The sequence below is a fragment of the Curtobacterium sp. ODYSSEY 48 V2 genome, assembly GCF_023712625.1.
In the GTDB taxonomy this organism is placed as follows: Bacteria; Actinomycetota; Actinomycetes; order Actinomycetales; family Microbacteriaceae; genus Curtobacterium.
This window is the reverse complement of the sequence record NZ_JAMAXX010000001.1, coordinates 170808-282400: the sequence shown is the minus strand read 5'-3', so window position 1 is coordinate 282400 and position 111593 is coordinate 170808. Positions and strand designations below refer to the sequence as shown.

General features: G+C 72.5%; 112 protein-coding genes and 1 pseudogene (1 of these 113 only partly in view). 65 read left to right on the top strand and 48 right to left on the bottom strand.

What is annotated here, in order from left to right:
- Positions 1 to 40 precede the first annotated feature (40 nt).
- Positions 41 to 772, top strand: a complete 732-nt coding sequence (locus M3666_RS01350; protein ID WP_251154252.1) for a trypsin-like serine protease — start codon at positions 41 to 43, stop codon at positions 770 to 772.
- A 98-nt stretch (positions 773 to 870) separates the two neighbouring features.
- On the opposite strand, the gene M3666_RS01345 is transcribed toward M3666_RS01350, so the two are convergent.
- On the bottom strand, positions 871 to 1689 hold the full coding sequence (locus M3666_RS01345) for an SDR family oxidoreductase (protein WP_251154251.1): 819 nt from the start codon (positions 1687 to 1689) through the stop codon (positions 871 to 873).
- A gap of 129 nt (positions 1690 to 1818) precedes the next feature.
- Here M3666_RS01345 and M3666_RS01340 point away from each other — a divergent pair, with 129 nt between their 5' ends.
- Positions 1819 to 2706, top strand: a complete 888-nt coding sequence (locus tag M3666_RS01340; RefSeq protein WP_251154250.1) for an SDR family oxidoreductase — start codon at positions 1819 to 1821, stop codon at positions 2704 to 2706.
- Positions 2707 to 2775: 69 nt separating this feature from the next.
- Here the strand turns inward: M3666_RS01340 and M3666_RS01335 are convergent, their stop codons facing one another.
- Positions 2776 to 3132, bottom strand: a complete 357-nt coding sequence (locus tag M3666_RS01335; protein WP_251154249.1) for a VOC family protein — start codon at positions 3130 to 3132, stop codon at positions 2776 to 2778.
- A gap of 126 nt (positions 3133 to 3258) precedes the next feature.
- Between M3666_RS01335 and M3666_RS01330 the strand changes: the two genes are divergently transcribed.
- Positions 3259 to 3567: a Dabb family protein gene (locus M3666_RS01330; protein WP_251154248.1), complete on the top strand. Its 309-nt coding sequence runs from the start codon at positions 3259 to 3261 to the stop codon at positions 3565 to 3567.
- A 106-nt stretch (positions 3568 to 3673) separates the two neighbouring features.
- Complete coding sequence (locus tag M3666_RS01325; protein WP_251154247.1) at positions 3674 to 4399, top strand: phosphatase PAP2 family protein; 726 nt, start codon at positions 3674 to 3676, stop codon at positions 4397 to 4399.
- A 52-nt stretch (positions 4400 to 4451) separates the two neighbouring features.
- On the opposite strand, the gene M3666_RS01320 is transcribed toward M3666_RS01325, so the two are convergent.
- Complete coding sequence (locus M3666_RS01320) at positions 4452 to 5687, bottom strand: multidrug effflux MFS transporter (protein ID WP_066651569.1); 1236 nt, start codon at positions 5685 to 5687, stop codon at positions 4452 to 4454.
- A 46-nt stretch (positions 5688 to 5733) separates the two neighbouring features.
- On the opposite strand from M3666_RS01320, the pseudogene M3666_RS16585 reads away from it, so the two are divergent.
- Positions 5734 to 6024 (top strand): annotated as a pseudogene (locus tag M3666_RS16585) (MarR family winged helix-turn-helix transcriptional regulator); the annotation flags it as partial.
- 319 nt (positions 6025 to 6343) lie between these two features.
- Positions 6344 to 7582 (top strand): MFS transporter, encoded by a 1239-nt coding sequence (locus M3666_RS01310; RefSeq protein ID WP_251154246.1) that lies wholly within the window; start codon positions 6344 to 6346, stop codon positions 7580 to 7582.
- A 7-nt stretch (positions 7583 to 7589) separates the two neighbouring features.
- Here M3666_RS01310 and M3666_RS01305 read toward each other — a convergent pair whose 3' ends face one another.
- Positions 7590 to 8813: an ATP-binding protein gene (locus M3666_RS01305; RefSeq protein ID WP_209684383.1), complete on the bottom strand. Its 1224-nt coding sequence runs from the start codon at positions 8811 to 8813 to the stop codon at positions 7590 to 7592.
- Positions 8814 to 8917: 104 nt separating this feature from the next.
- Here M3666_RS01305 and M3666_RS01300 point away from each other — a divergent pair, with 104 nt between their 5' ends.
- On the top strand, positions 8918 to 9889 hold the full coding sequence (locus M3666_RS01300) for an NAD-dependent epimerase/dehydratase family protein (RefSeq protein WP_251154245.1): 972 nt from the start codon (positions 8918 to 8920) through the stop codon (positions 9887 to 9889).
- A 1-nt stretch (position 9890) separates the two neighbouring features.
- On the opposite strand, the gene M3666_RS01295 is transcribed toward M3666_RS01300, so the two are convergent.
- The 7 genes from M3666_RS01295 to M3666_RS01265 form a co-directional block, all read right to left on the bottom strand.
- Positions 9891 to 10247 (bottom strand): monovalent cation/H(+) antiporter subunit G, encoded by a 357-nt coding sequence (locus tag M3666_RS01295; protein ID WP_251154244.1) that lies wholly within the window; start codon positions 10245 to 10247, stop codon positions 9891 to 9893.
- Positions 10244 to 10585 (bottom strand): hypothetical protein, encoded by a 342-nt coding sequence (locus M3666_RS01290; RefSeq protein WP_066651577.1) that lies wholly within the window; start codon positions 10583 to 10585, stop codon positions 10244 to 10246. Before M3666_RS01290 ends, M3666_RS01295 begins: the two co-directional genes overlap by 4 nt.
- The gene (locus M3666_RS01285; RefSeq protein WP_066651579.1) at positions 10582 to 11163 is read right to left on the bottom strand and encodes a Na+/H+ antiporter subunit E; all 582 of its coding nucleotides are present in this window, start codon (positions 11161 to 11163) and stop codon (positions 10582 to 10584) included. The genes M3666_RS01290 and M3666_RS01285 overlap by 4 nt, the downstream gene beginning before the upstream one ends.
- Positions 11156 to 12859 carry a Na+/H+ antiporter subunit D gene (locus M3666_RS01280; protein ID WP_066651581.1) on the bottom strand — a complete coding sequence of 568 codons (1704 nt, stop codon included), beginning with the start codon at positions 12857 to 12859 and terminating at the stop codon, positions 11156 to 11158. Before M3666_RS01280 ends, M3666_RS01285 begins: the two co-directional genes overlap by 8 nt.
- Complete coding sequence (locus M3666_RS01275) at positions 12856 to 13296, bottom strand: Na(+)/H(+) antiporter subunit C (RefSeq protein WP_066651583.1); 441 nt, start codon at positions 13294 to 13296, stop codon at positions 12856 to 12858. Before M3666_RS01275 ends, M3666_RS01280 begins: the two co-directional genes overlap by 4 nt.
- Positions 13293 to 16220, bottom strand: coding sequence for a Na+/H+ antiporter subunit A (locus M3666_RS01270; RefSeq protein WP_066651585.1), 2928 nt, complete (start codon positions 16218 to 16220; stop codon positions 13293 to 13295). Before M3666_RS01270 ends, M3666_RS01275 begins: the two co-directional genes overlap by 4 nt.
- A 133-nt stretch (positions 16221 to 16353) precedes the next feature.
- The gene (locus M3666_RS01265) at positions 16354 to 17109 is read right to left on the bottom strand and encodes an SDR family NAD(P)-dependent oxidoreductase (protein WP_066651587.1); all 756 of its coding nucleotides are present in this window, start codon (positions 17107 to 17109) and stop codon (positions 16354 to 16356) included.
- 71 nt (positions 17110 to 17180) lie between these two features.
- On the opposite strand from M3666_RS01265, the gene M3666_RS01260 reads away from it, so the two are divergent.
- The 6 genes from M3666_RS01260 (at position 17181) to M3666_RS16575 (ending at position 22358) form a co-directional block, all read left to right on the top strand.
- Entirely contained in the window at positions 17181 to 17900 is a 720-nt protein-coding gene (locus tag M3666_RS01260; RefSeq protein WP_066651588.1) for an SDR family oxidoreductase, read from the top strand.
- Entirely contained in the window at positions 17897 to 18583 is a 687-nt protein-coding gene (locus M3666_RS01255) for a FadR/GntR family transcriptional regulator (protein ID WP_066651590.1), read from the top strand. Before M3666_RS01260 ends, M3666_RS01255 begins: the two co-directional genes overlap by 4 nt.
- A gap of 37 nt (positions 18584 to 18620) precedes the next feature.
- Positions 18621 to 19241 carry a DedA family protein gene (locus tag M3666_RS01250; protein ID WP_209684368.1) on the top strand — a complete coding sequence of 207 codons (621 nt, stop codon included), beginning with the start codon at positions 18621 to 18623 and terminating at the stop codon, positions 19239 to 19241.
- Between the two features lie 37 nt (positions 19242 to 19278).
- Positions 19279 to 20154, top strand: a complete 876-nt coding sequence (locus M3666_RS01245; RefSeq protein WP_066651595.1) for an SMP-30/gluconolactonase/LRE family protein — start codon at positions 19279 to 19281, stop codon at positions 20152 to 20154.
- Positions 20155 to 20161: 7 nt separating this feature from the next.
- Positions 20162 to 21313 (top strand): 23S rRNA (uracil(747)-C(5))-methyltransferase RlmC, encoded by a 1152-nt coding sequence (gene rlmC, locus M3666_RS01240; RefSeq protein ID WP_066651597.1) that lies wholly within the window; start codon positions 20162 to 20164, stop codon positions 21311 to 21313.
- Positions 21314 to 21674: 361 nt separating this feature from the next.
- Complete coding sequence (locus tag M3666_RS16575; RefSeq protein ID WP_066651599.1) at positions 21675 to 22358, top strand: transglycosylase family protein; 684 nt, start codon at positions 21675 to 21677, stop codon at positions 22356 to 22358.
- A gap of 81 nt (positions 22359 to 22439) precedes the next feature.
- Here M3666_RS16575 and M3666_RS01225 read toward each other — a convergent pair whose 3' ends face one another.
- On the bottom strand, positions 22440 to 23474 hold the full coding sequence (locus M3666_RS01225) for an LCP family protein (RefSeq protein ID WP_251154243.1): 1035 nt from the start codon (positions 23472 to 23474) through the stop codon (positions 22440 to 22442).
- A 67-nt stretch (positions 23475 to 23541) separates the two neighbouring features.
- Positions 23542 to 23940: a MarR family winged helix-turn-helix transcriptional regulator gene (locus M3666_RS01220; RefSeq protein WP_251154242.1), complete on the bottom strand. Its 399-nt coding sequence runs from the start codon at positions 23938 to 23940 to the stop codon at positions 23542 to 23544.
- A gap of 83 nt (positions 23941 to 24023) precedes the next feature.
- Here M3666_RS01220 and M3666_RS01215 point away from each other — a divergent pair, with 83 nt between their 5' ends.
- From M3666_RS01215 to M3666_RS01200, 4 genes are all read left to right on the top strand, one after another.
- Entirely contained in the window at positions 24024 to 26153 is a 2130-nt protein-coding gene (locus M3666_RS01215) for an efflux RND transporter permease subunit (protein ID WP_251154241.1), read from the top strand.
- Between the two features lie 12 nt (positions 26154 to 26165).
- The gene (locus tag M3666_RS01210; RefSeq protein ID WP_209684356.1) at positions 26166 to 26816 is read left to right on the top strand and encodes a GntR family transcriptional regulator; all 651 of its coding nucleotides are present in this window, start codon (positions 26166 to 26168) and stop codon (positions 26814 to 26816) included.
- Positions 26817 to 26898: 82 nt separating this feature from the next.
- Complete coding sequence (locus tag M3666_RS01205; protein ID WP_251154240.1) at positions 26899 to 28392, top strand: LCP family protein; 1494 nt, start codon at positions 26899 to 26901, stop codon at positions 28390 to 28392.
- 55 nt (positions 28393 to 28447) lie between these two features.
- Positions 28448 to 29233: an endonuclease/exonuclease/phosphatase family protein gene (locus M3666_RS01200; RefSeq protein ID WP_251154239.1), complete on the top strand. Its 786-nt coding sequence runs from the start codon at positions 28448 to 28450 to the stop codon at positions 29231 to 29233.
- A 60-nt stretch (positions 29234 to 29293) separates the two neighbouring features.
- Here M3666_RS01200 and M3666_RS01195 read toward each other — a convergent pair whose 3' ends face one another.
- On the bottom strand, positions 29294 to 30106 hold the full coding sequence (locus tag M3666_RS01195) for a hypothetical protein (protein WP_251154238.1): 813 nt from the start codon (positions 30104 to 30106) through the stop codon (positions 29294 to 29296).
- Positions 30107 to 30264: 158 nt separating this feature from the next.
- On the opposite strand from M3666_RS01195, the gene M3666_RS01190 reads away from it, so the two are divergent.
- Positions 30265 to 31191 carry an SDR family oxidoreductase gene (locus tag M3666_RS01190; protein ID WP_066651615.1) on the top strand — a complete coding sequence of 309 codons (927 nt, stop codon included), beginning with the start codon at positions 30265 to 30267 and terminating at the stop codon, positions 31189 to 31191.
- A 175-nt stretch (positions 31192 to 31366) separates the two neighbouring features.
- Here the strand turns inward: M3666_RS01190 and M3666_RS01185 are convergent, their stop codons facing one another.
- Positions 31367 to 31684 (bottom strand): hypothetical protein, encoded by a 318-nt coding sequence (locus M3666_RS01185; protein WP_209684347.1) that lies wholly within the window; start codon positions 31682 to 31684, stop codon positions 31367 to 31369.
- A 152-nt stretch (positions 31685 to 31836) separates the two neighbouring features.
- On the opposite strand from M3666_RS01185, the gene M3666_RS01180 reads away from it, so the two are divergent.
- Both M3666_RS01180 and M3666_RS01175 read left to right on the top strand, forming a co-directional pair.
- The gene (locus M3666_RS01180) at positions 31837 to 32514 is read left to right on the top strand and encodes a TetR/AcrR family transcriptional regulator (RefSeq protein ID WP_066651619.1); all 678 of its coding nucleotides are present in this window, start codon (positions 31837 to 31839) and stop codon (positions 32512 to 32514) included.
- 82 nt (positions 32515 to 32596) lie between these two features.
- Entirely contained in the window at positions 32597 to 32791 is a 195-nt protein-coding gene (locus M3666_RS01175) for a DUF2795 domain-containing protein (protein WP_066651621.1), read from the top strand.
- Positions 32792 to 32889: 98 nt separating this feature from the next.
- On the opposite strand, the gene M3666_RS01170 is transcribed toward M3666_RS01175, so the two are convergent.
- The 3 genes from M3666_RS01170 to M3666_RS01160 all read right to left on the bottom strand — a co-directional run bounded on the left by M3666_RS01170 (position 32890) and on the right by M3666_RS01160 (position 35463).
- Positions 32890 to 34398, bottom strand: a complete 1509-nt coding sequence (locus M3666_RS01170) for a threonine/serine exporter ThrE family protein (RefSeq protein ID WP_209684345.1) — start codon at positions 34396 to 34398, stop codon at positions 32890 to 32892.
- Between the two features lie 64 nt (positions 34399 to 34462).
- A complete protein-coding gene (locus M3666_RS01165; RefSeq protein ID WP_209684343.1) occupies positions 34463 to 34939 on the bottom strand; it encodes a hypothetical protein in 477 nt (158 codons plus the stop codon).
- A gap of 83 nt (positions 34940 to 35022) precedes the next feature.
- Positions 35023 to 35463 carry an OsmC family peroxiredoxin gene (locus M3666_RS01160; RefSeq protein ID WP_209684341.1) on the bottom strand — a complete coding sequence of 147 codons (441 nt, stop codon included), beginning with the start codon at positions 35461 to 35463 and terminating at the stop codon, positions 35023 to 35025.
- 155 nt (positions 35464 to 35618) lie between these two features.
- Between M3666_RS01160 and M3666_RS01155 the strand changes: the two genes are divergently transcribed.
- Positions 35619 to 36662, top strand: a complete 1044-nt coding sequence (locus M3666_RS01155; protein ID WP_251154237.1) for an NAD(P)-dependent alcohol dehydrogenase — start codon at positions 35619 to 35621, stop codon at positions 36660 to 36662.
- Positions 36663 to 36855: 193 nt separating this feature from the next.
- On the opposite strand, the gene M3666_RS01150 is transcribed toward M3666_RS01155, so the two are convergent.
- The 6 genes from M3666_RS01150 to M3666_RS01125 are packed head-to-tail and all read right to left on the bottom strand — an operon-like array spanning position 36856 to position 44617.
- The gene (locus tag M3666_RS01150; protein WP_251154236.1) at positions 36856 to 37557 is read right to left on the bottom strand and encodes a GntR family transcriptional regulator; all 702 of its coding nucleotides are present in this window, start codon (positions 37555 to 37557) and stop codon (positions 36856 to 36858) included.
- Positions 37558 to 37603: 46 nt separating this feature from the next.
- Positions 37604 to 39289, bottom strand: a complete 1686-nt coding sequence (locus M3666_RS01145; RefSeq protein ID WP_251154235.1) for an ABC transporter ATP-binding protein — start codon at positions 39287 to 39289, stop codon at positions 37604 to 37606.
- Positions 39273 to 41168: a gamma-glutamyltransferase family protein gene (locus M3666_RS01140; RefSeq protein WP_251154234.1), complete on the bottom strand. Its 1896-nt coding sequence runs from the start codon at positions 41166 to 41168 to the stop codon at positions 39273 to 39275. The genes M3666_RS01145 and M3666_RS01140 overlap by 17 nt, the downstream gene beginning before the upstream one ends.
- Positions 41169 to 41178: 10 nt before the next feature.
- Positions 41179 to 42054 (bottom strand): ABC transporter permease, encoded by an 876-nt coding sequence (locus tag M3666_RS01135; protein WP_251154233.1) that lies wholly within the window; start codon positions 42052 to 42054, stop codon positions 41179 to 41181.
- Positions 42051 to 43004 carry an ABC transporter permease gene (locus M3666_RS01130; RefSeq protein ID WP_066651635.1) on the bottom strand — a complete coding sequence of 318 codons (954 nt, stop codon included), beginning with the start codon at positions 43002 to 43004 and terminating at the stop codon, positions 42051 to 42053. The genes M3666_RS01135 and M3666_RS01130 overlap by 4 nt, the downstream gene beginning before the upstream one ends.
- The gene (locus M3666_RS01125; RefSeq protein WP_251154232.1) at positions 43001 to 44617 is read right to left on the bottom strand and encodes an ABC transporter substrate-binding protein; all 1617 of its coding nucleotides are present in this window, start codon (positions 44615 to 44617) and stop codon (positions 43001 to 43003) included. Before M3666_RS01125 ends, M3666_RS01130 begins: the two co-directional genes overlap by 4 nt.
- 354 nt (positions 44618 to 44971) lie before the next feature.
- On the opposite strand from M3666_RS01125, the gene M3666_RS01120 reads away from it, so the two are divergent.
- The gene (locus M3666_RS01120) at positions 44972 to 46129 is read left to right on the top strand and encodes a peptidoglycan DD-metalloendopeptidase family protein (RefSeq protein WP_209684333.1); all 1158 of its coding nucleotides are present in this window, start codon (positions 44972 to 44974) and stop codon (positions 46127 to 46129) included.
- Positions 46130 to 46160: 31 nt separating this feature from the next.
- A complete protein-coding gene (locus M3666_RS01115) occupies positions 46161 to 46784 on the top strand; it encodes a DNA alkylation repair protein (RefSeq protein ID WP_066651638.1) in 624 nt (207 codons plus the stop codon).
- Between the two features lie 119 nt (positions 46785 to 46903).
- Here M3666_RS01115 and M3666_RS01110 read toward each other — a convergent pair whose 3' ends face one another.
- Entirely contained in the window at positions 46904 to 47728 is an 825-nt protein-coding gene (locus tag M3666_RS01110) for a polysaccharide deacetylase family protein (RefSeq protein ID WP_251154231.1), read from the bottom strand.
- 222 nt (positions 47729 to 47950) lie between these two features.
- Here M3666_RS01110 and M3666_RS01105 point away from each other — a divergent pair, with 222 nt between their 5' ends.
- The 5 genes from M3666_RS01105 (at position 47951) to M3666_RS01085 (ending at position 51890) form a co-directional block, all read left to right on the top strand.
- On the top strand, positions 47951 to 49141 hold the full coding sequence (locus M3666_RS01105; RefSeq protein WP_251154230.1) for a zinc-dependent alcohol dehydrogenase: 1191 nt from the start codon (positions 47951 to 47953) through the stop codon (positions 49139 to 49141).
- 28 nt (positions 49142 to 49169) lie between these two features.
- Entirely contained in the window at positions 49170 to 50228 is a 1059-nt protein-coding gene (locus tag M3666_RS01100) for an NAD-dependent epimerase/dehydratase family protein (protein ID WP_251154229.1), read from the top strand.
- Between the two features lie 197 nt (positions 50229 to 50425).
- Positions 50426 to 50773, top strand: coding sequence for a hypothetical protein (locus tag M3666_RS01095; protein ID WP_251154228.1), 348 nt, complete (start codon positions 50426 to 50428; stop codon positions 50771 to 50773).
- A gap of 9 nt (positions 50774 to 50782) precedes the next feature.
- Positions 50783 to 51217 (top strand): DUF6314 family protein, encoded by a 435-nt coding sequence (locus M3666_RS01090; RefSeq protein WP_251154227.1) that lies wholly within the window; start codon positions 50783 to 50785, stop codon positions 51215 to 51217.
- 4 nt (positions 51218 to 51221) lie between these two features.
- Positions 51222 to 51890 (top strand): pentapeptide repeat-containing protein, encoded by a 669-nt coding sequence (locus tag M3666_RS01085; protein ID WP_066651649.1) that lies wholly within the window; start codon positions 51222 to 51224, stop codon positions 51888 to 51890.
- Here the strand turns inward: M3666_RS01085 and M3666_RS01080 are convergent.
- Entirely contained in the window at positions 51875 to 52864 is a 990-nt protein-coding gene (locus tag M3666_RS01080) for an NAD(P)/FAD-dependent oxidoreductase (protein WP_251154226.1), read from the bottom strand. The two genes, M3666_RS01085 and M3666_RS01080, sit on opposite strands and share 16 nt — an antisense overlap.
- Before the next feature lie 66 nt (positions 52865 to 52930).
- Here M3666_RS01080 and M3666_RS01075 point away from each other — a divergent pair, with 66 nt between their 5' ends.
- Positions 52931 to 53539 carry a helix-turn-helix domain-containing protein gene (locus M3666_RS01075; protein ID WP_066651653.1) on the top strand — a complete coding sequence of 203 codons (609 nt, stop codon included), beginning with the start codon at positions 52931 to 52933 and terminating at the stop codon, positions 53537 to 53539.
- A gap of 3 nt (positions 53540 to 53542) precedes the next feature.
- Here M3666_RS01075 and M3666_RS01070 read toward each other — a convergent pair whose 3' ends face one another.
- A complete protein-coding gene (locus M3666_RS01070; RefSeq protein WP_251154225.1) occupies positions 53543 to 54226 on the bottom strand; it encodes a hypothetical protein in 684 nt (227 codons plus the stop codon).
- Positions 54227 to 54309: 83 nt separating this feature from the next.
- Positions 54310 to 55074, bottom strand: coding sequence for a glycosyltransferase family 2 protein (locus M3666_RS01065; protein ID WP_251154224.1), 765 nt, complete (start codon positions 55072 to 55074; stop codon positions 54310 to 54312).
- Positions 55075 to 55273: 199 nt separating this feature from the next.
- On the opposite strand from M3666_RS01065, the gene M3666_RS01060 reads away from it, so the two are divergent.
- The 9 genes from M3666_RS01060 to M3666_RS01020 all read left to right on the top strand — a co-directional run bounded on the left by M3666_RS01060 (position 55274) and on the right by M3666_RS01020 (position 61993).
- Positions 55274 to 56161 carry a hypothetical protein gene (locus M3666_RS01060; RefSeq protein WP_251154223.1) on the top strand — a complete coding sequence of 296 codons (888 nt, stop codon included), beginning with the start codon at positions 55274 to 55276 and terminating at the stop codon, positions 56159 to 56161.
- Positions 56158 to 56601, top strand: coding sequence for a phage holin family protein (locus M3666_RS01055; RefSeq protein ID WP_066651661.1), 444 nt, complete (start codon positions 56158 to 56160; stop codon positions 56599 to 56601). Before M3666_RS01060 ends, M3666_RS01055 begins: the two co-directional genes overlap by 4 nt.
- Positions 56598 to 57170, top strand: a complete 573-nt coding sequence (locus tag M3666_RS01050; protein WP_209684318.1) for a DUF3618 domain-containing protein — start codon at positions 56598 to 56600, stop codon at positions 57168 to 57170. Before M3666_RS01055 ends, M3666_RS01050 begins: the two co-directional genes overlap by 4 nt.
- A gap of 79 nt (positions 57171 to 57249) precedes the next feature.
- On the top strand, positions 57250 to 57675 hold the full coding sequence (locus tag M3666_RS01045) for a MarR family winged helix-turn-helix transcriptional regulator (protein WP_209684316.1): 426 nt from the start codon (positions 57250 to 57252) through the stop codon (positions 57673 to 57675).
- 54 nt (positions 57676 to 57729) lie between these two features.
- Positions 57730 to 58371, top strand: coding sequence for an MBL fold metallo-hydrolase (locus tag M3666_RS01040; protein WP_251154222.1), 642 nt, complete (start codon positions 57730 to 57732; stop codon positions 58369 to 58371).
- Positions 58372 to 58419: 48 nt separating this feature from the next.
- Entirely contained in the window at positions 58420 to 59100 is a 681-nt protein-coding gene (locus tag M3666_RS01035; protein ID WP_066651668.1) for an HAD family hydrolase, read from the top strand.
- Between the two features lie 33 nt (positions 59101 to 59133).
- Positions 59134 to 59616, top strand: a complete 483-nt coding sequence (locus M3666_RS01030; protein ID WP_251154221.1) for a GNAT family N-acetyltransferase — start codon at positions 59134 to 59136, stop codon at positions 59614 to 59616.
- Positions 59617 to 59663: 47 nt separating this feature from the next.
- Positions 59664 to 60287 (top strand): TetR/AcrR family transcriptional regulator, encoded by a 624-nt coding sequence (locus M3666_RS01025; protein ID WP_251154220.1) that lies wholly within the window; start codon positions 59664 to 59666, stop codon positions 60285 to 60287.
- A complete protein-coding gene (locus M3666_RS01020) occupies positions 60284 to 61993 on the top strand; it encodes an MDR family MFS transporter (protein WP_251154219.1) in 1710 nt (569 codons plus the stop codon). The genes M3666_RS01025 and M3666_RS01020 overlap by 4 nt, the downstream gene beginning before the upstream one ends.
- A gap of 321 nt (positions 61994 to 62314) precedes the next feature.
- Here M3666_RS01020 and M3666_RS01015 read toward each other — a convergent pair whose 3' ends face one another.
- Positions 62315 to 63322, bottom strand: a complete 1008-nt coding sequence (locus M3666_RS01015; RefSeq protein ID WP_251154218.1) for a LacI family DNA-binding transcriptional regulator — start codon at positions 63320 to 63322, stop codon at positions 62315 to 62317.
- A 232-nt stretch (positions 63323 to 63554) separates the two neighbouring features.
- On the opposite strand from M3666_RS01015, the gene M3666_RS01010 reads away from it, so the two are divergent.
- The 4 genes from M3666_RS01010 to M3666_RS00995 all read left to right on the top strand — a co-directional run bounded on the left by M3666_RS01010 (position 63555) and on the right by M3666_RS00995 (position 67940).
- The gene (locus tag M3666_RS01010) at positions 63555 to 64583 is read left to right on the top strand and encodes a nucleoside hydrolase (RefSeq protein WP_066651673.1); all 1029 of its coding nucleotides are present in this window, start codon (positions 63555 to 63557) and stop codon (positions 64581 to 64583) included.
- Complete coding sequence (locus M3666_RS01005) at positions 64580 to 65998, top strand: MFS transporter (protein ID WP_251154412.1); 1419 nt, start codon at positions 64580 to 64582, stop codon at positions 65996 to 65998. Before M3666_RS01010 ends, M3666_RS01005 begins: the two co-directional genes overlap by 4 nt.
- Positions 65995 to 66852, top strand: coding sequence for a ribokinase (locus M3666_RS01000; protein ID WP_209684310.1), 858 nt, complete (start codon positions 65995 to 65997; stop codon positions 66850 to 66852). The genes M3666_RS01005 and M3666_RS01000 overlap by 4 nt, the downstream gene beginning before the upstream one ends.
- A 152-nt stretch (positions 66853 to 67004) precedes the next feature.
- The gene (locus M3666_RS00995; RefSeq protein WP_251154217.1) at positions 67005 to 67940 is read left to right on the top strand and encodes a Ppx/GppA phosphatase family protein; all 936 of its coding nucleotides are present in this window, start codon (positions 67005 to 67007) and stop codon (positions 67938 to 67940) included.
- A 57-nt stretch (positions 67941 to 67997) separates the two neighbouring features.
- On the opposite strand, the gene M3666_RS00990 is transcribed toward M3666_RS00995, so the two are convergent.
- Positions 67998 to 68612, bottom strand: coding sequence for an antibiotic biosynthesis monooxygenase (locus tag M3666_RS00990; protein ID WP_066651677.1), 615 nt, complete (start codon positions 68610 to 68612; stop codon positions 67998 to 68000).
- A 71-nt stretch (positions 68613 to 68683) separates the two neighbouring features.
- Between M3666_RS00990 and M3666_RS00985 the strand changes: the two genes are divergently transcribed.
- Positions 68684 to 69184 carry a DUF6328 family protein gene (locus M3666_RS00985; protein ID WP_251154216.1) on the top strand — a complete coding sequence of 167 codons (501 nt, stop codon included), beginning with the start codon at positions 68684 to 68686 and terminating at the stop codon, positions 69182 to 69184.
- Here M3666_RS00985 and M3666_RS00980 read toward each other — a convergent pair.
- Positions 69181 to 70296 carry a Ku protein gene (locus M3666_RS00980; protein WP_251154215.1) on the bottom strand — a complete coding sequence of 372 codons (1116 nt, stop codon included), beginning with the start codon at positions 70294 to 70296 and terminating at the stop codon, positions 69181 to 69183. The genes M3666_RS00985 and M3666_RS00980 overlap by 4 nt on opposite strands.
- 93 nt (positions 70297 to 70389) lie before the next feature.
- Between M3666_RS00980 and M3666_RS00975 the strand changes: the two genes are divergently transcribed.
- From M3666_RS00975 to M3666_RS00965, 3 genes are all read left to right on the top strand, one after another.
- Positions 70390 to 70938, top strand: coding sequence for a hypothetical protein (locus M3666_RS00975; RefSeq protein WP_251154214.1), 549 nt, complete (start codon positions 70390 to 70392; stop codon positions 70936 to 70938).
- A gap of 99 nt (positions 70939 to 71037) precedes the next feature.
- Positions 71038 to 71928 carry an SDR family oxidoreductase gene (locus M3666_RS00970; protein WP_209684306.1) on the top strand — a complete coding sequence of 297 codons (891 nt, stop codon included), beginning with the start codon at positions 71038 to 71040 and terminating at the stop codon, positions 71926 to 71928.
- Positions 71925 to 74447 (top strand): ATP-dependent DNA ligase, encoded by a 2523-nt coding sequence (locus M3666_RS00965; RefSeq protein ID WP_251154213.1) that lies wholly within the window; start codon positions 71925 to 71927, stop codon positions 74445 to 74447. Before M3666_RS00970 ends, M3666_RS00965 begins: the two co-directional genes overlap by 4 nt.
- A gap of 305 nt (positions 74448 to 74752) precedes the next feature.
- On the opposite strand, the gene M3666_RS00960 is transcribed toward M3666_RS00965, so the two are convergent.
- The 4 genes from M3666_RS00960 to M3666_RS00945 form a co-directional block, all read right to left on the bottom strand.
- The gene (locus M3666_RS00960) at positions 74753 to 74926 is read right to left on the bottom strand and encodes a hypothetical protein (RefSeq protein ID WP_158407720.1); all 174 of its coding nucleotides are present in this window, start codon (positions 74924 to 74926) and stop codon (positions 74753 to 74755) included.
- Positions 74927 to 74936: 10 nt separating this feature from the next.
- Complete coding sequence (locus M3666_RS00955) at positions 74937 to 75902, bottom strand: sugar phosphate isomerase/epimerase family protein (RefSeq protein ID WP_251154212.1); 966 nt, start codon at positions 75900 to 75902, stop codon at positions 74937 to 74939.
- Positions 75903 to 76080: 178 nt separating this feature from the next.
- Positions 76081 to 76764 carry a fumarylacetoacetate hydrolase family protein gene (locus tag M3666_RS00950; RefSeq protein ID WP_251154211.1) on the bottom strand — a complete coding sequence of 228 codons (684 nt, stop codon included), beginning with the start codon at positions 76762 to 76764 and terminating at the stop codon, positions 76081 to 76083.
- Positions 76765 to 77140: 376 nt separating this feature from the next.
- Positions 77141 to 79612, bottom strand: coding sequence for a phosphoketolase (locus M3666_RS00945; protein WP_251154210.1), 2472 nt, complete (start codon positions 79610 to 79612; stop codon positions 77141 to 77143).
- 206 nt (positions 79613 to 79818) lie between these two features.
- On the opposite strand from M3666_RS00945, the gene M3666_RS00940 reads away from it, so the two are divergent.
- Entirely contained in the window at positions 79819 to 80505 is a 687-nt protein-coding gene (locus M3666_RS00940; RefSeq protein WP_066651700.1) for a hypothetical protein, read from the top strand.
- Between the two features lie 205 nt (positions 80506 to 80710).
- On the opposite strand, the gene M3666_RS00935 is transcribed toward M3666_RS00940, so the two are convergent.
- Complete coding sequence (locus tag M3666_RS00935; RefSeq protein ID WP_251154209.1) at positions 80711 to 81313, bottom strand: DUF1992 domain-containing protein; 603 nt, start codon at positions 81311 to 81313, stop codon at positions 80711 to 80713.
- 127 nt (positions 81314 to 81440) lie between these two features.
- Here M3666_RS00935 and M3666_RS00930 point away from each other — a divergent pair, with 127 nt between their 5' ends.
- A complete protein-coding gene (locus M3666_RS00930) occupies positions 81441 to 82502 on the top strand; it encodes a sodium:calcium antiporter (RefSeq protein WP_209684493.1) in 1062 nt (353 codons plus the stop codon).
- Between the two features lie 64 nt (positions 82503 to 82566).
- Here M3666_RS00930 and M3666_RS00925 read toward each other — a convergent pair whose 3' ends face one another.
- A complete protein-coding gene (locus M3666_RS00925) occupies positions 82567 to 84384 on the bottom strand; it encodes a glycoside hydrolase family 15 protein (RefSeq protein ID WP_251154208.1) in 1818 nt (605 codons plus the stop codon).
- Positions 84385 to 84891: 507 nt separating this feature from the next.
- Here M3666_RS00925 and M3666_RS00920 point away from each other — a divergent pair.
- The 4 genes from M3666_RS00920 (at position 84892) to M3666_RS00905 (ending at position 89244) form a co-directional block, all read left to right on the top strand.
- Positions 84892 to 86058 carry an RtcB family protein gene (locus M3666_RS00920; RefSeq protein WP_251154207.1) on the top strand — a complete coding sequence of 389 codons (1167 nt, stop codon included), beginning with the start codon at positions 84892 to 84894 and terminating at the stop codon, positions 86056 to 86058.
- A gap of 115 nt (positions 86059 to 86173) precedes the next feature.
- Entirely contained in the window at positions 86174 to 87007 is an 834-nt protein-coding gene (locus M3666_RS00915) for a DUF1206 domain-containing protein (RefSeq protein WP_251154206.1), read from the top strand.
- A 222-nt stretch (positions 87008 to 87229) separates the two neighbouring features.
- Positions 87230 to 88105: an SMP-30/gluconolactonase/LRE family protein gene (locus M3666_RS00910; RefSeq protein ID WP_251154205.1), complete on the top strand. Its 876-nt coding sequence runs from the start codon at positions 87230 to 87232 to the stop codon at positions 88103 to 88105.
- 41 nt (positions 88106 to 88146) lie between these two features.
- Entirely contained in the window at positions 88147 to 89244 is a 1098-nt protein-coding gene (locus tag M3666_RS00905) for an alpha/beta fold hydrolase (protein ID WP_251154204.1), read from the top strand.
- Positions 89245 to 89339: 95 nt separating this feature from the next.
- Here M3666_RS00905 and M3666_RS00900 read toward each other — a convergent pair whose 3' ends face one another.
- The 5 genes from M3666_RS00900 to M3666_RS00880 form a co-directional block, all read right to left on the bottom strand.
- Positions 89340 to 90533, bottom strand: coding sequence for an NAD(P)/FAD-dependent oxidoreductase (locus M3666_RS00900; RefSeq protein WP_251154203.1), 1194 nt, complete (start codon positions 90531 to 90533; stop codon positions 89340 to 89342).
- 7 nt (positions 90534 to 90540) lie between these two features.
- The gene (locus tag M3666_RS00895; RefSeq protein WP_251154202.1) at positions 90541 to 91341 is read right to left on the bottom strand and encodes an SDR family oxidoreductase; all 801 of its coding nucleotides are present in this window, start codon (positions 91339 to 91341) and stop codon (positions 90541 to 90543) included.
- A gap of 10 nt (positions 91342 to 91351) precedes the next feature.
- Positions 91352 to 91858, bottom strand: a complete 507-nt coding sequence (locus M3666_RS00890; RefSeq protein ID WP_126891959.1) for a Dps family protein — start codon at positions 91856 to 91858, stop codon at positions 91352 to 91354.
- 121 nt (positions 91859 to 91979) lie between these two features.
- The gene (locus M3666_RS00885; protein ID WP_066651725.1) at positions 91980 to 92492 is read right to left on the bottom strand and encodes a MarR family winged helix-turn-helix transcriptional regulator; all 513 of its coding nucleotides are present in this window, start codon (positions 92490 to 92492) and stop codon (positions 91980 to 91982) included.
- 156 nt (positions 92493 to 92648) lie between these two features.
- Entirely contained in the window at positions 92649 to 93206 is a 558-nt protein-coding gene (locus M3666_RS00880) for an NADPH-dependent FMN reductase (RefSeq protein WP_209684271.1), read from the bottom strand.
- Positions 93207 to 93329: 123 nt separating this feature from the next.
- On the opposite strand from M3666_RS00880, the gene M3666_RS00875 reads away from it, so the two are divergent.
- The 6 genes from M3666_RS00875 (at position 93330) to M3666_RS00850 (ending at position 99533) form a co-directional block, all read left to right on the top strand.
- The gene (locus M3666_RS00875) at positions 93330 to 94973 is read left to right on the top strand and encodes a glycoside hydrolase family 13 protein (protein ID WP_251154201.1); all 1644 of its coding nucleotides are present in this window, start codon (positions 93330 to 93332) and stop codon (positions 94971 to 94973) included.
- A 118-nt stretch (positions 94974 to 95091) separates the two neighbouring features.
- On the top strand, positions 95092 to 97071 hold the full coding sequence (locus tag M3666_RS00870; protein ID WP_251154200.1) for a hypothetical protein: 1980 nt from the start codon (positions 95092 to 95094) through the stop codon (positions 97069 to 97071).
- A gap of 138 nt (positions 97072 to 97209) precedes the next feature.
- Positions 97210 to 97851, top strand: coding sequence for a DUF308 domain-containing protein (locus tag M3666_RS00865; RefSeq protein ID WP_235426437.1), 642 nt, complete (start codon positions 97210 to 97212; stop codon positions 97849 to 97851).
- Complete coding sequence (locus M3666_RS00860; protein ID WP_066651735.1) at positions 97848 to 98114, top strand: hypothetical protein; 267 nt, start codon at positions 97848 to 97850, stop codon at positions 98112 to 98114. Before M3666_RS00865 ends, M3666_RS00860 begins: the two co-directional genes overlap by 4 nt.
- A 110-nt stretch (positions 98115 to 98224) precedes the next feature.
- Positions 98225 to 98764 (top strand): RNA polymerase sigma factor, encoded by a 540-nt coding sequence (locus M3666_RS00855; RefSeq protein ID WP_209684265.1) that lies wholly within the window; start codon positions 98225 to 98227, stop codon positions 98762 to 98764.
- Between the two features lie 7 nt (positions 98765 to 98771).
- Positions 98772 to 99533, top strand: a complete 762-nt coding sequence (locus M3666_RS00850; RefSeq protein ID WP_251154199.1) for a hypothetical protein — start codon at positions 98772 to 98774, stop codon at positions 99531 to 99533.
- Positions 99534 to 99610: 77 nt separating this feature from the next.
- Here M3666_RS00850 and M3666_RS00845 read toward each other — a convergent pair whose 3' ends face one another.
- Positions 99611 to 100489, bottom strand: a complete 879-nt coding sequence (locus tag M3666_RS00845; RefSeq protein WP_251154198.1) for a LysR family transcriptional regulator — start codon at positions 100487 to 100489, stop codon at positions 99611 to 99613.
- Positions 100490 to 100570: 81 nt separating this feature from the next.
- Here M3666_RS00845 and M3666_RS00840 point away from each other — a divergent pair, with 81 nt between their 5' ends.
- Together M3666_RS00840 and M3666_RS00835 are read left to right on the top strand one after the other, a co-directional pair.
- The gene (locus M3666_RS00840; protein WP_251154197.1) at positions 100571 to 101839 is read left to right on the top strand and encodes an MFS transporter; all 1269 of its coding nucleotides are present in this window, start codon (positions 100571 to 100573) and stop codon (positions 101837 to 101839) included.
- 66 nt (positions 101840 to 101905) lie between these two features.
- Positions 101906 to 102517, top strand: a complete 612-nt coding sequence (locus M3666_RS00835; protein ID WP_209684257.1) for a hypothetical protein — start codon at positions 101906 to 101908, stop codon at positions 102515 to 102517.
- A 62-nt stretch (positions 102518 to 102579) separates the two neighbouring features.
- Here the strand turns inward: M3666_RS00835 and M3666_RS00830 are convergent, their stop codons facing one another.
- Positions 102580 to 103494: a cation diffusion facilitator family transporter gene (locus M3666_RS00830; protein WP_251154196.1), complete on the bottom strand. Its 915-nt coding sequence runs from the start codon at positions 103492 to 103494 to the stop codon at positions 102580 to 102582.
- A gap of 47 nt (positions 103495 to 103541) precedes the next feature.
- Here M3666_RS00830 and M3666_RS00825 point away from each other — a divergent pair, with 47 nt between their 5' ends.
- Positions 103542 to 104069 (top strand): DUF4166 domain-containing protein, encoded by a 528-nt coding sequence (locus M3666_RS00825; RefSeq protein ID WP_251154195.1) that lies wholly within the window; start codon positions 103542 to 103544, stop codon positions 104067 to 104069.
- A complete protein-coding gene (locus M3666_RS00820; protein WP_251154194.1) occupies positions 104066 to 105058 on the top strand; it encodes an epimerase in 993 nt (330 codons plus the stop codon). Before M3666_RS00825 ends, M3666_RS00820 begins: the two co-directional genes overlap by 4 nt.
- Here the strand turns inward: M3666_RS00820 and M3666_RS00815 are convergent.
- A complete protein-coding gene (locus M3666_RS00815; protein ID WP_251154193.1) occupies positions 105027 to 105962 on the bottom strand; it encodes an EamA family transporter in 936 nt (311 codons plus the stop codon). The genes M3666_RS00820 and M3666_RS00815 overlap by 32 nt on opposite strands.
- Positions 105963 to 106033: 71 nt before the next feature.
- On the opposite strand from M3666_RS00815, the gene M3666_RS00810 reads away from it, so the two are divergent.
- Positions 106034 to 106945: a LysR family transcriptional regulator gene (locus M3666_RS00810; RefSeq protein WP_251154192.1), complete on the top strand. Its 912-nt coding sequence runs from the start codon at positions 106034 to 106036 to the stop codon at positions 106943 to 106945.
- 146 nt (positions 106946 to 107091) lie between these two features.
- On the opposite strand, the gene purB is transcribed toward M3666_RS00810, so the two are convergent.
- The 3 genes from purB to M3666_RS00795 all read right to left on the bottom strand — a co-directional run bounded on the left by purB (position 107092) and on the right by M3666_RS00795 (position 109501).
- A complete protein-coding gene (gene purB / locus M3666_RS00805) occupies positions 107092 to 108477 on the bottom strand; it encodes an adenylosuccinate lyase (protein WP_251154191.1) in 1386 nt (461 codons plus the stop codon).
- Positions 108474 to 108986, bottom strand: a complete 513-nt coding sequence (locus M3666_RS00800) for a low molecular weight protein-tyrosine-phosphatase (RefSeq protein ID WP_066657642.1) — start codon at positions 108984 to 108986, stop codon at positions 108474 to 108476. The genes purB and M3666_RS00800 overlap by 4 nt, the downstream gene beginning before the upstream one ends.
- Before the next feature lie 116 nt (positions 108987 to 109102).
- Positions 109103 to 109501, bottom strand: a complete 399-nt coding sequence (locus tag M3666_RS00795; protein ID WP_066651768.1) for a phage holin family protein — start codon at positions 109499 to 109501, stop codon at positions 109103 to 109105.
- A gap of 50 nt (positions 109502 to 109551) precedes the next feature.
- On the opposite strand from M3666_RS00795, the gene M3666_RS00790 reads away from it, so the two are divergent.
- On the top strand, positions 109552 to 110631 hold the full coding sequence (locus tag M3666_RS00790; RefSeq protein WP_209684245.1) for a histidinol-phosphate transaminase: 1080 nt from the start codon (positions 109552 to 109554) through the stop codon (positions 110629 to 110631).
- 23 nt (positions 110632 to 110654) lie between these two features.
- On the top strand, positions 110655 to 111593 hold the 5' portion of the coding sequence (locus M3666_RS00785; protein WP_251154190.1) for a thiamine pyrophosphate-dependent enzyme. The gene runs 195 nt beyond the window's last position; only the first 939 of its 1134 coding nucleotides appear in the window; its start codon is at positions 110655 to 110657; the stop codon falls past the right edge of the window.

The following is a 111593-nucleotide window of genomic DNA, read 5'->3' as shown; positions in this document are numbered from 1 at the left end:
ATCCTGCAACGGTGCAGGAGCCAGGAACAGAGGAGTCCCCGTGAAGCACACCCTCGCAGCGGCGTTCGCCGCCGTGGCCGTCGTCGCCGGCGGCGTGTTCGCCGCCACCCCCGCCTCCGCGCTGCCCGCGGGCACCGAGGTCGTCGGCGGCGAGAAGGCACCCACCACCACCTGGGCCGTCCAGCTCGAGGCGTCCGGCGGCACCATCCCGTCCGGGTACGTCAGCAACTGCACCGGCGAGCAGATCAACGCCTCGTGGATCGTCACCGCCCGCCACTGCATCGACGGCATCGGCGCGATGAACGTCTACCACTCGAACTCCACCACGAACCGCGGCACCGCCGTCGCGATCGACCGCGTCAGCGCCGCGCCGGCCGGGGACATCGCGCTCGTGCACCTGCGCAGCACCTACGCGCTGTCGACCTACGCCCCCCTCGACCTGACCGCCGCGGCGAAGTCGAGCGGGACCGGCGTGATCCAGGGCTACGGCCTGCGGGCGAACGCGCAGCAGTCGGACGCGCTGTACCAGGCGACCGTGTCGCTCACGGGTGCGACGCGCGACGCCTACAGCGGCAAGGCGCAGCACGTCACCGGCGTCACCGGCGCATCGAACCACGGCGACTCCGGCGGCCCGCTCCTGGTCAACGGCAAGGTCGTCGCGGTGTGCTCCACCGGCGACAGCGCCGACCCCGGTGCGGACACGACGGCCGGGTCGAACTACGCACTGCTGTCGCAGTCGTCCTCGTGGATCCGGTCGACGGCGGGCGTCTGACCGACGCGACCCACCGACGGACGGGAGGCTCCCCACCAGCTGGTGGGGAGCCTCCCGTCCGACACGTGGTGACGTCGGCGACGTCGGCGACGTGGGCCTCAGGCGCCGTGCGCCTCCTCGGCGACCGGCTGCCACTCGCGCCACGTCGCGAGCCGCGACTCGTAGTCCTGCTCGGCGATGCCGAGCGGCGCCTTGCCGAAGAAGACCCGCAGCGGCGGCTGCTCGGCGTCGACGACCTTGAGGATCGCCGAGCGGGTCGCCTCGGGCTTGCCCGGGTCCGATGCGGACGGACGCTTCGAGGCGGCCTCGCGGACGTCCGCGTAGGCGTCGAGCTCCTCGCTGTGCTTCGAGGACGGACCGGACCAGTCGGTCGAGAAGCCGCCCGGCTCGACGAGGGTGACGGAGATGCCGAACCCCGAGACCTCCTGCGACAGTGACTGGGACAGGCCCTCGAGCGCCCACTTCGACGCGTGGTACGCGCCGACCGTCGGGAACGCGCTGATGCCGCCGATGCTCGAGACCTGCACGATGTGGCCCGAGCCCTGCTCGCGCATGATCGGCAGCGCCGCCTGCGTGACCCAGAGCGCGCCGAAGAAGTTCGTCTCGAGCTGCGCGCGGACCTCGTCCTCGGTGAGCTCCTCGACCATGCCGAAGTGGCCGAAGCCCGCGTTGTTCACGACCACGTCGAGCCGGCCGAAGTGCTCCGCAGCCTGCTGCACCGCAGCGGTGTCGGCGGCCTTGTCGGTGACGTCGAGCCGGATCGCCAGGAAGGTGTCCGGGTACTGCTCGACGAGTGCCTGCACGTCGTCGGTGTTCCGCGCGGTGCCGGCGACGGAGTCCCCGCGCTCCAGTGCGGCTTCCGCCCACTCGCGGCCGAAGCCCTTCGACGCTCCGGTGATGAACCAGGTCTTGGCCATTCGCTGCCTCCAGTTGCTGATCGGGTGACCGCGAGCAGGCAACGCCCGTCGCCCGGGCGCGACCTGTGTGCCCGGGTGACACGTGGCCGACTGGACCGGCACGGAGCAGCTCGCGAGCACCATGGCCCCATGAGCCAGTACGAGAAGCGCGACCCGAACTCCCTCTACCCGAAGCCGCCGTTCCCGAAGCAGGAGCAGTCGCTGCCGGGTGCCGCGTGGAGGATGGACCCGGAGCCCGACCACGGCGAGCAGAGCTACGTCGGCAAGGAACGGCTGACCGGCTTCCGCGGCATCGTGACCGGTGCCGACTCCGGCATCGGCCGCGCCGCCGCCATCGCGATGTCCCGTGAGGGTGCCGACCTCGTCCTCTCCTACCTGCCCGACGAGCAGGAGGACGCCGAGCAGGTCCGCGACCTCCTGGAGTCCGAGGGCCGCAAGGCCGTCCTCGTCCCCGGGGACATCTCCGACGAGCAGTACTGCAAGGACCTCGTGCAGAAGGCGGTCGACGAGCTCGGCGGGCTCGACACCCTCGTCATGGTCGCCGGTCGCATGGACAGCAACGACGACATCCTGTCGCTGACCACCGAGCACTTCGACTCGACGTTCAAGACGAACATCTACTCGCTGTTCTGGCTGACGCAGGCCGCAGTGCCGCACCTCGAGCCCGGCTCGACGATCGTCACGACCGGATCGATCCAGGCAGCGACCCCGTCGCCCGACAAGATCGACTACGCGATCTCGAAGAGCGCGGTCAAGACCTTCACTGAGGCCGTCGCGCAGCAGCTCGCCCCGAAGGGCATCCGTGTCAACTCGGTCGCGCCGGGTCCGGTGTGGACGCCGCTGCAGCCCGGGTCCGACGACGCCGAGACGGTGTCGCACTTCGGCGAGCAGTCGCCGTTCGGCCGCCCCGGCCAGCCGGCCGAGCTCGGAGCCGCGTACGTGCACCTCGTCAGCCCGGAGTCGAGCTACCAGTCCGGCTCGACCATCACGATCGCCGGCGGGACGCCCGCGTTCTAGACGGCGCTGCAGGAGGACGGGAGGCGCGGTGCCAGCTGGCACCGCGCCTCCCGTCTGCGGGTCGTCGCGTCAGCCCTGCGGCGGCGAGTACAGCTGCAGGTCGTTGCCCTCGCTGTCCTTGAAGGGCACGATCTTGCCCCACGGGTGCTCGCTGACGTCACCCGCGAACTCGACACCCTTCGACCGCAGGTCGGCGACCTCGTCCTCGATGCTGCCGTCCGGCTGGAACGACACGACCGCGCCGCCGCCGCTCGACGGGCTCGCCGACTCCCGACCGTTCAGGCCGATGAGCAGGCCGTTCGCGTCGATCTCGCTCCAGTCGTCGTCCTCGCTCGCGACCGTCAGGCCGAGCGCGTCGCGGTAGAACGCGACCGCGCGCTGCATGTCACTGACCGGTACCCAGACCGCTGCCACTCCGCTTGCCATGGTGTTCCTCTCGTCGTGCCGTCTCGTACCCGGCCGACGGTAGGTCGCCTGGTTGCGTGCGGGCACAGGCGGGGTGGTGTCCCAGTGCTCGGGTGGCAATGTGGGCCGGGACGACGGGAGCAGGGCATGGCTGGTGTGACGCACGTGGTGCTGGTGCAGTGGGACGCAGCGCGGGACGGGGTCGGCGAGCACGCCGTGCAGGCGGATGCGCTCTGCCGTGACCACCTGCCCCGCATCGACGGGGTGGAGTCGGTGCACTCCGGACCGAGCATCAGCACCGAGGGCCTCGAGGGCGGGTTCGACTGGATGCTCACCGTGCGCTTCCGTGACCGCGCGGCGCTCGCCGGGTACCTGCCGCACCCGGAGCACCGTCCGGTCGCCGACCACATCGGCGCCGGCAGCAGCCGCGTCGTCGTGTTCGACGTCGAGGACTGAGCCGGCGACGTCCTCCGCCGGGCCACGAGCGTCAGGCTGAGCGGTCTCTGATCTGCGCGTGCCGCGCGTGCCGGGCACGGGCGGCTCTCCCTGGGACGATGGGCGGATGAGCACCGAGCCCGAGCGCCGCCGCAGGAGGGCCGACGTCGTCGGCATCCTCGAGCCGAACCCCCACCCGCTGGCGACCGTCACGATCGGCATCGGGGCCGTGGTCGTGCTGACGGTGATCGGGTTCTTCCTCGATTCGGTGGACGCGGGGCTCGCGAAGGCGTTCAACACGCTGCACACCGGTGCGCTCGGTGCGTTCACGACGGCGGTCTACCACGTCATCAGCCCGGTGCCGGCGATCGCGATCACGTTCGTCGTCGCTGGTGTCATCTGGTGGCGGGCACGGGACCTCCGACCGGCCCTCGGCTTCGGCATGACGATCGCGATCACGTGGCTGCCGTCCGCGGTCGTCAAGGAGATCGTCCACCGCGCCCGGCCCGACGTGGCGCTGCTGCCGCACCCGTTCCCCGTCCAGCCCGACCCCGGGTACCCGAGCGGGCACACGGTCTACATCACGGCGTTCGTGATCGCGCTCGTGTGGGTCGTCCGCGAGACGCGGTGGCACCAGGTCGCCCGGGTCGCCGGTGTCGTGGCGATCGTGGTCGTGTTCCTGTCGGTCTCGATCGACGCCGTGCACTACCCGACGGACGCGGCGGCCTCGATCCTCTGGGCGCTGGCGGTCGCGCCGGCGGCCCGGGTGGTGTGGGTCGACTGGGCGATGCCCCGCATCCCGTTCCTCCGCCCGCGTGAGGGTGCCGCGGTACCGCTCGGGCGCCGCCACTGAGCGGCGCACGGCCCCGCGGCCCCACGCCGCTACGCCCGGCTGCGCTGCGCTGCTACGCCCGGCTGCGCCGCGCCGCGACGAGCGCGACGACGGCGACCACGGCGGCCGCGAGCATGACGACCGCGAGCGGCGCCGCCGTGTCCTCGCCCCCGATGCTCACGAGCGGCGACACGAGCGCCGCGAGCCCGAACTGCAGGGCGCCGAGCACGGCCGAGGCGCTGCCCGCGACCCCGGGGACCGCGCCGAGCGCCAGCGCCGTCGCGTTCCCGAGCACGAGGCCGAGCGACCCGACCGCCGTGAAGAGCGGCACCGCGAGCCAGAGGACGGGCGCCCCGGTCACGACGAGCAGCGCGAACGCCACGGTGGACGCCACCACGAGGGCGATGCCGAGCGTCAGGACGCCCTCGACCGAGCGGGTCGCGGTGAGCTTCGCCGACAGGATGCTCACGCCCATCAGCGCGAGTGCGTTCAGACCGAAGGCGAGCCCGTAGCCGACGGTGTCGAGCCCGAGCATGCCCTGGTACAGGAACGGTGACGCCGAGATGTACGCCATCATCACCGCGAACGCGAAGCCGAAGACCGCCGTGTACCCGACGAAGGTGCGCGATCGCAGCGCTCGCAGCGGGGAGCCGGACGCCACGCGCTCGGCCCGGAGCGCGTCACGCCGCGAGCGCAGGTGCGTCTCCCGAACGACGGCGAGCACGGCGACGAGCATCAGCACCGACAGGCCGAGCACGATCGTCAGCAGTCCGCGCCACCCGATCGGTCCGGTGAGCAGACCGCCGAGGAGCGGTGCCACCACGGGCGCGACCCCGCCGACGATCATCATGAGCGAGAAGGCGCGGGCGGCGGGCTTGCCGGTCGCCAGGTCGGAGATCACGGCGCGGCCGATCACCATGCCGGCCGCCCCGCCGAGGCCCTGCAGCAGCCGGGCGACGACGAGCACCGCCACGTTCGGCGCGAGCACCGCTGCGGCGCTCGCGAGGACGCAGAGCGCGGCGCCGGCGAGGAGCGGGGGCACGCGGCCGAAACGGTCCGACAGCGGCCCGAACACGAGCTGCCCCGCGGTCACACCGACCAGGAACGCCGTCAGGGTGAGCTGCACGGTCGTCGCCGAGGCGGACAGCTCCGTGGTCATCCGCGGGAACGCCGGCAGGTAGAGGTCGGTCGCGAAGGGCGCGACCGCGCTGAGCAGGCCGAGCACGAGCAGCAGGGGAGTCGTGATGCCCGTGGGGCGGGTGGAGGGCGTCGCCGTGGTGGCGCGGATGGATCCGGTGTCCGTCGTCATGGTTATGAAACCATAACTCATCGTCACTGGACGGTACAGTGACGACATGGCACCAGCGGTCTCCGACGACGCCCTCGCCGAGTTCGCCGACGTCGTCCTGCGCATCGGTCGCGAGGTCGACCCGCACGGCCCGCACGCGCTCGACATCGTCCCGCTGACCGGCACCGAGGCGCTCGTGATGCGCTGGGTGCACCGGAACCCGGGTGCGTCCCCGAGTGCCGTGGCCGACGCCACGGCGCTGCAGCGCAGCAACTGCAGCGTCGCGCTCCGCTCGCTCGTCGCGAAGGGCATGGTCGAGCGCCGCACCGACCCGGGCGACGCCCGGACCGTGCAGCTGCACCCCACCGCCCTCGCCCACGACAGCATCGCGCGGTTGCACGCGCACTGGGCGGGCCGGCTCCGCGCCGCCCTCGGTGGCGACGAGAGTGGCCTCGGCGCCGCGGCTGACCTGCTGGCACGCATCGACGACGGCCTGCGACGCGGCCGACCCGTGGCAGGTCCCGACCCCGCGTGCCGTCCGGACGGGCTTGGTACCCTGGAGGGACACAACAGCAAGCAGTGTGTATCTACCGGCCGTCGGCCCCACCGACGGACAGCGGCGGCACCCGATGGGCCCGCCGCCGGATCAGGCCGGGCCCCAGAAGGCACACCCCCTCATGCTCCAACCCCGACGCTCCGACGCGTCCCTCGTCTCCCTCGCCGGTCGGTGGTACTTCCCGATCGCGTTCATCGCCCGTCTGCCCTTCGCGATGATGGTCGTCGGTGTCCTCACCCTCGTCGTCGCGTCCCGTGACTCCGTCGCCCTCGGCGGCATCAACTCCGCCTTCGTCGGCATCGGCTCGGCGATCTTCGGGCCGCTCGTCGGTGCGGCCGCCGACCGCTTCGGCCAGCGGGCCGTCCTCGTCCCCGTCGGACTCGCGAACGCCGTCCTGCTCGGCGTCCTGCCGATCGTGGTCGCGAGCACCGCGCCCGACCTCGCGGTCCTGGCGATGTCGTTCCTGATCGGCGCGACCGCACCGCAGGTCGCCCCGATGTCCCGCACGCGACTCGTGGCGATCATCCGCCAGCGCATGTCCCCGGCACGCCGCGACAAGGTCTTCAGCGGCACGATGGCGTACGAGTCGGCCGCGGACGAGACCGTCTTCATCGTCGGTCCGTTCCTGGTCGGCCTGCTCGCGAGCACGATCGCGCCGTGGGTGGCCGTCGCCGGTGCGTCGGCACTGACCTTCGTCTTCGTCACCGCCTTCGCGCTGCACCCGACCGGCGCCCTCGTCGTCGGTGGGCCGGCACAGGAGACGCGCTCCCCGGCCCGGCAGCTGCTCCGTCCGCGACTCCTCGTGGTCGTCGTCGGGATCCTCGGCATCGGACTCTTCTTCGGGTCGACGCTGACCTCGCTGACGGCCTTCACGGAACAGCAGGGCGAGGCGTCCCAGGCCGGCCTGCTGTACGGCGTGATGGGGATCGGATCCGCAGCACTCGCACTCGGATCGGCGGCGTTCCCACAGCGGTTCGGTGTGACCTGGCGCTGGCTCGTGTTCGGGGTCGTGCTGCTGGGCGGCGCGATCGCCTTCAGCCGAGCGGACTCCGTCGTGGCGGTCGTCCTCGTGCTCGGGATCATGGGCATCGGCATCGGCCCGACGCTCGTCGCGCAGTACAGCCTGGGATCGGACCGGTCGCCCGTCGGCCGTTCGGCGACCACGATGACGATCCTCGGCTCGGCGGTCATCGTCGGACAGTCGGTCGCGTCGGCCGTGGTCGGCGAGGTCGCCGAGCGTGCGGGCACCGGTGCCGCGATGGCGTTCCCCGCGTACGCCGCCGCGCTGGTCGTCGTCGCCGCCGTGGCGGACCTGCTGCTCGCCCGCCGCGAGGACGCTCCGGCGGCCGCGACCGCCTGAGCCGGGATCAGCTCGGCTTCTTCGGCGTCCGGCGTCTGACCTCGGGCACGATCAGCTTCGGTACGGCTCGCAGCATGAACTTGTCGAAGTCCGGCACGGTGAAGGCAGCGTAGCCGTGCTCTGGCGTGTAGAGCAGCCCCATGTCGATGAGTTCTGCTCTGGTCGGTCCGAGTTGCGTGGACTCCCGGTGCAGGACACGGGCGACGTCCGCAGCCTTCTGCGGAAGCGGACCGAGTTCAGCCATTGCTCGGAGGTAGGCCGTCTGGAGGGTCGTGGTGCGATCGAGCCGGACACGGAAGAACGACTGGTCCAGTTTCGCGAGGTATCCCTCTCTCGCCGCGTCGACGTCGTCTGCAACGATCACCGGACCGGGAGCGATCTCCCAGACCTGGTACCCGAGTTCCTGGATGAAGTAGGGGTACCCCTTCGTGATCTCGAGCGCGAGCTCTACGGCATCCTCGCTGAAGGATGCGTCCTCGATCTCTGCCGGTCGGATCAGGGCTTCACGTGCGTCCTCCGGGTCGAGCGACCCGATCTCGGGAAAACGGAACAGGCGTTCGGCGTACGACTTCGCGTCGCCGGCGAGCTCCGCGATCTGCGGAAGGCCCGCGCCGACGAAGGTGATGGGGAGCCGTCGCTGAACGGTCTTGTGGAGTGCTTGGATCAAGGCCTCGAGTTGTGCGGCGCGCAGGAACTGGACCTCGTCGATGAGGATGGCGAGCCCCCTGCCGTGCTCCTGTACGGCCTCCCCGAGCGCAAGGAGGACATCGGTGAGGTCGAGCGTCAGGTCTCCGTGATCAGCGAGGCCCTCCGCGGGTTCAACGTCCCACGTCATCGACCAAGTCCCCTCCGCGCTCATGTTCATGCTGAACGAGGTCAGGACCTCAGCGGCACGCCGAGCCCGGTCGCTCCATCGTTTCCGGGGTGACACCTGCAGCAGTGCTGATCGGAGCAGGGAAGCCATCGTCTGTCGGAACTGGCCGTCGTCGTGCTTGCTGGCCTCGAACTCCACGACTTCCCACCGCGCCTCGCGCGCCAGGTCCGCGAAAGCGTTGAGGAGCACGGTCTTCCCCACCCCGCGCAGACCCGTCATGATCATGGACTGGTCAGTGCGGCCGCGAGCGAGGCGACGGAGGAGTACCTCGAACGAGCGCGTGTGCTCGATGCGTCCTGCGACGATCTCCGGAGTAGCACCGGCGTTGGGCGTGTACGGGTTCCTGACGCTGTCCACGCGCCGACCTTACTGGCCTTACCAGGCTTTATCTCGATTCGCTAAAGCGAAGTAAGAAATCAAAACTCTCGAGAGTGCCTCGAGCTCGGTGCAGGCTGGACTGCATGCGCATCCTCGTCCTCGGCGGTACCGCCTGGCTCGGCCGGACCGTCGTACAGCACGCCCTCGACACCGGCCACGACGTCACGTGCGTCGCACGCGGCTCGGACGTCCCCACCGGCGCCCGGCTCGTCGTGGCCGACCGTGACCACGACGACGCCCTGACCATGGTGACCGGCGAGCACTGGGATGCGGTCGTGGACGTCTCCCGGACGCCCGCGCACGTGCGCCGCGCGGCCCGTGACCTCGAGCCCGTCGCCGATCGGTACGTCTTCGTGTCGACCGTGAGCGTCTACGCGTCCCAGGCCGAGCGCGGTGCCGACGAGCACGCTGCCGTGCTCGAGCCGTCGGACGACCCCGCTGAGTACGGCGCTGCGAAGGTGGCGTGCGAACGTGCGGTCCTCGACGCCTTCGGCCCCGAGCGCGCCTCGATCGCGCGGGCCGGGCTCGTCGGTGGACCAGGTGACCACACCGGACGTTCCGGCTACTGGCCGTGGAGGTTCGCCCGTGCAGCCGAGAGCGGCCGCGCGGTGGTGGTCCCGGCGCGCACGGATCGACCCACCTCGGTGATCGACGTCCGCGACCTGGCGGGATGGCTCGTCGGAGCGGCCGAGGGCCGACGAGCGGGTGTCCACGACGTCCCCGGCGAGGTCGTCACGCTGGGGCAGTACCTCGAGGAAGCACGGGCCGCAGCGGCCGTGGACGTCCCGGTCGTAGCGCTCGCGGACGAGGTGCTCCTCGCGCGCGGGGTGGCGCCCTGGGCGGGGGAGCGGTCCCTGCCGCTGTGGATCCCCGACGACGACCACCAGGGCATGAACGACCGACCGGCAGACCGCGCGCGTGCGGCAGGCCTGACACGGAGGCCACTCGCCGAGACGCTGGCAGACGTGCTCGCATGGGAGCAGCTGCAACCGGTCCACCCGCACGGCGCGGGCCTCTCGGACGACGACGAGGCTGCCGTCCGCGCCGCCGGGTGACTCAGTCCTCGGTGTCGTCGACCAGCAGGTCCTCGTGCCGGTAGTCGTTCGACCGCAGCCCGGCACGCGCGATCATGTGCGTCGACACCGGCACCAGGAAGAGCTGGAACACGAGCACCGGCAGCACGACCCAGAACGCCGTCCAGGTCCACACCGCCACGACGATCGCGGCCAGGGCGAGCGCCAACCCGAGCACCTGCGGCTTCGCCATCGCGTGCAGCCGGACGAGGGGGTCCCGGAACCGGACGATGCCCACGGCCGCGCCGAACGACAGCGCCGCGGCGAGGAGCATCAGCACGAGGGCGATCCACGCGCGGATGCCGGCCCCGTCGACGAAGGACTGCAGGATCTCGATCACTTCGACTCCTCCTCGGCGGCGTGCTCCGGCGTGGTCACGTCGATCCCCTCGTCGGACGGGTCCGACGAGGGCGTGACGATCCGTGCGACGGCGATGGTCGCGAAGACGCTCGTCGCCGCGATGACGACCAGCACCGGGACGGCGGTCAGGTCGCGCCGGACCACCATCGCCGCGGCGATCACCACGAGCGCGGTGGTGAGCACCATGTCGGAGCCGATCATCCGGTCGAGGATCGTCGGTCCGCGGACGATCCGCCCGACGGCCAGCGCGAGCGTGGCGCCGAGCAGGACGAGCACGAGCGCGATCCCGACGGCCATGACGACGACCGCGGCGCTCACCGGGTCACCTCCGGCAGCGGCTCGGCGAGTTCGGAGACGTCCTGCTTCGACCCGATGGCGCGGATGACGAGCTCCTCGATGCGTGCGACGGTCCGCCGCTCCTGGTCGACCTGCTCACGGCGCTCGGTGTCGAGCACGTGGATGAGCAGGCGACGGCGGGGGAGGTCGACGTCGGCGACGTACGACCCGGGCACGAGGGAGATCGCCAGGGTGGCGAGCGTGAAGGTCATCTCCGACGTGGTGTGCAGCTGCACGAGCACGATCGAGCTCTGCCGGACGCCGCGCGGTCGGACGGCCGCCCAGGCCACCCGGAACGAGGCGACGACGACGTGCCCGGCCCACACCACCAGGAACCACAGTGCGCGCGGCAGCGAGAACCGCTTCGACAGGGGGACGGGCGGCAGCGGGAGCAGCTGCGTGACGAGGAGCGCGACGACCACGCCGCACAGCAGCGTCAGGACGCTCCAGGATCCCCACAGCAGCGCCCAGAGCACGGTCAGTCCGGCGACGAGCGGCACGTCGTAGCGCCAGGCGAGGGCGATCCGTCGGGCGTTCGAGATGCGGCGGGTGTCACTCATCAGCGCCTCCGTCCGTGCTGCCCAGGACGGCCTGCACGTAGCGGTCCGGCGACTCGAGTGACTCCGCTGCGCGGGTCGCGTAACCGTAGAGCGGACCGGCGACGACGGTGAGCGCGACCGACCCGAGGACCGCCACCGTCGTGACGGCGACGAGCATCCGGGGCAGCGGCGTGTGCACCGACGGCTCGACCGCGGGGGTCTGGCCGGTGGCCGGACCGGAGGCACTGCTCGCGTGCGCCGCGTCGGTGACGGTGGTCGAGCCTCCCGGGTGGTACGCCTCGCCCGTCTCCTCGGAGACGGTCAGCGGCGCCGGTTCCGGCGACCGCAGGTGCGCGTGCGGCTCGGCCGTGCTGGCGTGCGGTGCCGCCGCCTCGGCGGCCGGCTTGGGCCGCCAGAAGGCGGCGTCCCAGACGCGCATCAGCGCGTACAGGGTGAGGAGGCTCGTCACCACGCCGGCGCCGACCGTCACCCAGGCCATCGGGGAGCCGTCCTCGGCCGCGGCGCGGAAGAGGCCGAGCTTGCCGATGAACCCGGAGAACGGCGGGATGCCTCCGAGGTTGAACGCCGGGACCAGGTAGAGCGCGGCGAGGAGCGGTGCGGCCTTGAGCAGCCCGCCGAGCGACCGGGTCGAGGTCGTGCCGCCCACGCGTTCCATCACCCCCGACACCAGGAACAGCGTGGTCTGCACGACGATGTGGTGCACCGTGTAGAACACGGCCGCGGCGGTGCCGACGACGGAACCGAGCCCGACGCCCATCACCATGAAGCCGATGTGGCTGATGAGCGTGAAGGACAGCAGTCGTTTCACGTCGGTCTGCGACACGGCCCCCAGCACGCCGACGATCATCGTGAGCACCGCGACCACGAGCAGCACCGTGTTGAGCTGTGGTCTCGGGAAGATGATCGTCTCGAGCCGGATGATCGCGTAGATGCCGACCTTCGTGAGGAGTCCGGCGAACACCGCGGTGACCGGGGCCGGTGCGGTCGGGTACGAGTCCGGCAGCCAGAAGGCGAGCGGGAACACCGCGGCCTTGATGCCGAAGGCGATGAGCAGCATCGTGTGGAGCAGGAGCTGCACGTGCTCGGGGAGCCCGGCGACGCGCTCCGAGATCTGCGCGATGTTCACGGTGCCGGTCGCGCCGTAGACCAGGCCGATGGACGCGAGGAACAGCGCCGAGGCGATGAGGCTCGTGATGATGTACGTCGTGCCGGCGCGGACGCGCTGCTCGCTGCCGCCCAGGGTGATGAGCACGTAGCTCGCCACCAGGAGCATCTCGAACGCGACGTAGAGGTTGAACAGGTCGCCCGCCAGGAACGCGTCGAGCACTCCGGCGGCCAGCACCAGGTAGGTCGGGTAGTAGATCGTGACGGGGGCGTCCTCGTCGTCGGCCGCGAGTCCCTGGCCGATCGAGAAGAGCAGCACGAGCAGGAGCACGCTCGCGCTCACGGTGAGGAGCAGGGCGCTCAGCCGGTCGACGACGAGCGAGATGCCGTACGGTGCCTGCCACCCGCCGACCTGCACGACGATGGTGCCGTGCTGGTCGACGAGCACCATGAGCGTGGCGGCAACGACCACGGCCACCGCGAGCACCGCGACCGTGATGGCCCGCTGGAGCTTCTGGTGCCGCAGGAGGCCGAGCGCGATGGCGGCGCCGAGCAGCGGGACGAGGACGAGCAGGGGGACGAGCCAGGTCATCGCGAGGCCTCCTCGTTCTGGACCGCTTCGGGGTCGGTGTCGATCTCGGGGTCGTCGTCCGCGGGGTCGTCGTCCGCGGGATCGTCGTCGCGGTCCTTGCCGATCGCGACGTCGGCCTCGTCGACCTCGACCTCGTCGGCGCGGGACAGCTTCCACGAGCGGTGGATGAGGGCGAGCAGGAACGCGCTCACCGCGAAGGTGATGACGATCGCGGTCAGGGCGAACGCCTGGGGGAGCGGGTCGGTGATGCCCTCGGACGAGCCGCCGATCGGGGGCTTGCCCGCCGCGCCGGACATGATGAGCAACAGCAGGTTCAGGGAGTTGCCGAGCAGCAGGAACCCGAGCAGCATCCGGGTCAGCGACCGCTCCAGCAGCAGGTACACGCCGCACGAGAACAGCACCGCCATCGCGATGACGAGGACCAGGGTGATGGTCATACGGCACTCCCCTCCGGGGTCGCTGCGGCGGCGTTGTCGTCGACGTCGCCCTCCGTGGTGTCGGTGATGCGCGCCCGGGAGTCCTCGAGCCGTTGCCGGTCGACCTCGGCACCGAGGCTCCGGAGCACGTCGAGGACGAGCCCGACGACCACCAGGTAGACCCCGATGTCGAAGAACGTCGCGGTGACGAACTCGACGTGCCCGAGCACGGGGACGGTCGCCTCGAAGAACGCGGAGTACAGGGCCTCCTTCCCGAAGAACAGCGGGACGATCGCGGTCGTGGCCGCGGTGGCGACGCCGAGGCCGAGCAGGCGACCGGCGCGGACGGGCGCGGCGGCGCCGAGCTCCGCGGGACCGCCCGCCAGGTACCGACCGGCCAGCGCGATGCCGGCGACGAGTCCGCCGGCGAAGCCGCCGCCGGCCGTGTTGTGCCCGGCGAAGAGCAGGTAGAGCGAGAGCACGACGAGGCCGTGGAAGAGCAGGCGGACGACCACGTCGAGCAGGGCCGAGCGACCGGTCGGGATCGCCGCGCTCGTCGGCAGCCAGGCGCGGGGCTCGCCGTCCGGGCGGTGCTTGTCGCTCGTCACGGTCGCCGGCAGGTCGCGCAGCCGCGGCAGGGTGTCCTCGCGCGAATCGAGGAAGATCAGGCTCGCGACACCCGTGGCCGCGGCGACGACGACGGTCAGCTCACCGAGCGTGTCCCAGCCGCGCAGGTCGACGAGGGCGACGTTCACGACGTTCAGGCCGTGACCGAAGGACTTCGTGAGCGCCGGGATGTCCGGCCAGATCGGGGTGCTGTTCCGTGCCGAGGCCGCGACGACCACGACGACGGCCAGGGTGGCTCCCGCGAGGCCGGCGAACAGGGCCCGCACGATCCGGAAGCGCGACGGGTTGGCCGTGGCGATCCGCGGGGGGAGCCGGCGGAGCACCAGCACGAACGCGATCAGCGTGACGGTCTCGACCACGAGCTGGGTGAGCGCGAGGTCGACCGCACCGTGCAGGACGAAGAGCACGGACATCCCGTAGCCGGTGACGCCGACGAGCACGGCGGCGGCGAACCGGGTCTTCGCGGTCAGCACCGCGATCGCGGCGACGGCCATCACGGCGACGACCGGCACCTGGCCCCACGAGTCGGCGAAGCGCACGCGGAACGCCCACGGGCCGCCGAGCACCAGGTTCGCCAGGGCGCCGGCGACGAACACCGACAGGATCACGGTCAGGTAGTAGGGGAGCGACCCGCGCTGGACGCCGGCCGTGAGCCCGGTCGCCAGGCGGTCGAGCCCACGCATGGTCTTCCGGTAGGTGTCGGCCGCGCTCGGTGACCCGGAGAGTCGGTGCTGCAGGGCCTCGACCCGGCGTCGTGCCAGGAACAGGAGGACGCCACCGACGAGCGTGATCGCGGAGAGGCCGAGCGCGGGCTCCAGGCCGTGCCAGAGCGCCAGGTGCGGGACCTCGCCCTCGGGCAGCGCCGCGGCGGTGGCAGCGGGTTCGAGGCCGTGCGCGACGACGGGCGTGAGCAGGCCGAACGCGAGTCCGGCGACGGCGAGGACGGACGGCACGACACCGAGTCCGTGCAGGCCGTGCGGCTCGGTGTCGGCCACGCCGGACTTCCGGGCGAACGTGCCCCAGAGGAAGCGGAGCGAGTACGCGACGGTGAGGAGCGAGCCGAGGGTCACCCCGACGAGTGCGATCCACGCCCAGGCCGCCTGCGGTCCGTGGAGCTCCTCGACGAAGCCGGTCAGGACGGCCTCCTTCGCGACGAAGCCGATCGTCGGCGGGATGCCCGCCATCGACGCGAGCGCGAGGACGCTGACCACGACGAGCCACGGCAGCTTCCGCCCGAGACCGCTGAGCTTCCGGAGGTCGCGGGTGCCGGTCGCGTGGTCGACGGCTCCGACGACCAGGAACAGCGTCGACTTGAACGTGGCGTGCGCGACGAGCAGGGCGACCCCGCCCAGGGCGACGGCCGGAGCGCCCCACCCGGCGGCGAGCACGAGGAAGCCGAGCTGCGCGACCGTCCCGTAGGCGAGCAGCAGCTTGACGTCGGTCTGACGCAGCGCGCGGTAGCCGCCGATGAGCATGCCGAGCACACCGAGCACGGTGATCGTCTCGCGCCAGCCGGTCAGCAGCGCGAACGCCGGGGCCAGGCGGGCGACCAGGTAGATGCCGGCCTTCACCATCGCCGCGGCGTGCAGGTACGCGCTGACCGGGGTCGGCGCCGCCATCGCTGCCGGGAGCCAGAAGTGGAAGGGGACGATCGCCGACTTCGTCAGGGCGCCCAGGAGCACGAGGACCACCGCGACCGGCACGAGCGGCCCCGGACGCTCGACGAGCTCCGGTGCCTGCGCGATGATGCCCGACAGGCTCGTGGTCCCCGCGGTCACGGACAGGGCGACGAGTCCGGCGAGCATCGCCAGCCCGCCGGCGGTCGTGACGACGAGGGCCTGCATGGCGGCGGCCCGGCTCGCGCGCTTGTCGGCGTCCTGCCCGATGAGCAGGTACGAGAAGACCGTCGTGGCCTCCCAGAGCACGAAGAGCACGATCACGTCGTCGGCGACGACGAGGCCGTACATCGACCCGGCGAAGGCGGTCAGGACGGACGCGAACCGGCCCAGTCCGGGCTCGTCCCGCTCGAAGTACGACGCGCAGTAGACGAGCACGAGCGCACCGACGACGGAGACCACCAGGGCGAGGACCCACGACAGGGCGTCCATCCGCAACGACAGCGCCAGGTCGAGCTCCGGGATCCACTGCCACCGGCTCGTGACCCCGCCGTGGAGTGCGGCGTCGCTCTGGGCGATCGTCAGCACCGCGGCGGCGGCGGGGGCGAGGGCGGCGACGTAGAACACGCGGCGCCCCATCAGCGGGGTCAGGGCGGGGACGATCAGGGCGACGATCGCGAACGCGACGAGGACGGAGACCATCGGGCACCTCCTCGGGGTCGGGCTGCAGTCCGGCTCACTGGGCCCTCACAGCCTACGGAGAGGCGGATGGCAACTTCCTGAGCGACCGGACAGCCGGAGCGAGCGTTCCCTCCACTCTGCTCCGCGTCCGGCCTCAGCGACCGTGCGCCCGTGCCGGGATCTGCGTCGCGAGCTTGCCGCCGGAGACGTCCAGCAGTGTGCCCGTGACGTAGGCGGACGCGTCGCTCGCCAGGAAGACCAGGAGGTCGGCGACGTCGTCGGGCGTCTCCCACCGCCGGAGCGACAGGGTGTCGAGCAGCCGGTCCTGCTCGGCCTGCGGCATCTCGGCGAACCCGTTCATCGCGGTCGGCACCATGCCGGGCGCGTAGGCGTTCACGGTGATGCCCCACGGGCCGAGCTCCGACGCCAGCACGCGGGTGAACGAGACCACCGCGGCCTTCGACGCCGCGTAGGCCGCGCTGCCGACGCTCGGCACGATCGCCGCGAACGACGCGGCGTTGACGATCCGCCCGCGCCCGGCCGCCTGCATCACCGGCGCGACCGCCTGGCTGACCAGGAAGGTGCCCCCGAGGTTCACGTCCATGCACCGTCGCCACTCGTCCCAGCCGAGCTCGGCGACGGTCCCGGTGACGTTGATGCCCGCGTTGTTGACGAGCACGTCGACGGTGCCGTGCCGGCGGACGACCTCGTCGACGGCCGCACGCACGGAGGCCGGGTCGGCGACGTCGCAGACGACACGGTCGACGCCGTCGTCACCGGCGTCGTCGAAGGCGAGGTCGAACGCGACGACGCGGCACCCCTCGGTGAGGAACCGCGCCGCGAGTGTCCGGCCGATCCCCCGGCCGGCTCCGGTGACGACCACCACGCGGTCGGTCAGGTCGAGGTGCATCGTCGCTCCCGTCGTCGGTCTGTCCCGGCAACGGTGGGCGCCCGTGCCTCGAATCGTCATACTATTCGAGCATGACGGCGAAGGTGCTCTGGATCACGGGTGGCGGCAGCGGGATGGGGGCGGCGAGCGCGGTGGCCGCAGCCCGTGACGGGTGGACGGTGGTGCTCAGTGGGCGTCGCCGGGACCGACTCGAGCAGGTCGCGGACGAGGTCCGCGCGGTCGGCGGGACGGCGGACGTCGTGCCGCTCGACGTGACGGACGGCGACGCGGTGCCCGCAGCACGCGACGCCGTGCTCGGACGGCACGGCCGGATCGACGGCCTGGTGCTGGCAGCCGGGCTGAACTCGCCGGCGCGACGGTGGGACGACCAGTCGCTCGCCGACGTCCGCGCCGTCATCGACACGAACACGACCGCCGTGGTGGCGGTGGTCGACGCTGCACTGCCGGCGCTCCGGGACGCGGGCGGTGTCGTCGTGGTGGTGTCGTCCTACGCGGGCTGGTCCTTCCAACCCGGTGCCGGTGTCGCGTACTCGGCGAGCAAGACCGCCCTCGGCTCGATCGTCCGGACGCTCAACCAGCAGGAGGCCGAGCACGGCGTGCGAGCCACCCACCTGTGCCCGGGCGACGTCGCGACGGACTTCCTGGACCAGCGTCCCGAGGTCCCCGACGCGGCGGCGCGCGCTCGGATGCTGCAGCCCGACGACGTCGGCCGCACGGTGGCCTTCGTGCTCGCGGCGCCGGCCCACGTCCGCATCGACGAGCTCGTCCTGTCACCCGTCGCGCAGCGGTGACGAGCGCCTTCGACCGGGTGCTCGACGGGATCGGGACCGCCGTCGTCACCGGCACCTTCGCGCCGGGGAGCCGCCGGAGCACCGACGACCTGGTGGCCTGGTCGGGCGCGAGCCGCAGCATCGTCCGTGAGGCGGTCCGCGTCCTCGTCGCGCTCGGCATGCTCAGTGCGCGCCCCCGCGTCGGCGTGGTCGTCGCCCACCCCACGGACTGGGACGTCCTCGATCCGCTGGTCGTCCGCTGGCGGCTCCGGGGACCCGACGCGGCGCAGGTCTCGGTCGAGCTCCGCGAGCTGCGGGTCGCCGTGGAACCGGCAGCGGCCGCCGCGGCGGCCCGACGAGCACCGCTCGAGGACTGCGCGGCCGGACGGGAGGCGCTCCTCGCCACCGCGGACGAGCTCGCGTCCGCCGCGGCCGAGGACCGCCGGGTCGACTTCACGATCGCGGACGTCCGGCTGCACTCCCTCGTGCTGGAGCTGTCCGGCAACGCGCTGTACCGACGGCTGCACCGCGTCGTGGGGGAGGCGCTCCGTGAGCGCGGGAGCATCCGGCCGGACCGCCACGACGTCGGCCTGCACGTCGCGCTCGTGCAGGCGGTCGTCGGGGGTCGGTCGGACGAGGCCGCCGACGTGATGCGCGAGATCGTGCGGCGCACCGAGCACCGGCCGGGCCCGGACCTGGGATGATCGTGGTCGGCGCACCCCGCGTCGACGGAGGTGACCGGTGGACGCAGCGCAGGAGATGGTGCTCCAGCTCGTCGGGACGCCCTGGGCCTTCCTCGTGGTCGGGCTCGTGCTGGCCGCCGGCAGCGTTGCGGTGTTCCTGCCGAGCCAGGCGCTCGTCGTCGCGATCGGCACGCTGCTCGTCGGTGGTGACGGTGGGTTCCTGCCCGTGCTCGTCCTGGTGGTCGCGGCGACGATCGGGATGGTGCTCGGCGACGTCGCGCTCTGGCACCTGGCGCGGACGGTCGACCTCGGCTCGCGGTCGTGGTTCAGCCGGCCGAAGGTCAGGAAGGCGCGGGAGTCGATCGACGCCAGGTACCGGAAGGCCCCCGGACGCATCGCCGTCCTCGGCCGCTTCATCCCGATGGGGCGCCTCACGACGAACCTGGTCGGTGCGGACAGCGGGCTCGACCTCCGGCGCTTCCTGGTCAGCTGCCTCGTCGCCGACGTGGTGTGGGCGGCCTACTGCGTGGGGATCGCGGCGGCCACCGGGCACTGGAGCCGGGAGCAGCCGTTCCTCGTGACGACCCTCGCGGTGGTCGCGTCGATCCTGCTCGGCCTCGCGATCTCCGCGGTCGAGAAGGCCGTGCGGCGCCGCGCCGAGGCCGCTGCGACCGCCTGACGCCGTAGCGTGGAGGGCACCGTCCGAAGGAGGACCCGTGTCGAGCCTCACCGAACTCGTCCCCGACCCCGACGCCGTCGAGCGCCTCGCGACCGGCAGCACCTGGGCCGAGGGACCGTGCTGGATCCCGTCCGACCGGACGGTCCGCTGGTCGGACATCCCGGGCGACCGGATCCTCGAGTGGCACCAGGAGACCGGCGGTACGACCGTGTACGCGTCGGACGTCGAGTTCACGAACGGCCGCACGCTGGACCGCGACGGCTCCGTCGTGCAGTGCTCGCACGGGCGGCGACGCGTCGAGCGCGACCGGGGCGGCGTCGTCACCGCGGTCGTCGACGGCTGGGCGGACGGTCGGTTGAACTCGCCGAACGACGTCGTCGTCACGCGGGACGGCACGATCTGGTTCACCGACCCGGCCTACGGCATCACCCAGCCGCGTGAGGGACACCCGGGCGAGCGGGAGTACGGCGACCACTGGGTGTTCCGGTGCGGACCGGACGGCGAGGACCTGCGCCCCGTGGTGCTCGACGTCGACGAACCGAACGGTCTCGCGTTCTCGCCCGACGAGCGCGTGCTCCACGTCGCCAGCTCGTCCGCCCACGAGCCGGTCATCCGCGCCTACGACGTCGACGGCCACCGCGTGAAGAACGGCCGGGTGTTCGCCCGGCTCGGCGAGGGCGAGGGCGTGCCGGACGGCATCCGGGTCGACGTCCACGGCAACGTGTGGTCCTCGACCCACCGGGGCGTGACGGTCTTCGCACCCGACGGCGCCCGCATCGGCGACGTCGCCGTGCCCGAGGTCGTGTCGAACCTGTGCTTCGGCGGCGACGATGGCACGACGCTCTTCGTGACCGCGACGACCTCGCTGTACCGCATCGCGACGACGACGCGGGACGCCGCTGCCGTATCCTGACCCGGCCATGCAGTGCGACTACTTCGACCGGGGGGTGTGCCGCTCGTGCACACTCATGGGACAGCCCTACGGCGACCAGGTGCTCGACAAGGAGATCCGCACGCGGGAACTCCTGCGGGACGCCGTCGAGGCCGCAGGGGGCCCGGGGGCGGTCGAGTGGTTGCCCGCGATCACGAGCCCGGAGTCCGGGTACCGCAACAAGGCGAAGATGGTCGTCGGCGGCACGGTCCAGCGCCCCACGGTGGGGATCCTCGACCACCGGCAGCGCGGCGTGGACCTGCGGCACTGCGGCATCTGCACGCCGGGCATCCGACGGGCGCTCCCGGTCCTGGCGGACTTCGTCGCCGACACGGGGCTGATCCCGTACGACGTGGCCGCACGTCGGGGCGAGCTCAAGTTCGTGCTCGTGACCGAGTCCCCGGACGGCGAGCTCATGGTGCGCTTCGTGCTGCGCTCCGAAGGGCAGCTGCCACGACTGCGTGAGCGCCTCGACGACCTGCGGCGGGTCCTGCCCGAGGCGGTCGTGGTCACCGCGAACCTGCTCCCGGAGCACAAGGCCGTCACCGAGGGGGAACGCGAGGTCGTGCTGACCGAGCAGGAGACGCTGCCGATGCGGTTCGGCTCGATCGCGATGCACCTCCGACCGCAGAGCTTCTTCCAGACGAACACGAGCGTCGCGAGCCAGCTGTACGACCAGGCGTCGGCCTGGATCGACGAGGTCGGGCCGGCCTCGATGTGGGACCTGTACTGCGGTGTCGGCGGGTTCGCCCTGCACGCAGCGCGCGCGGGTCGTGCCGTCACGGGGATCGAGACGAGCCGGGAGGCGATCCGCTCCGCGAAGCAGTCCGCGCGCGAGGCGGGGCTGACCGACGTCCGCTTCGCCGCCGACGACGCGACGGAGCACGCCCTCCGGGCCCGACCGGACGCGCTGCCCGAGCTGGTGGTGGTGAACCCGCCGCGCCGGGGCATCGGCGAGACGCTCGCGACCTGGCTCGAGGAGTCCGAGGTCGAGCACGTCGTCTACTCGAGCTGCAACCCGGTCACCCTCGCGAAGGACCTCGCGCGCATGCCGTCGCTCCGCCTGCGACGGGCGCGCGTGCTCGACATGTTCCCGCAGACCGGCCACCTCGAGGCCGTGACGCTGCTGTCCAGGCGCTGACCAGGACGCGACCAGCCAGCGGTCGGGAGGCTCGCTGCCAGGCCGCCACGGGCCTCCCGTCCGCAGCATTGCCAGGAAACTGCCAAGGTCACGTACCCGGGTACAGACCGATCTGCATGCCCATGGTGATCGGGGCACTCAGGAAGACCGGTGGGGGACATAGCACTCACGGGTAGAACTCATTGTCTCGGTTTGATAACAGTCACGAATTTCCTATGGTTGCCGACCAGCGCCACCGGCACGAGACCACTGCCCCCGGCGGCGCACCCCACGACATGACCGCGATCGGTCGGGACGGGCAGTGGCGACCGGGTCCGCTCAGGCGGGCGCCAGGTCCGTGGTCCCGGTGGAGCGATCAACCATGAAGAAGCTTTCCCGTACCCGCACCATCGTCGGTGGCCTGGCCTTCGCCGGCATCGCCGCGACCGGTGTCGGCCTGGCGGCAGCGCCCGCGAACGCCGCATCCGGTTCGACCTGGGACGCCCTCGCACAGTGCGAGTCCGGTGGCAACTGGGCCATCAACACCGGCAACGGCTACTACGGTGGCCTGCAGTTCAACCTCGGCACCTGGCAGGCGAACGGCGGCGCCGGCAACCCGGCCTCCGCGAGCCGCGAGGCCCAGATCGCCGTCGCCGAGCGCGTCCTCGCGTCCCAGGGCTGGGGTGCATGGCCGGCCTGCTCCGCGAAGCTCGGCCTGAGCGGGACCACGGGTGCCGCTCCGCAGGCCGCCGCTCCGGCCCCCGCCGCGCCGCAGCAGGCTGCACCGCAGCAGGCCGCGCCGCAGCAGGCTGCACCGAAGGCGACCACGCCGGCCGCACCGAAGGCGACCACGCAGGCCGCTCCGAAGGCGGCCGTGTCGAGCAAGCCGGCCGCGGTCGCGACGAGCGGCAAGACGTACACGATCGAGTCGGGCGACACGCTCGACAAGATCGCGACGAAGCTGAACATCGACGGTGGCTACATGAAGCTGTGGGCCGCGAACACGTCGACGATCGACGACGCGAACCTGATCTACGCCGGCCAGGAGCTCCAGCTCCCCGCCTGATCGACCTCCCGATCCGACACGAGACCCCCGTGGCACCTGCCGCGGGGGTCTCGTGCTGTCCGGGATTCGCCGGCGCGACCGTCAGCTCGGGCGATCCTCGAGCCACCGCTGCAGGTCGTCGGACCGCAGGGCGCTCGAGATCGCGGCGCGGTCGTGGTCGTCCAACCGGACGAACGACTGGCCGTCGGGGGTCGTCCCGCTGCCCGCGGTCGGCATCGTGAACGTGACCAGGTCGTCCGGTCGGACCCCGCGCAGGGACCACCCGAGACGGACGATCGTCGCCGCGTCGAGCCCGGGGTCCACCGCCAGGTGCTCGCTCGTCGCGGTGACGAACTCCTGCAGTCGCCCCGGGTGCGTCAGGGTGCCGCGCGACAGGGCCTGGTCGAACACCCCGCGCAGGAACGCCTGCTGGTTCCGGACGCGTGTGTGGTCGGCGTCGGCGAACGCGTACCGCTCCCGCACGAAGGCCAGGGCCTGTTCGCCGTCGAGCCGGTTCGCGCCGCTGACGAAGTGGTGGCCCCGCGCCGTGAAGTCCCGCGGTGACTGCACCGTCACGCCGCCCAGTGCGTCCGTCATGTCGGCGAACCCGGCGAGGTCGACCTCGGCGACGTGGTCGATCCGGACGTCGAGCAGCTGCTCGACCGTCTGCACCGTGAGCGGGATGCCGCCCCAGGAGTACGCGGCGTTGATCTTGGCCCGGCCGTGGCCGGGGACCTCGACCCACGAGTCGCGCATGATCGACATGAGGTACACGTGGCGGCGGTCGGCGGGCACGTGGGCGAGCATCAGCGTGTCCGACCGCCCGCCGGCGGTCTGGTCGCCGTCGGCCAGTCCGGCCCGCGAGTCGGAGCCGATGAGCAGGATGTCCTCGGCGCCGCCGGAAGGTGCGGGCCGGTCGCCGGCGGGGAAGGGGTCCGCGATCGCCTCGGTGTGGTCGTCGAAGCTCCGGGTCAGACTGCCGACGAAGACCGCTGCGACGACCGCGAGCAGGGTGGCGATGCCGACCAGGGTGCCGGTGGTGGCGACCAGCGCGACGAGCGCGGGGTGCCTGCGCCGCCTCCGGGCCGTTCTTGCTGTTGCTGCTGCCGCGGCTCGGGCGGCGCGACGCTCGGACATCGGGACTCCTCGGGTCGGGTCGGCCCTGCGCCGACCCGGAGAGTCTACAGCATGTGGTATTTCAGTGTCACGTGCGGTGCAGCACGCCGGTCAGCCGCCGGCGGAGCTCCGCGTCCTCGGGGAGGACCTCCCGCTCGATGTGCTGTGCGGTCTCCCATGCGCGGCGACCCTCGTCGGTGACGGACACCACGCGACGCCGGCGGTCCTCCGGGTGGGCGGTCCGCTCGACCAGGCCGTCCCGTTCGGCCCGCTCGAGGGTCCGCGACATGGTCTGGGGCTGCACGCGAGCGGTCCTGGCGATGGTGTCCGCGCCCGTCGGGCCGGTCCGCAGCAGGATGTCGATCGCGACGAGGGCGGCGTGGGTCAGCCCGATCGCCCGGAGTCGCTCGTCCCACTCCCGCTCGACGGCACGTGCCGCGGCGGAGAGCAGGCGTCCGAGCGGCCACTGCTCCGCGGGTTCGTGCATGATCGGAGTCTACGGGCGGGTCCTCCCGGCGGCGTCGGCGCGGAGATAGTCAGCATGCTGACGATCGGTGTACGCTCACCGACGTGTCCCGGTTCCTCCGCATCGTCCTGCCCGCGCTCGTCATCCTCGTCTGGCTCGTCGTGGCCGGCGTCGGCGGTCCCGTCTTCGGGAAGATCTCCGAGGTCGCCACGAACGACCAGACGTCGTTCCTGCCGGCCTCGGCCGACGCGACGAAGGTGCAGGAGCGTGCCGCCGACTTCCGACAGGCCTCGGGGGCACCCGCCATCGTCGTCCTCGACCGCGACGGCGGCCTGACGCCCGACGACCTCGCTGCGGCCCGTCGGATCGCCGACACCATCGGCGAGCGCGACGACGTGCAGGGCACGAGCCCCGTGATCACGAGCGAGGACGGCGACGCCGCCGAGATCGTCGCGACACTGACCGAGGACGCGGAGACCGGAGACGCCGTCTCGGCCATCCGGACCACGGTGGACGAGGCGCTGCCCGCCGGCGTCTCCGGGTACGTCACCGGTCCGGCGGGCTTCACGGCCGACCTGACCGAGGCGTTCGCGGGCATCGACGGCCTGCTGCTCGGGGTGGCACTCGCCGCCGTGTTCGTCATCCTGATCGTGGTCTACCGGTCGCCGCTGCTGCCGTTCCTGGTGCTCGGGACGGCGACCTTCGCCCTGTGCGCCTCGATCCTCGTGGTGTACGCCCTGGCGAAGGCGGGGGTCGTGACGGTCAACGGGCAGGTGCAGGGCATCCTGTCGATCCTCGTGATCGGCGCCGCGACGGACTACGCGCTCCTCTACACGGCGCGATACCGCGAGGCACTGCGCGAGCACCGCACCGGCTGGGAGGCGACCCGGGCCGCTCTCCGCGGCGCGTTCGAGCCGATCGTCGCCTCGGGCGGGACCGTCATCGTCGGGGTGCTCTGCCTGCTCCTGTCGGACCTCAACTCGAACAAGGCGCTCGGGCCGGTCGCCGCGATCGGGATCGCCTTCAGCCTGCTCGCCGCCCTCACCCTGCTGCCCGCCCTGCTGCTGGCGTTCCGTCGGGCGGCGTTCTGGCCCCTGCGCCCGGCCTTCGGCTCCGGTGGCCGCCCGACCACCGGTCCGGACGCGACCGGACTGTGGGCGCGGGTGGGGCGCCTCGTCGCGCGTCGGTCCCGCACGGTCTGGATCGTCTGCACCGTGGCGCTCCTGGCGATGGGCAGCGGCCTCGTCGGGCTCCGTGCCGACGGCGTCCCGCAGAGCGACCTGGTGATCGGGTCGTCCCAGGCGCGGGACGGCCAGCGGGTCCTCGCCGACCACTTCCCCGGGGGTTCCGGCAGCCCGGCCCAGGTCATCGGCGCCGAGCGTGACCTGGACGCCCTCGTCGACGCCGTCCGCTCGGTCCGCGGGGTCGACGGGGTGGTGGCCGCCTCCACCGACTCGCCCTCGGGGACCGTCCCCGTGGGGTCGGACGCCGCCGCCCGGACCGCCCCGGGCACGGCGGAGCCGACGGTGTCGCGCGGGGACGTCCTGCTCGAGGCCACGCTCGCCGACCCCGCCGACTCGAGCGCCGCCGAACGGACCGTCCGCGACCTCCGCGTCGCCGTCGAGCGGGTGGACCCCGACGCGGTCGTGGGTGGCGTCACGGCGACCGCCGTCGACACGAACGACACCGGCATCCGCGACCGCACGGTCATCATCCCCGTGGTGCTCGCGGTCATCCTGCTGATCCTCGTGCTGCTGCTCCGCAGCGTGGTCGCCCCGCTGGTCCTCGTCGGCAGTGTCGTGGTGTCCTTCGCGGCCGCACTCGGCGTCGGCGCACTGGTGTTCGACCACGTGTTCCACTTCCCCGGGGCCGACCCGTCCGTCCCGCTGTACGCGTTCGTGTTCCTCGTGGCGCTCGGCGTCGACTACAACATCTTCCTCATGACCCGGGTGCGCGAGGAGTCCCTGCGGCACGGCCCGCGTGAGGGTGTCCTGCGCGGGCTCGCGGCCACCGGGGGAGTGATCACCTCGGCGGGCATCGTGCTGGCCGCGACCTTCGCGGCGCTCGGCGTCATCCCGATCCTGTTCCTGGCGCAGATCGCCTTCGTTGTGGCGTTCGGCGTCCTGCTCGACACCGTCGTGGTCCGGTCGCTGCTCGTCCCCGCGCTCGTGATCGACCTGGGGCGCCGGGCGTGGTGGCCGTCGCGCCTCTCGCGCGCAGCGCGTCACATGTGACACGCTGGTGGCATGCCAGTTCCCTCCACGCAGCCGGCCGCAGAGCGCAAGCTGCTCCGTGACACCGTGCAGGACAAGATCCGCGACGCGATCATGGACGGCACGCTCGAACCGGGCGAACGACTGAACGACGACGACCTCATCGCGTGGCTCGGCGTCTCCAGGACCCCGATCCGTGAAGCACTGGCGGAACTCGCACGGGCCGGACTCATCGAGATGGCGCCGAACCGCTACACCCGCGTCGCCGCACCGACCGAGGCCGAGCTGCTCGACGCCTACCGCACGCTCGGCGTCATCTACGGCGGGGTCGTCCGCCTGGCCGTCCCGCGGTTCTCGGACGCCGAGCGGGAGCGGGTCACCGCCGTGCTCGACGACGTCCTGGCGCGGCTCGACGCCGACCAGCAGGCCGAGGTCGCGCGCGAGGGGGCGGACATCTACTCGATGTGGGCGGAGGCCTGCGGCAACGCCTCGCTCGCGCAGCTGTGCCGCTCGACCACCGACGGTCTGGCCTTCCGGCTCCGCGTGCCCGAGCTCACCGAGCTCGTCCCGACCGACGTCATCCGACCCGAGATCGTGAAGCTCCGCGACGCCGTCGCCGCGGGCGAGCCGATCGACGCGGAACTCGCGATGGAGGCGATCCACCTCCTGCCCACGCGCGACTGACCGAGCGCCGGGCGTACAGCGTCGGGCACGGACCCTCAGGGATCTCCCTGTCCGTTCCACGCTGTGCCGTTATGGTTTCCGGGTGAGCATCGAACCCGAGCAGACGACGCGCCGTGCCCGCCGCGGCCACGTGCCGCCGCGCCACGGGCGCCAGAAGCGTGGGAGCGGCGTGGTCCTCCCCGCGGTCGCCGGCGTCCTGGCGATGGGCCTCGTGCTGACCGGCGGCTACGCCGCGTTCGCCTTCACGAGCCTCAACAGCGGCGTCACGAAGATCGACGCGATCAGTCCGCGGTCGGACGACGACGACGACGTGGACGGTCAGGCGCAGAACATCCTGCTCGTCGGTGACGACCACCGTCCGGACAACGCGACGCCCGAGCAGATGGCCGAGCTGAGCACCGAGGACGACGGCGGTGCGACGAACACCGACACGATGATCGTGCTGCACATCAACGCCGACGGGTCCCAGGCGACGATGATCTCGTTCCCGCGCGACTCGTACGTCCCGATCCCCGGTGTCGGCAAGGGCAAGCTCAACAGCGCGTTCTACTACGGCACGCTCAACGGCGGCGGCGACACCGGTGGTGCGAAGCTGCTCATCCAGACGATCCAGGACCTCAGCGGCCTGACGATCGACCACTACGTCCGGGTGTCGTTGCTCGGCTTCTACCAGGTGGTCAAGGAGCTCGGGCCGGTCGAGGTGTGCCTGAACAACGCGGTGAACGACCCGTACTCGGGTGTCGACCTGCCGGCCGGCACCTCTGAGCTCGACGCCAAGCAGGCGCTGTCGTTCGTCCGCCAGCGGCACGGGCTGCCGAACGGTGACCTCGACCGGAACGTGCGCCAGCAGTACTTCCTGTCGCAGGAGGCCCGCAAGGTGCTCTCCGCGGGCACCCTGCTCAACCCCATCAAGATGAACAACATCCTCAGCGCCGTCGGGAGCTCCATCCAGACGGACACCGACCTGGTGTCGCTGGCGAGCCAGATGCGGAACCTGCGCCCGGGCAACATCCAGTCCGCCACGATCCCGACGCTCGGCACCCCGACCATCACGGTGGGTGGCCGGCCGCTGTCCATCGTCGAGGTCGACACCGTCGGGTTGCCCGCGTTCGTGCAGGGACTCGTCGGCGAGCCGGAGGAGTACACGAAGGCCACGGCCGCCGAGCCCGCCGCGACGACGGTCACCGTGCTGAACGGCAGCGGGACGACCGGCGCCGCCGCGACGGCGACCGCGAACCTGACGGCCCGCGGCTTCCAGGTCGGGACGCCGGGGTCCTCGGACACGACGCAGAAGACCCAGGTGCAGTACCCCGCCGGGCAGGAGGCGCAGGCCAAGGCCGTCGCCGCGGTGGTGCCCGGTGCGGTCGCCGTGCGGTCGACGACGGTGTCGGGCGTCACGCTCGTCCTCGGGTCCGACGGCATCACCGTCGCCGCCCCGGCCGTCCCCGGCGACGCCTCCTCCGCCCCGGCGGACGAGGCGCCCGAGGCCGAGGCGTCGAAGCCGGCGGAGTCCGAGCCGACGCCGAGCTCCACCGACGTGAAGACCTACGGCGAGGAAGGCGTCTGCATCAACTGACGCACCCTTCACCACCCTGGGGTCACCCGTGGGAGCGTGTCGGTAGGGTCGACCGGTGAGCCACGTCGCGCGTCCGATCACCCTGATGACCTACAACGTGAAGAACCCGGATCCGCGGCACGACTGGCCAGCGCGCCTGCCGCTGGTGCTCGAGGTCATCCGACGGCACGATCCCGACGTCCTCTGCGTGCAGGAGGCGTTCGACCACCAGATGGACGCCCTCCGACAGGGGCTGCCCGACCACGACGCCGTCGGGCAGGGCCGCGAGGGGGGCACCGCGGGGGAGCACGCCGCGGTGTTCTTCCGCCGCGACCGCCTGCGCCCCGTCGACGTCGGGACCTTCTGGTTCTCCGACACCCCGGACGAGCCGGTGTCGAACACCTGGGGGAGCCTGTACCCACGGGTCGCCAACCACGCGCGCTTCCTCGACGCCGAGGGGGCCGCCTTCACGCTCCTCACCGCGCACTTCGACCACGAGGAGAACGACCACGGGGACGAGGTCCGTCGGCGCAGCGCCGCCCTCGTCGTCGAGCGGCTCGCCCCGGTCGACGGCCCCGTCGTCTTCGCCGGTGACTGCAACGAACCGTGGGGCGCGGGTCCGGCGTCCCGGGTCTTCACCGATGCCGGGTACCGGGACGCCTGGTCCGACGCCGGTGACCCCGGTGACCGCACCGCGTCCTTCAACGGGTGGCAGGAACCGGTCGACTCCGGCGAGCGGATCGACTGGGTGCTGACCCGCGGCGACGTCACCGCCGAGCGCGTCGTGATGGACCACGACGGCCCGGAGACGTGGGCCGCGAGTGATCACTTCCCGGTGGTGGCGTCCCTGCGCGTGGCCTGAGCCGCGTGGCCTGAGCCGCGCGGGTCGTGACCGTGCGGCCGTCGTGCAGTGCGGGACGCGTCAGCAGGACCGGCGTGCGTGCACCGGCATCGGGGACCCGATGACCGTCACCTCGGTGTCGTTCGTCAGCGCCGAGACGCCGTTCGTGCCCTGCGCGTCCTCGCCCGTGTCGTGGGTCGGACCGTCGGCCGCGTCGTCGTGCTCCGCGCGGGGGTCGTCCCCGGTCGGGTCGTCGCCCGTCGAATGCTCGTCGGGAGCCCAACCGGCCTCGAGCAGCAGCTGCCACGCCCGGGAGTCGCCGGACCCGAACGACACCTTGTCGGAGCGTGGAGCCGTCGCGATCTCGTCCGCGACGTCGTCGCCGACCTGGACCCCGTCAGGACCGGTCAGCTCGACCCGGTCGCCGGTCCGGCCCCGTACCGAGTCCTTGAGGACACGGATCTCGACCGCGTTGCCGACGGCGGACGGTGTGCGCAGCGCCGCGACGCGGACCGCGCCGCCCCAGGTGTAGGTCGTCCCCGCCGGGAAGCACGCGCCGCCGTCGCCGACCGCGGTCTGCGTGCGCGACGGGGTCCCCAGCAGCCGGTTGAGCAGCGAGACGGTCGACCTCGCGTCGCGCATGGGGACGTCCGCGACGGTGTCGTCGGCGTGCCGGAGGACCAGGGACTCGGCGTCGAGCTCGACCGTGTCGACCCGGCGCAGTTCGCGGTCGGTGACCCGGATCAGTGGCTGGACCGGGTCCGCGACGTCGCTGCGGTCCTCCGCTGCCGCGGCCGGTGCCGCGCCCCCCGTCGCGAGAGCATCGGACCCGACCGTGCCGGCCGCGAAGGCGAGCACGGCAGCGCCGAGCGCGAGCAGAGTGCGGGAAGTCACCAGTCGACCGTACGGCCCGGAGCCGGACAGGACGACAGGTGTTACCGAATCGCAGCCCGGTCGTCACGTGTTCGTGATCTTGGGGATGTGTCACGGACGCGTCGCGGGGGACACCCGGCTGGACGGACAGCGGTACCCCGGTGCGTACCGTCCAGGCCATGACGGAGCAGCAGAACGACCAGGCGGGTCTCGACCAGTACGCGATGCAGGACCCCACGAAGATGTACGCCGACAAGAAGCCGGACGAGCAGTACCTGCAGGGTGCCGGTACCGACGAGGAGATGGCGCAGAACGTGCCCGCCGATCACGGTGAGGACACCTACCGCGGCTCGGGCCGCCTGCAGGGCCGCAAGGCGCTCGTCACGGGCGGCGACTCGGGCATCGGCGCCGCCGTCGCCATCGCCTACGCCCGCGAGGGTGCCGACGTCGCCATCGTGTACCTGCCCGAGGAACAGGAGGACGCCGACCGCATCGTCGGCCTCATCGAGGCAGCGGGCCGCAAGGCCGTCGCGATCCCCGGTGACATCAAGGACCTGGCGTTCTGCGAGGAACTCGTCCAGAAGACCGTCGACGGCCTCGGTGGGCTCGACATCCTCGTGAACAACGCCGGCAAGCAGCAGAACGTCGACGACATCACGAAGATCTCGGACGAGGAGTTCGACGAGACCTTCAAGACGAACGCCTACGCGACCTTCCGCATCACGAAGGCGGCCGTGCCGCACATGCAGCCCGGTTCCACGATCATCAACACGACGTCGATCCAGGCGTACGCGCCGTCACCGCATCTCGTGCACTACGCCGCCACGAAGGCGACCGTGAACAACATGGCCAAGGGGCTCGCGGCACAGCTCGCGCCGAAGGGCATCCGCGTCAACGCCGTCGCTCCCGGCCCGATCTGGACCCCGCTGCAGCCGGCCGGTGGCCAGCCGCCGGAGGCGCTCCCGTCCGCCGGTGAGCAGACCTACCTGGGCCGCTGGGGCCAGCCCGCCGAGCTCGCGCCGGCGTTCGTGTTCCTGGCGAGCGGCGAGTCGTCCTACGTGGTCGGCGAGACGCTCCACGTCGACGGCGGCATGCCGACCCCGTGAGACGGGTCGCCTGACGCGCGCACACCGCAGACGGACGGGAGGCGCGGTGCCGGCTGGCACCGCGCCTCCCTCACAGGCTCGGTGCCGACTGGCACCGCGCCTCCCTCACAGGCTCGGTCGGGGCGCCCCGCAACGCTTCGCGTCGCCGTTCAGCGGGGCGCGCCCGTCCGTCGTCTCAGCAGGCGACGGAGCGCGCCATCCGCTCCAGCAGCTCCCGTGCGGACATCGCCGCGGTCAGTTCGACCTCGACCGGGTTGATCCCGATCGCGCGCTCGAACGCGCGGCGGCGGGCCTGGTCGGCGATCGGGACCTCGGGGCGTTGCGGCAGCCGGGCGATCGCGCGTGCTGCGGCGTCGAACGCGCCCTCCGGGGAGCCGAGCTGCTCCCACATGGTCCGCACGTCGTGCGCGACCTGCTCGTCGTCGCCGCCGAACTCGTAGCCTGCGGAGGCCATGATGGCCAGGCCCTGTGCGACGGGGTCTTCGGGGGTCATCCCGGCATGGTCGCACGGCAGCCCGCGTGCGTGCTCCGGGGTCGTCGCCTGTCCCCCGACATGCTGACACCCGTACCGGGGATGCTGTGTCCCCCGCCACTGCGCTTGGATGGAGGTGCGGACAGGACGTCCGCCGCACGACGGAGGGCACGATGCTCGAACACACCAGCGCCGACACGCAGGCGGCAGCCGCCGCGGCCGCCACCCTGCACCTGCGCATCACGATCGTCGGCGCCACGGTCGACGTCCTCCGCGACGTGCCCTTCCACGAGGCCCACGTCGGCATGGTCGCCGAGCGGATGGGCATCACGACGGAGGAGCTCCGCCAGCACTTCCCGTCCTGGGACGGCCTCGTGCTCGCCGCCGTCGACCGCTGGAACGGCGCACGACTGGAGGCGGTGGCGCACGAGGTCGGGGACGGCCCCACGGTCGACCTGCTGCGTGCGATCGTCGCCTCGAACGCCGAGGACCCCGCGCTCATGCGGCTGCTCGTCGCACTGCTCTCCGTCGCCGGCAACCCTGCGCACCCCATGGCCACGTACCTGCGGTCGCGCTACCAGCTCTTCTTCTCGCAGGTCAGGCGCGGACTGGAGCACGACATCGCCGTCGGCCGCGCGCCGCACACGATGGACCCCCGTCGCGGTGCCGAGCAGCTCATCGCGCTGTACGAAGGGCTCCAGCTGCAGGCGATGCTCCGCGCGGAGCTCGACCTGGTGCCGGCGTTCGACCGTGCGGTCGCCCGACTCGAGCGCGGATGGATGGAGCGGTACGAGCCGCAGGCCGCGCAGCGCTTCTCGACGTGGAGCGACAGCGGGAGCTGGGAGATCTGACCCCTGGCCGCGAGGCGCGTCACCCGGGTCGACCCGGAGCCGCACGGGCGTAGTCGTGGAGGCTCCGACGGAAGGAACCGACATGGCAGCACCGAACCCGATCCAGGTCCAGAAGTACCTCAGCGGCATCGACTACCCCGCCTCGAAGGAGGACATCGTCGCGACCGCCGAGAAGGAGGACGCCCCCGGTGACGTCCTGGACGCCCTGAAGGGGATCCCGGACGGCGACTACGACGCCCCCACCGCGGTGACGAAGGCCGTCTCCGACAAGGGCTGAGGCGCTCGCACCACCCGAGACCCGGGCTGGGCGACGTTCCTCGTGCTCCCGGGCACGAGAGCGGTCGCCCAGCCCGGGTCTCGTGTCCGGGTGGTCCCTCAGCGCGGGCGGTGGCCCCGCGGCACGGAGCCGTTGCCCGGGTCGTACCCGGTGTCCCGCAGGACGGGGATCGCCGTCGTGTCGTTGTGGACCGAGTGCACCGTCACCCGACGCGCCCGCCGCAGGGCCCGTCGCGCGCCGGGGGTCGCCACGAGACCGCCGAGCACGAGCCCCGCGCCGATGCCGAGTGCCACCGAGACGGCCGCCACGAAGTCGAGCGCGGCGCCGGACGCCCCCGACATGAAGTGCAGCAGGGCATCGGACACCGCGACACCGGGCAGCAGCGCACCGCAGAACGCCGGCACCGCGATCGCCGCCACGGCCGTGCGCATCCGGGCTGCTGCGATGGTCGACAGCACGCCGAGCAGCACCGACGCGATGAACGTCGCTCCCAGCAGCGGCATGCCGAGGTGCCGGAGCTCCCAGAGGAACGCGCCGGCGGTGACCGAGAACACCACCGCGACGGGGATGACCCGGGCACTGGCCTGCTGCACGAAGCAGTTCGCCGCCGCGGACACGACCGTCAGCGACAACGAGGCCCAGAGCGGCAGCGGTTGCAGCACGATGCCGGACGGGTCGACCTCGATGCTGAGCCACTGCAGGACCGCGATGCCGGCCGGGACCCCCACGACGATCGCGGCGATCACGAGCACGATGTAGAACGCCCGGGCGACGGCCATGGCCCGGAAGCCGGAGATCGCGTCCTGGGCCCAGGTGACGAGCGACACGTGGGGCAGCAGCAGGACGACGAGTGCGGCGACCATCGTGGCCGCACCCGTCGCGGTCAGGACCTCGGCCCAGATCGCCAGGGTGCCGATGGCCGAGGCGACGGCTGCCTGCGCACCGGAGACGAAGAACTGCGGGAAGCCCCGGCCGGTCAGCCAGCGGCCGGACAGGATGATCCCGAACATGAGCACGAACGCGCCGACACCGGCGCGCCAGCCACCACCGGCCTGCATCGCGATCGAGGTGCCGAGCACCGAGAGGCCCACGTCGGCGAGCCAGGTCGGCCACCGGGTGGGCAGCCGCAGGACGGCGACCAGGGCGCTCACCGCGCTCGTCATGTCGCGCTCGCCGTGCACCAGGTCGTCGACGATCTGGTTCGCGCGCGCGAGCCGGTCGAGGTCGGAGCCGTCGGACTGCACCGTGCGGACCTTGACGAGCGGCGGGTGGTCGGCCGGGGCGTACTGGAGCGTGACCGAGCTGCCGGAGAAGTCGAGGTCGAGGGGCGCGAGGTTCCACTTCGTGGACACCGCGACGACGGCGGTCTCGACACTGCGGGTGTCCGCACCGGAGGCGAGCATGACCTCGGCCAGGTCGAGGCAGAAGTCGACGATCTGCACCGGCGAGTACTGCTCGCGCGGGCGGGTGTCCGGGGTGACGTCCTCGTAGATCGTGCCGCGCAGGCGGGCACGGGCGTCGCGGATGTCGTGCTGTGCGAGGTTGCGGACGCGCGGCCGGGGTGGGCGCCCGGGCCGCGGGACGCCGGGGAGGAACTGCTCGGCCATCAGACCATGGTGCCAGCCGCTCGCGCCCGAGTCCGGACGTCCGCTGGACGTTGCCGATGACGGGTCAGTGACGGGCCTGCGTGCTGAGTCGTCCGGCTGCGAAGGCGGTGAGGACCGCACCGACCAGCACGACGACCTGCCCGGTCAGCTGCAGTCGGGTGGTCCGGATCGGCAGCATCGTCTCGCCGGCGAGGGGCGCGTAGGCGAACCACCCGAACGACGGGTTCGGTGCTGCGAGGAGGAGGACCACGCCGGCGACGAGCAGGATGATCCCGACCAGCAGCCCCCGGAGCGTCCAGGTGCGGGCGAGGCGAGCGGCGCAGGCGGCCGCGACGATCCCACCGAGCAGGGCGAGGACCGCCCCCACGACGAGCTGCCCGGGTCGGTCCCCGCTGACGAACGCGAAGTCACCGCCCGATGCACCCGCGATCCAGCCGGACGAGTCGAGTCGCCGCACCGCCAGGAACACCACGCCGACGAGGGCGACGAGTGCGCCCACCCACGTGACGACGTGCGTGCGGGTGCGGAAGAGGCGGCGCATGCGCCCCACCGTACCGATGGACGGACGGGAGGCGCGGTGCCAGCTGGCACCGCGCCTCCCGTCCGTCCGTCCGTCGGTGACGACTACTGCTCGAAGGTCGCCTTGAGCTCGATCTCGACGCCCGTGAGCGCCTTGGAGACCGGGCAGGTCGCCTTGGCCTCGTCGGCCGCCTTCAGGAAGGCGGCCTCGTCGATGCCGGAGACCTCACCGTTGACGGTGAGGGTGATGCCGGTGAGCTTGAAGCCGCCGGCGCTGTCCGGGCCGAGCGAGACGTCGGCCTTGACGTCGAGGGCCTCGACGGTGCCGCCGGCCTCGCCGAGGATCGCGGAGAACTGCATCGCGTAGCAGGCCGAGTGGGCCGCGGCGATGAGCTCCTCGGGGCTGGTGGTGCCACCGGCCTCGTCCGCGGCGCGCTTCGGGAAGGAGACGTCGTAGGTGCCGACCTTCGAGCTCGACAGCTCGACCTGGCCGGAACCGTCGTTGAGGCCGCCCTGCCAGGCGGTGCGTGCGGTGCGCGTGGGCATAGCCGCTCCTTTCGTTGGGGGAGGCCCCGTTCAGGGCCGACGCCAGTCAATCGGAGAACGACCGTTCTCGCAACCGGCTCTCGGGGAAGACGCAGGATGTCCGGCGACCGAGATGCGCGACAGGTGTAGTTTTGACGGAGATCGAAGGAGAACCCATGCACGCCGTCGTGTTCGAACAGTTCCGGACGTTCCCCGTCCTGACCGAGGTCGAGAAGCCCGTCCCGGGACCCGGGGAGGTGCTCCTCAAGGTCGCCGGTGCCGGGGCGTGCCACTCCGACGTCGCCGTCTACCGCGAGTTCCAGGAGGGGCAGCCGGGCGCGCAGGCCCCCGGGTTCGTCCTCGGGCACGAGACCTCCGGTTGGGTCGAGGCCGTCGGTGACGGGGTGAGCGGCTTCACCGAGGGCGACGCCTACCTCGTCTACGGGCCGGTCGGCTGCGGGCACTGCGCGTCCTGTTCGAAGGGCCAGGACACCTACTGCGAGAACGCCGCCACGAACCCGTACGCGGCCATCGGTCTCGGTCGGGACGGCGGCATGGCGGAGTACGTGACCGTCCCGGCGCGCAACCTCGTCTCGCTCGGTGACGCCGACCCGATCGCGGCGGCACCGCTCAGCGACGCCGCACTCACGCCGTACCACGCGATCAAGGCAGCGATGCCGAACCTGGCGGGCGGCGGCAGGTACGCGCTCGTGGTGGGGCTCGGCGGTCTCGGGCAGATCGCCGTGCAAATCCTCACGGCACTCACCGGCGCCACGGTCATCGCGACCGACACGAAGCAGGACGCGATGGACCGTGCCGCGGCCCGCGGTGCGGTCACCGTTCCCGCCGGGCCGGACCAGGCCACCGCGATCCGCGAGCTCACCGGCGGCAAGGGCGTCGATGCGGCGTTCGACTTCGTCGGTGCGACGCCGACGATCGCGACCGCGAAGGCCTCGATGGCGATCGGCGGACGGCTGACCGTCGTCGGGATCGCCGGCGGGACCGTCGAGTGGAACTTCTTCACGACGCCGTACGAGTCGACGATCACGAACACCTACTGGGGCACGATCGAGGACCTGCACGAGGTCGTCGCGATGTACCGAGCGGGGCAGATCGAGCCCGACGTCGAGCGGTTCGCGTTGTCCGACGCGCTCGAGGCCTACCGCAAGCTCGAGGCCGGCGAGCTGTCCGGCCGCGCGGTGGTCGTCCCGACGCTGTAGCGGCGGCCGCGGCGCGGCCGCGGCCGCCGCGGCGGCCGCGGCGGCGGCTGCGGCCGCCGCGGCGGCGGCCGCGGCTGCCCGAGGCTCGGCTGGGCGGACGGTTCCGCGGCCACTGGGCCGCGAACGTGTCCGCATGCGCGAGCCTCGGCCGCGCGGGCCGCGCGGGCCGCGCCGGCCGGGCCGGCCCGACCGGTCAGACCGCGGGGCCCGCGGTCCGCAGGGCGTCGGCCTGCTCCGGGGAGGAGCGCGCCGCGTACCCGATGCGGCTCTCGCGGACGTGCCAGGCCATCCGCTCGGCGGCCTGCTCGACGTCCCCCGCGTCGATCGCGGCCAGGATGCGCCGGTGGTCGGGCCACAGCCGCTTGCCGCGCGACGAGGTGTCGAGCGCGTAGAGCCACTCGATCTTCCGCGAGAGCTGCCGGAGCAGGGTCGCGAGCGTCGTGCTGCCGGAGAGCTCGGCGACCAGCAGGTGGAAGCGCTCGTTCAGGTCGACGAGCAGGTCGAGCTCGCCCCGCTCGACGGCCGCGTCACCCTCGTCGAGGACGGCCCCGAGTTCGCGGCGCACGCGCCACCAGTCCTCCGGCGGGGCCTCCGCGTCGAAGAGCGTGCGCGCCCGGGTCGCGGCGCGGCGGGCGGTGGCGGTCTCGAGCGACTCGCGGACCGCGAACAGGTCGTCGGCCTCGTCGAACGGGATGTCGGCGATGCGCGAGCCCACGTTCGGGCGCGACACCACGAAGCCCTCGCCCTCGAGCCCGCGGAGTGCCTCGCGGACCGGCACCCGGGAGACCCCGTGCCGCTCCGCGAGGAACGCCTCGGTCACCCGGGTGCCCGGTTGCAGGGCGCCGGTCACGATGTCGTGGCGGATGGCGTCGATGACGCTCGTCCCGTTCAGCACGGTGCCGATCGTGCCACACCGCGCCGGTCGCCCACCCGGGACGCCGTCACGCAGCCGCCTCGGCGAGGGCTCTCCCCGGGATGGCGTCGAGCAGGTCCTTCGTGTACTGCTCCTGCGGGTCGTCGAACACCGCTGCGACGCTGCCCCGCTCGACGACCTCACCCCGGCGCATCACCACGACGTCGTCGGCGATCCGCCGGACCACCCCGAGGTCGTGCGTGATGAAGAGGTAGCTCAGCCCGAGCCGGTCCTGGAGCTCCTCGAGCAGCGCCAGGATCTGCTCCTGCACCAGGACGTCGAGCGCCGAGACCGCCTCGTCGAGGATGATCAGCTCGGGTTCGAGCGCCAGCGCCCGGGCGATCGCGACGCGCTGCCGCTGCCCGCCGGACAGCTCGTTCGGCCGGAGCTGCGCGACCTCGCGGGGGAGCGCCACCTGGTCGAGGAGCGTCGCGACCCGCTCGGTGCGCGACGCCCGGTCACCGATGCCGAAGACGCGCAGGGGCTCGTCGATGATCCGCTCGATCGTCGAGGTCGGGTCGAGCGACCCGTACGGGTCCTGGAACACCGGTTGCACGCGGCGTCGGATCTCCCGCCGCTCGGCGCCACGGGCGGTCCCGATGGACTTCCCGTCGACCAGGGCGGTGCCCGACGTCGGCGTCTCGAGTCCGAGCACGATCCGCGCGACCGTCGTCTTGCCCGAGCCGGACTCACCGACGACCGCGGTGGTCGTGCCGCGACGCACCGCGAACGACACCCCGTCGGCAGCCTTCAGCGTTCCGGCACCACGACCGCGGAGCCGGTACTCCTTCACCAGGTCGGACACGACGAGGATCGGCTCGCCCGCGGCCACGGGCTCCGGCGCGACCCCGGACAGCGCGGGCGCCGCCGCGATGAGCCGCTTCGTGTACTCGTGCTGCGGGTCGCGGAGGATCGCCTCGGGCGCACCCTGCTCGACGATCTCGCCGTCGAGCATCACGACGACGCGGTCGGTCCGGTCCGCCGCGACCCCGAGGTCGTGCGTCACGAACAGCAGCGTCGTGCCGTGCTGGTCGACGAGGGTCTGCAGGTGGTCGAGGATCTGCCGCTGCACGGTCACGTCGAGCGCGCTGGTCGGCTCGTCGGCGATGAGCAGCTCGGGCTGGCGGGCGAGTGCGACGGCGATGAGGATGCGCTGCCGCATCCCGCCGGAGAACTCGTGTGGGAACTGGTCCGCCCGCCGCGACGCCTCGGGGATCCCGGCCTCGGTCATCAGCGCCACCACCCGCTGCCGGATCGCCGCGCGTCCCCGCAGCCCGCCGGCCCGCAGCGCGTCGGCGATCTGCGCGCCGACCCGCATCGACGGGTTGAGGTTCGTCGACGGGTCCTGCGGCACGAGCCCGATCCGTGCGCCACGGACGCGTCGCATGAGCGCCTCGTCGGCGTGGGCGATGTCGTCGTCGCCGAGGCGGATCCCACCACCGGTGATGTGCCCGGCCCCCGGCAGGAGCCGGAGCAGGGCCGCGATGAGCGTCGACTTGCCCGAGCCGGACTGGCCGACGATCGCGACGCGCTCGCCGCGGCGGACGTCGAGGTCGACGCCGTGCAGGACCCCGCGGTCACCGAAGGCGACCCGCAGGTCGCGGACGGACAGCAGGGTGTCGGTCCGGTCGGTCTGGTCGGTCTGGAGGCGCGGTGCGGCCCCGGTGGTCGTGTCGCCGTCGTGCATGGTCCGGTCCTCAGCGTCCTGCGGCATAGCCCTGTGCTCCTCGCGGGTTGGCGGCGGCGCCCATGACGCCGGTGTCGGGGTCGCGCGTCACGCACGACAGACGGCCGAGCGACCAGTCGCCGGCGCGGGTGACGACGTGGCCGAGCTCCTCGAGCCCGGCGATGACGTCGTCACCGAGGCGGTCCTCGACGACGAGGCCGCCCGGGGTCCAGGTGCGGGGCCAGAACGACCCCGGGAACGACGTCGTGTGCAGTGCGGGTGCGTCGATCGCCTGCTGCGGGGACCACCCGCCGACGATCGTGCGGAGCAGGAAGAGCAGCTGCCACTGGTCCTGCTGGTCGCCGCCCGGGCTGCCCATCGCGACCACCGGCTCGCCGTCCCGGAGCACGAGCGTCGGGGTGAGCGTCGTGCGGGGTCGGGCGCCCGGGGTGAGCGTGGACGCCGTGCCCTCCTCGAGCCAGGTCATCTGCATGCGGGTGCCGAGGCAGAACCCGAGCTCCGGGATCGTCGGCGACGACTGCAGCCACCCGCCGGAGGGCGTCGCGCTGACGATGTTGCCCCAGCGGTCGACGACGTCGATGTGGCACGTGTCGCCGCGGGTCTCGCCCGTCTCCATCACGATCGGCTCACCGCGGTCCTCGTGCACGGGGGCATCCTCGGCCGGTGCGGCCACCGCGTTGCCGCGGGCGCCGGGGACGGTGGGCTCGCCGACACCGGCGATCGACTCGCCGCGCGGTGTGTACGTCTCACGCAGCGGGGGCATCGCACCCGCGGGCACCGAGACCGACCCCGGTCGCAGCTCGTGCGACGCACGGTCACCGATCAGGGCGCGACGCGCGTCGGAGTACGCGTCGGAGAGCAGCTCGGCCATCGGGACGTCGCCGTCGCCGTAGTACGCCTCGCGGTCGGCGAGCGCGAGCTTCTGCGCCTCGGCGATCGTGTGCGCGCCGAGGACGGTCGACGGGTCGAGCCGCTCGTCGTCCAGTGGGTCGAGCAGGCGGAGGGTCTGCAGGAGCGCCGGACCCTGGCCCCACGGCCCGGTCTTCGCGATCGTGTGGCCCCGGAACTCCGCGGTCGTCGCGGGCTCGGTCGACGCGCGGAACGCCGCGAGGTCGCTCGCGCGGACCACCCCGGCGTGGTCGGTGCCGGACGCGTGGCGGTGCGGGGCGCGGACGAAGGCGTCGACTGCCTGCGCGACGAAGCCCTCGGCCCACTCGGTGCGGGCGGCCTCGATGCGCGCGACGCGCGCGCCCTCGCCCTCCACGGTGCCGGACCCTGCCTGCACGAGCCGTTCCAGGACCGACGCCCAGGTCTCGTTGCGCACCATCGACCCGGCGACCGGCACCGAGCCTCCCGGCAGCCACCGCTCGGCGGAGGACGGCCAGTGGTCGCGGAACAGGTCCTGCACGGTCGCGATGGTGGCGACCACCCGGGGCGCGACCGGGTGGCCGTCACGGGCGTACCCGATCGCGGGGGCGAGGACGTCGGCGAGCTCCCACGTGCCGTGCTCGGCGAGGAGCAGCAGCCACGCGTCGACGGCACCGGGGACGGCGGCCGCCAGCGCGCCCGCCCCCGGGACCAGGTCGAGGCCCTCGGACCGGAAGTGCTCCGGCGTCGCGCCGGCCGGGGCCGGTCCCTGGCCCACGAGGACGGTCGGTGCCCTGTCGGACGCCGTCGCGAAGATCGCGGTCACGTCGCCGCCGGGTCCGTTCAGGTGCGGTTCGACGACGTGCAGGACGAAGGCGCCGGCGACGGTGGCGTCGAAGGCGTTGCCGCCGCGCTCGAGGACCGACTGCGCCGTCGCGGTCGCGATCCAGTGTGTCGACGCGGCCATCCCGAAGGTGCCCTGCAGGTCCGGACGGGTGGTCTCCGTCGGCGGGGTGGTGAAGGCGGGGTTGGTGCTCATGGTGCTGGTGCTACTTCCGGTCCGAGGCGGTGGGGTCGAGGGCGTCGCGCAGGGCGTCCCCGAACAGGTTGAAGCCGAGGCAGATGACGGCGATCGCGACCCCCGGCACGACGGCGGCCCACGGCGCCTGGCCGAGGTACTGCTGCGCGTCCGAGAGCATGATGCCGAGGCTCGGCGTGGGCGGCTGGATGCCGAGCCCGAGGAAGGACAGCAGCGCCTCGCCGATCACTGCGACCGGCATGATCACGGTGGCCTGCACGATGATCGCCGAGACGCAGTTCGGCAGGACGTGCTGCGCGATGATGCGCGCGCCGCCGGCGTCCAGCGTCCTCGCGCTCGTGACGAAGTCGGCGCTCGTGATCCGCAGGGTCTCACCGCGCACGATCCGGATCATCGCCGGCACGTGCGAGATGCCGATCGCGATCACGGCGTTCGACAGGCTCGGCCCGCTGATCGCCGCGAGCCCGACCGCGATGATGAGGAACGGGAACGCGAGCGCGACGTCGGTCAGGCGGGAGATGATCGAGTCGAGCCAGCGCCAGTACCCGGCGAGCAGGCCGAGCGGGGTGCCGACCACGACGGCGAGCAGCACCGACAGCACGCCGACGACGAGCGAGACCTGGATCCCGTACAGCGTGCGGGACAGGATGTCTCGGCCGAGGTCGTCGGTGCCGAACCCGAAGCCGACGGTGAAGGGCACCTGGAACGGCAGGTCGAAGTGCGTCGCGGTCGGGTCGTGCGGTGCGACGAGCGGTGCGGTGATCCCGGCGAGCACGACGACGGCGAGCATGATGCCGCCCGTCATGCCGAGCCGGTTCGTCCGGACCTGCTTCCAGATGCGACCGCGGCTCGAGCCCAGGTCGAAGGGAGCGGTGATGGTGGTCATGCGGTGCCTCCGACGCGGATCTTCGGGTTGATGACGGAGTACAGGACGTCCACGGCGAAGTTGATGAGGACGTAGCCCAGGGTGATCACGAGCACGACGGCCTGGATGACCGGGTAGTCGCGGGTGAACACGGCGTCGAGCGTGAGCTTGCCGAACCCGGGCAGGGCGAAGATGCGCTCCGTGACGACCGCGCCCGAGATGAGGCCACCGAGCTGCAGGCCGACGATCGTGACGACGACGATCATCGAGTTGCGCAGGCCGTAGCGGAAGAGCACCCGCGGGCGGCTGAGCCCCTTGGCGCGGGCGGTCCGGACGAAGTCGGTCTTCATCGTCTCGATCATCGACGCGCGGGTCTGGCGCATGATGACGGCCGCGAGCGACGTGCCGAGGATGAGCGCCGGGAGCGTCAGGTGGTGCAGCGCGCCGAGCGGGTCCCGCGTCACCGGGACGTAGCCCGAGGCGGGGAACCAGCCGAGGCCCGCCGCGAGCCAGACGATCGCGAGGATGCCGAGCCAGAAGTTCGGCACGCTCAGGCCGACGAGCGCGGCGGCGTTCGCCATCCACTCGGGCCACCGGCCGCGGTAGCGCTCGGCGAGGGTGCCGAGGGCGACCCCCACGACGACCGCGACCACGATCGCGTAGAGCGCGAGCCACAGCGTGACGGGGAGCGTCGAGCCGAGCAGGTCCGTGACCGGGGTGCCGGTGCGGGTGGACTGTCCGAGGTCGCCCTGCAGTGCGTTGACGACGAAGCGCCAGTACTGCACGAGCAGGGAGTCGTCGAGGCCGAGGTCGGCGCGGACGGCGGCGAGCCGCTCGGGGCTCGCCTCCTCGCCGGCCAGGGCCAGGGCCGGGTCGCCCGGCAGCTGCCGGACCCCGAAGAAGACCACGATCGAGGCGAGGACGAGCGTGAGCGCCGCCTGCCAGAGCCGTGTCAGGACGTACCGGGTCACTTGTCGCTGCCTTCCACGAACGCCGCCTGACTGAGCCGGACCACGCCGTCGGCGTAGGTGGACACCCCGGCGACGTCGGAGCTGACGCCGGTGATGCTGCGGGTCCGGTAGAGGTAGATGATCGGGTCGTCCTGCTGGACCTTCGTGACCAGCTGGCCGTACAGGTCGGCGCGTTCCTGCTGGTCGGTGGCCTGCGCCGCCCGGGCGATGAGGTCGTCGACCTCGGGGTCGCTGTAGCCCGGGTAGTTGTTGCCGCCGCCGGTGCCGAGGAACGAGCCGATGTTGCCGTGCGGGTCGACACGGCCCGACCAGCCCAGCTGCAGCGCCTGGAAGTCGCCGCGGGTCTGGTCGTCGAGCAGCGTCGTGTACTCGACCGGGGTGATCGTGATCGCGAAGCCCCCGGCGCGGGCCTGGGCCTGGAGCGCCTGGGCGAACCGGACGGTGTCGGGGGTGTTCGTCACCTCCATCTCGATCGGGAACGGTTGCTCGACCCCCGCTTCCTCGAGGAGCTCCTTCGCGTGGTCGGGGTCGTACTCGGGGCACGCCGTGCTCGCGTCGGTCGCGAAGGCGCTCGTGTCCGGGATCGGGGAGCACGCGACGTCCGCCCACCCGCGGAACACGCTCTGCACGAGCTCGCCGCGGTTGATCGACATGGACAGGGCCTGCCGGACCTTCCGCTCGGTGGCGAGCGGGGTGTCGAGTGGCTCCGGGTCGGTGCCGACGCCGTCCTGGTTGGCGAGGTTGATCGTGATGCCCTGGTAGCCGAGGGAGCCGGTGCGCAGGACCTCCAGGTCCTTCCGCTCCATCAGGTCGTCGACGTCCTGCGTGGAGATCGTGTCGGCGACCTGGACGTCCCCGGACTTCAGGTTCTGTGCGCGGATGCTGGCGTCGGTGATGATCCGGTAGGTGATCCGGTCGAAGTGGGCGCTCGCCGGGTCGTGGTACATCGGGTCGCGCTCGACGGTGATCGAGGTCTGCGGCACGCGCTCGACGAACTTGTAGGGGCCGATGCAGACCGGGGCGTCCCCGAACCCGTCGCCCTCCTGCTCCAGTGCCGTCGGCGACATGACCATGCCCGCACGGTCGGCGAGCGCCGCGGTGATCGGGGCGAACGGGGTCGAGTAGCGGATGCGGACGGTGTGGTCGTCCACCGCGTCGATGCTCGAGACCGGACCCATCTCGCTCTTCCGGCTCGAGTCGTCCTTCGTCAGGTTCCGCTCGAGCGTCGTCACGACGGCGTCCGCGTCGAACGGGGTGCCGTCGGCGAAGCGGTAGCCGGTGTGCACCGGGAACGTGACGGTCTTCCCGCCGTCCGACACCGTCGGCAGCTCGGTCGCGAGCATCGGGATGATCGCACCCTCGGCGTCGATGTCGAAGAGCTTCTGGCACATCGTCTCCATGACGTACCGGGTGTACAGCGACGACGAGGTGGTCGGGTCGAGCCGGTCCGGTTCGGCGGAGAGCGCCATGACGAGGTCACCGCCTTCGCGGACCTGCTGGTCGCCGATCGCGACGGTCGTGACGGTACCGGCGGTGGCGCCACCGGCCTTCGAGCGTTGGACCGGCACGCAGGCGGTGAGCGCGAGCGAGGCGGCCAGGGCGACGGCGGGCACGGCGAGGAGTGTCCGGCGGCGTCGAGCGGGAGTCTGGGACATCGTGTTCCTGGAGCTGCTGGTGTGCGTGGTGACCCTTGTGGAGTCACGCTCAGGAGTGCGGTGATTGCATACAATCACGACTGACAGCGCTCGTTTGTACACAGTGTGTTTCCGGTGTGTAACAGTTCCGCCGACCGCCGGCGCTCGTCTGCACGATTCCCGCCCGGTGTCATGCCCCCGGTCCGGGGGCTGTCCCGACCGAGGGCCTCCTGCGAACATCGACCCTCGGTGGGTTTCAGGGGCCCGCCGTTCCGAGACACGCACCGCGCCGGCATCCGACGCCCGCGGCACCACGAGCAGGGGTTCCACCACATGATCAGGGCACGGGCGAAGTTCGCTGCGGCCGTCACCGCCGTCGTCATCGCGGCCGCGGGACTCGTCGCCACCGCGTCGCCGGCGCAGGCCGCGACCACCTACAAGGGGACGGTCAAGGCCGGCACCACGCTGCAGCCGGGCGACACCGTCACGTCCACGAACGGGCAGTTCCGGCTCGTCATGCAGGGCGACGGCAACCTCGTCGAGTACGGCATCGGGAACGTCGTGCTCTGGGCGTCGAACACCGCGAACCAGCCCGGGGCCGCTGCCGTCGTGCAGAAGGACGGGTACCTCGCGCTCGTCCGGAGCGGTCGGCTCGTCGCCAGGTGGGGCACCGCCGGGACGGCGAAGGACTTCGGTGTCCGGCTGGACGGCGAGCTGCGGATGCGGACGCCGACGAACGGTCCGCTCTGGCGCACCAAGGTCGCACAGTCGCGGGTCGTCTCGGGCAACGTCCTCCTGCCGGGGACGGTCCTGCGCGCGGGCGCGGGCTCGACCACGACCTTCACCATGCAGGCGGACGGCAACCTCGTCCAGTACGTCAGCAGCAAGCCCGTCTGGTCGTCGCAGACCTTCGGCAACCCCGGGGCGACCGCAGCGGTGCAGACGGACGGCAACCTCGTGGTCTACAGCCCCGACGGCGGCCGCGCACTGTGGTCGTCCGGGACGTTCGGCCGCGGCGCCGGTCAGCTGCTCGTGCAGGTGGACCAGAACGTCGTGCTCTACGGCAGCTCCGGCACCCGCACCTGGTCGTCACGACCGGTGACCGGGCTGCTCTGGCCCGTGACCGGCACGACCATCTCCGGACGGTACGGCGACGACCGCGGGGCCGGGCACGTGCCGCGCTACCACCAGGGCACCGACGCACCGGTGAAGGTGGGGACACCCGTGTACTCGTCCGGCCCGGGAACGGTGACGACGGTCGTCCGGGACAACGCCAGCTACGGCAACTACGTCGTGGTCACCTACGGGCTGACCACCGTCCTGACGGCGCACCTCAGCGAGATCTCGGTCACCAAGGGGCAGGTGGTCGGGAACGGCAAGCAGATCGGGAAGTCCGGCAACACCGGCCAGTCGACCGGTCCGCACGTGCACGTCGAGACCCGCGTGAACGGCACGCTGAAGGACCCGCTGTCGTTGCTGTCGTTCCGCTGAGCCCCGCTCTGCGCGGACCTAGGCTGGGCGGATGCAGCGCCACGACGCCGAGTCGGTCCTCGCCGCCCTCGCCAGGACCCCGGGCGACGTCGCGGGTGCCCGGCGCGTCGCCCGACGGTTCGCCGACGTCGACGCCGGGGAGCGCTCGGCGCTGCTGTGGAGCGAGGACGCGGGAGCGCGGCTGGTCGCCGTGCTGCTGCTGGTGCAGGCGATGCGCGCGCACCCCGACCCCGAGCTGACCGACGAGTACCTCGCCGCGGCGAAGGCCGAGCGGTTCGAGGACACGGTCCTGGTGGACGTCGCGGCCGAGGAGCTCGTCGGTGTCCCGCTCGTCGGCACCTCGACCGGCCCGCTGTTCGCGCTCGCGAAGTCCGACGTGGCGACGGTCCGCCGGATCGCCGTCGTCGCGACGCTCGCCTTCGTCAAGCAGGGGGACGCCGAGGTGCCGCTCGCGATCGCCGGTCGGCTGGTCCGGGAGCGCAGCGACACCGTGCAGTCCGCGCTCGGGTGGGTCCTCCGCGAAACCGGGAAGCGCGCCTCGGAGCCGGCGCTCGTGGCCTTCCTCGAGCGGAACGGCCGCTTCCTGTCGACGGCGGCCCGGGCGACCGCGACCGAGCACCTGCCGCCGGCCGAACGGGACCGCCTGCGCGGCTGACGACGCACCCTCGCGAGACGCAACGACGGCGACTGCTCGCAGCGCTGTACCGTTGCGAGCAGCCGCCGACGTTGCGTCTTGCGGAGCCGACGGAACACGGCCGGCCGGGTCGCCGGGCGTCAGTGCGAGAAGACGTCGTCCAGCGTCCAGGTCGCCAGACCGCGCTCCTCGAGCAGGGCGTGCAGCCTCGGGAGCGCCCCGATCGTGCCGGGGAAGTTCGCGTGTCCGATGACGATGTGTGCCGGCTGGAACCACTGCTCCGCGAAGCCGACGATCTGCTCCGCCGTGATGTCGCCCGAGTCCGCGAGCGTCCCGTACCAGAGCAGCGGGGTCGAGTAGCCGACGGCCGCCGCGGCACGGTCCACCCGGGCGTCGTGGTACCCGAAGGGCGGTCGGAAGTACGGGCGGGCGTCGACGCCGAACGTCCGCTCCAGGAACGCGTGGTTCCGCATCAGTTCGTCCTGGATCGCCTGGTCGCCGAGCTTCGTCAGCGCGGGGTGGCTCCACGTGTGGTTGCCGAGCTGCACCTGCCCGGAGTCGACGAGCGGCCGCAGCAGGTCGGCGTGCTCGGTCCACGACGGTCGGTCCCCGTTCACGAAGAACGTCAGGCGCGTCCCGGTCTCGGCGGCGAAGCGGGCGTAGGCCTCGACGACCTCGGGTGATGCCCCGTCGTCCACGGTCCACGCGATCCCCGGCGTGCCCTGCGGCAGGCCCGTGACCGTGCCGCCGGGCAGGGGGACGCGCGTCAGCGCCGGTCTCGTCGGGGTCGGCGTCGGGGTCGGGGTCGGGGTCGGCGTGGGTGTCGGCGTGGCCGTCGTGTGCGTGGGGGCGGAGGGCGTCGGCGCCGCGGGCCGGTCACCACCGGAGCAGGCAGCAAGGACCGCGGCCGCCAGGGTGCCGGTCGCCCCGGCGAGGATCGTCCGGCGGGTGGTGCTGTGGTCCATCGGCCCCAGCCTGCCGACCGGTCGGGCACCGGCGCATCCGCACGCCGGAGGAGTCGCGGTGGCCGACCGGCCACCGGTGCGGACGGGAGGCCCGCCCCACCGCCGCCCGCAGCGCGCGTGGAGGACGGGGCTGGGAGGCCACCACGGGGCGGGCGCGTACCGAGGAGGTCACGTGAGCCGTGCCTCCCGGCCGGCCCGAAGCAACGACGAGAGGAACGCGACGTGCGCGCACTCACCTGGCAGGGCACCGAGAAGGTGTCCGTCGAGACCGTCCCCGACCCGACGATCCAGGAGCCGACCGACGCGATCGTGCGGATCACCTCGACGGCGATCTGCGGCTCCGACCTGCACCTGTACCGGGTCCTCGGCCCGTACATCGACAAGGGCGACGTCCTCGGCCACGAGCCCATGGGCATCGTCGAGGAGGTCGGCTCCGCCGTCACGAACCTCAAGGTCGGCGACCGCGTCGTCGTGCCGTTCAACATCTCCTGCGGCCACTGCTGGATGTGCCAGCACGGCTTCCAGTCGCAGTGCGAGACCACCCAGGTCAAGGAGTACGGCACCGGCGCCTCGCTCTTCGGGTACACGAAGATGTACGGCCAGGTCCCCGGCGGCCAGGCCGAGTACCTCCGCGTGCCGCACGCCGACTACGGGCCCATCAAGGTGCCGGACACCGGCGCCGACGACCAGTGGCTCTTCATGAGCGACATCATCCCGACCGCGTGGCAGGCCGTGCAGTACGCCGAGGTCCCCGAGGGCGGCACGCTCGCGGTGCTCGGTCTCGGTCCGGTCGGCCAGTTCGCCGCACGCATCGGCAAGCACCTCGGGTACCGGGTCCTCGCCGTCGACCCCGAGCAGGTCCGCCGCGACCTCGGTGCGAAGCACGGCATCGAGGTGTTCGACCTCGACGACGACATGGTGTCGAAGCTGATCGACCTCACCGACGGGCGCGGCCCGGACGGTGTCGTCGACGCGGTCGGCATGGAGGCGCACGGCAACCCCGTCGCCGGGTTCGCGCAGCGCGCGGCCGGGTTGCTGCCCGACAAGCTCGCGCAGAAGGCGATCGAGACCGCCGGCGTCGACCGGCTCGCAGCCGTGCACGCGGCGATCGACCTCGTGCGCCGCGGCGGCACGGTGTCGCTGTCCGGTGTCTACGGCGGCATGGCCGACCCGATGCCGATGATGACCCTCTTCGACAAGCAGATCACGATCCGCGAGGGGCAGTGCAACGTCCGCCGCTGGGTCGACGACCTCATGCCGCTCGTGTCCGACCCCTCGGACCCGCTCGGCACGCTCGACCTCACCACGCACCGGGTCTCGCTCGAGGACGCCCCTCAGATGTACTCGGTCTTCCAGAAGAAGGAGGACGGCTGCATCAAGGTCGTGCTCGACCCGTCGATGGCCGCGGCCTGATGACCGCCCGTCCGCTGCGGGTGCGCTGATGCGCGTCGTCGTGGTCGGGGCGACCGGCAACGTCGGGACCGCGGTGCTCCGACGGCTCGCGGCTGCGCGGCTCACCGGTGACGGCCGCGCGGGCGACGAGGACGGCCTGCAGGTCGTCGGCGTCGCCCGCCGGGTGCCGGACGCCCGGGTCGCGCCGTACGACGTCGCCGTGTGGCACGCGGTCGACGTCGGTGGTCCGCGCGCCGTGGACGAGCTGACGGCGGTGTTCCAGGGCGCCGACGCCGTGGTGCACCTGGCGTGGGCACTCCAGCCGACGCACGACATCCCGGCGCAGCACCGGACGAACGTCACCGGGACGGCGAACGTGCTCGCGGCGGTCGCCCGGGCCGGCGTCGGGCAGGTCGTCGTGTCCTCGTCGGTCGGCGCTTACCGCGGCGTCGACGTCGAGGGCAAGCGGACCCCGGTGGACGAGTCGTTCCCCGCCACCGGCATCCAGACCGCCACCTACTCGATCCACAAGGCCGAGAACGAAGCCGCTCTCGACGTGTTCGCGTCGCAGCACCCCGGGGTCGTCGTCACGCGGCTCCGACCCGGACTGGTGTTCCAGCGCGGGGTCGCGGCCGAGCTCCGGGGGCTGTTCCTCGGGCACCTCGTGCCGATGTCGATCGTCCGGGCGGCTCGGTTCGCGGTGCTGCCGCTGCCGCTACCGTTCGTGTTCCAGGCCGTGCACGCCGACGACCTGGCGGACGCGTTCTGGCGGACGATCGACCGACGTGCGGCCGGGGCGTTCAACATCGCGGCGACGCCGGTGCTCACCCCGCCACGCATGGCCCGGGCAGCGGGGATGCTCGGGGCGGTGCGGGTACCGCTCCGGCTGCTGCGCGGGATCGTCACGCTGACCTGGCGGCTCCGGCTCCAACCGACGGACGCCGGGTGGCTCGACATCGCCGCCGGCGTGCCGATCATGCGGACCGACCGGGCTCGGCGCGAGCTCGGGTGGGTGCCGCAGCACACGGCGGAGGACGCGCTGCGCGAGCTCGTCGGCGGGTTCGCGGACGGGGCGAACGTCGAGGCGTCCGGGCCCCTGGGCGGCTGAGGGACGCGGGCCCGGCCCGTGGCGGGACCCGGGGTACCTGGTGGGACCGGGCGTCCCTGGTGGAATCGGGCGTACCTGGTGGGACGGTTCCACCAGGTACGCCCGGAAAACCCTGCCATGGCACCTGTTCCGGGGAGCACCGGGCGCGCTACGCTCCAGCCCAGGGCGCGACCGTGCCCGGCGGGGGAGGGGCTGACATGGCGATCGACGACTTCGGGGCCCCGGGCGGGGAGACCCACAACCCGCTGATCCCGCCCGTGTACGACCTGCTCTGGACCCTCGTGGCCGTCGGCGGCATCGTCACGCTCCTCGGCGTCGTCGCGGTGATCGTCCTCGTCGTGCACCGGTCCCGACGGATGGCCGCTCGTGGACAGGACCCCCTGACCCTGCAGGAGGACCTGGCGTACCGGGCGATGCAGAGCGCAGCGTTCGCTCCGGCGGTCTCCCGAGAGCACCGGCTCGCCGAGCTCGACGACCTGCACCGCCGCGGCCTCATCACCGACGACGAGCGCCGGGACGCCCGGGCCGAGGCGCTCCGCGCGTAACCTGGCCGGGTGCTGCCGAGGAGCCCGCTGCTGCCGACGGACCTGCTGGGCGACTGGACGCTCCGCCGGACGGTCGACGACCGCCTCGCGGGTGTGACCGGCACCGTCACCGGGTCGACGACCCTGACGCTGACGACCCCGGACGAGGTGCGCTGGGACGAGTCCGGCACCATGACGTTCGACGGCCGCGTGGTGCCGGTCTCCCGGACCCTCGTCGTGCGCCGGGGCCCGGACGACCACTGGACGGTGCACTTCACCGACGGCCGGGTCTTCCACGACTGGGTGTGGGGCACCACGGTCGAGCACGCGTGCGCGCCCGACGACTACACGGGCGTGCTCGACGGGGACGCCGAGCGCTGGACCGTCCGGTGGCGGGCACGCGGCCCGGCGAAGGACCACCGGCTCGACAGCGTCCTGCAGCGTCGGTCCACCACGGCAGACTGAGCGCATGGCACGCTCCTCGACCGGTACCGCCGCCCCACGGATCACCCCGATCGACCCGCGGGATCTCGACGACTGGGCACCGGCGCCCGGTGACGTCCTGACCGGGGACCGGATCGACGGCAGGCGCATCGACGTGCTCGACCTCGCGGGCGAGCGCCTGCCCGACCTCGAGCTCGAGGAGTGCGTGGTCGACACGCTCCGGGCGGACGGCACCGACCTGCGCGGACTGCGCATCCGCGACTCGGTGGTCGAGACGCTCGACGCGCCGGTGTTCCGCGCCTCGAGCAGCGCCTGGCGCGAGGTCCGGGTCGCCGGTGGCCGGGTCGGCTCCGCCGAGCTGTACGACGCGACGCTGAACGGGGTCGAGTTCGTCGGCATGAAGCTCGGGTTCGTCAACCTGCGCGGCTCGACGCTCACCGACGTCGTGTTCCGCGACTGCGTGGTCGACGAGCTCGACGTCGCCGACGCCCGGCTGCTGCGCGTGGCCTTCCCCGGCACCCGGATCCGCTCCGTGGAGGGCTCGGGCACCCGCATCGAGCACGTGGACCTGCGCGACGCCGACCTCGACCGGGTGGAGCGGCTCGAGGGCCTCCGCGGGGCGACGATCGGCACCGACCAGCTGTTCGCCCTCGCGCCGCTCCTGGCAGCGCAGGCCGGCTACCGCGTGGAGTGACCGGCGGGCTCCGCGTCGGCGGCCAGCGCCGCCGCGATGTCGGCCTGGACGAGGTCGCCGTGCACCGCGGCACCGGCCTGGGTCCCCGCAGCCGCCGACGCGATGACGGTGGCCATCGGTGACGTGACGTTGCCCGCGGCGTACACCCCGCGGACGCCCGTCTGGCCGACCGCGTCGACGGTGAGCCCACCGCCGAACCGGAAGCCGTTCACGACGACGTCATCCGCGTGCAGCCCGAGCCCCTCGAGGAACCCGACGCGTGGCTCCGCCGTGCTCGACGCCGCGAGCGCGTCGAGCGCGACGACCTCCCCGGAGTCGAGCTCGACACCGGTCAGGACGCCGTCCGAGGAGCGGACCCGCGTGATCGACGCCTCGACCACCTCGACGCCGCGGGCCCGGAGACCGGCGAGCGCGGTGTCGTCGACCAGTGCGGGGTCCGTGACGAACGCCGTGACCCGGTCGCTCAGCGCGCGGAACATCTGGGCGTGGTGCGCACCGTTCGGTGTGGTGACGAGGACACCGATGCGGCCGTCGCGGACCTCCCACCCGTGGCAGAACGGGCAGTGCACGACGCCGCGTCCCCACTGCTCGGCGAGGCCGGGGACGTCCGGCAGCACGTCGACGGCGCCGGAGGCGACGACCAGCCGGCGCGACGTGACGACCGCTCCGGAGTCGAGGGTGACCGAGAAGCCGACGGGGTCGACACCGGTGCCCTCGGTGGCGGACGTGGCCACGACCCTCCCGGCCGCGACCTCGACGCCGTACGCGGCGACCTCCTCACGGCCGATCCGGGTCAGCTCCGCGGGTGCGACGCCCTCGCGCCCGAGGTAGTTGTGGGCGCCCTCGGCGGGCGCGTTCCGGGGCTCACCCGCGTCGACGACGAGGACGGAACGGCGCGACCGCCCCGTGATGAGTGCGGCGGACAGGCCGGCGGCCGAGCCGCCGATGACGATGACGTCGTAGTGATCACGCATGACCGCATCATGGACAGTGGTCGGCGACAACGGCAACGAATCTTGCCGGTGTGGCAACATGGCCGCATGGTGCACGGCCGGGAGGAACGGATCACCCCACCGACGACGGCGCAGGTCGTCGACGCGGTCGGCCCGCGGCTGCGGTCGCTGCGGGAGCGACGACAGGTCACGCTCGCGGCGCTCGCCGCGGAGACCGGCATCTCGGTGTCGACGCTCTCGCGGCTCGAGTCGGGGCAGCGTCGACCGACCCTCGAGCTGCTGCTGCCCCTCGCCCGGGCGTACCAGGTGCCGCTCGACGACCTCGTCGGCGCACCGCAGACCGGCGACCCACGCGTCCACCTGCAGCCCGAGCGGCACGGCGGTCGCGTGGTGATCCCGCTGACGAAGCGCACCGGGGGCGTGCGGTCGTTCAAGCAGCTCATCCCGCCGATGCCGGCGAACGGCGACCGGAGCCTGAAGACGCACGAGGGCTACGAGTGGCTCTACGTGCTGTCGGGACGCCTGCGCCTGCTGCTCGGCGACCGCGACTTCGACCTCGGGCCGGGCGAGGTCGTCGAGTTCGACACGCACACCCCGCACTGGGTCGGCAACACCACGGACGAGGTCACCGAGGTGCTCTGCCTGTACGGGCCGCAGGGGGAGCGGGCCCACGTGCGGTCACGGCCGGCGGGCTGAGGCTCAGCCGAACACGTGCCCGACGACGTCCTCGAGGAGCCCGTCCGTCGGCACGTTCGACTGGGCGATGCGGATGCCGATGTCGCCGCGGGTGAAGTAGGTGTCGCCGTCGGTCACGGGGTACTGCGGGTTCTGCGTGACCTTCTGGCACCGGAGCCCGTCGTCGACGGACGCGCAGTCGAAGCCGGACAGTCCGCGGAGCGCCTCCGTGGCACGCGACGGGACGACGTTCTCGACCTGGATGGTGAGGTTCGTGAGGTCGGCCTCGGGGTCACGCCAGACGCAGTACAACCGTTGCCCGCTCGACTGCCGTGCCGGGGTCAGTGCGGTGCGGGGGACCTCGAGGTCACCGACGACGGCGGGGTCGTTCAGGGCTGCCTCGTCGGTGTACTCGAACGCGCCCGGTGTCACGAGGTCGTCGCACGTCTCCGGCACCGTGCCCGTCGCGGAGGCCGGTGCGGTGCTCGACGGCGGTGACGACGTGTGCGTCGCCCCGGTGCCGGGCGTCCGTGCCGGGGTGGCGCCGTCGGTCGGGGTCGGCGCACCCGACGTCGTCGACGACGAGGACGTGCTCGCGGTCGGGGTGGCGCCGTCACCGCCGTCGCCGGTGCACCCCGACAGGGTGAGCGCGAGGCCCACCCCGAGTCCGATCGTGGCGAGCAGCGTCGTGGTGCGTGTGTGCCGCATCGTTCCGCCCCCGGGTGCGTCGTCAGGTGTCCACCCGACCTCGTGCTGCCGACGGTAGTCGTCGACGCCGCTCGGTGCGCCGGTCAGCGCCGGAGGGTCCAGCGAGCGGGGACGCGTGCCCGGAGCGCCACGCGGCCCCGTCGCGCCCACCGCCGCACCGGGTTCGCCCGCCGGCCGTTGACCCGGAAGGTGTGGAACGCGCGCCGGGTCCGCCGCGCGACGGAGGCCGCACCGGACAACGGCCTCGCGGACACCTCGACGGTCAGCGCACGATCGACCAGGACGCGCCAGGCGGGGTCGAGCTGCATCGAGAGGTCGACGTCGTCGTGCACCTCCGGGTCGTCACGGTGTGCCCGGCAACGAGCCGCGAGCCACGTGGCACGATGCATCGCCATCGCCGAGCCGAACAGCGGAGGACGTCCGAGCGCCGACCACATCAGCACGAAGTACGGACCCATGTAGAGCCCGTCCCACAGGCGGCGCAGGACCCGGCCGCCCTCGCGCGGTCGACCGGGGCCGGTGACCGCCACGACGCCCGGCCGTTCGAGCAGGCGCACCGACTCGGCAATCCATCCCGGCGGCGGCACCGAGTCGGCGTCGAGCCGCGCGATGACGTCCCCCGAGGCGCGGTCGTACCCACGAGCCGAGGCCGAGGCGATGCCGCGCACGGGTTCGTGCAGCACGGTCGCGCCCGCGGCCCGGGCGACCTCGACGCTGTCGTCGGTGCTGCCGTTGTCGACGACGAGGACCTCGTGCACGGGGTGCGTCTGCGCGGCCAGTGCGTCCAGGCAGCGTGCGAGGTGCTCGGCATCGTCGAGCACGGGGACGACGACGGAGACCTGCGGCACCCTGCCGATCCTGCCGGAGGCGCGCTGGGCGGACCGTCGGCCCCGCTGCCGCGGTCGACCACGGCCGCCCCTCCGCGTTCCGTGGACGGACCGACCGCGCAGATCGACGTTCCTGTGCTGCAACGCAGCGCCGGTCGCGCACGGTCGGGGCCAGCGCGACGGGTGCCGTACCCGCCGCGACCGAACCGGAAGGCCGACCATGACCACGAACCCACCCGGGAACGACTCCGGGACGCCCATCCACGACCGCACCGCGGCTGCCGAGGGACACGAGGTGCACCCGGGCGTGACGGTGCCCTCCTTCGGCACCGGCGTCCCCGCGCCGCGCGACACCGACCGCGACTTCGACGACGTCCTCCGGCCCGACGGCTTCGACGACGTCGAGCCGCTCGACGCGCTGCCCGCCGACGAGCAGCTCCCGGCGACGCCGTCCGCCGCCGGCGCGTCGGCACCGCTGCACGACTCCACGACGACGAGCACGGGCACCGGCACCTCCACCGGCTCCGTCCCGCCCGTCGGCGGGGCCACCGCCACGAGCACCGGTGCCGGCGCCGGCGGCGGCAGCAGCAGCGACGGCGGCAAGGCCGACGCAGCCAAGGGTGCCGCGCAGGACGTCGCCGGTGACGCGAAGGACAAGGCCGCGGACGTGGCCGGCACCGCGAAGGAGCAGGCGTCGAACGTCGCCTCCGAGGCGACCGACCACGCCAAGCAGCTCTACTCCCAGGCCTCCGACACGCTCAAGGAGCAGGCGGCCGGGCAGCAGGAGCGCGCCGCCGGAGGGCTCCGCAGCCTCGGCGAGCAGCTCGGCCGCATGGCCGACAAGGACGACGAGCAGGGCATCGCCGCGAAGGTCGTCCGCGACCTGTCGAACCGCGCGGGCTCCGCAGCCGGGTACCTCGAGAACCGCGACCCCGGCTCGCTCCTCGACGAGGTGAAGTCCTTCGCCGCGAAGCGTCCCGGCACGTTCATCGCGCTCGCCGCGGGCGCCGGGATCCTCGCCGGACGCCTGACGAAGGCCCTCGCCACCGAGCTCAAGCACGAGAAGGAGGCCGGCGAGACCTCGACCGGCACGGGGAGCGGCGTATGAGCCACACGGTCCCGGGCGCGACCCCGCTCGGTGAGCCGACGCCCGAGGAACGCGCCGCCACGACGCCCCTGGGCGAACTGCTGACCGACGTGTCCAAGGACCTGTCGTCGCTGTTCCGCCAGGAGGTCGCCCTCGCCAAGGCGGAGCTCACCGAGTCCGCCAAGAAGGCGGGCAAGGCCGGCGGCATGTTCGGCGGCGCCGGGCTCACCGCCCTGTTCGCCCTGTTGTTCCTGTCGATCGCCGCGTGGTGGGGTCTCGGGTACCTCATCGGCAACGCGTGGTCCGCCGTCGTGATCGCCGTGGTCTACGCGATCGTCGCCGCGATCCTCGCCGTCCGGGGGCGCAAGGAGATCAAGGAGATCCAGGGCGCCCCGCAGACGGTCGAGACCGTCAAGGAAGTCCCCGAAGCACTGAAGCCGAACACCGGGAGGAAGCCATGAGCACCCCAGAAGAGATCCGTGCCGACATCGAGCGCACCCGCGGTGCCCTCGGGTCCGACGTCGACGCCCTGGCCGACAAGGTCAACCCGTCGTCGATCGCGCACCGCCAGACCGACCGGGTGAAGAACCGTTTCCAGGGCGTCCGCGACTCGGTGATGGGCTCGGCGCACTCCGCCGGCTCGAGCGTCTCGGGGTCTGCCTCGGGTGCGACCGACCGGGCGAAGGACGTCGCGCACGAGGGCGTCCAGAAGGCCAAGGGCAACCCGCTCGCGGTCGGGCTCATCGCGTTCGGCGCCGGGTGGCTCGCCTCGTCGCTCATCCCGACGTCCGACAAGGAGGAGCAGCTCGCCGGTGAGCTCAAGGACAAGGCGGCACCCCTCGTCGAGGACGTCAAGTCCCAGGCGAAGGACGTCGGTTCGCAGCTGGGCGACGTGGCGAAGGAGCACGCGCAGGACCTCAAGGGGACCGCGCAGGACGCCGCGCAGACCGTCAAGGACGAGGCGCAGGGCGCCGCGTCCGACGTCCAGGAGCACGCGAAGGGTGCTGCGGACGACGTGCGCAGCAGCTGACGTCACCCCGTGACGGACGGGAGGCCCGTGGCGACGCCGCCACGGGCCCCCCGTCCGTTCCGCGGTAGCGTCGGGGCCCATGGACCCGATCGACGAACTCGCCGCCGAGTTGCGCCAGTCGATCGGCCGCGTCGTGCGGGCGGCCCGGCGCGAGGGCGACAGCCTGCCGCCGGCGCACTCGACGACGCTGGGGTTCCTCGGACGCGAGGGGCCGATGACGATCGCGGAGCTCGCCCGGCGACGCGGCGTGAAGCACCAGGGACAGTCCCGGACCGTTGCGGAGCTGACGAGCCAGGAGTACGTCGAGCGGACCGTGTCCGAGACGGACCGACGGGCGTCGGTGATCCGCATCACCGATGCCGGCCGCGCCGCGCTGCAGCGGGACATGGACGGGCGCGCGGACTGGCTCGCGACGGCCGTGCGTGCGGAGCTCGACGACGACGAGCGCGCGCTCCTCGCCCGGTTGCCCGACATCCTCGAGCGTCTGGCGCGCCGGGCTGACTGAGGGTCCCTCCGACGACCGGTCCCATTTGTACAACAGTGTTGTACAGTTGGCGACATGCAGCTGACGAAGTACAACCACGCCACCGTCGTCCTCGAGCAGGACGGCGCCTCGCTCGTCATCGACCCGGGCTCGTTCACGCCCGAGTCCGCCGACCTCGTCGCCCGGGCCACGGTCGTCCTCGTCACCCACGAGCACGCCGACCACTTCGCCGTCGACGCGATCCGTGCGGGTCTGGAGCGCAGCGCCGACGTCGTCGTCCACGGTCCGGCGTCGGTCGTCGAGCAGCTCGGCGACCACGACGGCCGCGTCCGCACGGTCACCGCGGGCGACACGGTCGAGGTCGGGCCCTTCCGCGCCCGGGTCTTCGGGGAGGAGCACGCGGTCATCCACCGCGACATCCCCACCATCGCGAACGTGGGCTACCTGGTGAACGACGCCGTCTTCCACCCGGGCGACGCCTACCTCGTGCCGGACGTCCCGGTCCGGACCCTGCTCGTCCCGACGAGCGGGCCGTGGGCGAAGACCGGCGAGGGTGTCGACTACGTCCGCGCGGTCGCACCGGAGCGCGTGGTGCAGATCCACGAGCTGCTCCTCAGCGAGGGCGGTCAGGAGATGAACGTCCGGATGTTCGGCACCGAGGGCCTCGGTGGCGTCCCGGCGTCGATCCTGCCCGTCGGTTCGTCGATCGAGGTCTGATCGCGCGACCCTGGGTCGCACCGGTGGTCGTGGGAGCAGGCTGGGCGGATGCCTGATGCTCCCTCGACCGCCGTCCTCTTCGACATCGACGGCACCCTCGCCGACTCGAACTACGCGCACGTCGACGCGTGGTGGCGGGCCTTCCGCGCCGCCGGCGAGTCCGTCGACGCGTGGCGGATCCACCGGGCGATCGGCATGGACTCCGGGCGCCTGCTCGAGGAGCTGCTGCCCGACGCCTCCGACGAGGTCCGCGACACCGCCAAGCAGTTCCACACCGCCTACTACTCGGAGCACATGCCGCAGCTGCGGCTGCTGCCCGGGGCGCGTGAACTGCTCGAGGCGGTCGCCGACGCCGGCCACGCGGTCGTGCTCGCGACGAGTGCGCCCGAGTCGGAGCTGTCGGTGCTGCGCGAGCTGCTCGACGCGTCCGCGTGGGTGACGGCCGAGACGAGCTCGGAGGACGTGGAGCAGGCGAAGCCGGACCCCGGGATCATCCAGGTCGCGCTCGACAAGGTCGGCGTCGCTGCGGATCGCGCGGTGATGGTCGGTGACGCCATGTGGGACGTCGAGTCGTCGGGGAAGGTCGGGCTGCCCTGCGTCGGTGTGATGACCGGCGGGATCGGCGGCGACGAACTCCGCGGGGCCGGTGCCGCGGCCGTGTACGACGACGCAGCCGCCGTGCTCGCCGCGTTCCGGGCGGGCGAGGGGCCGATCGCCGCGCTGGCCTGAGTCCCGCCCCCGTGCGTGCGAGGATGGACGATCGTGATCACGATCGAGCGCGTTGCCTGGGACGACCCCCGTGGAGTGGCCCTCCGCGCCACCATGGACGACGAGATGCACGAGCGCTACGGTGACGGGCACGCGGACGAGGACCCGGCCGTCACCGCTGAGCGGAACCGTGTGCTGGCCGTCGACCCGGCGACCGTGATCACCTCGTTGCTCGCGATCGACGAGGACGGTTCCGCCCTCGGGCACATCGCCGTCCGGCACCTCGGCGAGGAGGTCGAGCTGAAGCGCCTGATCGTCCTCGCCGCCGCCCGCGGCAAGGGCGCCGCCACCGCGCTGCTCACCGAGGGCGAGCAGGTCGCACGCGAGCAGGGCGTGTCCCGCGTGATCCTGCAGACCGGCGACAAGCAGCCCGAGGCCGTCGCGCTGTACCGCAAGACGGGGTGGCAGCAGATCGACGTCTACGAGCCGTACGCCGCGACCATGCCCTGGTCGTTCTGCTTCGCGAAGGCGCTGTAACCCGTCCTCCTGTTGCACTCTCAGCATCAGAGTGCAATTCTTGCTCGGTGAGCCCCACCGAACGCACCCGCACGCTGCGCCGACGCATGGTCGTCGAGGCACGCCGGGCCACGATCGAGCACGGTCTGCACGGCTTCACCATCGAGCAGCTCTGCGAGACGGTCGGCGTCTCACGGCGGACGTTCTTCAACCACTTCGCGTCGAAGGACGACGCCGTGCTCGGCATCGAGCAGGGCGCGATGTCGGAACTGCTCGCGGCGTACGCCGACGGCTCGCTCGTGCCGACGGACCTCGACCCGTTCGGGTCGATCGTCGCGCTCGCGATCGAGCAGATGCACGTCGTCGGGCTCGACCGCGCCGACGAGGCCCTGGTCCGTCGGGTGTTCGACGCCGAGCCGCTGATGGTCGCGAAGTTCCTGGCGGCCGCGGACGTCCAGCTCGCCGCGGTCGGACAGGCCGTGCGGCATCGCTTCGGGTGGACCGACCCGGACGATCGACGGGCCCAGCTGGTCGCCGAGGCAGCCGCGGGCCTGCTCAAGGTCACCGCCGGCACCTACTTCGACGACGCCTTCGACGAGTCGACCGGGCCGTCGTTCGACGCGCTGCTCACCGACAACCTCCGCCAGCTCAGGGCGGCCATCACCACCACCGGACAGGACCACACCGCATGAGCGCCACCGCGCAGGGCACGAAGCGTGCCCGACCCGGATCCGACGGACCGCTGCTGCTGACGCAGCGACGCATCTGGATCATCTTCTCCGCCCTCATCGCCGGCATGCTCCTGTCGAGCCTCGACCAGACGATCGTGTCGACGGCGATGCCCACCATCGTGGGCGAACTCGGCGGCGTCGCGCACCAGGCGTGGCTCACCACCGGCTACCTGCTCGCATCGACCATCGTGATGCCGATCTACGGCAAGTTCGGCGACGTCCTCGGGCGTCGCAACCTGTTCCTCGTCGCGATCGCCCTGTTCACGATCGCGTCCGCCGGCTGCGCCTTCGCCGGCGACTTCACGCAGCTCGTCGTCTTCCGCGCGATGCAGGGCCTGGGTGGCGGTGGCCTGATGATCCTGTCGCAGGCGATCATCGCCGACATCGTCCCCGCCTCGGAGCGCGGCAAGTACCTCGGCCCGCTCGGCGCGATCTTCGGCCTGTCGGCGATCGGCGGCCCGCTGCTCGGTGGGTTCTTCGTCGACCACCTCACCTGGAACTGGGCGTTCTACATCAACATCCCGGTCGGCATCGCGGCGTTCTTCGTCGCCTGGTTCGCGCTGACCCTGCCGACGAAGAAGGCCGAGAAGCGGATCGACGTGGTCGGCGTCGTGCTCATGTCCGCCGCGACCACCTGCCTCGTGTTCTTCTCCGAGTTCGGCGGCAGCAGGGACCACGGCTGGGACGCCCCCGAGACGTGGGCCTGGTTCGCCGGACTGGTCGTCTCGGCCGCGCTGCTCGTGCTCGTCGAGTCGCGCGTCGAGGACCCGGTGCTGCCGATGTCGTTCTTCCGCAACCGCACGTTCCTGCTCGCGACGGGCATCGGCCTCGTGCTCGGCATCGGCATGTTCGCCGCGATCGGGTTCGTCCCGACGTTCCTGCAGATGGCGTCGGGCACCTCGGCCGCGGTGTCCGGCCTGCTCATGCTGCCGATGATGGTCGGCCTCATCGGTACCTCGATCGCGTCCGGCAACCTCATCACCAAGACCGGCCGCTACCGGGCGTTCCCGATCGTCGGCACGGTGCTCGTGGCGCTGGCCATGCTCGCCATGACGCAGCTCGCCGCGGACACCCCGATCTGGCTCATCTGCGCCTACCTGTTCGTGTTCGGCGCGGGGCTCGGGCTCATCATGCAGGTGGTCGTCCTCGTCGCGCAGAACGCCGTGCCCGCGGAGCAGGTGGGGACCGCGACGTCGACGAACAACTACTTCCGCGAGGTCGGCGCATCACTGGGCACCGCCGTCTTCGGCGCGCTGTTCACGGCACGGCTGACGAGCGCGCTGACCGACGTCTTCACCTCGGCCGGCGGGTCCGCCACCGACGCGGCGTCCTCGGCGGGCAGCATCGACCCGGCCACCGTCGCGAAGCTGCCCGAGGCGGTGCAGGACGGCATCGTGAACGCGTACGCCGACTCCCTCGCGCCGGTGTTCTGGTACCTGCTGCCGTTCATCGCGATCGCGTTCCTGCTCGCACTGTTCCTGCCGCAGATCCGCCTGTCGGACACGGCCGGCATGGTCGCCCGTGGCGAGGCGGTCGGCGGCGCCGAGGCGGACGAGCTCGAGCGTGCGCAGCGGGCCGGGACAGCCGGGTCGGCCGCGGCCCCGTCGCCCGGCCAGGCGTCGGAGCGCGGCGAGACGCCGGTGTCGGGGCGGGACACCTCCGCCTGACGCGAGCGCTCCCCGCGCCGAGACGCCGGCGTCGGCGCGGGACGCCCCGTCCGTCACGGGGGCTCCGTGCGCCGAGACGCCGGCGTCGGCGCGGGACGCCCCCGCGCGTGCGAGACGCCTCCGGAACCGGGGGCGTCTCGCGTGTTCCGGTGCGTCCCGGGCAGACGCCGGCGTCTCGCGGTCCGACACCGCGTCTCGCCGCCGGCACGGGGCCGTGTCGCCGGAACGGGGCCGCGTCGCCGGACGTGCGCTGTGTCGGACGGGAGGCGCGGTGCCGGCCGGTCCCGCGCCTCCCGTCCGGTGGATCGTGCGGAGGCGCCGTCAGGCGCCGGTGCTGGCGCGGGGGACCAGGCGGGCCGGCAGGTCGACGGGCTCCACCGCGGTGCCGTCGATCGTCGCGAGCAGGCGCAGGGCGGCGGTGCGGCCGAGCTCGGCTCCCGGCAGGGCGACGCTCGTCAGGGCCGGCGCCGTGACCGACGACGAGGGCAGGTCGTCGAAGCCCGCGACCGCCAGGTCCTCGGGGACCCGGAGCCCCATCGCGCCCGCCACCCGGAGCACGCCGTACGCCAGGGTGTCCGCCGCCGCCACGACCGCGGTGACGCCGTCCTCGTGCCACGCCTCGACCACGTGCTCGGTCGCCAGCGCGGCGGCGTCCACCGTCAGGTCCGCGCGGGCACCGGTCTCCGACACCGTGATCCCGGCGGCGGCGCAGGCCTCGTCGAACATCCGGTGGCGGATGCCGAACGTGGCGACCCGAGCGGTGCCGTCGAGGTACGCCACGTGGTCGTGTCCGCGGTCCCGCAGGTGGGCGACGAGCGCGTCGATGCCCGGAGCGAGGTCGTAGTCGACGGCGGTGGTGCCCTCGGCGGCGTCGGGGGCGTCGAGCAGCACGACGGGCACGCTCGCGTCCATCGACTCGCCGGCTGCCGGGGCGTCGACCAGGATCCCCGCCGGCCGCAGCCGCTCGAAGCGCCGGAGGTCGGCGGCGGTGGGCTGTGCGCCGCGCTCGGTGACCGAGAGCACGAGCTGGTACCGGTCGCCGAGCGTGTCGCGCACGCCGCGGATCACCTCGGCGAAGAACGGGTTCGACAGGTCGGGTGCGATGAGCACGACCAGGTCGCCGGTGCCGCGGGCGAGGGTGCTCGCCGCGTGGTCGACGACGTACCCGAGGGCCTCCACCGCGTCGCGCACCCGCTCCGCGATCGGCGGGGACACCCGCCCGCGCTCCTTGCCGTTGACGACCAGGGAGACCGTCGCGATGCTCGTCCCCGCGCGTTCGGCCACCATCGCCGCGGTCACGCGACGGCCGTGAGCGGCGGGGGAGGGCACCCGACGAGCCTACCGACCGGCGAGGGCACGCGGTCGGACGAGGATCGCTCGGAGTTGACGTCAAGCGTTTGACGTGTTCGAATGTCAAACGCTTGACGCGCCGCGCTGGAGTTGGTTCCTCCACAGTGCGGACCCCACCGCGTCGAGCACATACCTCCGTCCGGCGCTGCCGGACACGACGGGCTGCGAGCGGCCCGCCGACGCCGATCCCCGACGAAGTGGAGCGCCCAAGGTGCCCGATGCAACGACGCAGAAGATCATCCTCGACTGCGACCCCGGCCACGACGACGCCGTCGCCATCCTGCTGGCACACGGCAACCCGACGATCGAGCTCCTCGCCGTCACCACCGTCGTCGGCAACCAGACCCTGCCGAAGGTCACCCGCAACGCCCTCGCCGTGGCGCGCATCGCCGGCATCACGGGCGTGCCGTTCGCCGCGGGCGCCGACCGGCCGCTGCTGCGCGAGATCGAGGTCGCCCCGGAGATCCACGGCGAGAGCGGCCTGGACGGGCCGATGCTCCCCGAGCCGTCGTTCGGCCTGGACGAGCGGCACGCGGTCGACCTCATCATCGACACGGTGATGGCGCACGAGCCCGGCACCGTGACGATCGTGCCGACCGCGGGCCTGACGAACATCGCCCTCGCCGTCCGCAAGGAACCGCGCATCGTCGAGCGCGTCAAGCAGGTCGTCCTGATGGGCGGCGGCGTGCACGTGGGCAACTGGAGCCCGGTCGCCGAGTTCAACATCGTCATCGACCCCGAGGCAGCGGACATCGTGTTCCGCGCCGGGTGGGACGTCGTCATGGTCGGGCTCGACCTGACCCACCAGGCACTCGCCACCCCCGAGGTGGCCGCGCGCATCGCAGCCGTCGGCACCGGGCCCGCCGCGTTCGTCGGCGAGCTGCTCGAGTTCTTCGGCAAGGCCTACGAGGACGCCCAGGGGTTCGACGCCCCGCCCGTGCACGACCCCTGCGCCGTCGCGTACGTCATCGACCCGACGATCGTCCGCGCGGTGCGGATGCCGATCGCGATCGAGACGACGGGCACCCACACGCTCGGCATGACCGTCGCGGACCTCCGCGGTCCCGCGCCCGAGGACTGCCGCACGTCCGCGGCGATGGAGCTCGACCACGGGCGCTTCTGGGACCTGGTCGTCGACGCCCTCGAGCGGATCGGCGAGACGCCCGACACCGGGTGGTCCCCGCGCGCCGCAGCCCGGGCCGTCGAGTCCGCCGACACGACCGTCACCCCGGAGGCCTGAGCACCGTGACCACCACCTCGACGACGAAGTCGATCGGCGCCCTCACTGCGGCCCTGCTCGCCGCGTGCGTCGCGTTCCAGCTCAACGCGAGCATGCTCAGCCCGGCGCTCGCGACGATGGCGGACGAACTCCGCACCGACGACGCGACCATCGGGCTCTCGCAGACGCTGTTCTTCACGATCGCCGCCCTGTTCTCGCTGTTCCTGCCCCGGCTGTCCGACATCGTCGGCCGCAAGCGGGTCCTGCTCGGCATGCTCCTCGTGATGCTCGTCGGCAGCGTGGTCGCCGCCCTCGCCGTGAACGTGCCGATGCTCTTCGCCGGCCGCATGATCCAGGGCGTCACCGGGCCGGTCGTCCCGATCGGCCTGCTCATCCTGCGCAACGAGATCGCCGACCCCAAGCGCTACGGCGCAGCCCTCGGCCTGCTCACCGCCGTGAACGGTGGCATCGCCGGTGTCGACGCACTGGCCGGCGGCTGGATCGCCACCCACTTCGGCTTCCGCGGCATCTTCTGGGTGATCGCGGTCGTCACGGTCCTCGCCGCGCTCATGGTGGCGGTGTGGGGCGTCGAGTCGAAGCCGTCCGCCGGCACCCGGATGGACTGGTGGGGCGTGCTCCCGCTCGTCGTCAGCGTCGGCGCACTGCTCACGGCGTTCAACGAGGCCGGCAAGCTCGCCCAGGCCGACCGGGCGCTCGTCGTCGGCGGGATCGTCGTCGCCCTGGTCGCGTTCGCGGTCTTCTGGGCGGTCGAGTCGCGGGTCCGCGAGCCGCTCGTCGAGACCCGGTACCTGCGGCGTCGCGGGACCTGGGCGCTCCTCGTGACGACGCTGCTCACCATGACGGGGGTCTTCGCCGTCGTGAACGGGCTGGTCACGAGCCTGGCCCAGAACGACGAGGTCGGCTTCGGCATGGAGGCGGACGTCGCGTCGCTCGCGTTCCTCGTGCCGTACGCGCTGGTGGGCTGGGTCGTCGGACCCTTCTCCGGCCGCCTCGCACCGACGCTCGGCTACCGCGCCGTGCTCCGCGTCGGCCTCGTCGGCAGCATCGTCGCGACGCTCGTCATGGCGTTCGTCGGCGTCCACTCGCTGCCCGTGCTCGTCGCCGCCACCGTGCTCATCGGCATCACCTACGCGGGCATCGCGAACATCGTGCTGAACGGGCTCGGCATCGTGCTCTCGCCGGACTCGAACCCCGGCTTCCTGCCGGGGCTCAACGCGGGCGCGTTCAACCTCGGTGCGGGCATCAGCTTCGCGGTCCTCCCGGCGCTGCAGATCGCACTCGGCACCGGCGGGTCAGCGGGCACCGCCGGCTACTCCGGTGGCATGCTCCTCGGTGCCGCGATCACCTGCGCGGCACTCGCCACGTCCTTCCTCATCCCGCGCCCGGCCTCGGCCGAGACAGGAGCCACCGCATGAGCGGCATCGTCGTCGTGGGCAGCCTCAACGCGGACCTGGTGGTCCGCACCGAGCGCTTCCCGAAGCCCGGGGAGACCCTGCAGGGGTCCGACCTCGCGATCCTGCCCGGTGGCAAGTCCGCCAACCAGGCGGTGGCAGCCGGGAGGCTCGGGGGCACCGTCCGCATGATCGGTGCGGTCGGCGACGACGGGAACGGCACACTGCTGCGCGAGTCCGTCGCATCGGCCGGCGTGGACACCACGCACGTGGCGGTCCGGCAGGGCGTCGCCACCGGGACGGCCGTCATCACGGTCGACGCAGCGGGGGAGAACACCATCGTGATCTCGGGCGGCGCGAACGCCACGCTGACCCCGGACGACGTACCCGCCGACGCCCTCGACGGCGCCGGGGTGCTCGGTCTCTGCCTCGAGGTCTCGATCGACGTCGTGCTCGCCGCCGCGCGGGCCGGTCGTGCCGCCGGAGCGACGGTGCTCACGAACCTGTCGCCGTTCGGCGCCGTGCCGCAGGAGCTCCTCGACCTGACCGACGTGCTGCTGGTCAACGAGCACGAGGCCGCCGAGCTCGGGGACCACGGCGTCGCACGCTCCATCGTGACCCGGGGCGGCGCGGGCTGCACGGTGCACGACGGGGATGCCGCGCCGGTCGACGTCGACGCCGTGCGGGTCGAGCCCGTCGACACCACGGGCTGCGGCGACGCGTTCATGGGGGCGGTGGCGCTCCGACTCGACGCCGGGGACTCCCTGCTCGAGGCCGCGCGCTTCGCCGTCGGCGTCGGCGCGTACGCCGCGACGAAGCCGGGCGCGCAGGCCTCCTACCCGACCACGTCGGACCTGGAGTCGTTCCTGCGGCCGTAGCCCGGGCCTCCCGTCCGCCCGTCCCGTCCCGTCCCGACCGTTCCGTTCCGTCCCGCGAAACGCAACCCTGGCGGCTGCGCGCAGCGCTGTACCGCTGCGAGGTGTCGCCGGGGTTGCGTCCTGCGGGGGACATCGGCCGCTAGCGTTGGTGCATGCGCGTCGGAGTCCTCGACATCGGGTCCAACACCGGCCACCTGCTCGTGGTGGACGCCCACGGCGGAGCCGCGCCCCTGCCGGCGTCGTCGTCCAAGCAGGCCCTCCGGCTCGCCGAGCACCTCGACGAGTCGGGTGCGGTGACCGCGGTCGGGGTCGACGCGCTGACGACCTTCGTCGCCGATGCCGTCCGCGTCGCCGAGGAGCGCGGCTGCGAGGACATGCTCGGCTTCGCGACCTCGGCCGTCCGCGACGCCGTGAACTCCGACGAGGTGCTCGCGCACGTCGAGCGGGAGACCGGCGTCGAGCTCGCGGTGCTGTCCGGCGAGGACGAGGCGCGGCTGACCTTCCTGGCCGTCCGACGCTGGTTCGGGTGGTCCGCCGGACGCCTCGCGGTGTTCGACATCGGCGGTGGCTCCCTGGAGATCGCCGGTGGTGCCGACGAGGCCCCCGACGTCGCGTGGTCGATGCCGATCGGAGCAGCCCGACTCGCGCGCCGGTACTTCGCCGCGGGCACGCCCTCGGAGGACGACGTCCGCCGCATCCGCCACGAGATCCGCGTCGCGATCGCCCGCGACGCCGGACTGCTGCTGCGCGCCGGGCGGCCCGACCGGGCGGTGGCGACCTCGAAGACCTTCCGGTCGATCGCCCGGATCTGCGGCGCCGCGCCCTCGGCCGCGGGACCGCTCGTGCCGCGGTCCCTCGACGGCGTGGTGCTCCGCGAGCGGCTGCCGTCACTCCTGACGATGTCGCTCGACCAGCTGGCCGAGCTGCCGGGCGTCTCGCCGAGCCGGTCGCACCAGGTCGTCCCGGGAGCGCTCGTCGCCGAGGCCTGCCTGGACATCTTCGACCTGCCGGCGCTCGAGATCTGCCCGTGGGCGCTGCGCGAGGGCGTGATCCTCGAGCGGCTCGACCAGCTCTCCGTGCTCGGCTGAGACCCGACCCGACCCGACCCGACCCGACCCGGCCGGGCGGTCGGGCTCGGTCGGGGCCTAGCGCTGCCGGGCGGGTCGCGGGGGAGCGAGCAGCCACGGGCGGATCAGCCCCGTGACGACGGGCAGCACCCAGAACGTCATGATCGGCGTGAGCACGAGCGTCGTGACGAGCACGCGGGGCAGCACGGCCAGGTGCCCGAACGCCGGGACGAGCCAGCCGACCAGGTAGGTGAAGGCGAGGTTGACCGGGAAGAACCCGAGCCAGATGCTCACGGCCTGCTTCCAGCGGGGCGGGGCGCTCGACGCGGGGGCGTCCTGCGGGGCGTCGAACCAGCCCTCGATGCCGGTGCGCTTCTCCACCCGGGACTCCACCACGAGGTCACGCCCCTGGTCGAGCCAGCGGAGCCGGTCGTCGGAGTTCTCCCACGTGGCGAGCTGCTCGTGGTCGGCGAACCGGTAGAGCATGTGCCACTCCCGACTGGTGGCGTGCGACCGGACCCACCCGGAGCCGAGGAAGCCCGGGTAGCGGTTCGCGAGGTTGACGCCGGACTGCACCCACGCTGTGGCGTCGGGGATGCGGTCGGGTTCGACCAGGCGGGTGATGGACACGGTGACGGGCGGGCCTGCGGTCACGGATGACGACTGCAGGCTCCCTGGCTCTTGTGGAGTCATGCGGACAGTCTCGCGGAGTCGTGTTTCCGGCTCGTGACGGCACCGTGGATTCGGCGCAGTAGGTTCGGCGCATGAGCGACGTCAGCGGTGCAGCACAGGACACCGAACGCGGGCGGCACGAGACCCCGACCGAGCGGTGGGACCGGAACTGGTCGGACATCCAGCAGGAGCTCCGGATCGTGCAGACCGGGACGCAGATCCTGGCCGGGTTCCTGCTGACGTTGCCGTTCCAGCAGCGGTTCACGATGCTCAGCACCAGCGAGGAGGTCGTCTACCTCGTGCTCGTCGCGCTCGCCGTGGTGATCACGGTCGTCGCGCTGTCCGCTGTCTCCGCGCACCGTCTGGTGTTCCGGCAGCGCCAGAAGCACGATCTGGTGCGTGCCGGCAACGCGCTGCTCATCGCGGCGCTCGCGGCGAGCGCGCTGCTCTTCTCGGGCACCGTGCTGTTCGTGTTCGACGTCGTGATCGGGGACGTCGGCGGGATCATCGGCGGGGTGGTCGTGTTCCTCGGCACGGCTGCGCTCTGGGTCTCGATCCCGCTCGCGCTCCGCCGGACCCGACGCGACGGCTAGCTGGCCTGCTTCCTCGCGGGGGCCTTCTTCGCGGGGGCCTTCTTCGTGGAGGTCTCCTTCGCGGGGGCCTTCTTCGTGGAGGTCTCCTTCGCGGGGGCCTTCTTCGTGGAGGTCTCCTTTGCGGAGGCCTTCTTCGCGGGGGTCTTCTTCGCCGGTGCCTTCCCGGCCGGTGCCTTCTCCGTGGGGGCCTTCTCCGCCTGCGCGTCCCGGTCCGCACCAGCGGAACCGGACGACGACCGTGCGCCGGACGACGAGCGCGACCCAGAGCCTCCGGACCGTGATGATGACCGTGACGAGGACCGCGACGACCCCGACGGGCCGGACCGCTTCTTGTCCACCGAGGCCCGCAGGGCCGCCATCAGGTCGATGACGTCCCCGCCGTCGCCGTCCTCCTCGTCCTCGGAGCGCTCGCCGAACGTCTCCGCGGTGTCGACGTCGTCGCCGGCCTCGAGCTTCGCGTCGATGAGCTGCTGCAGTTCCTCCTGGTAGGAGTCCGTGTAGCGGTCCGGGTCGAAGTCGGCGGACATGCTCTCGACGAGCGAGGACGACATCTTCAGCTCGTTCGCGCTGACCTTCACCGACGCGTCGAGGGCCGCGAAGTCAGCAGCCCGGACCTCGTCGCCCCAGAGCAGCCCCTGCAGCAGGATGACGTCCTCGTTCACCCGCAGCACGCCGAGCCGGGTCTTCTGCCGCAGGGTGAACTGCACGATCGCGAGCCGGTCGGTCTTCGACAGCGTCTCGCGGAGCAGCACGTAGGCCTTCGGCGAGCGGGAGTCCGGCTCGAGGTAGTACGACTTCTCGAACATCATCGGGTCGACCTGGTCGACGGGCACGAACTCGAGCACCTCGATCTCGTGCGACTGCTCCTCGGGGAGCTGCTTGAAGTCGTCGGACGTCAGCACGACGGTCTTGTCGCCGTCGTCGTAGGCGCGCTGGATGTCGGCGTACTCGACCTCGTGGCCGAACTCGCACACGCGCTTGTACCGGATGCGGCCCTTGTCCTCGTCGTGCACCTGGTGCAGGGAGACGTCGTGGGTCTCGGTCGCCGCGTACACCTTGATGGGCACGTTGACGAGCCCGAACGCGATGGAGCCCTTCCAGATCGACCTCATGGGCACATGATGCCCGCGAGTGCGGCGACGGGCCCTCAGTTCCGGGCGGATCGCCAGCCGCGCCCGGACACCGGAGGGCGTACCGTGCTGCACATGACGGGGGACCACGAGACGACGACGGCCAGCGAGGCGACGGCGACGACGGACGACGATCGGATCGGCGCGTCGGGGTGGTGGCAGCTCGTCGCCCTGACGGTCGGCGGGGCGGTCGCACCGGCGGTGTTCTTCGCGCTGCAACCGCGACCGGTCCCCTGGGTCGCTGTCGTCGTGCTCGGCCTCGCGCTGGCGGTCGTGCTCCCCGCGCTGCAGGTCTGGTCCTGGGCGCGACGGGGCGGTCGTGCCGCCGTCGTCGCGACGCGACGGTGGGTTGACGACGGACGCGTCCCCGCCGAGGTCCCGGACGCGGTCTGGCGTCCGCGGGTGCAACGGTGGCTGGCGGAGGCCCGGCAGCGACGCACCAGCGGGTGCGTGTTCGTCGGGCTGGCCGCGCTGTGGGCGATCCTCGCGGCGTCCGGGACCGCGGGCGACTGGGGTGTCGCGGTCGTCTGGGCCGTACTCGGGGTCGGCACCCTCGTGCAGGGACGCGGCGACCGGGTCGGCGCGGAGCAGCTGCTCGCCGCCCCGGTGCGGACGACGGCTTGACGGCCGCCGGTCCCTGCACAGCTCCTGAGTCAGGACGACCCGTCCACGGAACAGCCCGGTCCTGAACCGTCGTGCCGCCACGGCGAGCACCATGGGCCCATGAGCCAGCTCGACAAGCAGGACCCGCGTTCGCAGTACGCCCGGCCGCCGTTCCCGCCGCAGACCCAGCAGGGGTCCGGGCTGGCCAGCGCGATGGACCCGGCGCCCGACCACGGCGAGACGACCTACCTCGGGACGGGGCGGATGCCCGGGTACCGGGTGCTCGTGACCGGGGCGGACTCCGGCATCGGGCGAGCTGCCGCGATCGCGATGGCGAAGGAAGGGGCCGACGTCGCGTTGAACGCCCTGCCCGAGGAACGCGAGGACCTGGAACAGGTGCGTGACGTCGTCGGCGACCTCGGGCGCAGGGCCGTGCTGCTGCCGGGCGACCTGACCGACGAGGCGTTCTGCGACACCCTCGTGCGCGACGCCGTCAGCGAGCTCGGCGGCCTCGACGCGCTCGTGCTCGTCGCCGGACACCAGCAGGTGCACGAGGACGTGACCGAGCAGTCGACCGAGGACTTCGACCGCACCATGAAGGTCAACCTCTACTCGATGTTCTGGCTGGTGCGAGCGGCCGTCCCGCACATGGCTCCTGGCAGCGCGATCGTCACCACGAGCTCCGTCTCGGCGTACCAACCGCAGGACCGGATGATCGACTACGCCGCCACGAAGTCCGCCATCATCACCTACACGAACGGTCTCGCCCGCCAGCTCGCGGCGAGGGGCATCCGGGCGAACTGCGTCGTGCCGGGGCCGGTGTGGACGCCGCTGCAGCCGATCAGCTACCCCGGTGACGAGATCGCCGCCTACGGTCAGGACACCCCCTTCGGCCGTCCGGCGCAACCCGTCGAGCTCGGCAGCGCCTACGTCCACCTCGCCGGCCCGGAGTCCTCGTACACGTCCGGCAGCACCCTGACCGTGGCGGGAGCGACCGGGGTCGCGCTGTGAGCCCGGTCGCCCGGAAGACCACAGTCACGGTCGGCGACCGTCGGATCGCCCTGACGAACACCGACAAGGTGCTCTACCCGGCGACCGGGACGACCAAGGGCCAGGTCATCGCGTACTACGAGCGGGTGGCCCCGTGGATGATCCCGCACGTCAAGGACCGCCCCGTGACGCGGAAGCGCTGGGCGAACGGCGTGGACGGCGGGGTCTTCTTCGAGAAGAACCTGCCCGACTCGGCGCCCGACTGGGTCCGTCACCACACGATCGCGCACAAGGAGCACGACACCGAGTACCCGATCGTCGACGACCTGCCGACGCTCGTCTGGACGGCGCAGCAGGCGGCGCTCGAACTGCACGTCCCGCAGTGGCGGTTCGGTCCCCGCGGCGCGCAGCAACGTCCGGACCGGCTCGTGCTCGACCTCGACCCCGGCGAGGGTGTCGGGCTGCCGGAGTGCGTCGAGGTGGCGCTCGCCGCACGCGAGATCCTGCACGGCATGGGGCTCGACCCGTACCCGGTGACGAGCGGCTCGAAGGGCATCCACCTGTACGCGGCGCTCGACGGGCGCGCCACGACCGCACAGGTGTCCGACGTCGCGCACGAGCTCGCCCGGGCGTTGGAGCAGGACCTGCCCGACCTGGTGCTGTCCTCGATGAGCCGCGCCGAGCGACGGGGCAAGGTCTTCGTCGACTGGTCGCAGAACAACGGCAACAAGACGACGATCGCGCCGTACTCCCTGCGCGGCCGTGACCGGCCGACCGTCGCCGCGCCGCGGACCTGGCGGGAGCTCGAGGAGCGCGGGTTCGCCCAGCTGGAGTTCGAGGAGGTCCTCGACCGCCTGGAGGCCCTCGGCGACCTCCTGCACCCGGTCGCCTCCGCCTCGCTGGCGGTGGGCAGGACCGACCACGGCCACTGGGACGGCGACCGGACCCAGCGTGCGAACGAGGCAGAGCAACCGGCTCGCGACCGCCTCGCGGCCTACCGCGCGAAGCGCGATGCGTCGCGGACGCCGGAGCCGGTGCCCGAGGGCGCACCGACCGTGCGGAAGGACGGCACGCCGACGTTCGTCATCCAGGAGCACCACGCGACCCGGGACCACTACGACTTCCGGCTCGAGCACGAGGGTGTGCTCGTGAGCTGGGCGCTGCCGAAGGGCGAGCCGACCGACCCCGGGAAGAACCACCTGGCGGTGCAGACCGAGGACCACCCGCTCGAGTACGGCTCGTTCGAGGGGACGATCCCGCAGGCCGAGTACGGCGGGGGGACCGTCACGATCTGGGACGACGGCACCTACGAGCTCGAGAAGTGGCGCGACGGCGAAGAGGTGATCGTCACGCTGCACGGCCGCACGAACGGCGTCCGTCGGCTGGCGCTCCTGCACACCCGAGGGCGGGGCCGCGGGAAGGACGGCGACGAGCAGAACTGGCTCATCCACCGTACGAAGGACCAACCGGACCGTCTCGCCGACGGGGGTGGCGAGGCGGATGCGGGTCGAGCCTCCCGGACACCGACGCCGAGCGCTGCGGAGCGGCAGCGGATCGGACGTGCCGCGCCCGCGAGGACGTCGCCCGCCGAGCGTCGGGCCATGCTCGCGAGCCCCGTGCAGGGGGAGCCGCGTCTCGACCCGGCGGCCTGGGCCTTCGAGATGAAGTGGGACGGCGTCCGTGCCCTGGCGACCGTGCGCGACGGACGGGTCACCCTGCGCAGCCGCAACGACAACGACCTGACCGCGCAGTACCCGGAGCTGCAGGAGCTGGGCGAGCGGGCCGGGGTCGACGGGGTCTTCGACGGCGAGGTCGTGGCGCTGGACGAGCGCGGGCGTCCGTCGTTCGGTCTGCTGCAGGACCGCATGGGACTGACCGGGGCTCGTGACGTCGAGGCTGCTCGGCGCCGGACACCCGTGCGCCTGCTGCTCTTCGACGTGCTCGAGGCCGACGGACACGACCTGACCCGGCTCGGCTACGACGCCCGGCGCGAGGCGCTCCTGACCGTCGTCGAACCGGGCGGTGTGATCGAGGTGCCCCAGGCGGTCGACGGTGACCTGGACCACGCCGTGGCGGCGTCGCGTGAGCGGGGGCTCGAGGGCGTCGTCGCGAAGAAACGGTCGTCGCGGTACGCCGAGGGCCGCCGCTCCGAGGCCTGGGTGAAGATCAAGCACCACGCCACGCAGGAGGTCGTCGTCGGTGGGTGGCGGCCCGGCAGGGGGCGCCGGGCCGGTGGCGTCGGATCGCTGCTGTTGGGCGTACCCGGCCCGGACGGACTCGAGTACGTCGGCAGGGTCGGGACGGGGTTCAGCGACCGCGACCTGGACGAGATCGGGGAGGCCCTCGGGAAGACGGAGCGGAAGACCTCGCCGTTCGTCGAGGTCCCTCGCCCGGATGCCCGCGACGCCCACTGGGTCACACCTCGTCGGGTCGGTGAGGTCGAGTTCGCCGAGTGGACGGCGGACGGTCGGCTCCGACAGCCGTCGTGGCGCGGGTGGCGGCCGGACAAGGGGCCCGAGGACGTCGTCCGCGAGTCCTGACCGGTCGGCCTCGGCGATCGCGGGCGAAGGCGGTCCGTGCGCCGGATCAGGGGACGCACGGACCGCCGCCGGTGCACCGCGGTCGGCGATCAGGGGTGGCCGACCACGGCGCGTCCGCGGCCCGGGATCACCAGAACCCGGGCGTCCGGAACCCCCACGGTTCCGGGGCCCACTGGTGTGACGGGTCGACTCCGGGGTTCGTCACGCCGTTCGTCGGATTTCTTCCTACAGAGCCGCTGCGGACACGAGGAGACCGTCCGGGAGCTCGGCTCCCGACGGTCTCCGGTGGTCCTCGGTCGGCCCGTTCAGGCGGCCGGCGCGGGACCGTCGGCGGGCTTCGCGGTGTCCGCGGCGGGCAGGTCCTCGTCGATCAGGTCCTCCTGCTCGGGCAGGTCGACCTCGGCGGCTGCCGCCTTGGCCTCGTCGATGGACTCCTGCGAGCGCCGGAGGAGGTCGTCGTCTGCTGCGTGATCCGTCATGCGCCCGACGCTACGCGGGTGCGCCTGTACCCGCGTCGGTCCGGGGTGCCGGTCGATCGAGCGGAGGTGCGGCGACGTCGAAGTCGACGGCGGAGGTCGGGGCAGGCGTGGTCGGCATCGCCGGGGCAGCGGGCTCGTCCGCGGCGTCCGCGGCGTCGAGCACGGCCCGGGTCGCGGCCACTGCGGTCCGGAGCGCGTCGGCCAGGGGCATCGCCCGGTGCGCGGCCGTCCGGACCTCGACACCCCAGGGCTCCTCGTGTCCGAGCCCCCGGAGCACGCGGACGAGCCCGGGCAGGTCCCATGCGCCCGATCCCGGCAGGTGTCGGGCACTGCGGGACTCCTCGGCGAGGGTGAGTCCGGACGGGGTGTGCAGCAGGCCGTCGCTGAGCTCCACCGCGGCGAGCACCTCCGGCGCGACGCCCTGGGCGATCGAGGCGAGTGTGGAGCCGCCGCGCAGCGTGTGCATGGCGTCCAGGAGCAGCCCGGCGTTCGGGTGGCCGGCCGCGGCGACGAAGCGCGATGCCCGCTCGACGGTGGGCAGGTTCGACCAGGGCTCCGGTTCGAGGACCAGGCGGGCACCGACCTTCTCGGCCTGCGCGGCGAGGTCGACGAAGTCCGCGGTCATCGCCGCTGGCGTGACCGGGTGGACACCGGTGTCGGCACGGACGACGACCTGCCAGGCGCCGAGGGTCGCTGCCGCTTCGAGCACGACCCCACGGTCGGCCTCGTCGTCCGTCGAGCGTCCGCCGTGGCTCCACCAGCGGTCGAGGGGGCCGAGCTGCACCCAGACGATCCCGGCTCGGTCGAGGGCACGTCGCAGTGCCGTGAACCCGGTCGTCGCCCGCACCTCGTGTAGGTCGTCGAGCGACAGTGACAGGCCGGAGAACCCGGCATCCACGACGGCTCGGACCCGGTCGGCGATCGGCTCGTCGCCCGCCCAGGTCCAGGACGTCGCGAGCAGGTCGTGTTCCTGCACGGCGCACCTCCTCGGTCGGGACACGCACCCGTCCCCGGCGCGCTCGGCGTCGAGCACGCTCGCGGTGTCCCGTGGTCTGGCGCCGATGGTCCCCCGGCGTCACCGACCGGTGTACGCCTCGGGCCTGCGGACGTTCCCAGCGGTGCGTGGTCGCGCACCGTCCGACCGCGCCCGGAGGTCAGACGATACGGGTCGTCACCGTTCCGACCTCGGCGACGAAGCCGGTGACGACCTGGCCGCGCTGCAGCGGCCCGACGCCGTCCGGGGTCCCGGTGAACAGCAGGTCACCCGGGGCGAGGGTCACCCACCGCGAGAGCTCGGCGATCGTCTCGGCCACCGACCAGACCTGGTCGGCCAGGTCGCCCGACTGTCGCAGTGCTTCGTCCACGCGGAGGCCGATCGCACCGGTGGTCGGGTCGACCCCGGCGGCCGGGACGAGCGTCCCGACCGGGGCCGAGGCGTCGAAGCCCTTCGCCAGGTCCCACGGCCGACCGAGCCGCTTGGCCTCGGCCTGCACGTCGCGACGCGTCAGGTCGATGCCCACGCCGTAGCCCCACACCAGGTCGAGGGCGTCCGTCACGGCGACGTCCGACCCGCCACGACCGAGCGCGACGACGAGTTCGACCTCGTGCTCGAGACGGTCCGTACCCGGCGGGTAGGGGGTGTCGGCGCCGTCTGTGACCAGGGCGCTGGCCGGCTTCGTGAAGAAGAACGGCGGCTCGCGGTCAGGGTCATGGCCCATCTCCCGGGCGTGGGCCGCGTAGTTGCGACCGACGCAGTACACCCGACGGACGGGGAACCGACCGCCGGCCGTGGTCGGCAGCGTGGGCTGGTCCGGAGCGGGGATGACGAGGTCCTGCACGTGCCCAGCCTGGCACGTCGACTCTCGGCGAGCGAGGCGTCCTCGTGGAGATCGTGCCGCTCCCGCGCGCGTGCCCGCTCCTGGCGCTCCCGCGACTCCTGCCGGAGGTCCTCGAGCAACTCCAGCCGCCCCTCCGGCTCCACGAGGGGGCCGTAGTGCGGATGCGCGCAGAGCGACCGGTAGATGCGCTCCATCATGTCCAGGCGTCGTTTGAACAGGTCGTCGGGTTCGTCGGTGACACCGCGCTCACCCATCCGACGTCCGTGCCCCGAGCCTCACGGCACAGGACCGGCCACGCGACGGGCGTGACCGGTCCTGTGGACGGTTCGCAGCGCCTCCAGGCTGTGCAGGAGGAGCGTGCAGGAGACGCGGGACGTCAGTTGCCGGGTGCGGCGCCCTCCGTCTCGCCGGCGCCCGGGTCGCCCCCGGTCCCGCCGTCGGTCGGCTCGTCCTGCGGCCACCCTCGGAACTCCCAGCCCGACAGCGACGGGTGGTCCTCGCCCTTCGAGTAGGCGAAGGTCCGCGCGGTGTCCCGCGCCTCGGTGAGCTTCGCGAGCAGGTCAGCGTGCGCGTCGGCGTCGACCCGCGACAGTGCGTCGTGCGCCAGCGAGAAGCGGTCCATCTCGTTCAGCATGAGCATGTCGAACGGTGACGTGGTGGTGCCCTGCTCGAGGAAGCCGTGCACGTGCAGGTCGTCGTGGCCGTTCCGGCGGTACGTCAGCTGGTGCACGAGCGACGGGTAGCCGTGGAAGGCGAACACCGTCGGCGTGCCGGGCAGGAAGACCTCGTCGTAGCGCTCGTCGCTGACCGGGTGCTCGTGCTTCCGCGGGTCGCCGAGGGACAGCAGGTCCACGACGTTCACGAAGCGGACCCCGACCTCGGGCGCGTGCTTCCGGATGATGTCCGCGGCGGCGACGGCCTCGACCGTCGGCACGTCACCGGCGCTCGCGAGGAGCACGTCGGCGCGTCCGACCGTCTGCTCGGTGCCGGCCCAGTCCCAGACGCCGAGCCCGGCAGCCGCGTGCGCGACGGCGTCCTCGAGGGACAGGAAGACCGGCTCGGGGTGCTTCCCGGCGACGATCACCTCGATGCGGTCCGTGGTCTCGAACGCGTGCGCTGCCACGGCGAGCAGGGTGTTCGCGTCCGCCGGCAGCTTGATGCGCACGAGGTCCTGCTGCTTCGAGGCGACGACGTCGAGGAAGCCCGGGTCCTGGTGCGAGAAGCCGTTGTGGTCCTGCCGCCACACGTGCGACGACAGCAGGATCGACAGGTTCGACACGGGCGCGCGCCAGTCGATGTCGGTCGACGACTCGAGCCACTTCGCGTACTGCCCGACCATCGAGTCGATGATGTGCGCGAACGCCTCGTAGGTGTTGAGCAGTCCGTGGCGGCCGGTGAGCACGTAGCCCTCGAGCATCCCCTCGAGCAGGTGCTCCGACAGGACCTCGATGACTCGGCCACGAGCGCCGAGGTGCTCGTCGCCGGCCGCGCGACGGGCACGCCACACCCGGGAGGTCACGTCGAACACGGCGTCGAGCTTGTTCGACACCGTCTCGTCGGGCCCGAACAGGCGGAAGGACGAGCCGTTCCGCGAGGTCAGCTCCGCGAGCCACGCCCCGAGGGTCGCGGTCGAGCTGGCGTCCTCGCCGACGGGGACCGCGTACGGCTCGAGCGGCGGACGGTCGAGCGCGGTGCGGATGCGCCCGCCGTTGGCGTGCGGCGTGGCGCTCATGCGGAGGTCGCCCTGCGGCCGGATGGTCGTGAGGATCCCGGTCGGCTGGCCGTCGGCGTCGAACAGCTCGTCCGGGCGGTAGCTCCGCATCCACTCCTCGAGCTGCTCGCGGTGTCCGGCGTCCTCGCGCACGGCCGGCAGCGGGACCTGGTGGGCGCGGAAGGTGCCCTCGACGCGCTCGCCGTCGACCTCCTGCGGGCCGGTCCAGCCCTTCGGGGTACGGAGCACGATCATCGGCCAGCGTGGACGCAGGTCGGCTGCGCCTGCCGGCTGTCCGGCTGCGGCCCGTTCGGCCTGGGCCCGAGCGGCGGCCTGGATGTCGTCGATGCTCGCGAGCGCGCGGCGGAGGGCACCGTCGAACAGCGCGTGCACCGCGAACGGGTCGTGGTCCACGCGTGCGGAGTCGACGACGATCGGCTCGTACCCGAGGCCACGGAAGTACGCGGTGAGGTCCTCGTCGGGGATGCGCGCGAGGACGGTCGGGTTCGCGATCTTCCAGCCGTTGAGGTTGAGGATCGGCAGCACGGCTCCGTCGGACACCGGGTCGAGGAAGGTGTGCGCCTGCCAGGAGCCGGACAGGGGACCGGTCTCGGCCTCGCCGTCACCGACGACGCACGCCACGACGAGGTCCGGGTTGTCGAGCGCCGCGCCGTACGCGTGCGCGAGCGAGTAGCCGAGCTCGCCGCCCTCGTGGATGGATCCGGGCGTCTCCGGGGCGGCGTGGGACGGGATGCCGCCCGGGAACGAGAACTGCTTGAAGAACTTCCGGAGCCCCTCGGGGTCCGGCGTGATGTCCGGGTACAGCTCGCCCCAGGTCCCCTCGAGCCAGGCGTTCGCGTTCATCGCGGGGCCACCGTGCCCGGGCCCGCACACGTAGAGGAGGTCGCGGTCGGTCTCGGCGATGAGCGCGTTGCAGTGCGCGTAGACGAGGTTCAGCGCGGGGGAGGTGCCCCAGTGCCCGAGCAGGCGCGGCTTGACGTCGTCCGGGTCGATGGGACGGGTGAGCAGCGGGTTGTCGAGGAGGTAGATCTGCCCGACGGTGAGGTAGTTCGCGGCGCGCCACCAGGCGTCGATCGCCCGGATCCGGTCGGTGCTCGGGATGTGTACGGGGGCCATGTCTCCACGCTACGGAGCAGGGGGCCGGAGTTCCCCAGGAACTTCGTCCAATCCGATCGGGCGAGGGCCCCGAATCCCTTGCATCAGCCGGGAAACACCCGGAGCGCTCACCAGCCGCAAGTAGCTGGTTCTCCACCCCTCTTCGGGGTGTGTTCGGCGCGCACACAGGGAATCGCGCCGAGCGCGACAACGGAAGGAACCCACTCATGCGCAAGTCCATGAAGACCTCGATCACCCTCGCCACCACCGGCGCCCTCGTCCTCGGTGGTGCCGCGTTCGGCATCAGCACGGCGAACGCCGCGACCCCGAACGTGCAGACGGTCTCGTCCTCGTCCGAGGCCTCGAAGATCCCGGCCCCGGTCGCATCGGTCCCCGAGGTCAAGGGTGGCAACACCGCCGTCGCACTCGACAAGGGCTTCACCGACGCCCTCACCTCCCTCGGGCTGACCCCGGGCGTCTCCGGCGACGCGAAGCTCGAGGACGGCTCCGTGTCGTTCCCGATCACCGCCGGCTCGGTCACCTACTGGAGCCCGGACGGCAACTACCGCCCCTACGTGCAGGGCCTGCTGGACCACAACGGTTCGGGCCTGACCCTCAAGGCCGGCGACACCACGGTCACGCTCGAGAACTTCGTCGTGAACCCGGGCTCGTCCAAGCTCTACGGTGACGTCCTCGTCAACGGCGAGGTCGCCGCCTCGAACGCCTACCTGTTCTCGCTGCACGGTGGCACGCTCAAGCCGCTGCAGCTCGAGGGTGACAACGCCATCCTGACCGGCACCACCGTCCACGTCTCCGACGACGCCGCGAAGCTGCTCAACAGCACCTTCAAGACCGACGCCGTCAAGGGCGGGCTGCTCGTCGGCACCGCGACCATCACCGCGCAGATCAAGTAACACCCCGCGGCACACCACCGCACCGGCACCACCACGAGAAGGCGCCGCTCCCCACCACGGGAGCGGCGCCTTCCGCACGTCCGGGCCGGCAGCGCAGGCGGGTGCAGTCGTGTGGGTCGGCCTGGAGGCACGGCCCAGCGCCGCGACACCGGCCGCGGTCCGGCACGGCGGACGAGGACACGGTGCGCGCCTCGTGCAGCGCAGGTCAGGCCCGACGCCACCACCGACGCGGCCGTGCCGCCTGCTCCGCAGCCGCACGGTCGGCGGCCGCCCGCTCGTCGGCGGCGCGGCGGGCGTCCCGCCGCTCGCGCCACCGCTCCACCTCGACCTCGACGTCGCGCATCGGCGTGACGACCGGCGGTCCGCCGAGCAGCTGCCGTCGGGCCTCCTTGACGCGGGCGTTGAAGTCGACGAGGACCGCGCGGACGTCGTCCTCGGTCGTGAGCGCGTCGAGGTGGTCGTCGAGCTCGGCGTCCTCGGTCCGCAGCGCCAGCGCCGGCGGGGCGATGCCGCGGATGTCCTCACGCTCGATCTTCGCCTTGATCCACCAGTCGGGATCGTGTCGTCCGTCGTTCCCCGGCAGCGGCTTGCCGTGGTACGGGTTCCCCTCGAAGACCCCGCGGCGCTCGGCCTCCTCGATGCGGGCACGAGCGTGCCGTTCGACGTCCTGCAGCCGGAGCAGGCGTCGTTCCTCGCGGACCTCGTCCGGGTCGAGGGAGCCGCGTTCGATCTCGCTGTCCACGAGCTGCTGGTACCGGTACCGGGCGGCTCGCCGCAGCCGGTCCATCCGTGCATCGACGTCGTTCATCGCCCGTCCATCATGCGCCGCACCGCCGACGGTGTGCTCAGCGGCCGTCCGGGTCCGGCCGGTCGCCGTCGAGCCGTTCGGCGCACACCTCGGAGCGGTCGCGGCCGTCGGAGGCCACGGTGAGGGCATGGGATCCCTGCCGCTCTGGATGCTCGTCGTGATCTTCGTGGCCGGTGCCGCGGTGATCTGGGTCGCAGGCATCCAGCTCTCGAAGACCACCGACGTCCTCGACGACCGACTGCACCTCGGGAGCGCGCTCGGCGGGCTCATCGTCCTGGCCGTCGCGACGAACCTGCCCGAGATCGCCATCACGGTCAGCGCGGGCCTGTCCGGCAACATCGAGGTCGCTGCCGGCAACATCCTCGGTGGCATCGCCCTGCAGACCGTCGTGATCGCGATCCTCGACGCCTTCGGCCGACGGGGCAAGGGGGTGCGGCCGCTCACCCACCGTGCTGCGTCGCTGACCCTCGTGCTCGAGGCGGTCGTCGTCGTCGCGGTGCTCGCCGTGGTCGTGGCCGGCAGTCAGCTCCCGCCCGACCTCGTGGTCGCACGACTCACACCGGACGTGGTGCTCATCGCAGCCATCTGGGTCGTCGGGCTCCTGCTCGTGCAGCGCGCCGGCAAGGGGTTGCCGTGGCACCAGGACGGCCGGGCGCCCGACGCGTCACCGCACGCGTCGGGGCACCGGACACGGAAGCAGGACCCACCGCGGATGAGCACACGGAAGGCGGCGGTCGTCTTCACGGTGTCGGCCCTCGCGACGCTGGTCGCCGGTGTCGTCCTCGAACGTGCGGGTGATGCGGCGTCGGAGCAGATCGGGTTGTCCGGGGTGCTCTTCGGCGCCACGGTGCTGGCCCTCGCCACGAGCCTGCCGGAGATCTCCACCGGCATCCAGGCCGTCCGGCAGGGCGACGACAACCTCGCGATGTCGGACATCTTCGGCGGCAACGCGTTCCTGCCGGTGCTGTTCCTGGTCGCCACGGTGCTGTCCGGCAAGGCGGTGCTGCCGCAGGCGAACGCGAGTGACGTGTACCTGACGGCCCTCGCCGCGCTGCTGACGCTGGTCTACGCGGTCGGCCTGGTGTTCCGGCCGGGGCGGCGGATCATCGGCATGGGCGTCGACTCGTTCGTCGTGGTCGTGCTCTACCTGGTCGGGGTCGCCGGCCTCGTGGCGATCACCCTGGGCTGAGCAGCGTACGACCGTCGCGGTCGGGCGGGCACCACCGACCCGCCCGACCGGGTCCGCGCCCGGTTCACGACTCGGCGGCGACCTCCTCGATCGTCAGCGCCGCCTGGATGAGCGCGAGGTGGGACAGCCCCTGCGGGATGTTGCCCATGAACGCCCCGTCCTCGACGCTGAGCATCTCGCTGAACAGGCCGACGTCGTTCGCCTGCGCCACCATGTCGTCCATCAGGGAACGGGCATCGTCCACCCGACCGGTGCACGCCATGGCGGCCGCGAGCCAGAACGAGCACGCGACGAAGGGCGACTCCTCCTGGTCCATGCCGGAGTACCGGTAGACCAGGGGGCCGTGCTGCAGCTGTTCCTCGATCGCGCGGATGGTCGACGCCATGCGCGGGCCGCGGTCGAACGACGACATCGCGTGCAGCAGGATCGAGGTGTCGATCGCGTCGGACCCCGGGTACATCACGTAGTACCCGCGCTCCTCGTCCCACCCGTGTTCGGCGACCCACTGCTCGATGAGCTCGCGGTTCTCGATCCACTTCTCGCGCGGTCCGTCGATCATGCCGGCGTCGTGGAGCTCCACCGCAGCGTCGAGCGCCTGCCAGCACCCGACCTTGCTCGACACGTAGTGCTGCGCCTCCTGGAGCTCCCACATACCGGAGTCCTGCTCGGGCCATCGGTGGCAGGCGTCGTCCGCGAGCCGCTCGAGCACGCTCGCGGTCTGGCGGTCGAGCACGTTGCCCGCCTTGACGTACTGACGAAGGATCTCGAAGACGTCACCCCAGACACCGAGCTGCAGCTGGTCGCCCGCACGGTTGCCGATCGTCACCGGACCGATGCCGTTCCACCCGGGGACGTCGCGCTCCTCGACGCCGTCGGTCTTCTCGCCGTTCAGGTCGTAGAAGATCGGCATGGTCTCGTCGTGCTCGGCGATGGTCCGCATCACCCAGGACACCGCCGCGTGCGTCTCCTCGCGGAGCCCGAAGCGGGTGAGGGCGTGCACGGTGTACGACAGGTCGCGGACCCAGGCGAACCGGTAGTCCCAGTTCTTGCCGCCCGTGCGGTCCTCGGGCAGGCTCGTCGTCGGCGCCGCCGCGATCGCACCCGTGGGCGAGTAGATGAGCAGCTTCAGCGCGAGCGCACTGCGCTGCACGGCGTCGGCCCACGGGCCGTCGTACGAGAAGGTCTCCGACCAGGTCGACCAGTTCTCGATCGTCCGGTCGACCGCGTCGAGCGTGCGCTCCGGCTCGGGCATGAAGATCGGCTCGTTCTCGGTACCGACGATCGTCAGGATCGACTTCGACCCCTCGTTCGTGGTGAAGCGTCCGGAGAACCGAGGCCCGTCGTCGTGCACGGGCTCGAAGCCGTGCTGCACGATGCCGATGGTCACGCCGTCGATACCGATCACCGTGCCGTTGGCCGTGTCGATGCGTCGCGGCTCCGCCGTGTTCAGCAGGGTGCCGGGGACGACCGCCCACTCCATCTCGACGGTGCCGGAGACACCCTGTACGCAGCGGCCGATCTCGGCCCACGGCAGCCGACCGGCGACGCCGGTGACCATCGCGTCCGTTACCGTGCAGGACCCGCTGTCGGTCGTCCACGTCGTGACGAGCACGTTCGTGCCCGGCAGGTACTCGCGCTCGACGCTGGCGTCGCCGGTGGGACGGAGTGCGATGTGCCCCCCGTGCTCGGCGTCGAGGATGCTCGCGAAGACCGGTGGGGAGTCCATCGAGGGGATCGGCAGCCAGTCGATCCGGCCGTCGCGTGCGACGAGCGCGACCGTGCGGCCGTCACCGATGGCTCCGTAGGAGCGGAGCGGCACGTAGCCGTCGGTGCGCTCCTCGTTGTCGTTCGCGTCGGGGGTGTCGCGGGTCCGTTCGGTCATACCACCAGCCTGCCCGGCCCGGCGGGGCGACCATCAGCCGGGCGTACCCCGCTGTGGACGGTCGTGGTGTTCCTCCCGACCGTGCAGGAACGGCCGAGAGAACCGCGACACGCCCGGGTGAGTTGTGCGGCCCGGGCGTGTCGCACTACTGTCGGTCCTCCTGCCCGTCGGGCAGGACCGCCCGCCCCGGGCACCCACGGAGGGACCGCGATGCACGCCCAGCAGCACAGCAGCCGCCTCGAGCGCCAGCTCGATGCGCTCGTCGTGCTGCCCGCGGTGCAGTACGCGAACCCGTCCCTCCGCGAACCCGCGTAGGCACGCGCCGTCCCCCGACGTCCCGTGCCCACCCGGCCCGGGGCGTCCCTCCCGTCGTTCCTCCACAGGTGCACTGCACCGAGCCGGAGGCGCAGGATCCGTCCGCCCCGGACCGTCACCACGACGGCCGCCCGGCCGTCACCACGACGGCCGCCCGGCCGTCGATGACCGTCACGACGAAGGACGAACACCGTGGAGAAGATCAACGACCGATTGCTCAGCTGGGCCTCGATGCTCGAGGAGAACACCGAGCAGCAGGCCCGCACGACGGCCCGGATGCCGTTCGTGTTCCCGCACCTCGCGCTGATGCCCGACGCGCACCTCGGTCTCGGCGCCACCGTCGGCTCCGTGATCCCGACCCTCGGCGCCGTCATGCCGGCGGCCGTCGGCGTCGACATCGGCTGCGGCATGATCGCGGTGCGCACGCAGTTCGCTGCCGCGGACCTGCCCGCCGACCTGCAGCCCCTCCGCGAGCAGATCGAGCGCGCGGTCCCGCTGTCCGCCGGGGCGTCGAACCGGAAGGTCGTCGCCACCGCCGAGCCGCGGATCGCCGAGCTCGAGGCGATGGCCGCGGCCGCCGGGTTCGACCCGGCCGGAGCACACGGCGGCTGGCGGAACCAGCTCGGCACGCTCGGCTCGGGCAACCACTTCATCGAGGTCTCGCTCGACGAGCAGGACCGGGTCTGGCTCTTCCTGCACTCCGGGTCGCGCGGCGTCGGCAACAAGATCGCCCAGCGGCACATCGCCGTCGCCAAGCGGATGATGCAGCGCTGGTGGATCGAGCTGCCGGACCCCGACCTGGCCTACCTCGTCGAGGGCACCCCGGAGTTCGACCGCTACATCGCCGAGCTCCGGTGGGCGCAGCACTTCGCGCTCCTCAACCGCGAGGAGATGATGGACCGGGTCGTCCGGCAGCTGTCCGAGGTGCTCGGCCAGCCGGTGGACGAGCAGGAGCGGATCAACTGCCACCACAACTTCACCCAGCGTGAGACGCACTGGGGCAAGAGCGTGTGGGTGTGCCGGAAGGGTGCCATCCAGGCGAAGGCAGGGCAGCCCGGTCTCATCCCGGGATCGATGGGGACCGCTTCCTACGTCGTCGAGGGGCTCGGTGACAAGCCGTCGCTCGAGTCCTCGCCGCACGGCGCCGGTCGGCTGTTCTCGCGGTCCGCTGCCCGGCGGACCTTCACCCACGAGCAGCTGCGCGAGGCGATGGCGGGGATCGAGTACCGCGACACGGACGCGTTCCTCGACGAGATCCCCGCGGCCTACAAGCCCATCGACCAGGTCATGGCGGATGCCGTCGACCTGGTGACGGTCCGGCACACGCTGCGGCAGGTCGTCAACGTCAAGGGTGACTGACACCGGACGGGGAGGCGCGTGGCCGTCCGCCACGTGCCTCCCGTCCGGCGCTCGTCCCGACACGCGGTGCGCCCCGCTGCGGACAGCGGTCCGTGCGTCGGGCACGCTCGAAGGGATGAGCGACCAGGCGGAACGAGCAGCACGCGAGACCGGACGACAGGCGAAGCGTGTCGCCGACAGCAGGTGGTTCGAGCTGACGGCGCGGGCCGGGTACGTCGGCAGCGGTGTGGTCCACCTGCTGATCGGGTACCTCGTCGTGCTCCTCGGGATCGGGAACGCGTCCGGGGGCAGCGAGACGGACCAGTCGGGAGCGCTGCGGCAGCTCGCCGAGGTCCCCGGAGGCGTGGCCCTGCTCTGGGTCGTCGCCGTCGGCACCGCAGCGCTGGCCCTGCGGCTCCTGCTCGAGGCGGTCGTCGGCGGCCGGTCCGACAGCGCCCGCGGGTGGGCGGCACGGGCGAAGGACCTCGGCAAGGCGGTCGTCTACGGCGTCGTCTCGTACTCGGCCGGGTCGTTCGCGCTCGGGGCCGGCACGAGCTCCAGCGGGTCGACCCGGAGCGCGGCGGGTCAGGCCCTCGCGACGCCCGGCGGGGTGTTCCTGCTGATCGCCGTCGGTGCCGTGGCGATCGCGATCGGTGCGGCCCTGGTCGTGCAGGGGTGCCGTCGCTCCTTCTGGAAGCAGCTCGTCCGGCCGCGGCAGCCCCTCGACCGTGCCGTGACCGTGCTCGGGACCGTCGGGTACGTCGGCAAGGGGATCGCCGTCGCGGTCGTCGGGGTGCTGATCGTCGTCGCCGGCGTCCGGAGCGACCCGGACCAGGCGACGGGGCTCGACGGGGCGTTCGACGCGCTGCGCGACCTGCCCGCCGGATCGGTGGTGCTCGTCGCGGTCGGCATCGGGTTCCTGGCGTACGGCGTCTACAGCTTCTTCCGCGCCCGGTTCGCGCGCCTCTGACCCGAGCGCACGTCGGTCGGTGCGGTTCGCGCGAGACGCCGGCGTCGGTACCGGACGCACCCGAGTCGTCGAGACGCCGCCGGATCCGACGGCGTCTCGCCGGGATGAAGGCGTCTCCGTCCGACGCCGGTGTCTCGGGCGGTCTCCGGCGCCCGCGGTCCGACCGAGTCCGCCGCGTCTCGCTGGCAGGTCGTGCACGCCGGCCCCGGTAGACGGGAGGACATGCACACCGACGCCGTGACCGGGCCCGTGACCGTCTTCTGCGACGAGCAGGCGGTCCTCGCCGAGAGCATCGTCTGGGACCCGACCAACGAGCGGCTCCGCTGGACCGACATCACCCTGGGCCTGCTCACCACCGCCCGCGCGGACGGCACGGTGGAGTCGAGCGTCGCACTGCCGCCGCCCCTGGCGAGCTTCCAGCCACGCGCCGCCGGCGGGTTCGTCGCGGCCCTGGGCGACACGGTCGTGCTCACCGACGAGCGCGGCGTCGTCGAGCGCGAGCTGGTGCGGGTGCAGCACGCGACCGCCGAGATGCGGTTCAACGAGGGCAAGTGCGACCCCTTCGGTCGGTTCCTCGTCGGCAGCATGGACCTCTCCGACCAGGACCCGGCCGGAGCGCTGTACTCGGTCGAGCCCGACGGTACGACGCGCGTGCTCCGCGGGGGCTTCGGCGTGACCAACGGCATCGAGTGGTCGGCGGACGGCAGCGTGATGTACGTCACGGACACGAGCACCTCGACGATCTACCGCGGCTCGTACGGCCCCGACGGCGTGCTCGGCGAACTCGAGCCCTTCGTCAGCGGCGCCGCACACGACGGGCTGGTCCGCGACGACGAGGGCTGCTTCTGGACGGCGGTCTACGGCGCCGGCCGGGTGGAGCGCTGGGACGCCGAGGGCCGACACCTCGAGACCGTCGAGGTGCCCGCGCCGAACGTGACCTCCGTGGCCTTCGGCGGACCGGACGCGTCGACGCTCTTCGTCGCCACGGCGCGCGAGAACAGCACCGAGGAACAGCTCGAGCAGTACCCGCACTCCGGGGCGGTGTTCGCGGTCCCCACCCGGGTGCACGGCGCGCCCGCTTCCGCGTTCGGCGGCTGAACGGCGGGTACGGTGGGAGGTCGCCGATCCCAGGAGGCCCCGTGACCGAACAGGACGACCAGGACGACCGGACCCCGCCGCCCGCACCCGACCCCGCCGGTGCGCTCGCGCGTGCCGAGGACGCCGACGTGCAGGTCGAGGTCGACCGGATCGCCGTCGACGGCACCTACGTCCGGGTGAGCTCGATCGGGCAGCCGGGCGACCGTGCGTTCGTCCTCGTCGCCGGTCTGGGCATCGCCGCCACCTACTACGAGCGGCTCGCGCCGCACCTCAACGAGAACGGCCCGGTGCACGCCCTCGACCTGCCGGGCTTCGCCGGGGTCCCGCGCTTCCGTGGTGCCGTGTCGATCGAGCGCTACGCCGACGCGGTCGAGCAGGTCATCCGCGAGCTGCGGCTCGAGGACCCGGTGCTCGTCGGGCACTCGATGGGCACCCAGGTCGTCACCGAGGTCGCCGCGCGCAACCCGCACATCCGCGACCTCGTGCTCATCAGTCCGGTCGTCGACAGCCGCGCCCGGAGCATCCCGATCTCGGCGCTCCGCTTCCTGCGGTCGGCGCTGCACGAGCCCGCGGCCGTCCGCTGGCACGGGGTCACCGCCTACGCGCTCTGCGGCTGGCACTGGTTCCGGAAGGTGCTGCCGGAGATGATCGCGTTCCCGATCGAGGACCGCGCCGCCGAGGTGCGGGCGCGCACCCTGATCGTCCGCGGTGAGCACGACGCGATGGTGCCCCGTGACTGGGTGCGGTCCCTCGCCCGGGTGTTCCCGCACGCGGTCCTGCGCGAGGTGGTCGGCGGCGCCCACTCGGTCATGCACGCGCAGGCGGACGCGGTGGCCCGCCTCGCGGTGGCCCTCGTCGACGGGCAGATCACCGACCGTGGCGTCGGCTCGCTGCAGCGGGTGCGCGACGACACGACCTCGTCCGACCTGGCCCGGCTGGGTCCGAAGGATGCCTGGCTGGTCGTGAAGTCGCGCTTCATCGAGCTCTTCGGCATGGCGAAGGGCGACGACGAGCAGCTGGAGCGGGCGAAGTCCGCGCACGCGGTCGCGATGGCCGACGGCGACGGCATCCCCGTGGACCCGGACGACCGCCGCGAGGTGGTCGACGACGTCGCACCCGAGGTGCGCGACCGGTCCTGACCCGGGCACCGCGAACACGGCGACGGCCTGGAGGCGCGACCCGACCCCGTCAGGTCGGGCCGCGCCTCCAGGCCGCCGGCGTCAGGATCCGCGGGTCACGGCGTGATGCGGCCCGGCAGCATGTCCCGGGTGAGCCCGTTGGCGTCGGCGAGCACCCCGCGGGCCTCGTCCGTCTTGTCGGAGACGTTCCAGAGCAGGACCCCGCGGACCGTGTCGTCGTCGTCCAGGTAGTAGACGACGCCGGTGGTGAGCGGCTCCTGCCAGTCCTCGACGGTCTGCAGCTCGGTGGACACCTGGCCGACGGCCTCGTACCCCGTGTCGAAGACGTTCGAGTAGAACATCGGCGTGTGGTCGTACGTCTCGTCCGCGTCCGCGAGGTTCCGGCCTGCCTGCCGGCCCTGCTGCTTCGCGTTGTCGACGTGCTCGACCCGGCGCGTGCCGAGGATGCGGTCCGGGTACTCGGCGACGTCGCCGGCGGCGAACACCGACTCGTCGTCCGTCACCAGCGTCGACGACACCACGATGCCGTCGCGCACGGTCAGACCCGCGTCGGCGGCGAGCTGCGTCTGCGGTTCGATGCCGAGTCCGGCCACGACCGCGTCGGCCTCGAGGACCGACCCGTCGTCGAGGGTGAGGCTGACGCCGCCCTCCGACTCCGTGCCCTGGTCGACCCGTCGTCCGGTGCGGAGCTCGACGCCGTGGTCGACGAAGCGCTGCTGGAAGGCCCGGGCGAGGTCGTCCGGGAACATGTGCCCGCCGAGGACCTCGTCGGGCGTCACCAGGGTCACCCTGGCGCCGTTCTGCACGATGCCCGCGGCGATCTCGGTGCCGATGTAGCTGCCGCCGACGACGGCGACGTGCGCTCCGGCGTCCGCGAGGGCGCGGAGTCGGCGGTAGTCGTCCGCGCTGCGGAAGTCGAGGACCCGCGACGAGGGCGACAGGCCGGGCAGGCTGCGCGGTTTCCCACCGGTCGCGAGCAGCAGGCGCTCGTAGCCGTGGGTCTGGCCGTCGTCCGTCGTGACGGTCCCCGCCTCGCGGTCGATCGCCGTCACGACGGTCCCGAGCACGAACGTCGCCCCGGTCTCCTCGGTGTGCAGGTCGACCTTCTCGTCCCAGCTGAAGTCCGGGTCGGTCCAGAGCTTCTTCGACAGGGCCGGACGGGCGTACGGACGGTCGGTCTCCTCGCTGACGATGCCGATCGAGCCGTCGGCGTCGATCTCGCGGATCCCGCGGGCGGCAGCGTCGGCGACCATCCCGCCTCCGACGATCAGGTAGCGGAAGTCGCTCATGGTCCTCCTAGATGGTGGCGACCGAGCCGGAGTCGACCCGGTAGTTCGACCCGTTGACGAAGCTCGCCAGGTCGGAGCAGAGGAAGGCGACGACGTTCGCGACCTCCTCGGGCTCCCCGCGGCGGCCGAGCTCCATGTACGGACGCTGCTCGTCGAGGAAGTTCGAGATCGCCTCGTCGAACGAGGTCCCCTGCTCCTTCGCGCGCTTGTCCATCATGGCGTCGGTCATCGGGGTGTGGATGAAGGCCGGGCTCACGGTGTTCACGAGCAGGCCCTCGGACGCGTACGACCGCGACAGGCCCTTCGCGAACGACAGGACACCGGCCTTCGCGGCGCAGTAGGGGAGCTCGTCGTCGTAGGGCTGCGAGGCGTCCTCGGACACGAGGTAGACGATGCGACCCCAGCCGCCCTTGCGCAGGTCGCCGATGAACTCGCGCGTGATCCGCACCGGGCCCATCAGGTCGACGTCGATGGTGTCGAGCCAGCCCTGCTCGTCGATCTCGTGGAACATGCCCTGCGCACCGGTGATGCCCGAGGACTGCACGAGGATGTCGATCTCGCCGACGGCGTCGCGCACCTTGCCGTGCAGCGCGGCGAGGGACTCGGCCTCCGTCACGTCCGCGGCGAAGGCGAAGAGCTTGCCGTGCGGCGCCTCGAGCTGGTCGGCGCTCGTGTCGAGTCGTCCCTGGTCGAGGTCGGTGACGACCACGGTCGCACCCTCCGCCAGGAGGATGCGAGCCGTGTTCCAGCCGATGCCGGAGTCGCCACCGAAGACGAGCGCGACCTTGCCGGTGATGCCGAGGTCCACGTCGCGTCCCCTACTCGTGCTCGGAGGCCTCGGCGACGGCCGGGGTCGTGGCGGCGGCGAGCGGCGTGCGCGGCTCGCGGTTCTCGGCCGAGACCATCCAGGCGAGCTGCTCGAGGCGCTCGATGAAGCCGTGGAGCAGGTCCGCGGTCGTCGGGTCCTCGTCGTCGACCTCGTCGTGCACGTCGCGCATGGTGCCGGTGGCCTGGTAGAGCCGGAGCGTGATCGCGTCGATGGCGTCGTGCGTGTCGATCTCCCCGTCCGGGAAGGCGTCGAGGTGCGTCCCCGCGGCGACCGTGGCCGAGCGGCCGTCCGGGATCGCGTAGAGGGCGCGCATGCGCTCCGCGGTGTCGTCGGCGAACTCACGCGCGGCGTCGACGATCTCGTCGAGCTGCAGGTGCAGGTCGCGGAAGTTGTGTCCGAGGATGTTCCAGTGGGCCTGCTTGCCCTGCAGGTGCAGGTCGACGAGGTCCACCAGGACGGCCTGGAGGTTGGCGGCGAGCTTGTCCGATGCGTGCATGATCGGCTCCTTTCGCGGTCGGTGACCCTTCTGGTCTACGCGGTCGCGTGCTCGGCGTTCCCAGTGCGCGTGCACCCTGGCGTCCCCCGCGGGGTGGTCGGACGCGCGGACGGCACCGGGGTCAGTGCTCGAGCGCGGGGTCCACCTGGTCGACGGCGTCGCGCATCCGCTCGAGGAACGTCGCGACGACACGCGCGTCGGAGGCGGACAGCCCCTCGGCGATCGACATCATCCGCCGGTGCATGGTCCCGAGGGTGGCGCGGACCTCGTCGTCGGTCTCGGTCGTGGGGGTGATCACCAGTGCGCGACGGTCGGTGGGGTGCGGCTCGCGGCGGACGTGGTCCGACTTCACCAGGCGGTCGATCAGGATCGTCGTCGAGGCCGACGAGATCTTCAGGTAGGCGGCCAGGTCCTTCGGCTTGACCATCCGACCCGCACGCTGTGCCTGCAGCAGGTAGCGGACGGCGAGCAGGTCGGTCTCGCCCATGCCCATCGAGTCGCGGGTCCGTCGCCGCATCGCGGTCTCGGCGGCGCGGTAGCGACGCAGGGCGTTCAGCACGGCGACGCCGCGCTGTGTGGCGTCGTCGTCGGGGAACCAGTACCCCGACGCCTCCGTGATCTCCTGCGTCGACATGCCGTTCAGGGTAACCCGTCTGGTATCTCGCCTGCCTAGCGGATCCGCGTGCTGTGGACGAGTCCTCGGCGCTGCCCCGGACGGAGGGGAGGCGCGGTGCCAGCCGGCACCGCGCCTCCAGACCGTCTCCTGGTCGCCCGACGGCGACCGGGCGGATCAGGCGGCGACGCGCTCGTCCGCCGCACCGGCCAGGGCGCGGAGCGCGCCCTGCACGAGCTCGACGACCTCGGCGTCCTCGCGCGGGTGGGTCTCCGCGAACCGGACCACCGACTGCGGGATGGCGACCTTGACGTCCTCCAGGACCTTCGCACCCGCGATCCCCGCCGACTTGCGGGCGTCGTCGTGTGCCCACACACCGCCGTACTGGCCGAACGCCGAGCCGATCACCGCGAGCGGCTTGCCGGACAGCGGCGACGAGCCGAAGGGCCGCGAGCCCCAGTCGAGCGCGTTCTTCAGCACGGCCGGCATCGTGCCGTTGTACTCGGGGGTGACGAGCAGGACCGCGTCCGCTGCGGCGACGGCGTCGCGGAAGGCGACGGCGGCGGCCGGCGGGGTGTCGCCGTCGATGTCCTCGTTGTAGAAGGGCAGGTCGACGATGCCGTCGAACGTCGTGAGGGTGATCCCCTCGGGGGCGTGCTGCTCGGCAGCCTCGGCGAGCTTCCGGTTGATCGAGCCGGCGCGCAGGCTGCCGACGAGGGCGAGGACGTTCGTCATGGTGGATCCCTTCTGTCCGTGACCGTTCGGTCACGGAATGGTGTCAGGGACAACCAATGTGCTCGCTGAGTGCGCCATTCCCGATCGGACCACCACTCGGGTCCCGCTGGGTACGGTGGCCGGGTGAGCAGCCACCGGACGCCCGCCAGCAGCCCGCGCACCACCGACCCGGACTGGTGGCGTCAGGCCGTCGTCTACCAGGTGTACCCGCGGAGCTTCGCCGACACCGACGCGGACGGCCTGGGGGACATCGCGGGCATCACGAGCCGTGTGCCGTACCTGGCGTCGCTCGGCGTCGACGCGGTGTGGTTGTCGCCCTTCACCCCCTCGCCGCTCGCCGACGGCGGGTACGACGTGGCGGACTACCGCGACGTCGACCCGCGCCTCGGCACGCTCGACGACCTCGACGCGTTCGTCCGCGCCGCACACGAGCACGACGTGCGCGTCATCGTCGACGTCGTGCCGAACCACACCTCCGACCAGCACGAGTGGTTCCGCCAGGCGCTCGCCGCAGAGCCGGGGTCACCCGAGCGGGCGCGCTACGTGTTCCGTGACGGAGCGGGGGAGTCGGGCGAGCTCCCGCCGAGCGACTGGGTGTCGAACTTCGGCGGCAGCGCGTGGACGCGGGTGCCGGACGGCCAGTGGTACCTGCACCTGTTCGCGCCCGAACAGCCCGACCTCGACTGGTCGAACCCCGAGGTGCGCGCCGACTTCGAGCACACCCTGCGGTTCTGGTCCGACCGCGGCGTGGACGGCTTCCGGGTCGACGTCGCGCACGGGCTCGCGAAGGACCTGTCGACGCCGTACCGTCCCTCGAACGAGAAGGCGCTGCCGCTGGACGGCTCCGACCCGCTGTACGACCGCGACGAGGTGCACGAGATCTTCGCGACGTGGCGCTCCGTGCTCGACGAGTACGACCCGCCCCGCGCCGCGATCGCCGAGGCCTGGGCGCCGGCACCGCGTCGCGTGCTCTACGCCCGGCCGACCGAGCTCGGGCAGGCGTTCAACTTCGACCTGCTCGAGGCGCCGTACGACGCACGGGCCTTCCACGAGATCATCGAGCGGAACCTCGCCATGTCGGCCGAGTCCGGCGCTTCCTCGACCTGGGTCCTGTCGAACCACGACGTCGTGCGGCACGCCACCCGCTACGGCCTGCCCGACGGCACCGACACGGATGCCTGGCTGCTCACCGACGGCACCGAGCCCGAGCTCGACCGTGCGCGCGGTGGACGTCGGGCGCGTGCGGCGACGCTGCTGATCCTGGCGTTGCCCGGGTCCACCTACCTGTACCAGGGCGAGGAGCTCGGCCTGCACGAGGCGCCCGCGATCCCCCACGAGCGCCTGCAGGACCCGAAGTGGATCCGCAGCGGGCACACGGTGAAGGGGCGGGACGGCTGCCGGGTCCCGATCCCCTGGACCCGGACGGGGCCGTCGTTCGGCTTCGGCGACGTCGCACCGCACCTGCCGCAGCCGGAGGACTTCGGCGACTCGTCGGTCGAGGCCGAGGACGGCGACCCCGCTTCGACGCTGTCGCTCTACCGGCAGGCGACTGCGGCCCGACGACGGCTGCAGCAGGGCGAGGAACTGACGTGGCTCGACGCCGGTGACGACGTCGTGGCGTTCGCCCGGCACGAGGGCTGGCGGTCCGTGACGAACCTCGGGACGTCCCCGGTGCCGATGCCGTCGGGCACGGTGGTGCTGGCGTCCGGGCCGCTCGACGCGGGCGAGGGGATGCTCCCGGGCGAGACCACGGTGTGGCTCGGGTGAGTTCGATCTGGCCGGGGTGGCTGAGCACATCCCTGCACAGCGGCTGGTCTCGGGACTGTTCTCCCCAGAAGGGCTCGACGGCCGCTGACGGGGTGGTCCCGCTCGCGACGATCGGGGCATGACAGACACCTCGATCCCGACAACCACCCATCGCGTCGCACACCCCCGACGGTGTCGACGCCCGCGGGGTGCGATCACGGCCGGACTCGTGGCCCTTGCCGTCCTGGCGGCGCCGGCGCTCCTGCCCTCCAGCTCCTCGGCGGACGACCTCGCGTTCCCCTACCGCAACGGCTTCGACTCCGCCGCGGGCGGCACCCTGAGCGGCGACGCGCAGGTCGTCGACGGGCGGCTGCGGCTCACGGACCAGACGAAGGACCAGGCCGGAGCGTGGTCGACGGACGACACGTTCCGCTCTGACCTCGGACTCGACATCGAGTTCTCGTACGCCATGTACAACACGGTGGGCGACCAGGGTGCCGACGGGCTGCTGCTCTTCCTGGCGGACGGCAGCGCACCACAGGGCGTCGGAGCGTACGGCGCAGCGCTCGGGTACGCCTGCCGGTCGAGCGAGACCCAGGGCGGCGGGCGACCCTGCGACCTGCCCGGCGTGCCGGGTGGCTTCGCGGCGGTGGCGGTCGACCACTACGGCAACTTCTCGCAGGAGATCAACCTGTCCGGGCTCGGGCGCCGACCGGACTCGGTCGTGGTCCGGGGATCGGGTGACGGCACCACCGGCTACCGGTACGTCGACGGGGTCCAGGCTCCCGGTGGCACCCTGACCGACGGGCCGACGAAGCGGAAGGTCCGCGTCAGTCTCGTGCCGGGGGCGTCGGGGGAACTCTTCATGACCGTGCGCCTCGAGGACGGGGGGCCGCTCCGCACCGTCCTCGACCGCGTGCCGCTGCACGGCGACGCCCAGGCTCCGCTCCCGGACACGCTCCGGCTCGGCTTCTCCGCCGCGACCGGCAGCTTCGCCGACGTCCACGAGGTCGACGACCTCCGGGTCTCCCAGCCCGTCGACCTCGGCGTCACCCAGGAGCTCCCCGCGTCCGGTCGGCCCGGGCAGCCGTTCTCGTACACCGTGACCGCGTCCGACGCCGGCCCGAACCGGTCCGACCCCAGCGCGTTGCACGTCGACGTCCCCGACGGTCTGCGGGACGTGACGTGGACCTGCACCGCGACCGACGGATCCTCCTGCGGAACGGCCAGCGGGACCGGCGACGTGGACGCCGGGCTCGACCTGATCCCGGGCGGCGCCGCGACGGTCACCGTGTCCGGGACCGTCGCGGACGACGCCTCGGGGGCGCTCGAGAGCACCGCCACCATCGCGCCTCCGGCGTCGCTGTCCGACGTCGACGAGTCCGACAACCGGTCCGTCGAGACGAGTCCGATCGAGGCGGCGCCGGCGCTCGAGGCGCAGCTCGAGACCGACAAGTCGGTGTCCCCGTCCGTCGACGTGGCACCGGGGGACGAGGTCGAGTACCTGGTGACGGCGAAGAACCGCGGTCCGGACCCCGCGCACGACGTGGGCGTGGTCGACGACCTGCCGGCGGCGATGCGCTTCACGGGATCCGAGGACGACTGTTCGGCCGAGGGACAGCACGTGACGTGCCGGTCCGAGGGGGACCTGGCGGTGGGTGGGACGCGCTCCTTCCGCATCCGAGCGGTGCTCGACCCCGGCTACACCGGCGACGGGTCCGACGTCGTCAACGTGGCGACCGCGACGTCGCCCACCGATCCGGACGGGGGCGACCCGTCCCCGGAGGTCACGATCGGCGTCACGGTGCCCGGCGACGGCGACGGCGACGGCGACGGCGACGGCGACGGCGACGGTGAGGGTGACGGCGGTGACGAGGGCGACGGCGACACGGGCGGCCCGACGCCGGCCGTCTCCGCGAGCGCTTCGCCGTCGCCGGACGCTCCGTCGGCTGCCCGCGGCGGTCGGACGGGCGGCGGAGGGGCCGGCGCCGGAGCCCTCGCGTACACCGGCGCCGAGGGGCTCGGGCTCCTCGCCGCCCTGGCTGCTGCCACCGTCGGGCTCGGTGCCGGCGGCTGGTGGGTCGCACGACGCGGGCGCGCGGCCGACGACCCCGACTGACGGGGAGCGCCCCACCGCCGGTCGGGGCGCTCGGACCCCGGCCGGCGGTGGTGGCTCCCGTCGGCACGGGCTCCGGTCCGACGCCCGGGGCGCCGGCGGTAGACTCGGACCACGATCCGCATGCCCGAAAGAGGTCCCGTGTCCGACTCCGTGGACGACGCCGGCCAGCGCGCGCGGTACTGGCCGATCCCCGTCCTCCGGGCCGTCCCAGCCGCGGTCGTGGCCCTCGTCATCACCTTCTCGTCCAACCACGCCGCCGGCTACGGCCTGCTGCTCTTCGGCGGGTTCGTGATCGTCGACGCCCTCGTGCTCGGGTGGGCCGCCCTGCGCCGCATGCCCTCCGACGAGCGCTCGCGTCCGACCACGTTCGTGCAGGCGGTCGTCTCCCTCGTCGCCGGTGTCGCCGCCCTGGCGACCAACGGCGTCGGGCTCGGCGCGTTCATCACGGTGGTCGTCGGGTGGGCCGTGCTGACGGGAGCCCTCGAACTCGCACAGGGACTCCGAGCGCGCGGCCGGTCGCCGTTCGCCCGTGACTGGACCACGATCGGTGGGCTCACCCTGCTGCTCGCCGTCGCGTTCCTGCTGACACCACCGGACTACTCCCAGCAACTCGGGGGCGTGGAGCAGGTGACCGGCACCCTGGACGCCGCCGTCGTCCTGGTCGGACTGCTCGGCGCCTACCTCGCCATCGCGGCGGTCTTCCACGTGATCGCCGGACTCTCGCACAAGTGGGGCACCACGGCGCCTGCCGCAGCCCCGGACGGAGCACCACACGCATGAGCACCCCCAGCCGTCGCGACCGTCTGCGCCCCGCCGAGCTCCTCGTGATCTCGGCGGTCGTCGCGGTGTTCACCGGAGCGGTCGTGCTCTTCTCGACGCGTGAGTTCGAACTCGCCCTGGTGTTCCTCGGTGTCGCGTTCATCGTCGTCGTGGTGGTCCTCGCGATGCTCCAGCTCGCGGCGTCGAGCGACCAGGACGACAACGACATGCTCGGCGGCCACAGGACGCCGGGCGAGCGGTCCGAGGGCGACGACTTCCACTGACCCCGCTCCGGCGACCGTCGTCCCCGGCGACACGCCCGGGCGGAGCGGTCCGCGCCCGCGTCGTCAGGATCGGCACCCCGTCCGACACCGCTGGGTGAAGGGGGTGAGCGATGGACGTGACCACGACGACGGACGAGACGATCGTCCGCGCACTGGCGGCCGGTGACCAGGCCGCGTTGGCGCAGGTCTTCGACCGCTACGCCGCGACGATGACCCGGTACGTGTGGGCGATCGTCGACGATCGACACGACGTCGAGGAGGTCGTGCAGGACGCGTTCCTGGTGCTGTGGCAGCGGGCGGAGACGCTGGAGCTGCCGGCGGAGAGCCTGCTGCCCTGGCTGCTCGTCGTGTGCCGGAACCTGGCGCGCAACGCCGGCCGGAAGCGCACGCGGCACCGTGCCGACGAGCTGCCGGAGACGCTCACGGCACCGGTCGACCACACCGAGGCCGCCGAGACGCTGCGCTGGGTCCGTGCCGAGATCGCGGCCCTGCCCGAACTCGACCGGCGCATCTGCGAGCTCTGCCTGCTCGAGGGGCGCTCCTACACCGAGGCAGCCGAGGCGCTCGGGCTGACGGTGGGCGCCGTGACCCAACGGGTCTCCCGCAACCGTCGACGACTCAAGAAGGTGGTGATGCACGATGGACACTGAGCCTCCCGTGGGCGACGAGCTGCAGCGCATGCTCGTCACGATGAAGCAGGGCGTGCTCGATCGCGCCACCCCGCGTCCGAAGCGGCGTCGCGGGCACACCGGCATCGTCGTCGGTGTGGTCGCCCTGCTCGCGCTGGGCACCGCGTCGGGGGCGGTGGCGCTCACGCTGTCGCAGCAGGACCGTCCCGTGGCGGCCCCGGTGCAGACGCAGGAGCCGGCGCCGGCGCCGTCCGTCACCACCCCGACCTCCGCGCCGATCACGGCGACGCCGACGCCGGCCGCGACGACGGGTGCCGCGCCGCCCGACCGAGCGGATCCGACGGCTGTCGCGTCGATCCCCACGTCGTGCCGGGGCGCTGTTCCGGCGGGTGCGTACGACCGCCTGTTCGGCGGGCGTGAGGCCATCCAGGTCTTCCCGTCGCCGGGGGGAGTGGTTCCGTCGGTGTCCGGATCCGGGGTCGTCACCGAGCTGTACTGCCTCTGGGGTGGCAGCGACGGACCCGGCCCGGGCCTCGCCCTCACCGTCGGGACCGCGAACGGCGAGCAGCTCGCCTCCCGGGAGTCGAGCTTCTTCGGCGACCAGGACACCGTCTGCTCGGTCGAGGGCCCCGCCCGCGTCTGCCGAGCGTCGTCGACGGACGTCGAGACCGGTGCCGCTCAGGCACGGACCTGGTACTCGCGCGGTGACACCTGGGTCGAGATCGACCAGGCCGACTTCCCGACCGACGGCCTGCTGGACGCCGTCGTCGGGGAGATCTGGGGGGACTGACGGCCGGGAGGCGCGGTGCGGGACCGTCCCGCGCCTCCCGTCCGCCGGTGGGACACGTCCCACACGGCCCCCGGACCTCACCCCACCCGTGCGGCCACGACGTCGCGAGCGAGCGTGCGCGTGGCGCGGTTCGGTTCGGTGTCCGACCGCATCGCGAGCCCGATGCGGAGCGGCTCGACCTCGTCCTCGAGCTCGAGCACGGCGCCGTCGTACCGGACACCCGGATCCGGGACGACACCGACGCCGAGCCCGGCCGAGGCGAACCGGATCACCGCTGGCATGTCGTTCATCTCCGCCACGACCCGGCGTCGGAGGCCGAGGCGCTCGAACGCGGCGTCGAGGATCAGGCGGTTGCCGAAGCCGTGCGCGGTGTCGACGAAGGGCTCCCCGGCGAGTTCGGCCAGGGACACCGACGGGCGGGCAGCGAGCGGGTGGTCCGCGGCGGTGTACACGCGGAAGGGCAGCTCGCGCAGCGGTTCGACGACGACCCCGGGCGGGACGGACGGCAGGCCCGTGTACGCCAGGTCGAGCCGCCCGGCGACCAGGTCCTGCACCATGCCGGTGGTGCCCGAGGGCGAGGTCATCAGCTCGACGGCCACGAGCGGGTGCCGCCGCCGGAACCGCCGAAGCACCCCCGTCAGGTCGACGACGTCCATGCTCGTGAAGATGCCCAGCCTCACCCGGCCGCGGAGGTCGGCGTCGTCGACGGTCGCCAGGTCCCGCATCCGCTCCAGGGAACCGAGCACCGCGCGGGCGTGCGGGAGGAGGTCCTCGCCCGCCGCGGTCAGCACGAGTCGCCGACCGGTGCGGTCGAACAACCGCACGCCGAGCGAGCGTTCGAGGGAGGCGATCCCGGCGGAGACGGTCGACTGGGCGGCCCACAGGCGTTCCGCGGCGCGTGTCACGGTCCCCTCGGCGGCGACGGCCACGAACTGTTCGAGCAGGCGGGTCTCCATCGTCCGAGTATCGACCAGATCGATGACACTCATCAAGAACACCCGTTGGACTCGATGACGGCGCCAGGGCACCATCGGAGCATGACCTCGACCACCGACGCGGCTCCGGCCCCGACGACCGGCTCCCGTCCCGTCCCCGCTCCGCGAGGGCGGCGCACGCACTCCCGTCGCCGGCACGGCTTCGGCTTCTGGGCCGTGGCCTTCGCGTTCCTGGCGGTGATGGCGTTCGCGACCGTCCCGGCACCCCTCTACGTGATCTACCAGGCGCGCGACGGCTTCCCGACGTTCACGACCACGGTCGTCTTCGCCGCCTACGGTGTCGGGGTCGTCGCCTCGCTCTTCCTGGCGGGACACCTCAGCGACGTGCACGGACGACGCCCGTTGATCCTGGTGTCGATCGCCCTCGAGCTCGTCGCGGCCGTGCTGTTCCTGCTGTGGTCCGACGTCGCAGGTCTCGTCGTGGCGCGGTTCGTCACCGGGCTCGGCGTCGGGCTCCTCACCGCGACGGCGACCGCGCACCTCGGTGAACTGCGGGTCCGGGCGACCGGCTCGTCCGCGTCCGCCCAGGGTGCGAGCGTCGCGGCCGGCGCCGTGAACCTCGGCGGTCTGTCGCTCGGCGCCCTGGTCGGGGGCGCGCTCGCGGAGTTCGTCGGGCAGCCGCTCGTCGTGCCGTACGTCGTCTTCGTCGTCGCCCTGGCGGTCGCGTTCGTCGTCGTCCTCGCCGCGCCGGAGACCGTCGACCGTCCCGAGCAGCCGGTGCCGTACCGACCGCAGCGGATGGCCGCTCCCGAGGGGCAGGCCGGCGTGTTCTGGGCCGCCGGTGCCGCGGCCTTCGCCGCCCTGGCCGTGCAGGGACTCTTCACCTCGGTGGCCCCGACCTTCCTCGGCACCACGTTCCACGTCACCGACCGTCTCGCCGCGGGCGCCACGACGTTCGGGGTCTTCGCCGCGAGTGCGGTGTCGCAGATCGTCTTCGCAAGGCTGTCCCAGCGTCGGCAGATCCGGCTCGGCCTGGTGCTGCTCGTCGGTGGTCTCGTCGTGCTCGCGATCGCCGCCGTGCTCCTGCAGGTCGCGGGCTTCATCGGCGGCGGGGTCGTGGCGGGTGCCGGTGTCGGGCTGCTCTTCCGGGCCGCGATCGCCCGCGCGGGGTCGCTCGTCGGGCCGGAGCAGCGCGGCGGGGTGCTCGCGGCGACGTTCCTCGTCGCGTACGCGGGACTGACCGTGCCCGTCGTGGCGGTCGGCGCCGCGCTCCTCGTCGTGCCGACGCTCCCGGTGCTGCTCGCGTACGTGGCCTTCGTCGTCGCACTCGCACTGGTCGCCGGCCTGCGCCTGGCCGCCCGCGCGGCGTAGTCCGCCGCGACCAGCCGACCACCCGGCCAGCCGTTCGGCAGGTCGTCTCCCGGCATACTGGAGCGCATGCCCCAGCAGCGCCGACGTCCGGCCGTCACCGTCGTCGCCGCGGTCATCGCGGCCGGCCTGGTCGCCGGCGGTTTCGCCCTGACGGCGCAGCGCAGCGGCGAGGACCCGGTGATCGGCGGCGGAGCGTCCACCGTCACGCCCGGCGCGACCGCCGCCGACGGAGCGACGCGCGACGGCACCGTCACCATCGAGCGGTCGGGCCCCGACCTGCCCGGCGGCGACGTGCTCGACCGCTGCGACGCCGACCGCCGGGCCGTGGTCGCCCGGTACGAGACCGCCGCGCTCGGACGGGTCGAGCTGCAGTGCGGCACGTCCGGCCAGGGCTACGAGCACATCCGCGTCCGGCACACCGCCGACTGGCAGGACGTCGTCCGGGGCCACGGCTCACGGGACTGGGACGACGCGATGCTCACCGCCGTCCGGTCCGTGCTCGAGGCGCCGCCCGCCGGCTACCCGCAGGACGCCGGGGACGGCAAGGTCTGCTACGCCGCGCCGGTCCGCTTCGACGACGGCTCGCGTCCGTCGGCGGAGCCGAACGTGCGGGTGATCGTGTCGGAGACGACCGACCGGGTGATCACGGCGTTCCCCACCGACGACGGCGGCTGCTGACCGCACCGGACCGGTGCGCAGGCCCGGCCGACCCGACCCGTCCCGACGCGTGCACCTCGTGCCTACGCGTGCACCTCGTGCTCGTGCCGCCGGTGCGAGACCGGTTCGAGCTGGAAGGTCGAGTGCTCGACGGGGACGTCGAAGTGCTCCGCGACGCACTGCTGCAGCGCGTCGAGGATCCGGGGCGCGTGCGCGGTCGAGAAGCAGTGGTCGTCGACGACGACGTGCGCCGTCAGGTTCGGCACGCCGGTGGCGACGAGCGTCGCGTGCAGGTCGTGCACCTCGATCACGTGGTCGAGCTCGAGGATGTGCGCGCGCACGTCGTCGAGGTCGAGCCCGGGCGGTGTGGACTCGAGCAGCACGTTCGCGGTCTCGCGGAGCAGCCGGACGGCCCGCGGCAGGATGAGCAGCCCGATCAGGATCGCGGCGATCGAGTCGGCCCGCTCCCACCCGGTGAGCGCGAGGACGACGGCGGCGGCGATCACCGCGACGGACCCGAGGGTGTCGTTCAGCACCTCGAGTCGGGCCGCCCGTGAGGTGAAGCCGCCGCCCGAGGCCCGCGCGAGCACCGCGTAGGCGACGAGGTTGCCGACGAGCCCGACCACACCGAACACGAGCAGCGGGCCGGCGTGGATCTCGGCGGGCACGAACAGTCGTTGGACCGCCGAGACGACGACGAAGACCCCCACGGCGAGCAGGATCGCCGCCTGCGCCGTGGCGCCCAGCACCTCCGCGCGCTGGTAGCCCCACGTCCGCTGCGCCGTCGGCGAGCGGCGCGCGAGCCGGGTGGCGACCAGGCCGATGCCGAGGCCACCGGTGTCGACGACCATGTGCCCGGCGTCGACGAGCAGTGCGAGGGAGCCGGTGACGACCGCCCCGACGACCTCGGCGAGCAGGATGCCCGCCGAGATGCAGAACGCGACGAGCAGCGCGCGCTCCGAGGCGCCGGCGTGCCCGTGCGCGTGGTCGTGTCCCATGCCTCGATCGTAGGGAACGAGGCCGACACCGTGCCAGGATCGGCGTCGTGACCCGGTCGCCCTACGAGCTGACGACACCGTCGGCCGTGCTCGCACGGTTGCACCCACGACTGCGCACGTACTTCGGTGCGGTCCCGGTGGGTCACGTCGGCCGCGGCGCCGTGGACGGTCGGGAGGCACGGGTCGCCGTCCGCGCGCACCGCACCTTCCGCTTCCGGACCGGATCCCGCACGATGGTGGACGCGATCACCGCCGAGCCGCACGGGCTCGTCGACCACCTCGGTCGCCGTGGGCGCGTCAGCGCCCTGCTCCGGGCGGAGGTCGACGCGGACGGGCCGGACGCGGGCGCCCTGCGCCTGGTCTCCACCCGGGTGACGGTCCGTGTGCTGGGACGTGCGCGGAGCCTCCCGGTCGTCGCCGCTCCGCGTGTCACGCTCGTGGAACGATTCGATGACGATGCCGACGTGCAGCGCGTGTCCCTGCGGCTCTCGGCGCCGCTGGTCGGCACGCTGTACCGGTACGAGGGCTCCTTCCGCTACCGGATCCAGCCCGACACCGGACAGGGGACACGATGAGCGACGACACCACCCGCGCGCCGAGGGGTCGCGCCGCGATCGCGGGAGCGGGCGGCTTCGTCGGACGGTACCTGCAGCGCGCCTTCCGCGACGAGGGGTACGAGGTCGTCACGGTCGGTCGCACGGGCGACGCCGTGTGGGGCAACACGCTCCGGATCCGGGAGCTCGTCGACGGTGCCGCGATCGTGGTGAACATGGCGGGCAAGAGCGTGAACTGCCGCTACGGCCGTCGGAACCGGTCGGAGATCATGCGCTCCCGCGTGGACACGACGCTCGAGCTGGCCGAGGCGATCCGGACCGCCGAGCACCCGCCGCCGCTGTGGGTGAACGCCTCCACCGCGACGATCTACCGGCACGCGGACGACCGACCCCAGGACGAGGCCACGGGTGAGCTCGGCGAGGGCTTCTCGGTCTCGGTCGCGAAGGCGTGGGAGGACGCCCTGTTCAGCGCGGACCTGCCGCACACCCGCCGGGTCGCGCTCCGGATGGCGATCGTGTTCGGCGACGGGAGCGCCCTCGTCCCGCTGCTCCGACTGGCCCAGGCCGGTCTCGGCGGGCCGCAGTTCGACGGGGCGTGGTTCCCGACGCGTGCCCGGCTCCGAGCGGGCACGTACCACCACGACCGGCACACGCACGGGCGGCAGCGGTTCAGCTGGGTGCACATCGACGACGTCCTCGGGGTGATCCGGTTCGTGCGCGACCACGAGGACATCGACGGCCCGGTCAACGTCTCGAGCCCGGAGCCGTCGGACAACCGGACCGTGATGGCCACCATCCGCGACGCGGTCGGACGGCGCTTCGGACTGCCGACCTGGCGGTGGATGCTCGAGATCGGGTCGATCGCGATCCGCACGGAGACCGAGCTCGTGCTGAAGAGTCGGTGGGTCGTACCGACACGACTGCTCGAGGCGGGCTACGAGTTCCGGTACCCGCACCTGCGCGGCGCGCTCGCCGGCATCATCGCCGAGCGCCGGCAGCACCGGGGCTGACCGGCACCGCCACCGCCGGCACCGCCACGGCCGGCACCACCCTCGCGGTGCGCGACGACCACAGCACGGCGACGACCACCACGGCACCGGCCACGACCTCGACCACGTCCGGCACCTCGCCGAACGCCGCCCACGACGCGAGCACCCCGATCACGGGGACGAGCATCGAGAACGGTGCGACGGTGCTCGACGGGTACTTCCCCATCAGGCGCGACCAGATCCCGTACCCGACCAGGCTCCCCGCGACGACGATGTAGAGCAGGCCGAGGTCGGCCGGCAGCGCCGACGCGGTGAACGCCGTGCCGAACGCCCGACCGACCCGCTCCGGCCCCTCGACGAGCATCGACAGCGCGAACATCGGCACCGGCGGGACGACCGCCCACCACAGGGTCAGGTGCAGCGGGTTCACCGGACCGGTCCGCCGCGTGGCGACGTTGCCGAGCGCCCAGCCCAGGGCCCCGCACAGCACCAGCACGACCGGCAGCAGCGCCGCGGTCTGCGCCCGGTGCACCGCGATGACGCCGAGGGCCGCGACGGCGACGGACACCCCGACGACCTGACGGGCGGTGAGCTTCTCACGCAGCAGGACCCCGGCGAGCACGACCGTGAACGGCGCCGACGCCTGGATCACCAGCGACGCGAGCCCCGTCGGCATCCCGGCCGCCATGCCGAGGTACAGGAACGCGAACTGCAGGACACCGAGCGTCGCGCCGACGAGCACGATCCACCGGAACGGGACCCTCGGCCGCGGGACGAACAGGATCGTCGGGACGGCCAGCAGGCTGAACCGGACGGCGGCGAGCAGGAACGGGGGCCAGTGGTCGAGGGCGATCGCGGTCGCCGGGAAGTTCAGACCCCACGCCACGGCGACGACGAGGGCCAGGATGCGGTCGCGGAAGAGCACGGGTCGATCGTCCCGCACGAGAAGCGGTAGCACCAGCGCACGGTGCGACAGCATCGTTGTAGGGTCCCTGCATGGTCGGCTTCGACATCGCCCTGCTGCCGGTCCTCCGCGAGCTCGCGGAACGGGGGAGCATCACCGCGGTCGCAGCAGCCACGCACCGCACCCCGAGCGCGGTGTCGCAACAGCTCCGCACGCTGCAGCGCCAGGCCGGCGTACCCCTGGTCGAGCGCGTCGGACGCGGCGTGCGCCTCACCGCGGACGGCCGGGCACTCGCCGACATGGCCACCGGTGTCGCGACCGCGCTCGCCACGGTGGAGTCGGCGTGGTCGGAGCACCTCGCGGGGGTGAGCGGGACGGTCGACCTCGCGGTGTTCCCCTCGGCGGCCGAGCTGCTGCTGCCGGGGCTCCTCACGCGCATGCGCGAGCACCCGGGCATCGTCCTCGAGCTCTCGGACGTCGACGTCAGCGAGGGGGAGTTCGCGCCGCTCACCGCCGACCACGACGTCGTCATCGGGCACCGCCCGGACGGTGCCCGCCGCCCCGACGGCGCCGTCGAGACGGTCGCGCTGCTCCGGGAACCGCTCGACGTCGCCCTGCCGCTCGACCACCCGCTCGCCGACCGGGAGCGCGTCGGCATCGAGGACGTCGTCGACGAGACCTGGATCGGCGTGCCCGAGGACTACCCGATCGACCGCGTGCTGATCGCGATGGCCGCGGCGTCCGACACCCCGCCGTCGGTGGCGTTCCGCACGATCCACCTGCCCGTCATCGAGAACCTGGTGGCCGCGGGGCACGGCATCGCGCTCGTGCCCCGGTACACGTCGGGCACGCGTGCGGCGGGACGGTTCCGGTTGGCGACGCTCGCCGACGTGCGGGCGGGCCGGAGGATCGAGGCGCTCACCCGTCCGGACCGCGCGGTCCGTCCCGCGGTCCGCACCGTCCTGGAGGCGTTGGTCGCCGAGGCACGGGCCGTCACCACCTGAGGTGGTGACGTGCGCGGCGGGGCCGCCCCGCGCCTCCCGTCCGCTGCGCCCGCTCGCGGTCTCGCGGAACGCAACGACGGCGGCCGCTCGCAGGGGTGTACCGCTGCGAGGAGCCGCCGTCGTTGCGTGTTGCGGAAGGGGTCGGACTAGACGTCCAGGCGGTCGACGAGCTCGTCGGCCAGGCCCGTGTAGGTGCCGGGCGTGAGGTTCGTCAGTCGTGCCTTGGCACCCGACGAGATGTCGAGGCCGTTCACGAACGCGACGAGCTCGTCCTGGCCGATGCGCTTGCCCCGCGTGAGCTCCTTGAGCATCGCGTAGGGGTCCTCGATGTTCGACTGCCCGGCGGTGACCTCGGCGCGGATGACCGTCTGGATCGCCTCGCCGAGCACCTCCCAGTTGTGGTCGAGGTCCTCGGCCAGCCGGGTCTCGTTCACCGCGATCTCGCCGAGCCCGCGACGCAGGTTGTCGAGCGCGAGCAGCGAGTGCCCGAACGCGACGCCGATGTTCCGCTGCGTGGTCGAGTCGGTCAGGTCGCGCTGCAGGCGGCTCGTCACGAGGGTCTCGGACAGCGTCGAGAACAGCGCCGACGAGATCTCGAGGTTCGCCTCGGCGTTCTCGAACCGGATCGGGTTGATCTTGTGCGGCATCGTCGACGACCCCGTGGCACCGGCCACCGGGATCTGCGTGAAGTAGCCCATCGAGATGTAGGTCCACACGTCGGTCGCCAGGTTGTGCAGGATCCGGTTCGCGTGGCGCACCCGGTCGTACAGCTCGGCCTGCCAGTCGTGCGACTCGATCTGCGTCGTGAGCGGGTTCCACGTCAGGCCGAGGCCCTCGACGAACTCCTTCGACAGCGCGGGCCAGTCGGCCTCGGGGTCGGCGGCGAGGTGCGCCGAGAAGGTCCCGGTGGCGCCGGAGAACTTGCCGAGGTACTCGCCGTGCTCGATCTGCGTCAGGACGCGCTCGAGGCGGTAGACGACCACCGCGAGCTCCTTGCCCAGCGTCGTCGGCGTCGCGGGTTGCCCGTGCGTGTGCGAGAGCATCGGCACGGCGCGGAGCTGCTCCGCCATGGTGCGGAGCGTCGCCAGGACGGAGCGGTAGGCGGGCAGCCAGACCTGGTCGACGGTGTCCCGCACCGTCAGTGCGTAGGACAGGTTGTTGACGTCCTCGCTGGTGCAGGCGAAGTGCGTCAGCTCGGCGATGGCGTCGAGCCCGAGCTCGGACAGGCGGCGACGGACGAAGTACTCGACGGCCTTGACGTCGTGCCGCGTCGTGGCCTCGATCTCGGCGAGCTCCGCGATCTGGTCGTGGCCGAAGGTCTCGACGACCCGGCGCAGCGCTGCCTTGTCGTCGATGCTCAGCGGCGAGGTGGTGAACATCGCGTGGTCGGTCAGGAAGATGAGCCACTCGACCTCGACCACGATGCGTGCGCGGTTGAGGCCGGCCTCGGAGAGGTGCTCGCCCACCGTGTGCACGACCGGGTAGTACCGCCCGTCGAGCGGGCTGATCGGCTGCGGGGGAAGGGGGGTCATGGGGCTCCCTGACGGACTGCCGGTTCGAGTTGGCGGAAGAGCGCCCGGCAGGCACGCTCGACGGTCGAGAGCACTCGGTCGAACTCGTGCCGGTCCGCGTAGTACGGGTCCGGCACGTCGGCCTGCTGGGGCCAGGCGTCGTCGTACCGCAGCAGGAGCGTCACCTTGGCGGCGTCGTCCATGGTCGGTGCCCACGAGCGCAGGACGCGTTCGTGGGAGCGGTCGAGTGCGACCACCAGGTCGAGGTCCGGGAACCGGTCCGGGTCGAACTGGCGGGCGCGATGCCTGCTGCCATCGTATCCGCGCGCTGCGAGTGCCGCGATCGTGCGCTCGTCCGCGGGCTCGCCGACGTGCCAGTCACCGGTGCCCGCCGACTCGACGACGAAGCGGTCGGCCATGCCGGCGTCGGCGGCGACCTGTGCGAAGACGATGCCGGCCATGGGGGAGCGGCAGATGTTGCCGCTGCAGACGAACGAGACGCGGAACGGGGCGTCGGCGTCCGGGCTCATGTGCACATCATGGCGCACGGACGTGACGTCCGCGACGGCGGTCCGACCGGGAGGCACGGCGCGGCCCTCGCCGTCGGCACGCGTCGCGCGGGCGGCCGGCTCGGTGCGGCCCGCGGTCACGGACGCGGGCGGTTCAGCACCGGCCGCACGAACAGCCCGATCAGCCACGAGAACACGGCGAGCACGAAGGCGCCGACGATGCCCCAGCCGAAGGACTCGACCTCGAGCCCGAAGCCGATCGCGTCCGAGATCCCGGCGACGATGAGCAGCAGCACGGCGTTCACGATCAGTGAGATCAGGCCGAGCGTCAGGACGTAGAGCGGGAACGCGACGATCCGGATGATCGTGCCGATGACCGCGTTCACGAGCCCGAACACGAACGCCACGAGCAGGAACGTGAGCACCACGGCGGTGGTGTCCCCGTCGCCGAACGGGGTGACGGTGACGCCGCTCACGATGAGCGTGGTGAGCCAGAGCGCGACGGCGTTGACGACGAGGCGGACGAGGAATCGCATGCCCTCATGATGCCCGTCGCGCCCCGGACGGTCCCCGGTAGCCTGAGCGCGTGACTGACGAGCGCGTGCACATCCGGCCCGAGGTGGCCGTCCTCCCCGCGTACAAGCAGGGGCGTCAGGCAGCGCCCGACGCCTTCAAGCTGTCGAGCAACGAGAACCCGTTCCCGCCGCTGCCGGGCGTCGTCGAGGCCGTGCAGGCGCAGACGGCCTACAACCGCTACCCGGACGCCACCGCCCTGGCCGTCCGCGCCGTGCTCGCGAACCGCGCCGGACTCACCGTCGACGAGGTCCACGTCGCGCCCGGCAGCGTCGCGATCCTGCACGAGCTGGCCCGGGCGACGAGCGGCCCCGGCGACGAGGTCGTCTACGCGTGGCGCTCCTTCGAGGCCTACCCGGGTGTCGTGACGGTCGCCGGTGCCACGAGCGTGCAGGTGCCGAACCGCCCGGACGGCGGCCACGACCTCGACGCCATGGCCGACGCCGTGACCGACCGCACCCGCATGGTCATCGTCTGCTCGCCCAACAACCCGACCGGTGCCGTCGTCACGGGCGCTGAGTTCGAGACGTTCATGGCGCGCGTGCCGTCGACCGTGCTCGTCGTGCTCGACGAGGCCTACGCCGAGTTCGTCACCGAGCCCACCGCGGTCCGTGGCACGCCGCTGCTCGAGCGGTACCCGAACCTCGTCGTCCTCCGCACGTTCTCCAAGGCGTACGGACTCGCGGGCCTGCGCGTCGGGTACGCGTTCGGTCCGGCGTACGTGCTCGACGCCGTCCGTGCCTGCGCGATCCCGTTGTCGGTGACGGCGCAGGGCCAGGCGGCGGCGCTCGCGAGCCTGGAGCGCGAGACGGAGCTGCTCGACCGCGTCGCCGAGCTCGCGGCGAGCCGTGACCGCATCGTCGCCGCGCTGCGCGGCCAGGGCTGGGACGTCCCGGACGCCCAGGGCAACTTCGTGTGGCTGCCGACCGGGGAGCTGACGGCCCACGCGGCCGAGCGCTTCGAGGCCGCCGGCATCATCGTGCGGGCCTTCGGGAACGAGGGCATCCGGGTGTCGATCGGGGAGCACGAGGCTGTGGAAACGCTCCTCGAAACGGCGGGGTCGCTTGTGGGGGACCTCCAGGCGGCCCGGTAGGCCCTGGCGTTACGCTGACCGACATGTCATTCCACGCCGCGGCCCCCGCGACGGCCACCGTCCGGATCCTCGACCCCGAGGGCCGGTTCGTGGAGACCGACGAGAACGCCGAGTACGCCGCCGTCGCGCGGGCGATCCCGGACGAGACCCTGCTGGCGATGCACCGCCGCATGGTGCTCACGCGTCGGTTCGACCACGCGGGCCACAACCTCCAGCGCACCGGTCAGCTCGGCCTCTGGGTCCCGAGCCACGGACAGGAGGCCGCGCAGGTCGGCTCCGTCTTCGCCCTCCGCGCACAGGACCACGTCTTCCCGTCGTACCGCGAGCACGCCGTCACGATGCACCGCGGTGTCGAGCCGATGGAGATCATCGCGATGTACCGCGGCCAGACGCACGGCGGCTGGGACCCGGACGAGCGCGGCAACACGCACATCTCGACGCTGGTGATCGGGTCGCAGACGCTGCACGCGACGGGCTACGCGCTCGGTCAGCAGCTCGACGGCGACGTGGGCACCGGTGACCCCGACCGCGACGCCTGCACCATCGTCTACTTCGGCGACGGCGCGACCAGCCAGGGCGACGTGAACGAGGCGTACGTCTTCGCCGCGTCGACGAAGGCCCCCGTCGTCTTCTTCCTGCAGAACAACCACTGGGCGATCTCGGTGCCGGTGTCGGTGCAGTCGCCGACCCCGCTCGTCGACCGCCCGCGCGGCTTCGGGATCCCGAGCGTCCGCGTCGACGGCAACGACGTCCTGGCGTCGTACACGGCGTCCCTCGTCGCGACCGACCACGCCCGCTCCGGGCAGGGGCCGGCGTTCGTCGAGGCCGAGACCTACCGCATCGGTGCGCACACGAGCTCCGACGACCCGACCCGCTACCGCCTCGACGACGAGCTCACCTCGTGGGTGGAGCGCGACCCGATCGCCCGTTCGGCCGCGTACCTGCGCAGCCGCGGGGTCACC

Excerpts from the sequence above, each read along its gene's own strand:
- M3666_RS01345 (WP_251154251.1), bottom strand. The coding sequence starts at position 1,689 with ATGGCCAAGACCTGGTTCATCACCGGAGCGTCGAAGGGCTTCGGCCGC.
- M3666_RS01340 (WP_251154250.1), top strand. The coding sequence starts at position 1,819 with ATGAGCCAGTACGAGAAGCGCGACCCGAACTCCCTCTACCCGAAGCCG.
- M3666_RS01335 (WP_251154249.1), bottom strand. The coding sequence starts at position 3,132 with ATGGCAAGCGGAGTGGCAGCGGTCTGGGTACCGGTCAGTGACATGCAG.
- M3666_RS01330 (WP_251154248.1), top strand. The coding sequence starts at position 3,259 with ATGGCTGGTGTGACGCACGTGGTGCTGGTGCAGTGGGACGCAGCGCGG.
- M3666_RS01325 (WP_251154247.1), top strand. The coding sequence starts at position 3,674 with ATGAGCACCGAGCCCGAGCGCCGCCGCAGGAGGGCCGACGTCGTCGGC.
- M3666_RS01320 (WP_066651569.1), bottom strand. The coding sequence starts at position 5,687 with ATGACGACGGACACCGGATCCATCCGCGCCACCACGGCGACGCCCTCC.
- M3666_RS01310 (WP_251154246.1), top strand. The coding sequence starts at position 6,344 with ATGCTCCAACCCCGACGCTCCGACGCGTCCCTCGTCTCCCTCGCCGGT.
- M3666_RS01300 (WP_251154245.1), top strand. The coding sequence starts at position 8,918 with ATGCGCATCCTCGTCCTCGGCGGTACCGCCTGGCTCGGCCGGACCGTC.
- M3666_RS01285 (WP_066651579.1), bottom strand. The coding sequence starts at position 11,163 with ATGAGTGACACCCGCCGCATCTCGAACGCCCGACGGATCGCCCTCGCC.
- M3666_RS01280 (WP_066651581.1), bottom strand. The coding sequence starts at position 12,859 with ATGACCTGGCTCGTCCCCCTGCTCGTCCTCGTCCCGCTGCTCGGCGCC.
- M3666_RS01275 (WP_066651583.1), bottom strand. The coding sequence starts at position 13,296 with ATGACCATCACCCTGGTCCTCGTCATCGCGATGGCGGTGCTGTTCTCG.
- M3666_RS01270 (WP_066651585.1), bottom strand. The coding sequence starts at position 16,220 with ATGGTCTCCGTCCTCGTCGCGTTCGCGATCGTCGCCCTGATCGTCCCC.
- M3666_RS01265 (WP_066651587.1), bottom strand. The coding sequence starts at position 17,109 with ATGCACCTCGACCTGACCGACCGCGTGGTGGTCGTCACCGGAGCCGGC.
- M3666_RS01260 (WP_066651588.1), top strand. The coding sequence starts at position 17,181 with ATGACGGCGAAGGTGCTCTGGATCACGGGTGGCGGCAGCGGGATGGGG.
- rlmC (WP_066651597.1), top strand. The coding sequence starts at position 20,162 with ATGCAGTGCGACTACTTCGACCGGGGGGTGTGCCGCTCGTGCACACTC.
- M3666_RS16575 (WP_066651599.1), top strand. The coding sequence starts at position 21,675 with ATGAAGAAGCTTTCCCGTACCCGCACCATCGTCGGTGGCCTGGCCTTC.
- M3666_RS01225 (WP_251154243.1), bottom strand. The coding sequence starts at position 23,474 with ATGTCCGAGCGTCGCGCCGCCCGAGCCGCGGCAGCAGCAACAGCAAGA.
- M3666_RS01220 (WP_251154242.1), bottom strand. The coding sequence starts at position 23,940 with ATGCACGAACCCGCGGAGCAGTGGCCGCTCGGACGCCTGCTCTCCGCC.
- M3666_RS01210 (WP_209684356.1), top strand. The coding sequence starts at position 26,166 with ATGCCAGTTCCCTCCACGCAGCCGGCCGCAGAGCGCAAGCTGCTCCGT.
- M3666_RS01190 (WP_066651615.1), top strand. The coding sequence starts at position 30,265 with ATGACGGAGCAGCAGAACGACCAGGCGGGTCTCGACCAGTACGCGATG.
- M3666_RS01185 (WP_209684347.1), bottom strand. The coding sequence starts at position 31,684 with ATGACCCCCGAAGACCCCGTCGCACAGGGCCTGGCCATCATGGCCTCC.
- M3666_RS01180 (WP_066651619.1), top strand. The coding sequence starts at position 31,837 with ATGCTCGAACACACCAGCGCCGACACGCAGGCGGCAGCCGCCGCGGCC.
- M3666_RS01175 (WP_066651621.1), top strand. The coding sequence starts at position 32,597 with ATGGCAGCACCGAACCCGATCCAGGTCCAGAAGTACCTCAGCGGCATC.
- M3666_RS01170 (WP_209684345.1), bottom strand. The coding sequence starts at position 34,398 with ATGGCCGAGCAGTTCCTCCCCGGCGTCCCGCGGCCCGGGCGCCCACCC.
- M3666_RS01165 (WP_209684343.1), bottom strand. The coding sequence starts at position 34,939 with ATGCGCCGCCTCTTCCGCACCCGCACGCACGTCGTCACGTGGGTGGGC.
- M3666_RS01160 (WP_209684341.1), bottom strand. The coding sequence starts at position 35,463 with ATGCCCACGCGCACCGCACGCACCGCCTGGCAGGGCGGCCTCAACGAC.
- M3666_RS01155 (WP_251154237.1), top strand. The coding sequence starts at position 35,619 with ATGCACGCCGTCGTGTTCGAACAGTTCCGGACGTTCCCCGTCCTGACC.
- M3666_RS01145 (WP_251154235.1), bottom strand. The coding sequence starts at position 39,289 with ATGCCGCAGGACGCTGAGGACCGGACCATGCACGACGGCGACACGACC.
- M3666_RS01140 (WP_251154234.1), bottom strand. The coding sequence starts at position 41,168 with ATGAGCACCAACCCCGCCTTCACCACCCCGCCGACGGAGACCACCCGT.
- M3666_RS01135 (WP_251154233.1), bottom strand. The coding sequence starts at position 42,054 with ATGACCACCATCACCGCTCCCTTCGACCTGGGCTCGAGCCGCGGTCGC.
- M3666_RS01120 (WP_209684333.1), top strand. The coding sequence starts at position 44,972 with ATGATCAGGGCACGGGCGAAGTTCGCTGCGGCCGTCACCGCCGTCGTC.
- M3666_RS01115 (WP_066651638.1), top strand. The coding sequence starts at position 46,161 with ATGCAGCGCCACGACGCCGAGTCGGTCCTCGCCGCCCTCGCCAGGACC.
- M3666_RS01110 (WP_251154231.1), bottom strand. The coding sequence starts at position 47,728 with ATGGACCACAGCACCACCCGCCGGACGATCCTCGCCGGGGCGACCGGC.
- M3666_RS01100 (WP_251154229.1), top strand. The coding sequence starts at position 49,170 with ATGCGCGTCGTCGTGGTCGGGGCGACCGGCAACGTCGGGACCGCGGTG.
- M3666_RS01095 (WP_251154228.1), top strand. The coding sequence starts at position 50,426 with ATGGCGATCGACGACTTCGGGGCCCCGGGCGGGGAGACCCACAACCCG.
- M3666_RS01085 (WP_066651649.1), top strand. The coding sequence starts at position 51,222 with ATGGCACGCTCCTCGACCGGTACCGCCGCCCCACGGATCACCCCGATC.
- M3666_RS01080 (WP_251154226.1), bottom strand. The coding sequence starts at position 52,864 with ATGCGTGATCACTACGACGTCATCGTCATCGGCGGCTCGGCCGCCGGC.
- M3666_RS01075 (WP_066651653.1), top strand. The coding sequence starts at position 52,931 with ATGGTGCACGGCCGGGAGGAACGGATCACCCCACCGACGACGGCGCAG.
- M3666_RS01070 (WP_251154225.1), bottom strand. The coding sequence starts at position 54,226 with ATGCGGCACACACGCACCACGACGCTGCTCGCCACGATCGGACTCGGG.
- M3666_RS01060 (WP_251154223.1), top strand. The coding sequence starts at position 55,274 with ATGACCACGAACCCACCCGGGAACGACTCCGGGACGCCCATCCACGAC.
- M3666_RS01055 (WP_066651661.1), top strand. The coding sequence starts at position 56,158 with ATGAGCCACACGGTCCCGGGCGCGACCCCGCTCGGTGAGCCGACGCCC.
- M3666_RS01050 (WP_209684318.1), top strand. The coding sequence starts at position 56,598 with ATGAGCACCCCAGAAGAGATCCGTGCCGACATCGAGCGCACCCGCGGT.
- M3666_RS01045 (WP_209684316.1), top strand. The coding sequence starts at position 57,250 with ATGGACCCGATCGACGAACTCGCCGCCGAGTTGCGCCAGTCGATCGGC.
- M3666_RS01040 (WP_251154222.1), top strand. The coding sequence starts at position 57,730 with ATGCAGCTGACGAAGTACAACCACGCCACCGTCGTCCTCGAGCAGGAC.
- M3666_RS01035 (WP_066651668.1), top strand. The coding sequence starts at position 58,420 with ATGCCTGATGCTCCCTCGACCGCCGTCCTCTTCGACATCGACGGCACC.
- M3666_RS01020 (WP_251154219.1), top strand. The coding sequence starts at position 60,284 with ATGAGCGCCACCGCGCAGGGCACGAAGCGTGCCCGACCCGGATCCGAC.
- M3666_RS01000 (WP_209684310.1), top strand. The coding sequence starts at position 65,995 with ATGAGCGGCATCGTCGTCGTGGGCAGCCTCAACGCGGACCTGGTGGTC.
- M3666_RS00995 (WP_251154217.1), top strand. The coding sequence starts at position 67,005 with ATGCGCGTCGGAGTCCTCGACATCGGGTCCAACACCGGCCACCTGCTC.
- M3666_RS00990 (WP_066651677.1), bottom strand. The coding sequence starts at position 68,612 with ATGACTCCACAAGAGCCAGGGAGCCTGCAGTCGTCATCCGTGACCGCA.
- M3666_RS00985 (WP_251154216.1), top strand. The coding sequence starts at position 68,684 with ATGAGCGACGTCAGCGGTGCAGCACAGGACACCGAACGCGGGCGGCAC.
- M3666_RS00980 (WP_251154215.1), bottom strand. The coding sequence starts at position 70,296 with ATGAGGTCGATCTGGAAGGGCTCCATCGCGTTCGGGCTCGTCAACGTG.
- M3666_RS00975 (WP_251154214.1), top strand. The coding sequence starts at position 70,390 with ATGACGGGGGACCACGAGACGACGACGGCCAGCGAGGCGACGGCGACG.
- M3666_RS00970 (WP_209684306.1), top strand. The coding sequence starts at position 71,038 with ATGAGCCAGCTCGACAAGCAGGACCCGCGTTCGCAGTACGCCCGGCCG.
- M3666_RS00960 (WP_158407720.1), bottom strand. The coding sequence starts at position 74,926 with ATGACGGATCACGCAGCAGACGACGACCTCCTCCGGCGCTCGCAGGAG.
- M3666_RS00945 (WP_251154210.1), bottom strand. The coding sequence starts at position 79,612 with ATGGCCCCCGTACACATCCCGAGCACCGACCGGATCCGGGCGATCGAC.
- M3666_RS00940 (WP_066651700.1), top strand. The coding sequence starts at position 79,819 with ATGCGCAAGTCCATGAAGACCTCGATCACCCTCGCCACCACCGGCGCC.
- M3666_RS00935 (WP_251154209.1), bottom strand. The coding sequence starts at position 81,313 with ATGAACGACGTCGATGCACGGATGGACCGGCTGCGGCGAGCCGCCCGG.
- M3666_RS00930 (WP_209684493.1), top strand. The coding sequence starts at position 81,441 with ATGGGATCCCTGCCGCTCTGGATGCTCGTCGTGATCTTCGTGGCCGGT.
- M3666_RS00925 (WP_251154208.1), bottom strand. The coding sequence starts at position 84,384 with ATGACCGAACGGACCCGCGACACCCCCGACGCGAACGACAACGAGGAG.
- M3666_RS00915 (WP_251154206.1), top strand. The coding sequence starts at position 86,174 with ATGAGCGACCAGGCGGAACGAGCAGCACGCGAGACCGGACGACAGGCG.
- M3666_RS00910 (WP_251154205.1), top strand. The coding sequence starts at position 87,230 with ATGCACACCGACGCCGTGACCGGGCCCGTGACCGTCTTCTGCGACGAG.
- M3666_RS00900 (WP_251154203.1), bottom strand. The coding sequence starts at position 90,533 with ATGAGCGACTTCCGCTACCTGATCGTCGGAGGCGGGATGGTCGCCGAC.
- M3666_RS00890 (WP_126891959.1), bottom strand. The coding sequence starts at position 91,858 with ATGCACGCATCGGACAAGCTCGCCGCCAACCTCCAGGCCGTCCTGGTG.
- M3666_RS00885 (WP_066651725.1), bottom strand. The coding sequence starts at position 92,492 with ATGTCGACGCAGGAGATCACGGAGGCGTCGGGGTACTGGTTCCCCGAC.
- M3666_RS00880 (WP_209684271.1), bottom strand. The coding sequence starts at position 93,206 with ATGACGAACGTCCTCGCCCTCGTCGGCAGCCTGCGCGCCGGCTCGATC.
- M3666_RS00870 (WP_251154200.1), top strand. The coding sequence starts at position 95,092 with ATGACAGACACCTCGATCCCGACAACCACCCATCGCGTCGCACACCCC.
- M3666_RS00860 (WP_066651735.1), top strand. The coding sequence starts at position 97,848 with ATGAGCACCCCCAGCCGTCGCGACCGTCTGCGCCCCGCCGAGCTCCTC.
- M3666_RS00855 (WP_209684265.1), top strand. The coding sequence starts at position 98,225 with ATGGACGTGACCACGACGACGGACGAGACGATCGTCCGCGCACTGGCG.
- M3666_RS00845 (WP_251154198.1), bottom strand. The coding sequence starts at position 100,489 with ATGGAGACCCGCCTGCTCGAACAGTTCGTGGCCGTCGCCGCCGAGGGG.
- M3666_RS00840 (WP_251154197.1), top strand. The coding sequence starts at position 100,571 with ATGACCTCGACCACCGACGCGGCTCCGGCCCCGACGACCGGCTCCCGT.
- M3666_RS00835 (WP_209684257.1), top strand. The coding sequence starts at position 101,906 with ATGCCCCAGCAGCGCCGACGTCCGGCCGTCACCGTCGTCGCCGCGGTC.
- M3666_RS00830 (WP_251154196.1), bottom strand. The coding sequence starts at position 103,494 with ATGGGACACGACCACGCGCACGGGCACGCCGGCGCCTCGGAGCGCGCG.
- M3666_RS00820 (WP_251154194.1), top strand. The coding sequence starts at position 104,066 with ATGAGCGACGACACCACCCGCGCGCCGAGGGGTCGCGCCGCGATCGCG.
- M3666_RS00810 (WP_251154192.1), top strand. The coding sequence starts at position 106,034 with ATGGTCGGCTTCGACATCGCCCTGCTGCCGGTCCTCCGCGAGCTCGCG.
- purB (WP_251154191.1), bottom strand. The coding sequence starts at position 108,477 with ATGACCCCCCTTCCCCCGCAGCCGATCAGCCCGCTCGACGGGCGGTAC.
- M3666_RS00800 (WP_066657642.1), bottom strand. The coding sequence starts at position 108,986 with ATGAGCCCGGACGCCGACGCCCCGTTCCGCGTCTCGTTCGTCTGCAGC.
- M3666_RS00795 (WP_066651768.1), bottom strand. The coding sequence starts at position 109,501 with ATGCGATTCCTCGTCCGCCTCGTCGTCAACGCCGTCGCGCTCTGGCTC.